Source organism: Halomonas sp. 7T (assembly GCF_025643255.1).
GTDB lineage: Bacteria > Pseudomonadota > Gammaproteobacteria > Pseudomonadales > Halomonadaceae > Vreelandella.
Window position 1 is genome coordinate 1,377,900 of record NZ_CP087112.1, and the last position, 115,343, is coordinate 1,493,242.

Genomic DNA, 115,343 nt, shown 5'->3' on the forward strand with positions numbered 1-115,343 from the left:
TAAGGTCATGCTCCCACGAAGGCAAGTCCATGTCTTTTAAGCTGATCTGTATCTTCTTACCCACCGTGCTGTCGTCAGGCATGGGGATATCATCATCCTCAGGATCAGCATTCTCATAAGCCGCTGCAATATCAGCAAAATGTTGCGTGCTGCCGTTTTGCTTGAAGGCTTCGATTTTATCTAGAATCGTCTGATGACTGTTTTGCAGTGCTTGTAACGTCAGTCGAAAGGAAGCCACAGAGCTTTCTAGCCGCTTCAACAAATTAGTCGTCATCAAGGCTTGCAGGCTCTTTTCCCTATCAGCCTGCTTGAAGCTCCCTCCGCCACTTGACACCTGGGTGTCATACATCGCTTCGTACTTCTTCAAACGGCTGGGCAGGATATAGCTGATAGGCGCATAAACAGCGAGCCTAAGCTGTGAGAGATGCTGAAAAATCTCATTGAAATCAATGACACCTTTACGCTCAGTTAATGGGCAATGAAATGACAGAGGTTTTCGACGTGTAGGAAAGCTGCCTATCTCGCTGGTGTCGTAGAAGGTTTCAATATGCCGCCGTGAGCGTGCAATGGTGACACTGTCCAGCAGTTCAAAGAAATCAAAATCAAGCGACTTAAGGATAGCGCTAGTAGTGCGCTTTTCAGGAGGCAGAGACGACCAGTGATTAAAAGCAGCCTGAGCACGCCTAAACACAACATCAATATCCTGGGTGCCACTGAGGTGACGTGTCAGGTTTTCTGATTCGCCTTCATAAGCCAGTGCCAACTGATTTTTCAGGTCGTTGAAGCGGTTATTGACTGGCGTTGCCGACAGCATCAACACTTTGGTTTTCACACCAGCGCGAATGACCTGGTTCATCAGCTTTTGGTAACGCGTTTCCCTGTCTTTATAGATGTCGTTGTTACGAAAATTATGTGACTCGTCGATCACCACAAGGTCGTAATTACCCCAGTTTACACGATCAAGCGGCATGCCTAGGGATTCGCCACTGGTGCGCTGCAAATCCGTATGACAAAGCACATCGTAGTTGAGCCGATCTTGAGCAAGTACGTTGGTGGTCAGGTTGCGGTTATAGGTCAGCCAGTTATCGGCCAGCTTTTTCGGGCATAGTATCAGCACGGCACGATTGCGCAGCTCGTAGTATTTGATCACCGCCAGTGCCGTGAAGGTTTTACCAAGCCCAACGCTATCGGCCAGGATACAGCCGTTGTAGGTCTCTAACTTATTGATAATGCCAGTAGCTGCATCCCGCTGAAAATTGAAGAGCTTCTGCCACACCACCGTATCTTGGTAACCCGTGCGGTCATTGGGTAAAACGTCTTCGCTGATGTCTTCCAGGTACTCGTGAAAGATGTGGTAAAGCATCAAAAAGTAAATGCGCTCGGGCGAGTTCTCTCGATACACGGTTTCGATATGCTCGCACAGCTCGGCGGTTACATCCTCCAGCTTCTCTTCATCTTCCCAGAGCTGGTCAAACAGCGTCATAAATTGTGCGGTATGTGCTGGGTCACTGAACCGCGTGACAAAGTTGGAGACGGCATTGCCTTGCTGGTAGCCAAGATCGACAGCGGTAAAGCCTTGCAACGGCATATAAACGGTGTCGCCCGCGTGCGCTTCTACCCCTGCAAAGGGCTGCATGGCAGCTTGACCACGATTAGAACGGAAGCTGGCCTTACGCCGAATCCAACTGGCACATTCACGGGCAATAGCTCGTTGATTCAGCTTATTTTTGAGCTGAATTTCAAACTCGCTGCCATGCAGGCTGCGTTCACGCTCTGCTTTGGGAATAAAGAACTCGCGATGAGCCTTGCGAAGCGTATCGGTGGCTTCATGGGGCACGAAGGTAGGCGAGGTAAAGATGAACTCTAGCGAGTCCACGCTCTCTAGCTCTTGCTTGAGCGATTCATACGCGTAAATAGAGAAACACGAAGCTGCAATCTTGAGCTTAGCACCGGGCTGTACGGTGCTTTTCAGGTCGTCGCCCAGCAGCCGGTTGATATTATCAATGATCTCCAAACACCCACCCCTTCTCCGTCCCTGACTGCCAACCGGAAGCCCTTGCCTCAGTTAGGCATAACTTCAATGAATAATCCTGCATCAGCGTATATCAATCGCTAAGGCGAATGAAGCGCTATACAAGCTCACTATGTTTTTACCATTACCCAAATATGCAAAATCCCCGAGCCTGAAAAGGCCCGGGGTTGCGTTGTTGGCTATGAGTTGACCACCGTCATTAGTAGCGCTTGATCATCTTGGTGGGTTGGAAACAGGTCAATAATTGTTTTCTTGTCTATTACTCCCATTCTTATTTCGCAGTTGTTTTGCATGATGTTCAGGATAATGTTGAGTTTCCCCGCATCTCGCAAATCATTTGGGCAATATTTCCTGACGCGATTTTTGCGCAAATAGCGGTAGCCTTCAGCACGTTTTTGGTTGAACCAGCTTTGCAAGGATAGGTAATCGCGCTGCTCTTCTGTCGGAGCCTGAAACAAGCGGAGAAATTCATTTGAAAACCAGAAGCAGAGTAAAGTAGCGTCGTTTAACGTGCGTAATGACACCTCCCCTTCTATTCCAAATTCTGCACAGTGCAGCAGCACGGCCATTCTAGCGATATTGTCTGCCAGCTTAGAGGCATGATCGCCAAAGCCTTCAAAGCGACCCCCTGGACGAATTTCACGCTCTATTTCATTGGCCAGCACAAACCAACGCCCCTTCGCGTCATTGGTGAAGCGAATAATAGTGCGCTCAAAATCAGGCGATTTACCTGCTTCGATATTGAGCTGGAATAGCTCCTGCACCCATGTATCGTACTCATAGTTGGGTATTTTACGTATCTCCTTCACAGGTCGCATGCCCTGTGTGGTTGCGGGGTAAGTCATATGGGTTCTGGCAAAAAAGCCAATGCCCCTTGCGTTTTCTCCTCCTTTGGAAACAAATCGTTGCATTACGCTAGGTTGCGCTTGCACATAAAGCGTTGTGCGTGGTCTTACCACGCAGCTACTGCTGTTTTTGCGGTCAACTCGTATCGGGTCACCTCCCCATAACGAGTTCCACAGCGATAGTTGGCGGGCTGCATGCCCGGATAAGATCTCCTCCCCCTCACTGGAGCGTAAAATGGTGGATTGAATAGCTTCCCGATCAAACAGAGCCATGGCGGCTGCAGGCGTTACATCACTCAGTGTGCGAATGCCCGCTCTCGGTGGATATTTGGGTTTAAGTTTTTCATGTTCGTATAATTCCTCGATAGCCTCTTCACTACCGTACTTGGCCACCTCTCTCAAAAGGCCGTTTTTTCTCGCCTGCCAAATCGTCAGCGCAAGCTCATAATCTCGCACCGTCTCAACGTATTTTTGGTCTAGCTCACTTTCTAGCTCGTTAACCTTTCCAAAGAACTGATTATCAACGGTTGTCTTACGCTCGCCTGACACAGCAACAGCTGCAAAATACTGACTAGGCGGCACAATTTGCCCGTTGGGTTTTTCAACATCGACCAGGTTTTGCAGCAAAAAGGAGGCCACTGCCAAGCCTCCTTGCGCAACCATAGGCAATGGGGCCAGGGTTGCCTCCCCGACCTGATGGATCTTATCTTGCAATACGCCACCGCTTTCGATAATTGGAAAATTAAAAACAGTGGCAGGCAAACAGCTGTAGTAATAATTCCTGATGTTAAGCATGGTGTTTCTCTCTTGCAGGCGCTACTTTCATGCAGCACATCGTCAGTGCCACGCGCCGCATGAAGCATGCGTTAAAATTTAATTGTTAAAGAGCAAATGCAGTGATTGAACGTGCCAGACTGGCTAGCCGCGTTGTTGGCGACGAGATTCAAGCCAAGCTATAACCTCACCTCGGTACCAACCCACAGCGGCAGTACCTAACCGCACTTGGCGTGGGAATTCAGGATCGTGCCGCTTTGATTTTGGATCTAGCATTTCGTAGATCTTTGAGCGGGATAGACCGATAAAGTCTTTTAGGTCTTTCATTCGCAGGACAGTTAAGTCGTCAGTTGCTTGCATGGTTACGGTCTCCTTATCAGTTCATAAATCATCCAGGGCACCTGGGTGAAGTGAACTTTAGGCATTACAACCATCCTACGGCCACCAAAAATATCTAGGCCTGAAGCGGCGGAAGGAAAAACTCTAGATATTTTTTATTGACAATCTGATTTTTTAAAAACCCAGCCTGCAAGAAAGAATGTGCAGTGTTTCATGGCCATACCCCCGCTACATTGCTACTTGTAGCGGGATGTAGCGTTGCCCTCTACTCGGCATGTGCTAATAACAGCTTATTAGAGACTCGACGAGCCATCCTCAGCCTCCTCAGAACAGCTTCTCCTAAATTAATTTCTGGGGTTTTATGCCTTTAACCTCATCCAATATCGAACCAGCAATTACCTGCTTTTTTCTGAAAGCCACCTCTTTAACAGCGTTAGTCCAGGCCTTTTGGGATAGCGCCGCCCTTGCAACCATTCCTGCAGCGTACGGCATGGCACGCCCAACTCTTCTGCCATTTGGGCTTGAGTAATGCCACGTTGCTTTCGTAATGCTGAGGCGTCGCGTATTAATCTTCGCTTGGGCTCGTCACGCTCCAGGATCGCTAGCCGTGCTTGGTTGGCGTCTAGCGTATCCGGTGAATGTGCTACTGCCATAGAAGGAGCATTCGCATGTAAATTATTGCCAGTAGATGCTGCTGCGGTGGGGGGACGTTGCCATGGATATCGTGTCATGAGGTCTCTCCTACATACCAATAAGAAAGGCCCGTCAAAGCGGGCCTATACAATGAGTATGTGTCTTATTTTTGGCTCGTCATCAAGCCGTGGCGCCTTTCACCGAACTACTTGGTATGCGCTTTACAGAGATAGCTGGTACGTCGGAAGGCGTTGGGTAGTTGGTGATAATCTAGGCTAGGTTCAAGATAATATTGCTTTACACCTGCGCGATTAAAGCCGCACTGCACTCCATCCACAGCTTCCTCGTTGGTCGTCTTCAAAGCACTGGCCCATGCGGCTACTATCAACCAGAACGGGTTGTCTTCTTCTGACTCTATGGCGCCAATGTGGCGAAAGGCATGGCCATTGAGTAGAAGCATGACGTGATAGTGAAGCCCTTGGTTCTTATCCCCAATTTCACGGGCGATGATGTAGCGCACTGGGCACTTATGTGGGCTACCTTTACGGTGAAGGTTAGCTTCAATCTTGGCTTCTAACGAATCTAGGAAAAGGCGAATCACACGATTGCCACCTGCATTTTCGGGAAGAGAGACTTGCGCTGGCACCTTTAGGTCAAAGCGCACTACCAAGACCTTGCTATGTGCATCCAATGCCTTATCAAATACCTTATAAGCGCGGTCGAGATAATTTGTGATCAAAGGCCCGTCCTTGGTGAGCACGGGTAGCGTGACATTTTCTTTTGGAGAGTATTCCTGACTGTAATGCAGGGTGTGATTGCGGTTCTGTTTTAGGCGCTTCGGTTGTTTCTGACGCTTGGACTGTTTCATGGTGGTGGCTCCGTTAACTGTAATAAGCGGGTCTCGTTGCCTCGCCGGTATTGCCACGCGTATGGGAGCAGCTAAGGACGACGGTAAGTGCTATCGATAACCAATGTGTGCGCTTGCTTCACGCTCCACTCGATCAGCTATTTGGGTATTGAGACGGATAACGGTTAGCGTTATGGCTGGGTTGGTGTGTGAGCACCACCCAGTCTCGTTAGTGTGCTCAATGATGGTGTTATAAATACACCATTGAATAAGTTCTCCCAGTAGCTCTAAAGCAGTAGGTATATATTAACATTTACCTAATTAGCGATACCCGGTCATGCTTCGGTACTGCTGACACTTTTATCGATTATGTTAAGCGCTACCTAGCGTTTTTTGTCCCAGCAGTGCTCCCACAAAAAATGAACTCGTGGCATCAGATAGCCACGCCGTGTAAAGAATTACATCACCCCGTTCTAATCACTCCGGCGTTTGCCGTCGCAGGCCGTATTTCCCCACTTTTTTACGTTGCTGCCGGATACATACTATGTACACACCGAGCGCAACTTTCTCATTCGATTGAAGAAAATCTCAGCCACATACTACCTCCATGAAGTTATCAGGGATGGCTTGATACGCATCCATTCACTGTCTATGGAGGAAAATTATCATGACGATCCATTGCCCTAACTGTGGTTCTCAACATGTCGTATCCCGCAACCTGGGTAGAAAGGTCGGCGGTGCCACTGGGGCCGCTGCCGGTGCTGCCTCTGGGGTAGCCGGTGCCCTTAGTGGTGCCAAGGCGGGGGCGTTAGTCGGTGCAATGATAGGCCCGGCAGGTATGACCATTGGTGGCCTGTCCGGTGCCGTATTTGGCGGGTTCTTAGGTGGCACAACCTTTGGTGTTGCCGGTGCCAAGCTGGGCCATGAGATCGATCAGAAAATGCTCGATAATTACGCCTGCTGTGCCTGTGACTGCACCTTCCGTCCTCACGCTGAATAATCTAGCTACATTTAACTCTCTCACTGAATATCACAACGGCTTAGCCCGCAGCCTTTTGGCGCGGGCCGTTATGCCGTGCTCACTGATTAAGTTAAACATCCTAAAGGAGATCTCTTATGGCACATCTCGTTGAACACATGGCTTACGTTGGTGCTACCCCTTGGCATGGTCTGGGGCAGCAGCTGTCGCGTCATCAACCGCTGGAGGTCTGGCAGCAACAGGCCGGTATGAACTGGCATATCGAAGAAGCGCCGGTGCGCTTTATTGCTGAAGGGGCTAGCCACCTTGGCAGCATTCACTCGTTTCCTGAACAGAAGGTGCTCTACCGCTCGGATACCAAAGCGCCGCTGTCGGTGGTATCGCAGCGCTACAAGGTGGTGCAGCCCGAAGAGATTCTGGAGTTTTACCGTGACCTAACGGAATACGCCGGATATGAGCTGGAAACCGCTGGAGTGCTTAAAGGGGGGCGTAAATTTTGGGCGTTGGCCCGTAGCGGCTTAAGCACGTCGCTCAAAGGACAGGATGAGGTCAACGACTATTTGCTGTTGGCCACTTCCTGCGATGGCACTCTCGCCACCATGGCAACGCCCACCACGGTGCGGGTGGTGTGCAATAACACACTGCAAATTGCTGTCGATGGCACGTCGCAAGCGGTGAAGGTGCCGCACCGTTCAGAGTTTGATCCGCGTGCTGTGAAGCGTCAGCTGGGTATATCGGTGTCTCAGTGGAATGACTTCATGTACCGGATGAAAACCTTGGCGGAGCGTAAGATCAATCGCCAGGAAGCACAGCAGTATTTTCAGTCGGTGATTTGTGGGGCAGAGAAACCATTAGAAGATCCCTCTAAGCTGCCCAACTACCGGGCGCTGAATAAGGTGCAGAAGCTCTACCACGGTGAAGGCCGGGGCTCTCATTTGGTGACGGCCAAAGACACGGCCTGGGGCTTACTCAATGCCGTGACCGAATACGTCGATCACGACAAGCGGGCGCGTAGTAACGATACCCGGATGGATTCAGCCTGGTTTGGTCAAGGGGCACAGCTCAAACAAGAGGCCTTGGATGCCGCCCTACAACTGGTGTCGTAACCATCCATACACCCATCCCCAAAAGCGATTCACCTAATGATCACCACCACCTCCACGGCATAGACGCCCAGCCCCTGAAAAGGCTGGGCGTTTTGCTGTGGGGCTTATGCCGCGAGGTAACACGATGACGTTTATTTCCCATGCGATTGAAGTCGCGTTAATGCGCCTCACCGAGGAGCTAATCGCCAATCACGCCCACTGCGCTGACACCGTGGTCTGCGCGCAAGGCAGGTTTTATCGGGCAGAGATACGCCTAGAGCCTATTAAAGCCCATGAGCTATCCCAGCATTTGGCGGAATAGCCCCTGAACCACTCCACCACGATGCCCGAATAGACAGCATCGCTAACGTTCTTTATCGCAATGGAGGTGTCCCATGGCACAGCGTACTCATGTAGTAAATTCTTCTAGCCGCAAAACTCCATCGTCTAGCATTCAAGCAGACGCCCATTTAACGAATACTTCAGCCTCGGTCGAGGCTCACCCCACCGCCGATAGCACCGCTATCATTCAGGTCATCGAGCGAGCAGCCCTTAATCCTGACGTCGATATCGACAAGATGGAGCGCTTGCTGCAAATGCAGGAACGCGTGATGGATCGGCAAGCCATGATGGCCTACAGCACCGCCATGGCCGCGATGCAGACCGAGCTGCCCAGCATTGAAGAGCGGGGTAAAACCAACAACGGCTTTTACGCCACGCTGGAAGATATCGTCGATACCGTGCGCCCCATTATGCAGAAGCACGGCTTTGCAGTGAGCTTTCGTATTCAGACCCAGGAACGCGGTATTAAGGTAACGGGTGTACTGATGCACAAGGATGGCCACCGCGAAGAGACCAGCATGCTGCTGCCTGCGGATATGAGCGGTAACAAAAACGCGGTACAGGCGTTTGGGTCTTCAACCAGCTACGGCAAGCGCTATGTACTTTCCGCACTGCTGAACATTACGACGCGAGGCCAAGATGATAACGGAAGCGCTGCCGGTGGTGTCAGGCTGGTAACGCCGTTTCAGGCGGGTCATATCCAGCGACTGATCAGCCAATGCCCCGCTACGACCCAGGAATGGTTCAGTGGCAAATACGGATCAGCGGTGCAGGTGCCCCAGGCGGATTTCGATAAGCTGCGGGCATCCCTCACCAAGCGAGCGGTTAAGTAAACGGCATCAACCACCTGAGTAAAGGAGGTATCCATGCAGATACTCAACATGGTGCAAGGCTCCCCTGAATGGCTGGCGGCGCGCTTAGGGCGCGTCACCATGTCGGAGCTTAAAACGCTGCTCGTTAACGGCAAAGGCCCTGGTGGATTTGGCGCTGGGGCCTTTTCGTATATGCACCAACTAATCGGCGAGCGGATTACCGGCGAACTGGCTGAACCGTTTCAAGGCAACGTGCATACCCGCCGTGGCCATGAGCTAGAAGGCTTGGCCCGCGAGCTGTACCGCGATGCCACTGGCGAACCGGAGCCACAGGAAGTAGGCATTATCCTCAATCATGAGGTGGGCTACTCACCCGACAGTTTGGTGGGTGATAGTGGCTTACTGGAAATTAAAACCAAGCTCCCCAAGTTCCAAATCGAGGTGCTGCTGAGCGGGGAGATTCCCACCGAACATGTTGCCCAGTGCCAAGGCGGGCTGTGGGCCAGTGAACGGGAGTGGATAGACTTTGTGAGCTACTGGCCTGGCATGCCGCTGTTTATTAAGCGCGCTTACCGTGACGACATAATGATTCGCACCATTGCCGAACGGGTTGAAGCATTTCATGAAGAGATGGAGCGGCGCATCAGCCAAGTGATGGCTGCGTGACGGAACCCATACCTCAAAATTCAACACGCTATCTAACGACATAGATGCCGGGGCCACCACCCTGGCATTTTTTTATTTTTTGGAGACAGCCATGACTCATTCCAAACTGAAAGCCGGTGAAGTGGCGGGCACCTACTTAGCCACTTCACCAGTTACCGAAACCGATATCATTACCATGGCCAAGCGCTTCGCACGCCGCAAGCTCGCCAAAGGTCGCAAGATATCCCAACCTTCACAAGCGTTTGAGCACCTGCAGCTGTTGCTTCAAGACTACGAGCATGAGGTCTTCAGTGTGCTATTCCTCGACAGCCAACACCGTGTTATCCGCTTTGAAGAACTGTTTCGCGGCACCATTGATTCAGCCAGCGTCTATCCACGGGAAGTGCTAAAGGCGGCTCTGGCCTTCAATGCCGCCGCCGTGATCCTTGTCCATAACCACCCCAGCGGTGACCCCGAGCCCAGTGAGGCAGACCGACGTATTACCGAGCGACTAAAGGAAGCCTTGGGGCTGATGGACATCCGAGTGATTGATCACGTGGTGGTGGGAAGTGATGGTTGTAGATCGTTTGCTGAGATGGGGTATTTGTAAACGCCTGCTTGGATGAAATGGAGCTGCCTCACTGGGCAGCTCCTGAAATGATGCAATCTTTTTTTTGGTTAAGACGGCAAACGGTTAAGCAGCAGACGTTCGGCATCAAGCACTTTTGTCGGCAACTTCCCTTTTCTCAACATCAAATGATGTGCTATTATGAGAAGCGCTACCCCTAATAGGACCACTTCTCAATGCAAAAAAACTTGGCACCTGACTTGGTTTACGCCACCGAATCCCCTAGGTATCTTGATGAGCTCAATCTTGAACTCGCTGACTTTGAGGATCTCGGAACAGAACTCCTCGACGTCCACTCAACAGTCACCCCCTTTCACCCCTCTGGAACACGAGGAACTCGTTTTTGGCAGGATGCGATAAACCTACTTAGAGATAAGTTATTGCAACGAGGATGGATGCCAGAGGACGTCACCAACCAGCCCCGCGTTACTAAACTAACGACCGAAGGGCAAAAGATCTCAATCACGTTCGCAAACGGTGATAGCAATACTGGAACGCTGACTCAACCCAAAACCGGAAACAAAAAGGGAAAAACGACAAGATCTGCTATTAAAAATAATTCCAGCCAAATGTCTCTGAGCTTGGTAGGCGGGCAATCACATAACCCTGATTTAGAATCATACAAAGGTCTGTGGTTCGTCCTAGCTTTCCTAGATGAAGACGAAAACGAAATTCGGCTAGAGATATCAAAACCTATCGAAATGTACATGAACAAGCCCACCAAGTGGGCTAAAAGGATTATCCTTCCGCCTGTACCGCTGAGAAACGAGCCCTTGGACGATCAGGAAGACGAATCCGGCACTCCGCCCATTGATATACCCATCAGTCCTAAGAGTGGAATATGAAAACTGATCGCGAACTCACGCCCTCGCGCGTCACTGTCGCGCGCGAGCGTCGCGGTTACACCAAAACTGCTTTAGCTCGCTTAACTGGCCTGAGCTCCAAAACTATTACCAATATTGAACTAGGCAACGGTTGTTCAGACGAAACTTTAAAAGCCCTTGCCCATGCTCTACAGTTTCCAGTTGGCTTCTTTTATAGAGAAGATTTGGTTGAGCCGCTCAATCCCAGCTTCCGCTCATTTTCCAGGGTTACAGCTGCACAAAAGAAGGCAGCTCAATCATCTGGAGCAATAGCCTTCGAGCTAGGAGATTGGCTTGCTGAAAATTTCAATCTGCCAGAGCCGAATATTCCCGACTATTCCGATATGGAGCCGGAGGCCGCTGCACAAGCTCTTCGACTAGAATGGCGACTAGGGTTTTCTCCTATCAAGAACATGATTCACCTACTTGAATCTAAAGGCGTTAAAGTTTTTTCGTTAGCTGAAGAAAATGCCGAAGTCAATGCCTTTTGCTGTTGGCACAAATCTACAGACCCCTATGTTTTTCTGAATTCGTTCAAATCTTCAGAGTCGAGTCGTTTTGATGCTGCGCACGAACTAGCACACCTTGTCTTGCACAGGTATTCCGAAAACAAGGGAAAAGAAGCGGAAGCACAAGCGGATGCATTCGCTGGTGAATTCCTTATGCCAAGACAAGGGGTTCTTTCTCGTAAAAGAGCCTACATTCAGTTGCGCGACATTCTCAAGGAGAAGAAATACTGGAACGTATCCGCTTTCGCCATGACCTACACCATGTCTCGCAACCATATGCTTACCGAATGGCGTTACAGAGCACTTTGTATCGAAATGTCGAAGCTCGGCTATCGTAAAACCGAGCCGGATAGCGAGCCCCATGAGAGATCGCAGATATTGCAAAAGGTTATTGACTTCTATCGCCCCAGAGGAGGTCTCGTACCTATTCTGGAGAAAGAGCTAAATATTCATCGCGAAGAGATTAACAAGCTCATTTTCAACATTGCTCCCACGATGAGCATTACTGATTCACCCAAGAAATCAGCTGCTCCCAAGCCTAAGCTGGCCCTCGTCAACTGACGATCAAATTTCAAGAGCCCGGCTCCACACCAGGCTCTTAGTGCCCCAGCAGAGGCTGAGAATATCTGCATACCTTGATACACCTTACCCCGCCGCTTGGCGGTTTTTTTGTGCCCGTAGGCCCTGTTTGGGCCTCGCTGTCCACCAAGGGAGACGCCATCATGGACCTGCTATTAACGCCAGGTTAGATAGAAGCCCTGACTGGCCGCAAGCAAACCAAGGAGCAATGTGCCTCACTTGATGCCATGGGGTGTGCTGGAAGATCAACGCAAGCGGCGCGCTGATCGTTGGTCGTCGGCGCGTTGAGCAAGTGTTGCGCGGCGAGAATCCCAGTCAGGGGCCTGAAACCAAGCGACCCAACTTTGAGGCCTTACACGAATTATGCAGGAGAACCCAGGCATTCCCCGAGGGTATTGGAAAGGCGGTGCATGGCGCTATAAATGCAACGCCCGTCAGAAGGCACTAGTGGGCAAAAGCTGGATTCGCCTGGGTGAATCGGCCAAGGAGGCCCCGGCCGCCTATGAGCAATGGCAAAAGCGGCTGTTCCCCAAAGCAGGCACGGGCCGCATATTTGACCGCTATGAAGCAGAGATCATTCCTGCCAAGCCTGCTGAAGCAACGCGACGCTCCAACCTGTAGGAGCTCAAAAAGCTGCGCGCTGAGGTTGCTAAGTATGAGACAAGCGATATAACGGTGCACGACATTTATCGTTATACGGATGCTCGCAGCGTCCAGTCAAAAACGCAGGCCAACCACAAGCTGGCTCTACTCAAGCACATCTTCCGATATGCCCAGCTTTGGGGGGTCGTCGAACACAACCCCGCCGATCCGGTGACCAAGCTCAAACCGCGTGATCGCAATATCACGTTACCAGCCAGTGGCTACCATTCAAAACTCTTCAGAGGACAGTATCTGAAAGAATAGAGGCTGTCACCTCCCCCTTACGAGCTGTATCAGTGAAGTTTTTGAGGGAATTGAGCCATGGATGCGAGTATCAAAAAACGACTTACGAAGAGAGAGCGTCCAGAGAGGTTTATTTCTATTCAGTGAGAGCCAAAACCAAAGTATGGGCTGGGGTATGGGCTGGCTAAATTACAAACACAAAAAAGCCGCTGAAATCAGCGGCTTAGTCGTAATACTTGGCGGAGGGACAGGGATTCGAACCCTGGATAGGCTATTAACCTATGCCGGTTTTCAAGACCGGTGCATTCAACCGCTCTGCCATCCCTCCGGCTTATGGGTGCGTATAATAACAGCATTTCCTTGTAAGTCAATGCCTTTAGAGTGAATTAGTACAGCCTTAAGCCCACTCGAGTAATACTCCCGCCTTCCATTTCGCTAACAACCCAGTGAATACCGTGCCAATCTACATCATCGCCGACAACGGGGTGGCCACCTACGCGCAGCGAGACGAACTCCGCTAATGTCATATCCTGCTCCCCTGGGCTTAACGTTAAGCCGTAGGCCTGGGCAACATCCTGCATCTGGGCGCTGCCATCAAGGGTAAAAGTACCGAAGAAAGCACGCTCTTGCTTAAGTTTGGCATCGCCATTAAACAGTCGATTCAGCGCTACTAGGTCTTCTGAACGTCCGATGACACAAATCACATCGCCTAGCTTGAGCCGTGTACTGCCTTTGGGGTGAAGCATGGCATGATCGCGAAACAGAGCTGAAATCAGCGCACCGGACGGAAAGCGTAAAAGCCGAATCGGCACATCTTCTAAATCTTGGTTTTCGACGACGTACACAAACATCTCGAAATCGTTTTCAGGCAGTATGCCAAGTGGCCCGCGCCGGTTAGGGGTAGTACCCACAGGCACTTCTACTTTCAACCAGCGCGCCATGAGGGTAAGTGACCCCCCTTGAATAAGCAGCGACATTAAGACCACTGCAAATGCCACATTAAAATAGAGCGAAGCGTTTTCGACACCACCAATCAGCGGGAAAATAGCCAGCACGATAGGCACTGCTCCTCTCAGCCCTACCCAAGCAATAAACCAGGTTTCTCGCCAGCGAAACTTAAAAAAGGGCTTGATAGAAATGAGAACAGCCAACGGGCGGGCAATGAAGATTAACGCCAGGGCCACTAAGCTTGCGGGCAAAGCCACTTCCCACAACTCGCTTGGCGTAACCAATAGCCCCAGCACCAAGAACAGACCAATTTGACTTAACCATGCCAAGCCATCGTGAACAGGCAAAATAAAATTCAGGTGTCGGCCTGGCTGATTGCCAATCATCAACCCGGCTAAATAAATAGCAAGGAAGCCACTCCCCCCCAGCACGCTAGTTAAACCAAAAACGCTGAACCCAAGCGCCAGCGCCAGCATGGCGTAAAGTCCAGGGGCAAGGTCAAGCCAACGCAACAGTTTCGCGCTTAACCACCCACCTCCCAAACCAATGAGTAGGCCAATACCAAACTGGGAAATAAAGAAAAGTAGGGTCTCTAGGGGGCCGCCAATATCTCCCACCAACAGTTCAACCAACATCAGCGTTAAAAAAATCGCCATCGGGTCGTTGGTACCCGACTCAATTTCAAGAGTCGCCCCTACCCGCTCGTTCAAGTTGACACCACGGCCGCTGAGCATTGAGAAAACGGCGGCCGCATCGGTGGAGCCAACGATCGCCCCCACCAAAAGCCCTTGAATGAGCGTTAGATCAAACACCCACATGGCAATCAAACCAACAATGGTGCTGGTAATAAACACACCAAAGGTCGCTAGAGAAAGCGCGGGCCTGAAGCCTACACGGAACGTTTTCAGGCGAGTGCGTAAACCGCCATCTAACAAAATCATGGCCAGGGCCAAATGCCCAATCGTGAAGGCCATTGAGTAATCGTCGAATTCAACGCCCAGTACGCCTTCCTCACCTGCTAGCATGCCAAGCCCAAGGAAGATAAGCAGTAATGGAACGCCAACCATTGATGAAAGGCGGCTCGCTAAAATGCTAAGCGCCATGAGCGAACCGCCTACTAAGAAGAACGTATAAATTGCGTCCATGTGTCTCCGTCTCTACATCAATGCTGCTCTATTATTGCATGCTACCGTTGAATTTACTGTGACATATTACGGAGTGGATGCGTGATGGGGGTGGTCAGATCCTTAACCTCGCGGCTACACTCCGCCCTTACAATGCCTGGAGTTATTGTCTATGTTGCAACCTTTTCTTCGCCGATGGTTAGTCGCGCTTTTATTCACACTGCTGTCATCAACAGTATTGTTATTGTTCTCAAACGCCGTTGCTTACGCAAATGAAGAAGACATTGATAACACCGAAATACTGCACCTTGAAAGCGAGGTAACAGTTCCTGACGCATTGTGGCAATCTTCCTCCGAAGAAAGTGCCGAAGAAGAAGCACCCACCATGGCACTGATCCCCCCTCCGCCGTTAGACCCTCCCCCTCTGAAGCAACTAACACTAATGCTGGACTGGTATTTAAGCCCCCACCATGCAGCTCTCGTTATTGCCAAAGAACGCGGTATGTTTGCTGCTCAGGGGCTTGCGGTTGAGCTGCAAACCCCCGCAGACCCAACGATTGCGATTAAACTGCTCGCCGCGGGCGATGTTGATCTTGCACTAACGCGACAGCCTCTACTGCATTTGCATGTCCACGACGGCGCACCCATTACCCGCGTTGGCACTCTATTTGAAACACCTCTTACGGCAGTTATTGTGTCCGGCGAACAGCATCAGGGCGAGGATCTGCTCATGCATCTCGCAGGGTTACACTACGGCTTTTCGACGCGCGAAGGGCGTGATGCAGTGTTGCAACAAGTACGCCCCCATTCCGTCCAGCAAGTTGATACGGTGATGCCGCCTGAGAATGTGCGCTTTACGGCCGCGACCGCCCTACGAGAAGGAAGAGTGGAAGCCGTTGCAGATGGCTTTTTTCACTACTTACCCCCACAACTTGCCACAGAGGGCATTACCACCCATGTCGTTCAGTACCACGAGTTAGAAATACCCCGACATGACGGCCTCATCATAGTGGCCAATAGCGATTCGGCCACTCGCCGCGCCCCAACATGGTCGCGCGTTTTAATCGCGCTTGAAGAAGCCAGCTATTGGATAATCGACAACCCAGATGCTGCTTGGTCACTTTTAGCCACTACCCATCCGGTGGTTGATAATGCCATTAATGCACAAGCCTGGGAGGATTTGCTTAGACGGATGACACTGAGCCCGGCGGCGCTCGATACCCGCCGCTATAAGGCGTTTGAACACTTTTTACTGCAAGCAGAGCTTATCGACGCCGTACTGCCCGTACCGCGCTTAGCGATTGACCCGCATTCGATATAACTTGGCAAACTTACCCACTTTGCGCTGGAGCGCCATGAGCGAAGCACCGTTAATCTTTATTGATGTTGAAACCACCGGCACCCGAGCCACTCGGGATCGTATCACTGAAGTCGCTGCGCTAAAGGTCGTTAATGGCAGCATCACGGAACGCTGGTGCAGCTTCATTAACCCTGGATGTAAAATTCCTGCTCACATCAGCCAACTGACAGGAATTACGGATGATATGCTCACCGACGCCCCCGCGTTTCAGCAGGTAGCAGCAGAGTTTCGCCAGTGGCTCGGGGATGGACGTTTAGTCGCCCACAACGCACGCTTTGATTACAGCTTTCTGCGCAATGAGTTTAAGCGCGCAGGCTTCGATTTTCGCGCCCAACTAATCTGCACATTACGCCTTTCAAGACGCCTTGCCCCCCAAGCCGCTCAGCACAATCTCGCAGCGCTTCTGGAGCGCTATGAAATAGCGGTAGAACGCCACCACCGAGCAGAAGACGACGCGTTAGCGCTATGGAAGCTGTGGCAAGCGTGGCAGCACCACCACGATCACGAGAGATGGCAGGCTGCCCTAGGCGATGAACAGCGCCACCGAAGCTTACCCGCTCATTTAGATAGCGCACAGCTTGCCGGGCTACCCCCAACGCCCGGCGTCTACCTCTTTTATGGCCATAACCGGCTACCTCTTTATGTGGGTAAAAGCATTAATTTACGCAGCCGCGTACTGGGTCACTTTCAGCGCGATTATCAAGATGACAAAGAGATGCGCCTAGCCCAGCAAATACAGCATATTGAGTGGGAAGAGACAGCAGGCGACATGGGCGCCCAACTGCGAGAGGCTCAGTTGGTTAAACAACTAATGCCTATAATGAACCGACAACTGAGGCGGCAAGGGAAATTACATACCTGGCACTGGCCAACCGAACAAACCGCTCCCACCTTGATGAATGGCAGCGCGCTAGGCCAATCTCAAACGGGACGCTTCTACGGGCTTTTTCGCAGCGCTAAAGAAGCGAAAGACACACTTCGCTCTCTGAGTGAAACTCACCAGCTGTGCCCACAGGTGCTTGGCCTGGAAAAAGGGAAAGGCCGCTGTTTTGCCCACCAATTAGGCAAGTGCCAAGGTGCTTGCTGCGGTAAAGAGGGACTGAAAGAGCACTCTCAACGCGCACAGGAAGCAATGGAGAAACTCCAAGTTGGTACGTGGCCATGGCCTGCTCGAATTGTAATTCGTGAAAAGGGCCAAAGCACACGGAAGACCACCTATCATGTAGTAGACCACTGGTGCTATCTGGGTAGCAGAAGTACGTTAAGCGCGGCTAGAAAGCTTGTCGGCTCATGCCCACAATTTGATGTCGACACTTACCGTATTCTAAACAGATTTCTACGTAACCCAGAGCAGCACCGTTTAACCATCACCCCGCTTGGGGAAGAATTTGGCCTTAACACCTAAGACTGCGCGGCAATAAAGGCCTCAACGGCTTGTTGAAATGCTTCTGGCTGGTCAGCATGTAGCCAGTGACCTGCCTGTTTAAGGGTAACCAAGCGGGCCTTTGGCAGTACATCGCGCAGCGCTGGCAGCATATCATCGCTTACATAATGAGAGTCGCTACCACGCAGCACCAGCGACGGACCATCAAAAGCTTTTTCGCCATCGGGTACGCCGATAATAGCCTCGTAACCTCGCTGAATCTCATCTAAACCAACGCGCAAACTCATACTTCCTTCCTCATTGCGCACTAGGTTGGTGGCAAGGAACAGCCGTGTAGGGCGTGAGTCAACGTGTTCGGCAAGCAATGCATCGGCTTCGCGGCGGTTAGTTGGCTTCCCTTTTTTGACATGTTCAAGCGCAGCAAACACATCATCATGACCATGCTGGTAAGCCACCGGTGCGATATCCGCCACTACAAGTGATGCGCAACGCTCTGGTGCAACACGGGCTAGCGTAATAGCGACTTTGCCCCCCATGGAGTGTCCAAGAATATGGGCACGTTCAATCGAAAGCTTATCTAGGAGCGCCAGCACATCTTGGCTCATAGCCTGATAACTCATGCCCTCTGCATGCGGCGAACGGCCATGGTTACGCAAGTCAACGGCAATCACACGGCGGGACTGCTGCCACACTTTAAGGTGCGAGCGCCAGTTATCAGCACTGCCCAGCAAGCCATGGATGACCACTAACGGAAGCGAATCATGGCTGCTTTGCTCGGCAGGCAAGTCGATGGCATGAAGTTCAACAGCGGCAAGTTCGGTCATGCAGGCTCCTTGCTATTATGCAGTTCGAGGGGACGCATCAGATTGGCCTGTCCACACCACCAAACGGCGGGTAAGCCAAGCTAACAATAGGCCATACAGGGGTAAGAAAAAGAGCAAGCTAATGCCCAGCTTAATCACATAATCAACTACCGCAATCTCCACCCAGTGGTTAGCCATAAAAGGGTCCGGACTGTTGTAAAAGGCGGCAAAGAAAAATGCAAAGGTATCCGCTAAATTGCCTAATACTGTCGAACACACGGGAGCTACCCACCACGCCCATCGGCGCAAACGATCAAACACCTGTACGTCTAATAACTGCCCTAGTACATAGGCAAGGAAACTCGCCAGCGCGATGCGCGCTACAAACACGTTCCACTCACCCAAGGCATCTATGCCGGCAAAGCTGCCCCGTGGAAAAACAACGGACACGACATAAGAAACAACTAACGCGGGAAACATCACGCGCAGAATAATGGAGCGCGCTGGCTTTTTACCAAATAACCGCACGGTTAAATCAGTCGCCAAAAAGATGAATGGGAAGCTGAAGGCGCCCCAGGTGGTATGAAAACCAAATAACGTAAACGGCAGCTGAACCAAGTAGTTACTTGCCGCAATAATGCCTATATGAAAAGCGATCATCACCACAAGGCAACGCCGGTATTGCGAATCGGTTAATGCAAACATTCAGGATGGCCTTTTTTAGTCACATGAGGGGTTAGGGAACCCTCAAAAAAGCGCGTTAACGCAGCGGCCGGGCATTATACGCTTTCTGCAAGGTAATAAAAAAGCCGCCCAATTTATTGGGCGGCTTGGCGGGTAATAGTATCACTATAGAGGCATTAAGCGTCCTGCGGTTTAGCCTGATCCGCGGCACCAACGGAGCGCTCGCGCATGGCAGCATGCACGTCCTCTAAGCTGGTAGGGTCATCAATCGTTGACGGAATGCCGAATGACTTACCATCGGCAATGTTGCGCAACAACTTACGCAAAATTTTACCAGAGCGCGTTTTTGGCAGCCGATTAACTACCAATACTTGCTTGAAGCACGCAATCGGCCCAATACGCTCACGAACCAAGTTAATCAGTTCAGCTTCAAGCTGAGCCTCGTCACCCTGAAAGCCATCTTTGGTGATCACCAAGCCAATAGGAAGCTGCCCTTTCAGATCATCATGAATACCAATCACCGCGCACTCTGCAACGGCCGGATGCCCACCAACAACCTCCTCCATTTCACCTGTCGAGAGCCGATGCCCCGCCACATTAATAACATCGTCGGTTCTGCCCATGATGAACAAATAGCCCTCTTCATCAAAATAGCCGCCATCACCGGTTAAGTAGTAACCAGGGAACGCTGCCATGTAGGCACTATGGAACCGCTGCGGATCGCGCCAAATACCGGTTAAGCAGCCCGGCGGGAGCGGTTGTTTGATCACCACACTTCCCTGCTGCATGGGCGCTGCGGCCTCACCGTCTCGATCTAGGATTTGTACATTAAACCCTGGCACAGGGTACGTCGCAGAACCTGCTTTAGTAGGCGCGGACTCTATTCCAGGTAAGTTTGCGGCAATCGGCCAGCCGGTTTCGGTTTGCCACCAGTGATCAATGACCGGCACATCGAGCAAGTCGTCCAACCAATGGAAGGTAGGGGGATCCAGACGCTCACCTGCCACATAGAGGTGTTGAAGGCTACTTATATCGTAATTTTCCAATAGCTTAGCGTCAGGATCCTCTTTTTTAATCGCTCGGAAGGCCGTTGGCGCCGTGAAAAAGCTCTTAACCTTATACTCTTCAATGATGCGCCAGAAGCTTCCAGCATCGGGCGTTTTTACCGGCTTCCCTTCATAAATAACCGTTGTACAGCCCCTCAACAGCGGCGCATAGACGATGTAAGAGTGCCCCACCACCCAACCAACATCCGACGCGGTAAACATGACATCCCCCGGCTCCAGCGCATAAATCGCTTCCATGGAGTAAGCCAGCGCCACTGCATAACCGCCAGTATCACGAACCACCCCTTTAGGCTTGTCCGTGGTACCGGAGGTGTAGAGCACATAGAGGGGGTCGGTTGCTTTCACAGGCACGCACGCTGCCAAAGGAGCATTGGCGACTAGCGTCTGCCAATCATGGTCGCCCTCTGCTAGCTCCGCTTTTAGCGCCTCACGCTGGAAAACAACGCATGCGTCAGGCTTAAAGCTACTTTGCGCAATCGCCTGGTCGATGATGGGCTTGTAAGGCAATACTTTATCAATTTCGATTCCGCAGGAGGCCGCAATAACCACCTTTGGCTCTGCATCCTCAATCCGAACAGACAGCTCATGGGGCGCAAAACCACCAAACACTACCGAGTGCACAGCACCTAATCGAGCGCAGGCATACATGGCGATCAATGCTTCGGGAACCATAGGCATGTAAATAACGACCCGGTCACCTTTCGCGACGCCGAGCGATGCAAGGCCACCTGCGAATTGGGCTACGCGGTCGCGCAGCTCCTGGTAGGTAATCGTTTGCTTTGACTGGGTGACAGGTGAATCCCAATAAATAGCAGGCTGACTGCCTCGCCCCTGCTCCACATGGTAATCGATAGCGGCATAGCAAATATTTAGCTCGCCATCACCAAACCAACGGGCATGCTGCTGCTCATCATAGGAAAGAATAGTGGAAGGAGAGGTATACCATGGAAGCCGTTTGGCTTGTTCAGCCCAAAAGGTTTCGGGGTGCTCCACCGATTGTTGAAAGGTGTTTTGATAGAGAGTCATCGTCGATTAACCTGGATGTTGTCAAAGAAACGAGCCTGATTGTTGACACTCTATAAAGTTAATCGGGAAATCACCCTCATACTATGGGATAAAACGCGACCAAAGCCGTATAAATGCGCACTGATTGTCGACAAAAAAGAGAAACACTACCATTGATAAATCGTTAAACCGGTTTTTGGACAAAACACGCTAAATTATTGATCATTGATTAAACAGATTCTCGCGATGCGCCCCCGACGCGATAATGCCTATAAAACCATTACAACGCTGTGTCATCAGTGTAGGCAAGGAGATACTCATGTCTGGTTCCCCAAGCGCCGCCTCACGCCTCCTAGAGCATAACGGCCATGCCATCGAGGCAGGTACTAACTTATTAAAAGCCCTTGCCAACGAGAAACGTTTACAGATCCTTTGCTTGCTAGCAGAAAAAGAACTCTCGGTTACCCAAATTAATCAGCAGCTGTCTCTCAGCCAATCGGCGCTCTCACAACACCTAGCCATTTTGCGACGTGATCATCTGGTTAACACTCGTAGAGAGTCTCAGACCATTTATTATTCACTTAAAAGTGAGAGCGCCAAAGCGATTATTGACACCTTGGCGCACCATTACGCAGCGTGATTCACTGCAATTTAAACCGTTATGAAAGCAGCCTTAGGCATCAACGCGTTTAGCGGCGCTGCCACCCGGCCGCATCGATGAGGCCTAACGCCTTGAGGGCTGCTTGCTCTATCCCGGCAGACACTGCCAAGCCGATTTTACGACTAATGGTTTTAGGCGGCTCAAGCCTAACCTGATAAACATCGGCTTCCGCCATCCGCTCAACTAAATAAGCCTCGCTAGTCCCCACGCTATCGACTAACTGCTGATCAAGAGCCTCACTGCCGTACCAAATTTCGCCAGTGGCGAGTGTATCGATATCCATTGCGGGACGATGCTGAGAAACGTAATCCTTAAATAGCTGATGGGTATTCTCTAAATCTTCGATAAACTTCTCGCGGCCCTCTTGGGTATTTTCCCCCAACACAGTTAACGTGCGCTTATATTTGCCAGCGGTCAGTAACTCCACGTCAATATCGTGACGCTTTAGCAAGCGATGAATATTCGGCACCTGCGCGACAACGCCGATGGAGCCAATCACTGCAAAAGGCGCAGCTTTAACGTGGTGAGCGGTACAAGCCATCATATAACCCCCGCTCGCAGCCACTTTATCAATACAAACGGTGGTGGTGAGACCTGCGTCGCGCAAACGGTCTAGCTGAGCCGCCGCTAACCCGTAGCCGTGAACCACGCCTCCTGCGGACTCAAGGCGCACAATGACCTCATCCTCAGCCGAAGCAACCTGGATCACTGCTGAAATCTCTTGGGCAAAATGCTCAGTTTGCGAGGCTTTCAAATCACCATGGAAATCCAAAACCCACACTTTAGTTGAAGACTGCTGTTGAGTGGGCTTGTCACCCTTCACCGCTTTATGACGTGCTTTATCTTCCTTACGAAAAGCTTTGATGAGCCGCTTACGCGCCCCATGCTGCGTGGAATGAACACGCAAGCGGCGCTCCCGTGAACGGCGCTGATCATTTAGCGACTCAACGTGCAATTTAAGACTGCTGTTGTCAGATTCTTTGCTGCGCATAATCAGCAATAAGATGAACCCCACCAAGGCCATCACAATAACAGCCTGCACCAGGAAGGTTCCTATCTCTACCACCCACTCGCTCATATACTGCTCCCCATACTGTATTTAAAGGCTGAAAAGACTTACTTTGACCACACCTAGGCCCAAGACCTCGTTACCATGTACCCAGGCCCCTTGATTAAAACAATTGTTTGAAATAATCTCGTGATCAGCACGTTGATTCACCAGCCATCTTGAGCGGCAACCCGTCATACACCCATAAACGCATTAGGAATCTTATTATGTCATCAAATACGCTTGAAAAGTTGCAAGCCCGCTTTAACCCTGAAGCCGCCAAGGGAATGGAAGAAGTATTTCAGTTCCATTTCACAGATGCGGGAAGCTATTACCTCAATATCCAAGACGGCACGTTGGATATCCAAGAAGGTGAGCACGATGACCCTTCCGTCAGCCTGAACATGAGCACCGATACTCTAAAAGGCATAATGAGCGGCGATGTTAACGGCATGACGGCGTTTATGACGGGCAAGCTAAAAGCGACGGGTAACGTCATGCTTGCCACTAAGCTTACGTCGCTATTTCCTAGCGAATAAGGACTATGTCGGCGTTAATCAGTTCAAGCGATTAACGCCAACGTGCCAAGTGAGTTTCGATAAGCTCACGAGAAATAGAGTAAGGCGGCGGCAGCGAGGGTAGCTGACGCGGCGAAAACCAAGCCGCATCGCTAATTTCTACGCCGTCAATGCGTATCCGCCGCGTGGTTGCCTCTGCGAAAAAACCAAACATCAGCGAATGAGGAAATGGCCACGCTTGACTCTGGTGGTAGCGCAGCTTATCCACATGCACCCCCACCTCTTCAAAGATCTCCCGATGAACCGCCTCTTCAGCAGATTCGCCAGGCTCTATAAACCCCGCTAGCGTGGAGTAGCGCCCAGGTGGGAAGCGCGGGCTGCGGGCTAGTAACATCGCTTCACCGCTGGTCACCAACGTGATAATACACGGCGAAATACGCGGGTAGTTGCGGTGCCCGCAGGCATGGCAGTGCATAGCGAACTCCGCCTCAAGCTTGGTAGCTTTTTCACCACAACGCCCACAAAACCGGTGATTTTCAAGCCAAGCCCCCACCTGTAAGGCGGTTGAAAGTAAGCTGAACCATGACGCCGCCAGCTGCCCAAGCCACTGCCGACCATCTATCCAGTCCTCTCCCGGCACGCTCTCAACCAGCAGTGCAACGGGTTCGTCCTGCCAGTAGCATAGCGGCTGCATCTGCTCGTTCCAGGGCTGCAGGGGTTGGAGTGGAGTTAACTCACCCGCGAGCGGCCCAGGCGCAATACGGCTGCGGGATACACGGATCACACGGCCTTCACGGGCATTGTGGGGTATTTCACGCTTAAGCATCGACTTGGGGTTCCTCAAACCAGCGCAACTGATGCGCGTCGCATTTAGCTTTATGCGCCGCATGCTCATCAGCATTAGGGCGTATTACGCGCAACTGTCCAGGGGTGAGCGCCAGGCGTTTGACAGCCAACCCTTCATTTGCCTGATGCTGTTGCTGCTTGTTCGACGAAGTGTCAGCGTCTAGGACAAGCGCTGTTTGGCCGCCGGTCATAGCCAAATATACTTCGGCTAAAATTTCAGCATCTAACAAAGCGCCGTGGAGCACACGATGCCCGTTATCGATGTCGTATCGCTTGCACAGGGCATCTAGATTATTGCGCTGACCAGGATGCTTCTCACGGGCCATCACCAGCGTATCCAGAATACGACAGTGGTCGCGCACCGGACCAATAGCGGGTGCCTGGCGATGCTTATTGAGTATGCCTAATTCATGATCGATAAACCCAACATCGAAGGGCGCGTTGTGAATGACCAATTCGGCCCCATCAATGAACGCCCAAAACGCATCGGCAATCTCCGCAAACACGGGTTCGTTGGCCACTTTAGCATCGTCAATGCCATGTACCGCGACCACTTCTGCATCGATGTGACGCTCCGGATTGATGTACTGATGGTAAGTACGCCCAGTGAACCGACGATTAATCATCTCGACGGCACCAATCTCCACCAGCCGATGACCATCTTTGGGATCAATACCGGTGGTTTCCGTATCTAAGATGACTTGGCGCATGCCGCTCTCCTCTGATGTTCATCGATGGCTTCGTTGGCTAACTGATCTGCACGCTCATTCCCCGGATGCCCGCTGTGCCCTTTTACCCAGTGCCACTCTACCTGGTGCCGGTGAGTTTCTTCATGCAGAGTCTTCCATAGCTCAGCATTTTTGACAGGCTGCTTAGCCGCCGTTTTCCAGCCTCGCTTGATCCAGTTATGGATCCACTGGGTAATCCCCTGGCGTACATATTGTGAGTCGGTCCATAGCGCGACACAGCATGGTTTGTTCAAGGTACGCAGTGCCATGATCGCCGCCATTAACTCCATGCGATTATTGGTCGTCTCGGCTTCATAGCCTTTCAAGGTTTTTTGATGGGGGCCGCTTTCTAACACTACCCCCCAGCCACCTGGGCCAGGATTGCCTCGACACGCCCCATCGGTATATACCGTGACTTGAGGCAGCCCCTCGGCTACTTGCTTACTCACGCTCACTGTCCTTTTTTTGACGACATTGATCTGATAATGGGTAGCGCGCCGAAACGCCAGTTCGTGTCGCACCCAGCGTCGATGATGAAGCAGGCGCGCGTAAGCCAAATTTAACGCGTTGAATGGGGGCGTGACGTTGACGCCGCTGTGCCTGGATCATGTAGCCTTCACCAATAGGAAGATTGTGCCTTCTCCCCCAAGCTTCCCAAGGTTCGCCACACTTAGCGTTCATCAGGCCACGAAAACAGCAATAGTCTACGCGTTCCACCTCAAAGTCGACAAACGCCAGCCAGTCGCGTAGCCGGTTAGCGCTACGCCATTGCCCGTTCCATGGAAACTGAGCCTGTTTCTTACGCCAGCGCTGTGTCATTCCACTAACACTCATAGGATTAAAGCCAAACAGCACCAAAACACCGTTGTCTGCCGTCACCCGTGCGGCCTCTTGAAGGGTATAGTGAGCATCTGGAACATGCTCTAGCCAGTGGTGTACTACCATGGTGTCGATACAGCGATCTGGCAGTGCCAGCTGACCTGGCGGGCACACCAAGCTGGCTGGAGATGCAGCAAGGGCGCGAGTGGGCGCCCACCGAATCATATGGGGAATGGCTGACATCGTCATTAACGCAGGCCCCATGCTCATCTCCAAGCTATGTCCGCCTTTACGCCCCTCTACCACCGGCCCTAAACAAGCTCGCTGGGTTTCCCACAAAGCTCGACCCGCCTCTGTTTGCCAGTACGCCTGGCTCTGAGCCATCCGCTGAGCGAGCATCGGTGCCATCGACGAATTTGACATGAACAGCGCTTCCCTCCAAAGTAACTGACTTTTAGCGGCGTTGGCGCTCGTATATTTGCGCCCAGATAAACGGCTTAAAAATTGAATTTTAGTGCCCACTTATTCAGTAACGGCCACTATTAACTAACGGTTTTATTTCGCCGATTACTTATTTCGAATTTCAAAGGATCTCGCCCATGATGAGCGTGACACCGATTCCCGCCCTTAGCGACAACTATATTTGGCTATTAAGACAAGATACCAGCCAAAGCGTTTGCGTTGTGGATCCTGGTGAAGCGGCGCCGGTCATTGAGATTCTTGAACGTGATGCCCTCCAACTAGACACCATCTTAATCACCCACCATCATCATGATCATACCGGTGGGTTAAGCGAATTGATTAAACGCTACTCTCCCCGTGTTATCGGCCCTGCAAACCCGTCCATCGAAGGCATTGATGTAACGGTAAGCGACGGTGATGAAGTAAGGGTCATGGGCCGTCTATTTGAAGTAATAGCCACGCCAGGCCATACCCTAGACCATATTAGCTACTTTACGCCGGGCATACCTGCCTTGCTGTTTTGCGGCGACACCCTGTTTTGCGCAGGGTGCGGGCGCCTTTTTGAGGGTACACCGGAGCAAATGCTCGTATCGCTGACAAAATTTAGGGAACTCCCTGAGGATACCCTGGTCTTTGCAGCCCATGAGTATACGCACGCAAATCTTCAATTTGCGCGTGCTGCAGACCCCGATAATGAAGACGTTACCTACGCTTTACAGGAGTGTGAGAAAGCACGGTCTCTCGACCGACCCACGTTACCCAGCACGATAGGACGCGAGCTGAAAATCAATCCCTACCTACGCGTGGGCACCGATAGCGTGCGCCAAGCGGCAGGCACTCAGGGAGCAAATGATGACGATCTCGCCACGTTCACCACTTTAAGAGAGTGGAAGAACCGTTTTTAAGAACGCTATCGAATAGAAACGAACCTATTATGACCTATCGAACGATTCGCCAGCGCTTATTACTAAGCGCTGGGAGCACATTAATTATGGGCCTTTTGTTGGCCGCGGCGGCAAGCTCACAAGCTTCTGCCACTGATCCAAGCTACACGTATGCCACTGTTAATGATGTCGCCTCGGAGAGTGGCAATTCGCATAGCAACACGCATTTTCAACCGACGGCCCTCCATCACCATTTCTGGGACGCCCTCGTGCTTGAACCCCAGGATGCCTGGAGTTCACTACGATCCAGTTTTCAATGGCAAGAAAAAAACCTGCCCGCCGATGCCCAGGCCAGAGTCGATGAGTGGATTGAATACTATCGCTCCAGCCCGCAGAACATTGCGGCCATTACCGAGCGCGCCACACCATGGCTAGCCTGGATCGCCCAGCAGGTGAGCGATCGCGGGCTACCTGGCGAGCTTGCCCTCATCCCCTTTGTGGAAAGTTCATTTGACCCTCAAGCCCGAAGCCATATGGGTGCTGCAGGCCTTTGGCAGTTTATGCCGCGAACCGGGGATGCACTGGGGCTGGTGCGTAACGGGAATTATGATGGTCGCCTGGATGTGATTACTTCCACCGACGCCGCGCTGAACTATCTAGAAATGCAGGCAGATGAGTGGTACGAAGGTGACTTGATGCTTTCATTAGCCGCCTATAATGCGGGTGCTGGCACGGTCAATCGCGCTAAGCGCCAAGCGCAGAGTCAAGGCTTAGAAGGACAATACTGGGATCTTTCGCTGCCCCAAGAAACCATGCAGTACGTGCCAAAGCTCAAGGCAATTGCGACGATAATTAACGATCCCAACAAATATGGCGTTAGCCTGCCGGATATTCATCCAGATCCTGCGTTCGCCAAAATTCAGCTGGAGCAGCCAGTCAGCTTGGCTCAGGCTTCTCAACTGCTGGATGTTAGCCAGTCGGCGCTGGCTGAGCTAAACCCTGGCCTGCTAAACGGCAGCCTCGATCCACGCAGCGCACAAACGCTTTTAGTGCCTGAAGAGGTGGATACGCAAGTATTAGCTCAGCTTTCACAGTCAGGCAACACTTCGCTTGCATCAGCTAGCACACCTACCGTACATCGTGTAGAAAGTGGCGATAACCTTTCCGCTATTGCCGCACAGTATAATATTGATCAACGAGATTTAATCCGCTGGAATGCCATCGAACGCCCTGAGGCACTTCAGCCTGGGCAACGACTGTCACTATCGGCTCAGTAGCAGGGGGTGAGGCCTATCAGAATGATATAAGGGTGGTATAACGGCTAAGCAGAGTTACTATAAGCAGGGTTACTACAAGCAGAGCTACTACAGGAAGTTTACTGATGGCACGCAGCGTAATGCTCAAGAAACTCGTGTTACTGATCAGCGCTCTGCTGCTGAGCTGTTCGCTAATGGCTTCAGAAGAGGCCACAGACAGCGGCAACACCGCCCTTGTTGAAACGGTGCATGGGCTATCGCTATATGATAGCCCGAAGCTGCCGGAAGGCTTTGCCTACTTTCCTCACGTGAACCCCCAAGCGCCTAAAGGCGGTTCTATTACCCATACCGCTGTGGGCGGTAGCTTCGACTCGACAAACCCCTTTATCATTCGCGGCACCCCCGCCACCGGCATTTCGCAAATCTACGACACGCTGATGGCCAGCAATCCTGGCGAGCCGTTTAGCCTCTACGGGCTATTAGCCAAAGGCGTACGCCTGGATCCTGAGCGCCAATGGATTGAGTTTGATCTACGTGAAGAAGCTCGCTTTCAAGATGGCGAACCGCTGACAGCCTATGACGTGGTGTTCTCGTTTGATTTACTCCGTGAAAAGGGTAATCCCTTCTATGCTAGCTACTACGCTGGCGTCGAACGGGTCATCGCGCTAAACGATCATCAGGTGCGTTTCGAATTTAACGATACTGAATCACGGGAGTTACCGCTGATCGTTGCTCAGCTGCCGATCCTCCCCCGCCATTACTGGGAGCCCCGTGACTTTACCGCGCCGACTCTAGCGGCCCACCCTGGCTCTGGCCCCTACCGAATCAGCGAAGTCGACCCGGGTCGGCGCATCGTGTACCAGCGCGATGAGAATTACTGGGGGAAAGATCTCCCGGTCAACGTTGGGCGCTACAATATTGATCGCGTGGTGTACGAGTACTACCGGGATCGTGATATCGCCTGGGAAGCGTTTAAAGCAGGCCTGACCGACTTTCGTACTGATGCCCGCGCCGCCACGTGGGCCATCGGCTACGACTTCCCCGCTTATCGAGACGGCCTGATTAAACGCATCACCGTGCCCGATGTGAACCCCTCCATGATGCAGGCGTTTGTGTTCAACCTGCGCCAAGAGAAGTTCCAAGACCCAAGGGTGCGCGAAGCCTTGAGCCTAACCTTCGACTTTCCCTGGTTAAACACCAATATTTTTTACAATACCTATGCGCGCACTGAAAGTTTCTTTCAAAACTCGGAGATGGAAGCCGTGGGCACACCCTCGGTAGAGGAGCTGGCACTGTTAGAGCCTTACCGTGAAGAGCTACTGGCGTCGCATCAATCTGACCGACTGTTCACAGCGCCACTGCCAATTGATCACCCTGACGAGCTGCGTGAACGGCTAAGATTAGCGTTAGACCTTCTTCGCGAAGCAGACTATCGGGTTGAGGATGGCATGCTAGTGAATGCCGAGGGCCGCCCGCTGACGCTGGAGGTGCTGCTTTACGACTCTGGGTTGGAGCGGGTCGTACAGCCTATGCTGCGTAATATGGCGCGTTTGGGTGTGCAAACATCGCTGCGTATTGTGGATATTAACCAATACCTTAACCGAGTACGGGGCTATGATTATGACATGGTCATTAGCCATTTCCCGCAATCCAATAACCCCGGGAATGAACAGCGTGACTATTGGACCAGTGCTGCTGCAGAAGCGCCCCAGAGCCGCAATCGCATGGCACTGGCCCACCCTGCCGTTGATGCCCTGGTAGAACACATTATTCGGGCTGATGACCGTGAATCACTGGATAACGCTACCCGCGCCCTTGACCGCGTGCTGCGCTGGGGCTTTTATGTCATCCCTCACTATCACTCTGGCGAGACGCGCATCGCAGTATGGGATAAATTCGGTTACCCCGAGCCTTTCCCTGCCTATGCCATGGATTTAGATGCTTGGTGGGTCGACACAGAACGTGAAGCAGCCTTACAGCGGCGTAACCGTCGCCGCTAGCGTTTAGTTGCCACTCAGTATCGTTTTTGACAATCGCTCACAAAACAGCTTGTTTACCTAATTTTCGTGGAGTGCGCTGTGGCACGTTATACCCTACGCCGACTGCTACTGATGATTCCGACGCTGTTCGGCATCATGCTGCTTAACTTCATGATTGTGCAGGCTGCTCCCGGCGGGCCGATTGATCAGATGTTGGCACGCTTTGAAGGCGCCAACGCTATGGCAAGCACACGGCTTGATATGGGCGGTGCGGACGTACAGGTCAGTGACGATTCCCGAGGGGCGCGAGGAATCGACCCACGTTTTATCGAGCAGTTAGAGCAGCAATTCGGCTTCGACAAACCCGCCCACGAGCGCTTTCTGGGCATGATGGCGGATTACCTGACCTTCGATTTCGGCACCAGCTTTTTTCGTGACCGCCCAGTGATTGATCTAATGATCGAGCGACTGCCGGTGTCGATTTCACTCGGGTTATGGACCACCCTGTTGGTCTATTTGATTTCGATCCCCTTAGGGGTTCGCAAAGCCCTACGCCACGGCTCACGCTTTGACGTCTGGACATCAGGCCTAGTGATTGTCGGCTACGCCATACCGGGTTTTCTGTTCGCGATCCTGCTAATTGTGCTGTTCGCTGGCGGCACCTACCTGGACTGGTTCCCGTTGCGCGGGCTAACCTCGCCGGATTTTGCCGAACTATCCGCCTGGGGAAAGGTAAAAGACTACTTTTGGCACATCACGCTACCGGTAATTGCCGCGGCTATTGGAAGCTTCGCCACGCTGACTATGCTGACCAAGAACAGCTTCCTGGATGAAATCCATAAGCAATACGTGCTGACCGCCCGCGCCAAAGGGGCCGATGAGCAGCGCATCTTATACGGTCACGTGTTCCGCAATGCGATGCTGATTATTATCGCGGGCCTACCCTCGGCGATGATCGGTATTTTCTTTACCGGCGCGCTATTGATCGAGGTGATTTTCTCCCTAGACGGGCTGGGTCTGTTAGGGTTTGAAGCGGTGATGCAGCGGGACTATCCGGTGATTTTCGGCACGCTGTTTCTTTACACCGTGATCGGCCTGCTGCTTAAGCTGATTTCAGATTTGACCTATGTGTGGGTAGACCCGCGTATCGATTTTGCATCGAGGGAGTCTTAATATGCGCTTTATTACCTCACACCTCTCCCCGATCACCCTGCGCCGGATGGCAGCCTTTAAAGCCAACCGCCGCGCCCAGGTATCGCTTTGGCTATTTGGCGTGCTCTTTATTGTTAGCCTGTTTGCCGAACTCATCGCCAACGACAAACCCATTGTGATGCAGTACGACGGACAGTGGTATGTTCCGCTGCTAGTGGACTACTCGGAAACGGAGTTTGGCGGTTTTTTGCCCACGCGCACCGACTACCTGGACCCCTTTATTCAGCAGCAGATTAGCGAACACGGCTGGGCTCTTTGGCCAATCATCCCGTTCTCTTACCAAACCTTAGATATGCAGATGACGCAGCCTTCCCCTGCGCCGCCAGACAGCCGCCACTGGCTAGGCACTGACGACCAAGGACGCGACGTGCTGGCCCGAGTGATCTACGGTTTCAGGCTTTCCGTGGCGTTTGCGTTAGTGCTAACAGCGGGGTCGTTAGTGATTGGCGTTTTTGCTGGCGGTATACAGGGTTATTTTGGCGGCAAGGTGGATCTGATTGGCCAGCGGGTGACGGAGATTTGGTCGGGGCTGCCGGTGCTGTTTTTGTTGATCATTCTGGCCAGCTTTGTGCAGCCAGGTTTTTGGTGGCTGCTGGGCATTATGCTGCTCTTTTCCTGGCTGGGGCTGGTGGATATTGTCCGGGCTGAGTTTCTACGTGCCCGCAACCTTGAGTACGTGCGCGCCGCCAAAGCCATGGGGCTGCCTTCACGGCTTATCATGTGGCGTCACGTACTGCCCAACGCCATGGTCGCCACGCTGACCTTCATTCCGTTTATTTTCACCGGTGCCATTGGCACACTAACCGCGCTGGATTTCTTGGGCTTTGGCTTACCGCCTGGAGCGCCCTCCCTTGGTGAACTCGCGGCGCAGGGCAAAAACAACCTGCACGCCCCGTGGTTGGGCATTACTGCGTTTATGACGCTGGCCGTTATGCTTTCTCTGCTGGTCTTTATTGGCGAAGGCCTGCGCGATGCCTTCGACCCTCGCCATGTTAAACAGCGTCCTAGCTCTGCTCAGGACAACTCTGTTCATGAAAGCTCTGTTCAGAAAACCTCTGCCCGGGATGCGACCCATGTCTAAGCCTACTGCCCAACCGCTGCTGCGACTGAATGAGCTAACAGTAGCCTTCGATGGCAAGGTCGTTGTAGACGCCCTGTCGCTCACGGTCAACGCTGGCGAAACCTTAGCCATTGTCGGAGAGTCCGGTTCAGGGAAGTCGGTCTCTGCCCTAGGCGCCATCGACCTGCTGCCCAGTAACGCTGAAGTACGCGGCCAGCGCTGGCTGGAAGGGGCTGATCTTAACAAGCTCAGTAAGCGCGACTGGAACGGCATTCGCGGAAATCGTGTAGGGTTTATTTTTCAAGAGCCGATGACATCGCTCAACCCGCTGCACCGCATTGGCAAACAGATTGGCGAAACGTTGCGCCTGCATCAAGGGCTCAGCGGCCAAGCCGCGCGTAGCAAAGCAAAAACGCTGTTAGAGCAAGTCAAACTGCCTCGCCCAGAGGAACTACTCGATGCTTGGCCACACCAACTCTCGGGCGGACAGCGCCAGCGAGTGATGATTGCCATGGCCATTGCCAACAACCCCGCGCTACTGATTGCCGATGAGCCCACTACCGCGCTCGACGTCACCGTACAGCAGGAAATTCTTGCGCTGTTGAAAGAGCTACGCGACCACCACGGCATGGGGGTGCTGCTGATCAGCCACGACTTAAACCTCGTCCGCCGCCATGCCGACCGGGTGTGCGTGATGTACCAAGGCAAGGTGCAGGAAACTGGCAGCGTTGCCCAAGTGTTCAGCAATCCGCAAAGCGATTACACCAAAGCGCTGATTGCCGCCGAGCCCGAAGGTCGCCCCGCCGAGCCGGCGAATACCACACCGTTACTGACGGCTCAGCAGCTGCGGGTCAGTTTTAAACGCCCTAAAACAGGTCTGTTTCAACGTCAGCCACCGGCATTTGAGGCGTTAAAAGCCACCAACTTGACCATTGCCCCAGGGGAAACGCTGGGCATTGTCGGTGAATCAGGGTCTGGTAAAACGACGTTAGCGTCGGCGATTATGCGCTTGGTCAGTAGCCAGGGAGAAGTACAACTGGGCGATGCCACGCTCAGCCAGCTGTCCGGTGATGCACTGCGCCGCCAGCGCCATCGCCTACAAATGGTGTTTCAGGACCCTTACGGCGCCCTTTCACCCCGCATGCCGGTGTTTGATATTGTCAGCGAGGGGCTGCGCTTTCACTTCCCGTCGTTGAGCGAGACCGAAGTAACCGAGCGGGTACACCGAACCCTGCGTGAAGTGGGCTTACCGGAGAGCTGCGCGGCTCGCTACCCCCACGAGTTTTCTGGCGGGCAGCGCCAGCGCATTGCCGTGGCGCGGGCGATTATTTTAGAGCCAGAATTGCTGGTGCTTGATGAGCCCACGTCCGCCCTTGACCGCACCGTGCAAAAGCAGCTGGTGCTGCTGCTGCGAGAGCTGCAGGCACGCCGCCAGCTCAGCTACCTGTTTATCAGCCACGACCTTGCCGTTGTGCGCGCCATGGCACACCGCATCATGGTGCTAAAAGAGGGTGAAGTGGTGGAACAAGGCAACTGCTTAGAGGTGCTTTCCGCTCCTCAACACGCCTATACCAAGGCCCTTATCGAAGCTGCACACCTACACTAAGTGCTTTGTACATTTTGGCACTGATTCCGATATTTCCACCAGCTTGGTAAGAAAACAAGATAACGGTATAAAATATCGTTTAATAAAACGCCTCCATCGGCAGGGTGCCCAAGGCGGCGCGCAGCAGGAGTCTTATCTCTTAAAAACTGGCGACCTCTTCTGCGGTAAGCTCGCGCCATTCGCCGGGAGCTAGATCATCGGGCAGCATGACATCGCCAATCGAGCGGCGATGCAGGGCATTCACATGGTTCCCCAGGGCAACAAACATGCGCTTTACCTGATGATAACGCCCTTCGGTAATGGTGAGTTCCGCCTGCTGCGGGGAAATAAACCGTAGCGTGGCTGGTTGCGTCGGCGTTTCTTCACCATCCAATAGAATGCCTTGTGCGACTTGCTCCACTGCCCACTGGGCAGCCTCGCCTTCCATCGGCTCGGCTAACTCTGCGACATACACTTTGGCGCAGCGGTGGCGTGGTGAGGTAACCCGATGAGACCACTGCCCGTCATCCGTCAGTAGTAACAAGCCAGTGGTATCGACATCGAGCCGCCCAACAGGCTGCAAACGTTCTACTTTGGGCAAATCGATAATATCGATCACTCGCGGGTAAAGCCCTCGTCGTGCGGTACACTCTACATCCAAGGGCTTATGCAGCATCACGTAGCGAAGGCCTACCAGGGCAAGTCTCTCTCCGTTAAGCCTCACGTCGTCGTGTTCAGTATCTATATGGGTAGCCGCTTTTTTAATGGGCTCACCGTTGAGCGTCACTTCACCGTTTTTAAGCGCGCGTTTGGCCAAACTGCGAGTAAGCGGTGTGGTTTCACTTAAAAAACGATCAAGGCGCATTATTGCCCCACTCCTGGCAGTAACGAAAAGCGGTCGGCATCTTGCCAGGCAGGAAATTTTTCACGAAAGGCATCGAGTTCCGTTTTATCTAGCGTCCCCGTTTCAATAAACGGAGTATGGGCGGGGTGGTCAATGAGCGGTTCGCCCTTAAAATCGACCAGCATGGAGTCGCCGCTATAGGCAAGCCCCTTGGCATCTTCACCTACGCGGTTAACGCCTACTACATAGGCTAGGTTTTCTACCGCGCGCGCTTGCAGCAGCGTCCGCCACGGGTGGCGCCGAGGAGCGGGCCAATTAGCCACGCACAGGATGGCATCATACTCGAAATGCTCATCCTCTGCAGGCTGCTGGCGCATCCAGACGGGGAAGCGCAGGTCGTAGCATACGCTGAGCTGTAGCTTAATGCCCTTCAGCTCGACAATATGACGCGCTTTGCCCATCCCGTAGCGCTCGTGCTCACCGGCCATGCGAAACAGGTGGCGCTTGTCGTAGTAGTTCAACTCACCCGATGGCGTTGCCCATACCATACGGTTGTAGTACTGGCCATCGTCTAAAATCGCCACGCTTCCGGTCATTACGCAGCCCCTCGCCTTCGCTTGGGCTTGTAGCCAGGCAACGCTCTGGCTCTCCTCCATAGGCTGGGCCATTTCTCGAGAGTTCATGGTAAAGCCCGTGGCAAACATCTCGGGCAGCACGATTAAATCGGTGTCGCGACTATCCAAATCACCGAGCAATCCCTCTAAATGCGTGTGGTTGGCTTGGGGGTCTTCCCAGCGTAAGTCGCACTGCACCAAGCTGGTTTTTAATTGACTCATGCCGCGTCTCCTTTGCATCGGTGTCTTTATCAATTGTGTGCTAGATTAGCATTTTTATTTAATGAGGCTGCTATGCTTCCATCCGCTCCAAGGGACCCTGAAGCGGTCAAAGGCGTTATGTTTGGTTTGACCGCCTACACCATGTGGGGTTGCTTTCCGCTGTTTTTTGCCCTGTTTGACGGCATTCCCGCCTTTGAGATTTTAATTCACCGCATTTTGTGGTCGTGCCTGTTTTTAGTCGGGCTTATCAGCGTGCTGCGCCGGTGGCCACCGGTGGTGGCAGCGTTGGTCGAGCCCAAACGCTTGGGCAGGGTGCTGGCCTGCGCGCTGCTGATCGCCTTTAACTGGGGTATCTACATCTACGCGGTAGAGAGTAAGCAGGTACTTCAAGCCAGCTTAGGCTACTTTCTTACGCCATTGGTGAACGTGGCGCTTGGCATGCTGGTGCTGCGTGAAGTCATGGCAAAGCTTCAACTGGTGGCGCTAGGCCTCGCCAGCCTAGCAATTGCGATTCAATTTATCATGCTGGGGGAATTGCCGTGGATTAGCCTATTGCTTGCGCTGAGCTTTGGCAGCTACGGACTTTTTCGCAAGCAGGTACCGCTGGATGGGCTATCAGGCCTCTTCGTGGAAACGCTGTTGCTGTTCCCGCTGGCGCTGATAGCCCTAACGTGGATGAGTTGGCAGGGCGAATCGCACTTTCTACACGATATCCCCATGTCTGCACTGCTTGTCGTCAGCGGGGTGTTAACCGCCCTACCGCTGATGGCTTTTGCCGGTGCGGCCCGCCGCTTACGCTTAGCGACACTGGGGTTCTTGATGTATATCAACCCCAGCATTCAGTTTTTAATCGCGCTGACGCTCTTCGGTGAGCCGCTGGGCCTTATTCAACTCGTCACCTTCTTGATGATTTGGACGGGGTTGGCGCTCTACTCTTGGTCGTCCTGGCAATCACGCCCGCGCCAAGCGACGGCTTGAACCCGGCAACGCTGCTTGCTCTGCAGCCGCGTTGCCGGTGTGCGGCGCCTTCTCAGGCTGGTAGCCCACACGGAAGCCACCCCAGTGCTTGCCGTTAATAAAAATCGGCACGGAAAGATCGTGCATGATCTCTCCCGTATCCCGCTTGTAGGTTTGCAGTAAAAGAGGCTTCTCATGGGCACCGCAGCGACTGCCGGTAGGATCGTCGAATATCCGCTTGCTGCGGCAGTATTTAAGATCGTGCTCATAATCACCCGAGGGCTCTTGGCTAACCGCCGTATTGTGGGTGGGTACATAGCCATTGCGATCACAGGCGATGGCGTAGCTAAGGCCATATTCGCTGAGCAGTGGCTCTTGAAGTGTGGGTAGCTGCAGGTCGGTGAAACGATCAAAACCGGTATGGTACAGCGGCGGCTGAGTACCGCTGATGGTTGCGTAATTTGGTTGGAATAGCGTTGTCTCTGAAAGCTCTCCCCGTGCAATGGCTTTTTCAAACAGTTTGCCGATGCGATCGGCTGTTTGACGGGCCGCCAAGAAGACAGTTTGATGCCGACCCAGCAAGCGCTGCTGGGCAAGTTCTCCGTCAACACCTTCAGCAGCCTCCATCAGCGCCCGCGCTTGATGCGCCAACTCGTGCATGTTGCGGTTACCCTCATCGACATCGTCTTCCAATTGACGAAGGCTGTCAGCAACGGTTTGGCTGTGCTCTTTCGTACTGTTCATAGCGTCGGCTACGCTAGTAATTTCTTGCTGCACTTGATCAAACTCTTCAGTTATCGTTGCCAAGCTGCTGCCTACCCGCTGCATACCTTGAGAACGCTCGCGCACGCGGGTCATCAAGTCCCCCATGGTCTCTACTACGCTCTGCCCGCTTTGGTGCATATCCTTGACCAGTTCATCCACACTTTGCGTGGCGGTAGAGGTTTTCATCGCCAAATTGCGCACCTCACCCGCCACCACCGCAAAGCCCCGTCCATGTTCCCCTGCACGCGCCGCCTCAATAGAAGCGTTCAAAGAGAGAAGGTGTGTCTGTTCGGCAATGTCTTCGATCATCGAAGTCACATTGCGCACCCGCTCGATTTTATCGTTGAGCGCGGTGAGCATTTCCAATGCTTGGCTGGAGCGTTCGGCCACTTCGGTCATGTCATGAATGATATCCGTCAACTCGTCATGATTATGGTGGCTCGCTTGCCGTGCGCTGTCTGCGAGTGCGGCCACCTGGGTCGCACTGGCGCTGACCTGCACAATGGCGGCGTTGATCGCGCCCATGCTAGAGGAAGCCTCGCTCGCCATACTTTCCTGTTTGCCCAACCGCTGGGCCATCAAATCGGCGTAGTGGGACACCTCCGCAGAGGCAATGGCCGTGCTGCTGGCTCGGTTCATTAACCGATACGCCATAGCACGCAGTGAGCTATAGTCACGCAGTGGTTTTAGCAGTGCAGGCTGCGCCAAGCGCTCTTGACCTGCGTTATAAATAGCGTAGAGCACACTGGCAAACGCCGCTATACCTGCAAACACGGCGCACACAATCGCCGCGTAAGACCATGGCTCAGGCAGTGATACAAGCCAGGTGGCCGCAATAATGAGAAGCAGTGGCACCAGCCAACGAAGTAGTCGCATGTGAGGCACTCTTTTTTAGTTGACGTTGTTGAGTCATAAAACGATGCGATTTAGAAGATTTCTCTTCTTCAGTCAGCTTAACGAGTTATGCTAATGAAAGAAGTAGCACTTTGGGGGAAGAGCACCATCTGCGGCTCACAATCAACGCGTCAAATGCCGTAATTCAGGGCGTAACGCGCTAAACTATTGGCCTTATTTTCTACACCGCTCTTTTACACACACGGCCCACGCTCAGGAGCTTATGTTTAAGCGCTATTTGCCTATTTTTAACTGGCTGCCCCATTACCACCGGCGCTTATTGGGAGCTGATCTCATCGCAGGGCTGATCGTAACGGTAATGGTCATTCCGCAATCGCTGGCATATGCGCTGTTGGCCGGCCTGCCTGCGGTGGTGGGCCTCTACGCGAGTATTCTTCCACAGCTGCTTTATACCTTTTTAGGTACCAGCCGAACCCTGGCAGTGGGGCCCGTTGCGATTATTGCACTGATGACAGGGGCCGCCTTATCGGCCGTGGCCACGCCCGGCAGTGCCGAGTACTTACAAGCAGCCTTGGTGCTTTCGTTACTTTCGGGTGCCATTTTGGTGGCCATGGGCGCGCTGAAGATGGGCTTTTTTAGCAACTTTTTAAGTCATCCGGTCATTTCCGGCTTTTTGACCGCTTCAGGCATTTTGATTGCCGTAAGCCAGTTGGGAAGTCTACTGGGCATCTCCAGCAGCGGCTTTACCCTGGTAGAGCGCATGATGACGCTACTACCCAATTTACCCACCTTTAACCCCTATACGGTGGCCATTGGCGGTGGGACGCTGCTGTTTTTGGTCCTGATGCGCCGCTACGGCAAACAGAGCCTGCGAAAGCTGGGGCTATCTACTGCCCTCGCCGATTTAATCACCAAAGCAGGGCCAGTGTTGGCTGTGGTCATCACAACACTGGCTACCTGGCACTGGCAGCTGGCGTACGAGCACGGAGTCGCCGTGGTCGGCACTATTCCCAGCGGCCTGCCCGCACTCAGTTTCCCCTGGGGAGACTCCTCATTGTGGCGAGCGCTATTGATCCCCGCCATGCTGATTAGCTTAGTGGGGTTTGTGGAGTCGGTCTCGATGGGTCAGATGCTGGCGGCAAAACGGCGCCAACGCATTTCCCCCAACCAGGAGCTAATTGGCTTAGGTGCCGCCAACTTAGCGGCTGGGTTTACCAGCGGCATGCCCGTGACCGGCGGGCTTTCGCGTACCGTTATCAACTACGATGCCGGCGCACAAACCCCAGCTGCGGGGGCATTTGCCGCACTTGGCATTGCGCTGGTGACGATGGCATTTACTGGCTGGCTGTACTATTTACCCATCGCGACGCTGGCCGCCACCATCACGGTGTCTATTTTAACGCTGGTGGATATCCCCATGCTGCGACAAACCTGGCGCTACTCGCGCAGTGACTTCGCCGCCATGGCGCTCACCATTTTATTGACTCTGATAGAAGGTATTGAAGCGGGCATTATTGGCGGGGTTACACTCTCTATTGCGCTGTTTTTGTACCGCACCAGCCGCCCTCACAGTGCCTTGGTGGGCCGAGTCCCCGATACCGAGCACTTTCGTAACGTAGAGCGGCACGATGTGGAAACGGTAAGCAATGCAGCGCTGCTACGCATAGACGAGAGTCTTTACTTTGCTAATGCTCGCTATCTGGAAGATACCGTTTACAACCTAGTGGCTAGCCGTCCCGAACTTGAACACGTCGTGCTCATCTGCTCGGCGGTGAATCTGATTGATGCGTCTGCGTTAGAGAGCCTTGATGCCATCAACGCGCGTTTGAAAGACTCTGACGTCAAGCTGCACCTCTCTGAGGTCAAGGGTCCGGTGATGGACCAACTGAAAAAAAGCGATTTTCTGGAGGCACTCACTGGGCGGGTATTTTTAAGCACTTACGCCGCATGGCGGGAATTCTCTTAACTTATAAAACGCATAACCTATTGAAAAGCCAGGCAATCGCCTGGCTTTTTTCGTATAGCTAAGGACTATTTGTAGCTAGCCACCAGAACAGCGTTGACAGCCTCTTTGGCCTTACCTACTATCACTCGACCACTTAGCAAAACCCAATACCGCATAGCAAAACGAAAAGTAACTGAACGTAACTAACTCGAAGGTTACGATCACAATAGAAACAACCACAATAAAGGAGCATTTCAATGCATCCGTTTGCTCACCGCCTACTTATCGCTGCCCTTCCCCTTTCTCTATTAAGTGCAGCGGTTAGCCATGCCAGCGATGTAGAACTCCCCAATACCATGGCCTGGACCGCCTACGGCACCAACTCCAGTGGCTACGCTCAAGCCGTTGCTATCGGCAATATGCTGCAAAATAAGTACAACTCTTCAGTGCGCATTTTGCCAGGCGATAACGATGTTTCCCGGATGACGCCCCTTAAGCAGGGTCGCGTTGATTTGTGCGCCTGCGGGATCGCCAGCTACTACGGCGCTGAAGGGGTCATGATGTTTGCCGACCGCGACTGGGGCCCACAGCCGCTGCGCGTGATCACTACCTCTACCGCGTCATTTGGGCTGTCTTTGGCCGTTGCCGGAGATCTAGATGTTGAAACCCCGGCAGATTTAGCAGGCAAGCGCATTGCCTACATTCGCGGAGATGACGCGCTTAATAAAGGCACCGAGGCCTATCTCGCCTTTGGTGGGTTAACGTGGGATGACGTGGAGCGCGTTGACTACCCGGGCTACGCTCGCTCTTTTGACGGCATTATTGCTGGCGATGTAGACGCCTCCTTCACCACCACCGTTACACCACCCGCTCAGCAGCTTGCCAGTAGCCCGCGTGGCATTAGCTGGCCAGTGCTAGATCCCAACGATGAAGCGGGTTGGGAACGCATGGCAGCGGTCGCGCCCTATTTCCGCCCCCATGAAGTCACCGCCGGTGCAGGCGGTATTAGTGCCGACAACCCGGTACCCAGCGCCAGCTACCCGTACCCGATCATCGTCGCCAACCAAGATCTTGATGACAGTGTCGCTTACGGTTTAATCAAAGCGATGCAGGAGAACTACGACGACTATAAAGATAACGCACCAGGTGCGGTGGGCTACGCGCTGGAGTATCAGGATCTGCAGTGGGTAATACCTTTCCACGACGCAGTGGTGGAGTACTACAAAGAGATCGACGTGTGGAACGATGAGATGCAGGCCCACCAAGACCAACTCGTTGAGCGTCAAAACCTGTTAATGCAGGCCTGGGAGCAGTTTATGCAAGATGCCCCCAGCGATGCCGATACGTTTACCACTGAGTGGATGGCCACCCGCGCCACTGCGCTCACCGATGCTGGGTTTGAACCGATCTTCGAGTAACTCTCGCCACGGGGCGGTGTCCGCCGCCCCTGCTGATTGATGGAACGTCCTATGACCACCGATACCCCACCTGCCAGCACACCGCAGGTTAAAGAGAAAATCAGCCAAATACGCGAGCTGCCAGCCCCGCTTCGTTGGGTACCTGCCACCGTCACTGTGCTATTAATGATGATGACGTTGGACTACCTGTTTAACTTGGGCTGGCTCACGTTTGTAACAGGGCTAGAAACCCAGTTTTACTATGCGGTTGTCGCGCTTCTACTGCCTTTAGTGTTTTTGCTGTGGCCCATGCGCAGCAGCCAGCAGGAACAATCGATTCCCTGGTATGACTACCTGCTGAGCGCCGCGACGCTCATCGTAGGCGGCTACTTTGTGTATAACGCCGTGCCTATTCTTGAGCGCGGCTGGGCATTTGCGGCACCGGATATCGCGATCTATGCCAGCTACGCCTACTGGGTACTGATCATTGAAGCCGCCCGCCGAGCTGGTGGTTTGCCCATTGCAATTATTGCAGGGCTATTCTCTCTTTACCCTTTGGTGGCCGATATTGTGCCTGGACCCATTCAGGCCTTCCCATCCAGTCTCTCTGAAACCGCGATGTATCACACCATGAGCACCGAAAGCATCATGGGGGTTCCGCTGCAGGCGTTTGCAGGCCTAGTGATCGGTTTCTTAGTATTTGGCGTAGTGCTACAGAAAAGCGGCGGCGGCAAATTCTTCATTAATTTAGCTTTCGCGCTACTAGGCCATGTGCGTGGCGGCCCAGCGAAGGTATCGATTTTCTCCAGCGGCTTAATGGGCTCCATGAGCGGCAGCGTGATCAGCAACGTGCTGACTACCGGGGTGCTCTCAATTCCCGCCATGCGCCGAATCGGCATGAGCCGTTCGTTCGCGGGCGGTGTAGAAGCCTGTGCATCCACTGGCGGTGTACTTATGCCGCCCGTCATGGGGGCAACGGCCTTCGTGATGGCGATGTTTTTAGATGTGCCTTACTCGACCATTGCGTTAGCGGCCGTGATCCCCTCCATTCTTTATTTTCTAGGCCTGTTCATCCAAATCGACGCTTACGCTGCACGAAACGACATCAAGGGGTTGCCTGCTGTCGAACTGCCGTCGGTTTGGCAAACGCTGAAAGAGGGCTGGTATTTCATTTTTGTTTTCGGCCTTCTCGTTTGGATGCTGCTGGTGATGCAACGTGAAGCCGTTGCGCCTTTTTACGCAACCGCCCTACTGTTGGTGCTTAATCAGCTTTCCAAACACAACCGCTGGGGCTGGAAGGATGTCACCGAGACGCTGTCATCGGCGGCCAAGCTATTTGCTGAGCTGATCGCCATTCTGGCGGGCGTTGGCATGTTGGTGGGTGCACTCTCTATGACCGGCCTGTCGGGCACTATTGCCAACGACTTTATCAATATCGCCGGTGGCAGCGTGCCGCTGCTGCTGCTTATGGGCGCGGCCACTAGCTTTGTACTGGGCATTGGCATGACCGTCACCGCGGCTTACATCTTCCTGGCGGTGGCTCTGGCGCCCGCGTTGATTCAGGGCGGCGGCCTGGACCCCATGGCAGTGCACATGTTCATTCTCTACTGGGGCATGCTCAGTTTTATTACGCCTCCCGTCGCGCTGGGTGCCTTTGCGGCGGCCACTGTAGCTGGCGCTCGCCCGATGGAAACCGGCCTACAGGCCATGCGTTTGGGCAGCGTGATTTACTTTATTCCTTTCCTGTTCGTGCTCAACCCTGCGCTGATTATGCAGGGCGAGCCGCTGATGATCGTTGCCGTGTTTATCCAAGCGGTGATCGGCATCATCCTGTTTGCCTCTGCCATGCAAGGGTACCTGATGGGGGTGGGTCGGTTGGGCTACGGCGCGCTGCAGGAAATCGTCATTCGAGCGCTCGTGCTGATCGCTGGCCTGCTGTTGGCATTGCCCGGTGGTGGCATGGTGCCCTTCAGCCAGTGGGAATTAATCGGCTTGGCCGCAGCGGCGCTGCTACCGGGCGTTGCGCTTGCGCGTCTTAGCCAACGCCATCACCAGCGTTCGCTTACCGCTAACGCTTAATGCCACCCTCGAGGAACTTTATGAGCACAAAAACAACCCTCACCCTCGTACTCAGTAGTTTAACGGTGGGCCTGCTGGCGGCGGGAAGCGCCAGCGCCATGCCCAGCACGCTGAACTGGACCGCTTATGGCACCGGCACCAGTGGCCATGCGCAGATTATGGCCATCAGCCAGTTATTGCAGGAGGAGCACGGCACCCAGTCCCGCGTCATTCCTGGTGAAAACGACACCATGCGCATGACGCCACTGAAAACTGGCCGCGTGGATCTCTGCGCCTGCGGCATTGCCAGCTACTACGGCTCTGAAGGCGTGATGATGTTTGCCGGGCCGGACTGGGGCCCACAGCCGATTCGCGTGATTTCAACCTCCATGGCAACCTTCGGTATCGGCATGGCGGTGGCAGGCGACGTAGAGATGGATTCCATCGCCAGCCTAGAAGGTAAACGGCTTGCCTACCTGCGCGGCGATGATGCGCTGAACAAAGCCGCCGAGGCGTATTTAGCGTTTGCAGGATTAACCTGGGATGACGTTGAACGCGTCGACTTCCCCGGCTACAACGCCGCCTTCGACGGTATTATCAGCGGCCGCGCCGATGCCGCCATCACCACAACGGTTACCCCTGCTGCCCAGCGGTTAGCGGCGAGCCCCCGTGGCTTGCAGTGGCCCGAGCTGCCCACTGACGATGAAGCAGGCTGGGCACAGATGCTGGAAATGGCGCCCTACTTCCAGCCCCACGAGGTTACCTCTGGGGCCGGTATCAATGCTGAGCAGCCGCTGGCCAGCGCCAGCTACCCCTACCCGATTCTAGTGGGCAACGCCGATTTGGCCCCAGAAACGGTGACCGGCCTGATCACCACGCTAGTGGAGTCGTTTGACGACTATAAAGATAACGCCCCAGGGGCCAGCGGCTATGCGCTGGAGAACCAAAACATGACCTGGGTGGTGCCCTTCCACGACGCCGTGGTGGCGTATTACCAGCAAAGCGGCGTATGGACCGATGACATGGACGCCCACCAAAACGCCCTGGTGGCGCGGCAACAGCTGCTGATGGATACCTGGGACACCTACCAAGCCAATGCGCCAGAAGAGGAAACGGCGTTCATTGACGGCTGGATGGAAGCACGCCGCACTGCACTTGAAGAAGCCGGATTAAACCCGGTGTTTTAGCGGTGCTGCGGCGCTATCCGCCAGCAGTTCTACACGTTAGGCCGCCTCTGAGCGGCCTTTTACTTAGCCTTCTAAGTTCCGCAATGCAGAATCATGTTTTGCATTATTGACTCCAACGGTCTCTTTCGCCATGATCACCGGATTCCAAATAACAATCTTATATTTCACATAGCGAAACACGGGAGCCACTATGAGTGTTCACTATCAGCGACATGGCGAGGTTGGCGTCATCAGTATCGCTAACCCGCCAGTTAACGCTTTGGGCCAAGCAGTGCGAAGCGGATTACTCAGCGCACTGGAAGAGGGCATCGCAGACCAACAGGCCAAAGCACTGGTGGTGATGGCAGAGGGGCGCACCTTTATCGCCGGAGCCGATATACGCGAGTTTGGCAAACCGCCCCAAGCGCCGCTACTACCGGATGTCATTACACAGATGGAAGCGTGCCCTAAACCGCTCATCGCATCGCTACACGGCACCGCGCTGGGCGGCGGCTTAGAAGTGGCACTGGGCTGCCACTATCGTGTTGCGCTGAAAGATACTCGAGTCGGTTTACCGGAAGTAAAGCTAGGGCTGCTGCCGGGTGCAGGCGGCACCCAACGGCTGCCCCGCTTAGTAGGCGTGGAAAATGCATTAGAGATCATTACCAGCGGGCGCTTTGTAGAGGCCGCTGAAGCACTTGAGGTCGGCATTATTGATGCCATCAGCGATGCCCAAACGCCATTGGAAGCAGGGTTAGCAGCGGCCCAAGCGATCCTCGCAGGAGAACAGCAGCCGCGTATTACCGGGCAGTTACCCGCCCCCGAGGCCAACCCCCAAGCCATTGCCGCCATGCGGACACAGCTTGAGAGCCACGCATCGGCGCTGTTTTCACCGTTTCGCATTGTGGAAGCCATTGATATCTGCACGAAGGCGGCGTCGCTGGAAGAGGGTTTGCGCCAAGAAAGAGAGCTGTTTCTCGCCTGCATGGACTCCCCGCAGCGTGCAGGGCTCATCCATCTCTTTTTTGCCGCCAGAAGTCCCCATGTAGTGCCCGGCGTCGACAACGCTGAGCCCTTTGCACATATCGCCCTCATCGGTGAGCACCCGCTGTTCAAGACGCTTCAGAGCCCAGCCCAGCGCGCCAACATAACGCTTACCGATACCCCAAACGATAGCACTGAACTGTGCCTACTCGCCCCGGGTGAAGATGCCAGCGCCTGCCCTTCGCATGTGATCACCGTAGCGCTGCAGCCATTAAGCGCAAGCGTCCCAGCCTCACCCCTTCACCTCGTTCTTGCCGAGCGTGGCCCTTTCCATGAACTGGTCAATCACCACGCCAGCGCATCCGATCAGCAGCGGGCCGCCTTAACGCTCAAAGCGCTACGAGCCAACGTGGTGGTGACTCAGTGTCACAGCGTGCTGAGCACGCTTTATCACGCCGCCGAGCAAGCCTCCGCCAACGATGCTCAGTCAGCCATGGAGCAGGCGAGCCTGACGCTAGGGCAGCAAGGGGCCTGCTACCGCGAGAGCGATATGGATCTGCTGGCGGTGGAAGCCCTGGGCTACCCCCGCCATTTGGGCGGGCCGCACCGTCAAGCCACCCTGCCATCCCCTTCATCGATTCATAAAAAGACGCCTTCCGAGGATGCACACTCATGAACCTGACGTTTAGCCCCGAAGAGCAGGCATTCCGCGAGGAAGTCCGCCGATTTTTAGCCGAGTCTCTGCCGAGCGAACTGCGTGAGCGCGTGCGCCTAGGCCGCCATCTGCGCGCCGATGACCACATCCGCTGGCAGAACATTCTCAGCGAACAAGGATGGCTTGCGGCCAACTGGCCCGTTGAGCATGGCGGTCCTGGCTGGGGGCCGGTACAGCGGCATATCTTCGATGAAGAGTGCGCAGCCGCCCACGCCCCTACCGTGGTGCCCTTTGGCGTCAATATGGTCGCGCCGGTGATCATGAAATTCGGCAGCGTTGAGCAACAACAGCACTACCTGCCGCGCATTCTTAATAACCAGGATTGGTGGTGCCAGGGCTACTCCGAACCCGGCGCTGGCTCGGATTTGGCCGGCTTATCCACCCGCGCCGTGCTCGATGGCGACCACTACATCGTCAATGGCCAGAAAACCTGGACCACCCTGGGCCAGCACGCCAACATGATGTTCTGCTTGGTACGCACCGACCCCCATGCCAAAAAACAGGCGGGCATCAGCTTTTTGCTAATCGATATGCAGACCCCCGGCATCACCGTACGGCCCATTATCACCCTCGACGGCGCCCACGAAGTCAACGAGGTGTTTCTTGATAATGTCCGCGTACCGGTAGAAAACCGCGTCGGTGAAGAGGGCCAAGGCTGGACCTGCGCCAAATTCTTGCTCACCCATGAACGCACCGGCATTGCCGGGCTTGGCCACGCCAAGCAGGCGCTGCGTCATTTGAAGTCGCTCGCCACCCGAGTGCAGCACCGTGGCAAACCGCTCTTATCGCTCCCCAGCTTTCGCCAGCGGGTGGTGAAAGCCGAGCTTGAGCTGATGGCGCTGGAAGTGACTAACCTGCGTGTGATTGCCGCCGCACGGGATGGCGGCGTTCCTGGGGCGGAAAGCTCGCTATTGAAAGTACGCGGCTCGGAACTGCGCCAGGAGATCAGCGAGCTGACTCGCCGCGCACTTGGCCCTGCCGCCCTGCCGTTCTTCCCTGAGTTTCTCCATGGCGACGAGTCGCTAGATGACAACGACGCCCAAAGTGCTGCCGCCAGCGCTCAGTACTTTAATCGTCGCAAGCTATCGATTTATGGCGGTGCTAACGAAATTCAGAAAAGTATCGTCGCTAAAACCATTTTAGGTATGTAAGGGGATCACCATGGATTTTGCACTCACTGACGAGCAGCGCATGCTCGAAGAGACACTGACACGCTTGGTGGCCGACCAGGTCTCTCCCGAGCAGCGCCGTGCCATGCTGGAAGCCCCCGCCAAAGGCGCCAGCCCGCTGTGGCGCACCTTTGCCGAGCTGGGCCTGCTGCACATGCCGTTTAGCGAAGACGTGGGCGGGCTAGGCGGCGACGGCACCGATCTGATGATTATTATGCAGGCGCTAGGACGCGGCTTGGTTCCTGAAGCTTACCTGTTTGGCCTCGTTATGCCCGGTCAGTTACTCGCCCTATGTGCCAACCCCACGCAGCAGGAGCGCTGGCTTGCTCAGCTGTTAGAAGGTGAACACCAGCTCGCTTTTGCTTGGCAAGAGCAAAACGCCCGCTATGACGCATTCGATATATCGACCCAAGCGAGCCAGCAAGATGGCCAGTGGCAGCTTAACGGTCGTAAAGATGTGGTCATCAACCTAGACAATGCCACCGCCACGCTGGTCACCGCCCAGCTCACCAGCGGCAAGATAGGGCTGTTCATCGTGCCTACCAATACCCAAGGCGCCATAGTACGCACCTATCGCACGATGGATGATCAGCACGCCGGTGACCTAACGCTGAATAACGTGACGCTGCCGCTAGAGAACTGCTTAAGCGAAGACGCAGGTGACGCGCTGGCAGCGGTGCTGGCGCTAGGCCGCGCCGCGCTGTGTGCCCAAGCAATCGGCGCCATGGAAACGGCCTGCGACCAAACCTTGGCCTATTTAAAAGAGCGCAAGCAGTTTGGCCTGCCGCTGGCCACGTTCCAATCTTTACAGCACCGCATGGTGGATATGCACCTTCACTTGGAGCAATCGCGCTCCATGGCAATTCTTGCCGCCACCAGCCTCTCTTTGCCTGCCCAAGAGCGGGATTACAAGCTAGCGGCGGCCAAAGCGTACTGCGGTGAGTCTGCGCGCTTTATCGCTGAACAGGCTATTCAGCTGCATGGTGGTATGGGTATGACCGACGAGTGCTACGTGGCCCACTACGCTAAACATCTGGTGATGTTTGATCACTACCTGGGTGACAGCGACTATCACCTTGAGACTGTTAGCGAGCAGCTCGACGCCGCTTAAGGAGCAGCGCATGACCAGCGAAGCAACGCCTTTAGTGCGGGTTAACGTCTCCGAAGGCGGTATTGCCGAACTATTCATTGCGCGCCCAGCGGTGCGCAATGCCCTCAACGAGCCTACGGCCCTGGCGCTGAATGAGGCATTAGCCAACGTAGCGGCTGACCCGAAGGTGCGCTGTGTGATTCTCAGCGGTGAAGGCAGCGCCTTTTGTGCCGGTGCCGATGTAGCGGAATTCGAGAAGGCCACTACTGCGCCCGCCAGCGAACGGTTAGCCACCCTTTTTCTTCCCGCACTGCGCAGCATGATGACGATGGAAAAACCCGTGATTGCGGCGGTCAGCGGTGCCGCTGCGGGGATTGGTGTTTCCTACGTGTTGGCCAGTGACATGGTAGTCATGGGCCGCTCGGCTTACCTGAAACTGGCCTTTATCAATATTGGCTTGATTCCCGATGGCGGTGCGTGCTGGCACTTGGTGCGCAAACTAGGCCACGCCCAGGCCTTCGAGATGGCGGCGCTAGCTACCCCAATAGATGCCGAGCGCTGCGTGGCGCTGGGCTTGGCTAATCGGGCGGTGGAAGATGAGCAGGTGCTAGCCGAAGCCCGCGCGCTGGCACAGGCGCTGGTGGCGCAATCCCCCCAGGCGCTAGGGGCAACGAAACGGGCCATGCGGCAAGCGGGGAACCTATCGCTCGACGAGACCATCACGCTTGAAGGCGAGCTGCAGGATGTGTGTAAGGCCACCGAGGATTTTCACACCCGCGTGGCCGCCTTTCGTCAACGCCGCCGCAAGTGATTTAGCGCCTGCTGATAACCCGCTCGCAGCGTGGCGACCTCATCGGCCACGCTGTTGAGTGTGGTAATGCCCCCCACTCCCTGCCCGGCACCCCAAATATCCCGCCACGCTTTTGCTTTGCTGCTGCCGCCTGATCCATAGCGCATGGCATTTTTGTCACCCTCAGGCAGTGCCTCTGGGTCTAGCCCGGCCAGCTCGATGCTTTGGCGTAGGTAGTTACCGTGCACGCCAGTAAATAGATTGGTGTAGACGATATCCCCCGCGGCAGCTTCCAGCACCATCTGCTTGTAAGCAGGCTGGGCATTGGCTTCCTGGGTGGCAATAAAACGTGTGCCCATATACACCATGTCCACACCCAGCGCTTGAGCGGCGGCGATCTGCTCGCCTTTGGTAATCGCCCCGGCCAGCACCAGCGGGCCATCGTAAAACTGCCGCACCTCCGCTACAAAAGCGAAAGGATTGAGCCGCCCCGCATGTCCGCCTGCGCCATGGCAAACCAAAATCAGCCCATCCACACCGGCCTCAATGGCTTTTTTAGCGTGCCGTAGCGTGGTCACGTCGTGAAATACTAGGCCGCCATAGGCGTGTACTTGCTCGACCACTCGGTTGGGCGCATGCAGGCTGGTGATAATCAGCGGCACTTTGAACTCAGCGCATAGCGCTACATCGTGCTCCAGGCGGTCATTGGTCGGGTGCACGATCTGGTTCACTGCAAACGGTGCGGCGGGTTGTTGCGGGTGCTGAGCGTTATAGTCGTCCAGCGTCTCGGTGATCTGCTGCAGCCACTCCCGAAGCACTTCCGCAGGCCTGGCGTTCAGCGCAGGAAACGCGCCCATAATGCCCGCCTGACACTGGGCAATCACCAGCTCAGGGCCAGAAACGATAAACATGGGAGAGCCGATCACCGGCAGCGTCATCGAGGCAGTCAGTTGGGTTAGCATGGAAAACTCGCTGGTTATTATTGTGAACCAATACCGCAAAAGGCCCCACTGGGCCTTTTCAGGAAGATAACGCACTGCAATGAAATGGTCGGAACAACCCTACGCGGGGTCGCTGTGAACCCATCCATGGGAGCTACTTTTGCCATCTGACCGCCATGGACGGCGGAAATGCCGGAAATGTCGGGAACTATTTCCGGCCATGGCAAAAGACCCCCGCTACGGGTTGTTCCGACCAATGACAGGATTTCAGAAGCGCTTACAGCTTACTCTCAAGCTCCGGCAGGATCTCGAACAGATCCCCTACCAAGCCGTAGTCGGCTACCTGGAAGATCGGCGCTTCGTCGTCCTTGTTGATCGCCACGATCACCTTGGAGTCTTTCATGCCCGCCAAGTGTTGAATCGCACCGCTGATACCCACCGCGATGTACAGCTCGGGGGCGACGATCTTGCCGGTCTGGCCGACCTGCATGTCATTGGGCACGAAGCCTGCGTCTACCGCCGCGCGGGAAGCGCCGATAGCCGCCCCCAGCTTGTCGGCAATGCCGTCCAGCAGTTTGAAGTTCTCGCCGTTACCCATGCCGCGTCCACCCGACACAACGACCTTGGCACCGCCCAGTTCGGGACGATCGCTTTGGGCTAGCTCTTGTTTGACGAAGCTGGACTGGGCGTTCTCCACGACCACATCGACCGTTTCAACGGGGGCGCTGCCGCTGGTGCCGACCGCGTCAAAGCCCGTGGTACGAATAGTAATGACTTTGAGCGCGTCGTCACTTTTCACTGTGGCGATGGCGTTTCCGGCATAAATCGGGCGCAGGAAGGTATCGGCGCTTTCGACACCAATCACATCCGACAGCTGGCTGACGTCTTTCAGTGCCGCCAGGCGCGGCAGGACGTTTTTGCCCGTGGTGGAGGCGCTGGCGAGGACGTGGGTGTAACCCTCAGCCAGTTCGACCAGCAGTGCACCCATGGGCTCGGCCAGCTGGTGGGCGTAGGCGGCGTTGTCTGCCACGCGTACTTTGTTTACGCCGTCGAGCTTGGCAGCGGCTTCCGCAGCGGCTTGGATACCTTCACCAGCCACTAGCACGTCAATATCGCCACCGATGGCTTGGGCAGCCGCGACGACGTGGGCGGTGGCGCCCGCTAACTGACCTTCATGCAGGTCGGCAAGTACCAGAATGCTCATGAGATCAGCTCCTATTAAAGCACTTTGGCTTCGTTTTTCAGTTTGTCGATCAGCTCGTCCACCGAGGCGACTTTGATACCGCCTTTGCGCTCCGCCGGGGACTCTACTTTGAGCAGCGTGACCTTGGAGGCCACTTCCACGCCGTAGTCGGCAGGCGTTTTCACATCCAGCGGCTTTTTCTTAGCCTTCATGATATCGGGGAGCTTGGCGTAGCGCGGCTCGTTCAGGCGCAGGTCGGTGGTGACGATCGCGGGCAGCGTGAGGGCAACGGTTTGCAGGCCGCCGTCGATTTCACGAGTGACGTTCACCTTGTCCCCGTCTACCGCGACTTCTGAGGCAAAGGTGCCCTGCGGTAAGTTGGTGAGGGCTGCCAGCATCTGGCCGGTCTGGTTGTTGTCGGTGTCGATGGCTTGCTTACCGAGAATCACCAGGCCGGGCTGCTCTTCGTCGACCACTTTGGCCAGCAGTTTGGCGACCGCTAGGGATTCAGCGCGCTCGTCGGTTTCAATATGGATGGCGCGGTCGGCCCCCAGCGCCAGCGCGGTGCGCAGCTGCTCTTGGGCGGCCTTGGGGCCTACCGTGACGGCGACAACTTCCGTGGCCACGCCCCTCTCTTTCAGGCGCACGGCTTCTTCCACGGCAATTTCGCAGAAGGGGTTCATGGCCATTTTGACGTTGGTAAGATCCACATCAGAATGATCCGCTTTGACGCGGATTTTGACGTTGTAGTCGATGACGCGTTTCACCGCGACGAGGATTTTCATAAGGCATGCTCCAGCGATTGAACCATCAGCTTTTTATTCCGCACAGTAAAATAATATTTCACTTTATTAAAAGAACAATAAAAAAACGCCTGCCAAAGGTCAAGCGTTTCATGCTCCCCCACCTTAGAACGGTGACCAACCAAACCATAATGCCAACAGTGGGATCACCGTGATCAGAAAGCGACCATTCCAACGGTAGCCAATGCGGGTGGCAGGCACACGGGTAAAGCGCGACAGAATCAGCATGGAGGCCGTCATCGGCGACGACATTAGCGCCAGCGCCCAGCCCACCATCAAAGAGGCCCCTATCAGCGCAGGGGTTAACCCTTCAATACCCAGCGTAGGGAGTAAACCCACCAACAGCGTCACCGTGACAATCGGGTTGACGCCTATTTGCGCCAGCCCCACCACCATCAGCATTGCCAACACCGCGTTGAACGCGCCTAGCGGGCCAAGCACTGCCAATAGCGGCGCTAGCTGTTGAGTATCCACCAACCCTACGCATAAGTGCCCTAAATAGCCCGCTGCCCCCAGCACCACAATCTCATTAGCGCTGGGAGACAGCAGCCAAGGTAGCTGACGATGCACCGCCGTCATGGCCGCAGGCAGCCCACCATAGCCTAGCCTGCGACGCTGCCAAGCCAGCCATAAAAGCGCCCCGGTAGGCGCGCCCAGCAGCGCGGCAATCGGCAAACGTAAATCCAGCAGCCATGCAATGGAAAACACCAGTGCCACGATACCGATCAGCAGCACGCAAAATTGCGCCAGCGGGCGCAGCGAAGGAGGTACGTAACCTTTACTGGCGGGCGGGTGCGGGCCAGTGACGTAATCCACCGCCCAGCCCGCCATAAAAATCAGCCCGGCAGCGCCTAATATATAGGGCGCCAACTGTAGCCAAGTGACCTGGGGGAGGCTTGAAAGCACCACCGCTACCCCGATACCCATGGGCGAAATCAGCGGTGCCAGCGAAAATCCGCGCAGTAGCGCCAGCATCATACGTCGCTGGCGCGCCTGCTGTACCCAAGCGCGCCCCTGTGCCGCGCTGAGGGTATTGCTCTTCTCGATCATCGCGGCAAACAGATTTAGCACGCCAATGTTCAGAATGATGCCGAACAGCGCCGAGCCCAGCGATAAAATCGGGTAACGGCGGCTGGGGGACTGAAGCAGCATGCTTTGCCCGCAGCGGCGCACTAAACGGGAGCGATAGGCAGGTAAACGCAGCATGCTGAGCGCCACCACAAAGGTGGCAAAAAAGGCAAAACGCCCGCTTGCTTCAAACAGCAGTTGCCCAGGCGTAGGCGAATGCCACAGCGCCAGCAGCGAGAGGACGCCCGCCGCGCACAGCAGCCCTTTAGCCATGCGGGTCAGCTGGCCTTTCAGGGTTATTAAATAGAGCAGCAGCGCTATAACGCCAGCGGCTTGCCACACCACGCCACCCCCGACTAGGTAGGTCAATGTGGCGAGGGTGGCCAACAGTAAACAGGAAACCCGCAGACGGGCTGGGCTCACTCGTTGGGCTCCCTCATCTGGGGGTCGGGAGTGCCTTGTGACGATTCGCTGCCGCTGCGGCGGCGAAACGCGCCTTCCCCCATAGCCACCAGATTTCCCTGCTCATCGACAATCTCACCGCTGGTCATGAAGGTTTTTTGCCCGCCGCCACGCAGCGTGCCCGTGGCCCGCAACACGCCTTGCCGTGCAGGCCCCACGAACGTGGTGGTGAGTGATAGCGTCATCCCACGACGAATATTCCCCGGCACATCGCAATGCAGGCCCGCCAAGCTCAGGGCGCTATCCAGCATCGAGGCCAATACGCCACCATGCACGTTGCCGCTGCGGTTCAGGTGCTTGGGCTCAATGGTGAGTTCCACCACCGCACGCCCCTCATCCCACTCCACCACGTGCATGCCCAGCAATTCGTGGTAGCCCATTAGCGCCTGAGGCGTGGTTGAGGCGATCGCGCTGTCTGTTTCGCTCATACAGCGCTCTCCTGCTGGGCCAGGTCGCGTAACCGCCCTTTCAAAATCTTACCGCTGGCAGTGGAAGGCAGTGCATCCATTAAGACAATTTGGGTGGGCCGTTTATAGGGCGCAAGCCGTTCGGCAATAAAGGCTTTAAGTTCTGCCATATCGACCTCAATGTCCGGCTCACACTGCACAAACGCCACCACTTCTTCATTGCCGGCCACCTGCCGCCCCACCACGGCGGTTAAGGTCACCGCCGGGTGCTCATTGATCACCGCTTCCACATCCGGCGGATAGATATTAAAGCCCGAGCGAATAATCAGCTCTTTACTGCGGCCCACGATATAGAGCTGATCATCGTGATCCAGCTTGGCGATATCGCCGGTATTGAGCCAACCATCTTCCGTTAAGGTGGCACGGGTGGCATCCGGCTGGCGGAAATAGCCTTTCATGATATTGGGGCCACGCACCCACAGCTCGCCGATCTCCTCGCCCGCGCTTTCCGTACTACCGCTGCTGCCTAGAGGCTCCAACCGATACTCCAGCAGCGGCAATACACGGCCTACGGTGCTGCTGGCATGACGGTCGTCGATACGCGTTTGGCTAATGGTGGGGCTAGCTTCGGTGAGGCCATAGCCATTGTGCAGCGTTAAGCCAAACACTGCTTCCACGCGGGTTTTGGTATCGCTATCCAGCGGCGAGCCGCCTGCCGAGATGTAGATAAGCGCGGGCGCTTCTAACGGACGCTGCTCACGCTTCAGGTACTCCAAGGCGCGAGCGTACATGGCAGGCACGCCCTGGAGAACCGTAATACGCTCCTCTTTCAGCGTTGCCAGCAGTTGCACCGCATCAAAGCGGGGCACGGTGTAAAGGCAAGCACCATTATACAGCGAGCCCATACACACCGATGAGAGGCCAAACACATGAGACATGGGCAGCACACCATACACCCGCTGCCCTTCACTCAAATGGCGCATGCCGCCAGAAATAGAGGCGATATACAGAATGCCACGATGGGTCAGCATCACGCCTTTCGGCGTACCAGTGGTGCCTGAGGTGTAGATCATGGCCGCCACCTGCTCAGCACCGCTGGCATGCACAGGCTCTGGCTCGTTCTCAAACAGCGGTGAAATCGCTAGGCCGCCGAGCTGCGGATGCTGGTAGCGGTCGGCCGCATGACGCTCGGCGTGCAGGCCTGCCTCTTGAGAGGCCTCGCAGGTATAAAACACTCGGCGCGGCAGGCAGTTGCCCTGGATTAAATCCACTTCTTGGGCGGAAAGGCGCGAATTGACAATCGCGACCCAAACGTCCATTTCGCTGGCGGCCAACAGTAGCACCACCAGGGCACGGCAGTTTTCACTGACCATCATAATACGATCGCCAGGCCGTACGCCAAGATTAGCTAACCACTCGCAGGCGGCATGAATCTCTTGCCCCAGCTCGGCGTAGCTCCAGCGAACGTCTCCATCCACCAACGCCGGATGGTCCGCTAAGCGTTTCGCATTTTCCATCACGCGGGTGCTCAAGCGCTCGGGGAGTTCTGCTAACAGCTCGCTTGCCAGGCGTCCGAAAATCTTCTCGTCTGGCGCTTGATAAGGGACCGACAGAGCCATTAGGACGCCTCCCGCACCATATTCCGGGCAATCACCAGCTGCTGAATTTGCGTCGTCCCTTCGTAAATGCGGAACAAACGCACATCGCGGTAAAAGCGCTCAACGGCGTATTCCGACATATAGCCCGCACCACCGTGCACCTGGACAGCGCGGTCGGCTACGCGACCCACCATTTCCGCACAGAACAGCTTGCAGCAGGAGGCCAGTGTAGAAACGTTTTCGCCATCATCTTTACGGCGCGCAGCGTCCATTACCATGGTTTTACCTGCGTAGGCCTCGGTTTTGCTATCCGCCAGCATCGCTTGAATCAACTGATGCTCTGCCAAAGGCGCGCCAAACTGCTTACGCTCCATGGTGTAGCGCAACGACTCTTCGACTAAGCGTTCGGCCACGCCCACACACACGGCAGAGATATGCAGGCGCCCACGATCAAGCACCTTCATGGCGGTTTTAAAGCCTTGGCCCTCTTTGCCGCCAATGATGTTTTCAGCGGGCACACGACAGTTATCAAAGATGATGTCGCAGGTATGCGCACCCTTTTGGCCCATCTTATTATCCGCCGGGCCGCGAATAAGACCCGGCGTATTACCCTCAACAATAAAGGCAGAGATACCGCCAGCGCCTTTGTTGTCCGGGTTTGTGCGCGCCATCACGGTAAACAGGTCTGCTTCCGGGCCGTTGGTGATATAGCGCTTGGTGCCGTTCAAAATATAGTGATCACCATCGCGCACGGCGGTAGTACGCAGGCTGGCGGCATCAGAGCCTGAATCCGGCTCGGTTAAGCAGAAAGAGCTGAGAATTTCCCCGGTAGCTAGGCGCGGCACGTATTTGGCTTTCTGCTCTTCGGTGCCATCAATCAAAATCCCCTGGGCACCGATGCCGTTATTGGTGCCGAATACTGAGCGGAACGCGGGAGACGTTTTGCCAATTTCCATGGCTATCAGGGCTTCTTCTTCCATGGTGAGCCCTAAACCACCGTACTCCTCAGGAATCGATAGCCCGAACAGCCCCATCTCCTTCATTTCTGACAGAATTTCGGCAGGTACTGCGTCCTCTTCGGCCAGCCGCGCCTCGTTGGGAATTAAGCGCTCCCGGACAAAGCGGGCAATGGTATCAACCAACTGATTCAGCAGTTCGGGATCACGGATCATAACGGCTCCTGGTGGCAACGATATTTTTATGGTTGGCGTTCGCGCGGGCAGTGAGCCCTGCAACAATTCTGCATGGCGAAACTGGTGTTCACTCTCTTGTCAGGCACTTTTGCATAGCCTAGGATGGCAGTCAATAAACGAAATACTATTTTGCAATGCAGAACAAAAACGCTAGCAGCGAGGATTTTGACCTATGTCTAACGACGCAGTCGCCCATTCGTTCCACACTCTTGGCATTGTCGGTACAGGTGCCATGGGTAGAGGGATTGCCCAGCTCGCCGCGCAGGCGGGCCTAAACGTCATGCTCTTTGATGTTAAAGAAGGCGCGGTGGCGGAAGCGAAAGCCTTTATTCATGGGTTATGGCAGCGCAGCGCCGACAAGCAGCGTATTACTCAAGCCCAAGCCGAGCAGTACGGCGAGCGACTGATCGAAGCCCGCGACCTCGCCGCCCTCTCCCCCTGCGATATAGTGGTTGAAGCGATTATCGAGAAGCTGGAAGTCAAACAGGGGCTGTTCAGTGATTTAGAGGGCATTGTTCGCCAGGATGCCGTGCTCGCCACCAACACCTCCTCGCTGTCTGTGACCGCCATTGCTGCGGCCTGCCAGTACCCTGAGCGGGTGATTGGCTTTCACTTCTTCAATCCCGTCCCGCTCATGAAGATAGTGGAAGTGATTCCAGGTCTGCGCACCACTGACGCTATCACCCAACGTGTAAACGCCCTGGGCACTGCCATGGGCCACTTTACCGCCCAAGCCACCGACACCCCTGGCTTTCTGGTGAATCATGCTGGACGCGCCTTTGGCACCGAAGCGCTGCGTATTCTGAGCGAGAGCGTGGCCGACCCTGCTACCATTGACCGCATCATGGTGGATCAAGGCGGCTTCCGGATGGGCCCGTTCACCCTGCTAGATTTAACCGGCCTGGATGTTTCTCATGCGGTGATGGAGTCGGTGTATCACCAATATTACGAAGAGCCGCGCTTTCGACCCTCACCGCTGACTCGCCAGCGGCTCTCAGCGGGGCTGCTAGGGCGCAAAACCGGTGAAGGCTTCTACCGCTACGTGGATGGCCAACAGCAGATGCCAGAGGAGCCAAGCATTAACGCCGCAACTCCTTGCCCGGTGTGGATCAGCCAGGACGACCCAGAGAGCGCCGCCGCACTTGCCGAGCTGGTCAACGCGGCAGGCTGGCCGCTTGAACGTGGTGAATACCCATCCGCCGAGGCGCTTTGCCTGCTGACACCGCTGGGCGAAGACACCACCCAATGCGCCCTGCGCCAAGGCTTAAACGCCGAGCAGTGTGTCGCGGTGGATATGCTGGCGGGGCTGGATAAGCGCCGTAGCCTGATGACTTCCCCCATTACCCGATCGGATCTGATTAATGCGGCCACCTGCCTGCTCAATGCTGACGGCACCCCCGTCAGTACGCTTAAAGACAGCAGCGGCTTTGTAATGCAGCGGGTGGTGGCGTGCATCGTCAATGTTGGCGCAGATATCGCTCAGCAAGGCGTCGCAGCCCCCGCCACCATTGATCGTGCGGTAGAGCTTGGCCTGGGCTACCCGTTTGGCCCCCTGCGCATGGGCGAGCACTACGGCGCTTTACGGATCATGACCATTCTAAACAACCTGCTGGATGCCACCGGCGACCCTCGCTACCGCCCCAGCCCATGGCTGCGCCGCCGCGCCGCGCTGGGTATGCCCCTCACTGACGGGCCAACGGGCTGACGCCTCAGGCTCCAAGACGGCTTACACAAACAAGGAGAATAATCATGCAAGACGCCTATATTTACGACGGATTACGCACCCCTTTTGGTCGCCATGGCGGCAGCCTAGCGGCCATTCGCCCAGATGAGCTGCTGGGCTTAACGTTAAAGGCGCTGGTGGCACGCAATCCGTTTGCACCAGAAAGTTATGAAGAGGTGCTGGCAGGCTGTACTAACCAAGCGGGAGAAGATTCCCGTAACGTGGCCCGTCACGGGGCGCTGCTGGCGGGCCTGCCCATTGAGGTCGCGGGCCAAACCGTCAACCGCCTGTGCGGCAGTGGCTTAGCCGCGATGATGGATGCCGCCCGTGCCGCTCGCTTAGGCGAAGGCGAGCTATTTTTGGCCGGCGGCGTGGAGTCTATGTCCCGCGCGCCCTACGTATTAGGCAAAGCTGACTCCCCTTACGCTCGCAATCAGCCGATGTTTGATACCGTGATTGGCTCACGCTTTCCGAACCCGTGGATTGCCAAGGAGTACGGTAGCCACAGCATGCCGGAAACCGCCGACAACATTGCCCACGACCTAAACATTGGCCGCGAAGCCAGCGACGCCTTTGCCGCCCGCTCACAGGCACGCTATGCCAAAGCGCTGGCAAACGGCTTCTATGAAGGCGAAATGTTTGGGGTAGAAGTGCCTCAAGGGCGCAAACAGCCGCCGCTGTTGGTAGATAAAGACGAGCACCCCCGCGCTGAAAGCACCGAGGAGAAACTGGCCAAACTCGGCGCGCTATTCGAAGGCGGTGTCGTGACCGCAGGCAACGCCTCTGGATTAAACGACGGTGCTGCCGCGCTGATTGTAGGTACGCGTGCAGCAGGTGAGCGCGCTGGACTTGCCCCCCGCGCGCGTATTGTCGCCAGCGCCGTGGCTGGCGTTGCCCCCCGCGTGATGGGCCTGGGCCCGGTACCCGCCTCGCAAAAAGCGCTGGCTCGGGCTGGTCTTTCGCTTGAACAGATGGACGTGATTGAAATCAACGAAGCCTTTGCCGTTCAGGTGTTGGGCTGCGTTCAACAGTTAGGACTATCAGCCGATGATCCACGCCTGAACGCTAACGGCGGCGCAATTGCCATCGGCCACCCGCTGGGTGCCTCTGGGGCGCGCTTGGCTCTCACTGCGCTGCGCCAGCTAGAAGCCACCAGTGGCCGCTATGCGCTGGTCACCATGTGCATTGGCGTTGGCCAAGGCATTGCGACCATTATTGAGCGCCTAGACAACACTTAAACACGCGCCAACCTTGCGGCGCTTGCGTGCAGCGCCGTAGTTCAAGCGTTAGCCAGCTCTACAATAGCGCTTTACAATAGCCAAGCGCAGATATGCGATACTTATCACTCAATGTTTGATTAGCCGAGACGCTTGATGGAACCAACCGACGCCGCTGCTGATGAGCCGCAATCACCTGAAAAAGATCGCAACTTTGTCACCGCTCTCGCCCGTGGGTTAGAACTACTCCGTGCCTTTGGTACGGGTGAGGAGTACCTGGGTAATGCAGAGCTCTCTAATCGCACCCATATCCCGCGCCCCACGGTGTCCCGGCTCACCTATACGCTGACCCAATTAGGCTATTTACAGCACAACCGCCACTTAGAGAAATACCGTTTAGGGCCGGGAGTGCTAGCACTGGGTTACCGCTTTCTGGCTAACATGGGGATACGCGAGGTTGCACGCCCCCATTTACAGCACTTTGCTGATGCCACCGATTGCAATGTCAGCTTGGGCGGTGCCGATCGCAGCGACATGGTGTACCTGGAAACCTGCCACGGTCATGGCCCGCTGATTATTCGCCTGGATGTGGGTTCTCGCCTTCCCATCGCCACATCGGCGATTGGCCGCGCTTGGCTGTGCGGCCTATCCGGCGAGCGCCGTCAACAGGTAATGCAAGAGCTAGCCGCGTTTCATGGCAGCGACTGGCCACGCCTTCATGCTGGCATCGAGCAGGGCCTGCGCGACTATGCTGAGTACGGATTTTGCCTCTCTGAGCAGGATTGGCAGCGGGATATCAGCGCGGTAGCGATGCCGCTTATTTTAGAAGATGGCGCAGAAGTCATGGCCATCAACTGCGGGGGTTCCAGCCTACGCTTGGATCACGATCGCCTGGTCAATAATCTGGGACCACGCCTTAAAGAAGTAGCGGCAAAAATTAAGCAGGAATTAGCGCCTAAATATCGCGCATCGCGTTAAGTTGCTGCGAGGGCACTTTCACTAACGCTCGTTTGACTGCATCATGGGCCTTCATTGTCACTAGAAGGCAACGAGGAGCAGGGATGCCAAACGAGTGGATCACTCAAAAGAATGGCCGCATATCGCTACATGGCGAATGGACGCTGCGCCATTATTCAGCGCTTAAGCGCGTGGTAACACAACAAGATGATTTCAATGCTGTTTCAGTGGCGCTTCCAGGTTTTGAAGCGTTAGATACCGCAGGAGCAGCGCTCATTGTTGACCTGCTAGGCGTTGAGAAAGCCAAGCAGGCGCACGAATGGGCCAGCGATCTACCCCTTGCCCAGCAAGCGTTGCTGATGCGCATCGCGGAGGCCATGGAAGCGCCTTTGGATGTTCAGACTCAGCCGAAAAATCGCATTACTGAAGCGCTGGCCGCCACTGGTCGACAAGTGCTTGGGCTATGGTCTCAGCAACGCCAATTGCTAGCGTTTATTGGTTTAGTGCTGGCCACGTTTTTTTCGTTACTGCTACGCCCTCGCCGCTGGCGCTTTACCGCCATGGTGGCCCATATACAACAAAGCGGCCTAAACGCGGTGCCTATCGTTGCGCTACTCACCTTTATGGTGGGTGCCGTCGTCGCTTTTCTGGGTGCCACAGTGCTTGCGGACTTTGGCGCCACCGTCTATACAATCGACTTAGTTGCATTCTCGTTTCTGCGTGAGTTTGGTGTTCTGCTGGCCGCTATTTTGCTCGCTGGCCGCACCGCAAGTGCATTTACGGCCCAGTTGGGTGCCATGAAGTCCAACGAAGAAATCGACGCCCTTCAAGCTCAAGGCCTAGACCCTATTGAGCTGCTCGTGCTTCCCCGTGTTATGGCAATGCTTATCAGCCTGCCACTCTTAGCCTTTGTGGGCATGCTCAGCGGCTTAGTGGGCGGCGCTGTCGTAGCCGCCCTCTCGCTGGATATTTCGGTCAGTCAGTTTATTACCACATTACAAAAAGATGTCTCCGTCACGCATTTCCTCGTCGGTTTGAGCAAAGCGCCGGTGTTTGCCTTTGTGATTGCGGTGATTGGCTGCCTGGAAGGCTTTAAAGTCAGCGGCAGCGCCCAGTCGGTGGGCGCTCATACTACCTCAAGCGTTGTGCAATCGATTTTTATGGTGATATTGATTGATGCAATGGCAGCACTGTTCTTTATGGAGATGGGCTGGTGACACTTCCTGAAACGTCTTTGCAGCCAAAACAAAGTGACCCAGTCATTCGAGTACGCGGATTAGTAAACCGCTTTGGCGACCACACTGTCCACGAAGACCTCGACTTTACGCTTGAACGTGGGGAGATTTTGGGTGTCGTGGGCGGGTCAGGAACGGGGAAATCGGTGCTGCTACGCAGCATTGTTGGTCTAAAGCGGCCCAATGGCGGCACTATTGAAGTGCTTGGGACACGCTTAAATAACCTAAGCGAAGAGCAACGCAGCCAAGTAGAACGTCGATTTGGCGTACTGTTCCAACGCGGAGCGCTGTTTAGCTCATTAAACTTGCAGGAAAACATTGCCTTACCACTAATTGAACACGCCAAGCTTTCCCGCGAGGATGCTGAGTATTTAGCTCGGCTCAAACTTTCGCTGGTGGGGCTTTCACCTAAAACGGCGCTGCAATTTCCTGAGTCGCTTTCTGGTGGGATGATAAAGCGTGCTGCCTTGGCCCGCGCCCTCGCGCTAGACCCTGACATTCTCTTTCTCGATGAGCCAACCGCGGGTCTTGATCCTATTGGTGCAGCCGCCTTCGACGAGCTATTAGTGACGCTGCGCGATGCATTGGGCTTTAGCGTTTTTCTAGTCACCCATGACTTGGATACGCTCTACGCTGCCTGCGACCGTGTCGCGGTTCTTTCGCAAAAAAAGGTGCTTGTCGCTGACACGCTCGGCCGCGTCGCTACATATGACGATGAGTGGATACAAGACTATTTTCAAGGCCCCAGGGGCAGAGCGGCACAAAACGCTCTTCAACAGTAGCTCATCAACAGTGCCTCATTAACAACAGGAGTAACGCAGATGGAAACGCGTGCCCATCATATTTTGATTGGACTTTTCACTCTCCTTACGGGTGCGGGTGCCCTGCTATTTGCGCTATGGATGAGCTATGCAGCGGGTGAGCGGGATTATCAACCCTATCGCATTCTATTTGAGCGCAGTGTCAGCGGCCTCTCTGTGGGGAGCAGAGTCCAATATAACGGTATCGAAGTTGGCGATGTGACCGGCTTACAACTAAACCCTAACGATCCTCGTCAGGTCATTGCAGCGATACGTGTCTATGAAGATACCCCTGTTAAAATGGATACGCGGGCCAAACTCGCTTTTGCCAATATTACCGGCAGTATGTCGGTGCAACTGCATGGTGGCACCCCTGAAAGCCCCCGCTTAGTTGATCAGATGAGTGATGAGGTCCCTTTTATTCGCGCCGACCCCTCGCCCATCGCCACGCTATTTGACGAAGGCGAAGAGATGATTGAGAACATCAATTCGATTCTGCAAAACGTCAACGCACTTTTCGATGATAGCAATCGCGAACAGGCTGGCAATATCCTCGCGAATATTGCGCAAATCACCGACATGATCGCCTCACAGCAGGCGGTACTTGACGAAAATATGGCGCTGTTTGGCGATGTATCCCGCCAAGCCACCTCCACTCTGGCCAGCATTGACGCGCTTAGCCAGGAAGCGGCACAGTTACTGCGCGACGATGGCAAAATGGTCATGGCGAGCGCTGCTAGCGCCAGCGACGATGTCGCCAGTGCCGCACAGCGCATTGAGCAGCTGGTCAATGACAATGCCGGAGCCGTAGAGCGCACCTTGCAGGGGACACGGGATATCGCCCCCGCCCTGTCAGCGTTGCGCTCTGCGCTGAATTCACTGGATCGTATTACTCGCCAACTGGAAGAGAGCCCCCGAGACTTTCTCCTAGGTCGTGATCAGGTAGAGGAGTTCCGCCCATGAGCTTTCCCCAATCCCTTAACGTTGCCGCACTAACAGCTATTTTGCTATCGCTTGGTGGCTGCTCAATACTGCCTGAAAGCGAGCCTTCAACACTCTACCGGCTGCCAGCTTCTACGCCCGCAACAATGCCAGAGACAGCGTCGCCAGCACTGCCTATACGGCTTGGGGTGGCCACGCCTGAAGCGGGTCATTTACTAAGCAGCAATCGCATTGTGGTATACCCGGAACGCAACGTGGTCAATGTTTACGAAGGTTCACGCTGGCACGAAGATGCGCCTGATATGCTGCGAGCACGGCTGATCGCTGGTTTACAACAACGCCAGCTGTTTACGAGCGTAGGCAGTGACCGCCTTCCCAATGATCTACTGCTACTCAGTGAACTGCGCCATTTTCAGAGTGAGTACGACACCAACCCGCCCACTGTAAAACTGCAGCTAGATGTTCAGCTTGTTGGCGATCAAGACCCTCGTCGTATCAAAGCCACCAGTTTTTCAACCCGTGCCCAGGCCAGCAGCGTTGAAATAGCGGATGTGGTGGATGCCTTTGGCGAGGCAAGCGATGTGCTCACCGAACAGCTGGCGACATGGCTTGTCGAGCAAGCGCCTGATTTGTGAAAATTTTTTTAGCACTATTTATGGATGCTTTTTTAGAAATGCACGGGGGTTCTTGGGGTAATAATGCTCTGGCTGGCGCTCAAGGTGGGTAAAAAAGCGTGTGTCTTTATAGGGCATTTTCATAAATCCAGACACACCAAGCCCTTCGATCTGACTGACTGACTCCAGCATCCTTGCCAGCAAGCTGCAAAATTCTTGCTCGCGGCTGGGGTCAAGCAGCCGGTAATAGCTATGGATTTTGAGGTGCTGAGGCAGCGCTTCAAAAATAATCATCCCAGTATGGTGAATCTCGTTGAGCTGCTTAAGTATTTGAATAATGCGGTTAGGCAACACCAGTAGCTCTTCCGGGTCGGGGCCATCTTCAAAGTAGCTATGCTGACGCGTACGGTCCTCCATTTCTGGAACCGCACTTAGCTCATAATGGATCTGCATATCCGGCTCGCAATGAAATGCCTCATGGGCACTGGCGCGCTCTAGATGCAGCGTTTGGCGCGCATTAAATAAGCAGCTTTTAAAAATTCCCTGGCGATGAATAGCACGTGCCAAGTGCACCATGTTATTAACCGCTTCAATAAAAGCAGGCTTTAACGCTGGGTCATGCAGGTTAAGAGAGGAGTCAATATAAACGCCTTCTCGCTCCCAGCGCACTGCTAAGCCGCCCACGACGGGGTACCTTCCCAAGCGGCTCACCGAGGCCAGAAAGGCTTTTTCGGTCTCTCCCATCCCCTGCATAAACTGTTTGTAGTAGCGGTCCAGCTGTACATCATTGACGTCGTTAAGCGTTTCCTGCGCATTGGCCTCACGGAGAAAGGCTTTGCGTGAGCTGTATACGACCGTATCTATCTCTTGATACGCAGGGCGCGCCCAGACAGGCACAAGGGGCGATTGAAGAGCTACCGGCAGGTCAATCATGACCGCCCTGCCGAGGCGGGGCATCGCGCTTAAAAAATAGTCCCCCGCGCGACGACGCACCTGAGGATCAGGATCCAGCATGCCATCCAAGATGCGAGCAAACTCCATCGGTAATCCCAGAGCGCTTGCCGGGATGGCACGATGGCCAAAGCGGCATGATTGGGCGGAAGCAAGTGCGTAAAGCGTGCCCGCAACACCTTGCTCATCAAAGCGTGGCGATGAGAGCGCGCCATTAAGCTGCTCCTCACCAATAAAGTAGACATCACCTAAACGCGCATTGGTTTGCTGTAAGTTATCCGACATCAGCTCCATGACATTAGCGCCTACAAATTGGAGCTTTTCATCCAACTGCGCAAACACTGAGGAGCCCCAGTCAATCAACGCAATTTTCTCGGTTGAGGGATCAAAGACTAAATTGGAAGGTTTTATATCACCGTGCACGACGGGGCGAGCATTGGGCCCCGCTTCACGACGAAGCGATTTCAGGATATCCGCTAACTGAACGGCAATTCGAATAATCAGCCGCGGGGATAGTCTGCCCTCTTTTAACGACACTTGCTCAAGGTTCCAGCCGGGGGCGCGCTCCATCACCAGAATCGATTGGCCGCGAGTACGCTGATAGGCCACTAATTTAGGGATAAGAGGGTGGGCGACTTGGTCAAGCATGAACGCCTCTTCCTCAAGGCGCTCTTGCAGGTGCATAGGTAGAGTAATACGCGAAAACTTAAAGACGTAGTGATTAAAGACATGCTGGTTAAAGGCATGATGGGTAGGGAGATCATGAGCAGGTGCGCCTTGTTCAAGCGCACTGCCCGCAAACACAAACCCATAGGCTCCTTTGCCAACAAGCTCAATTCCCGTATAACCCAGTTGGGCGAGCTGTGTCTTGCACAGCGCCACCCAATCTTTAAGCTTCCGCGCATCATGGTGGCTTAGCAGATATACCGACTGCTCTTCGGGTATATAAAACTGCTGAAGCGGTGCCTGAGACATTAGCTAGCGCTAGCCTAAATGCAGCAGCATGGTTTCCGGCGCTTCTAAAAAGCCTTTCCAGGCGTTGCAGAAGCGCGCGATAGTACCACCATCAATAAAGCGATGATCCCCCGCCCAGGTAATGGTCATAATTGCTCGGCGCTGTACAGCCCCCTGCTCATCAAAGCGCGGCAGCCATTGGGTTTTACCAATCGCCACAATCGCTGCTTCAGGCGCATTAATAATCGGCGCTGCGTAAGTGCCGCCTAATGCGCCAATATTAGAAATACTGATGGTGCCGCCTTTGAGGTCAGCTTGGTCCACACGGCCTTCTCTCGCCGAGGTGGTTAACCGCCCTACTTCACGGGCAATATCCAGCAGTGTTAGCGTTTCAACGCCCTTGACGTTAGGCACCAGCAGGCCCGCCTTACTGTCTACCGCCATGCCAATGTTGCACTGGGCAAAGTAGTGTAACTCATCGCCTGCGGCATTAAGCTGGGCATTAACAATTGGTTCTTGAGTCACTGCCAGCGCCATCGCTTTCATAAAGAAAGGCATCAACGTCAGACGCTCGCCCAATGCTTCTACCTGAGGCTTTAAGCGCTCACGAAGCGCTAGAAGCTCGGTGACATCGATTTCTTCACCGTAATGGAAGTGAGGAATCGTCGTGGCAGACTCAACCATGCGCTTGGCCATCACCGCCCGGACGCCGCGCAGCGGCTCAACTCTCGGTGCCTGTGGTTCGTTTCGCGCCGCCTGACCAGTGACAGGGCTTGCTGGTGAGGGCACGGGTGCCGCTTGATCAAGATGCGCCAGCACATCTTCTTTTAGAACCCGACCATCTTTACCGCTGCCCGCAATATCGGTTAATTGCAATTCGTGTTCACGCACTAAACGACGTACTGCTGGGCTAGCAGGCACTTTGCCCAAGGGGCCTTTCTCTGTAGTAGCGCCCTTGTCAGCCTGCGAAGACGTTGCTGTAGAAGGCTGATTCGAGGGCTGCGCCTGCTGACTTGTCTTGGGCGTTTCAACTGTATCAGCACCCTTCTCTTTTTCTTGCGCGCCCGCTGCCTCACTGTTTGCTTCATAGGCATAAAGCGGTGCATGCACTTTGGCAACTTGGCCTTGAGGTACATAGAGCTTGGTCACTACACCTGATTCTGGTGCGGTAATCTCTACCAGCGCTTTATCGGTCATCACTTCAACAATGGGCTGGTCTTCTTCAATAAGATCGCCTTCTGCAACGCGCCATTCAACGACTTCGCACTCAACGATGCCTTCGCCGATATCCGGCAGCATAAAATCGCTCATTATTTTTCTCCCTGGCGCTAAAAGTTAACGCTTTCGCGAATCGCTTCAAAAATTTTTAAGTGATCGGGCAAATACTCTTTTTCCAGCACTAGCGGGAATGGCGTATCCAGCCCGGTCACCCGTGCAATGGGCGATTCCAGATAGAGAAAACAGCGCTCTTGAATGGTTGCAGCAATTTCTCCGGCAAAGCCACCCGTGAGCGGGGCTTCATGGCTCACAATTAGGCGGCCAGTTTTAAACACAGATTCTGCTACCGTGTCTTCATCCCAGGGGAGCAGGGACCGCAGGTCAATCACTTCGCAGGAAATGCCCTGCTCTTCAGCAAGTTCAGCGGCTTTACCTATCACTTCCATCTGTGCGCCCCAGCCCACTAATGTAATATCACTGCCATCTTTTACGATCTCCGCTTCGCCAATGGGCAGTTGGTAATCCTCTTCTGGCACATCGCCCACCGCGGCGCGGTAAAGTCGCTTAGGCTCAAGAAAAAGTACCGGATCAGGGTCGCGTATGGCTGCCAATAACAACCCTTTCGCTTGGTAGGGGTTACGGGGCACCACCACTTTTAGGCCCGGCGTATGGGTGAAGTAGGCTTCTGGCGACTGTGAATGATACAGCCCGCCTGAAATCCCACCGCCATAGGGGGTACGAATGGTTAAACCGCCGACGTTAAACAGATCCCCAGAGCGATAGCGGAATTTGGCCGTTTCATTAACAATTTGGTCAAATGCGGGGAAGATATAGTCGGCAAACTGAATCTCTGCCACCGGCACGGAGCCTTGAGCCGCTAATCCGTTGGCAAACCCAATAATGCCCTGCTCCACCAGCGGCGTGTTGAAGCAGCGTGCTTTGCCGTACTTGTCCTGTAGATGACTGGTGGCTCGAAAAACGCCACCAAACACACCCACGTCTTCACCAAAGCAAATCACTTTTTCATCTTCGGCCATGGCGATATCTAGGGCGTTATTAATCGCCTGTAACATATTCATAGTAGGCATCTTACGCATCCCCCTGGGCATCAGTGGCCGTATCAACGTCGAGATCAAGTGACTTGGCACCTTTTGGGTACGCGTCTGGATAGCGGCGAATATGGCGCTTGAGCTGGTCTAGCTGGCGCTGTAACGCGGGGGTGACGTCGGCATAAACATCACTAATTAAGGATTCAAGTGGCGGCGGTGATCGCTTTTCCGCACGCTTCAGGGTGTCCAGAACCTCTTTTCGTAGACTCTCCTGCTGAGCGGCTTCCTCTTCCTCGCTCCACCAGCCTTTCTTAACAAGCCACTTCTTTAGACGTAACAGCGGGTCTTTTGCGCGCCAGATCTCTTCTTCGTCCTTTGAGCGATAACCCGAAGGATCATCAGAAGAAGAGTGTGCAGCAAGACGGTAGGACATTGCTTCGATCAACACCGGCTGGTTTTTCTCTACAGCAATTTTGCGAGCTTGAGTAGTCGCTTCAAAGACCGCGAGCGCATCGTTACCGTCTACGCGAATGACATGCATGTGATAGCCGAACGCCCTAGGCGCGATACCGTCGGCAGCAAACTGCTCTATTGCAGGGGTTGAAATGGCGTAGCCATTGTTGCGGCAGAAGAAAATAACCGGCACTTGGTGTACCGAGGCCATATTCAGCGCAGCGTGGAAATCACCTTCAGAGGCAGCACCTTCACCAAAAAAGGTCAGTGTGCAGTGGCCATCTCCCGCCAGTTTTTGGCCGTAAGCATAGCCTGTCGCCTGTGGAATTTGCGTCGCCAAGGGAGAAGAAATGGTCATGTAATGCAGTTTGCGCGAGCCATAGTGGATCGGCATTTGCCGACCTTTGCCATAATCCAGCTCATTGCCGAAAAGCTGGTTCATGAACTCGTCAATGGTGAAGCCACGATACATGAGGGCGCCCTGCTCGCGGTATTGCGCCATAATCATATCAGCGTCGTTAAGCGCGGCGGTTGCTCCAACAACAGCAGCCTCTTCACCGGTGCACTGCATGTAGAAACTTAACCGCCCCTGACGCTGTGCCGCTAGCATACGCTCATCTAGAATGCGGGTTGCCAGCATCGCTTGATAGAGCCGCCTTGCATGGTCTCGCTCAAGGGCTGGCTCGCTGGCACCTTCATAAAGCTCTCCCTCTGGGTCGAGCAAACTAAAGGTATCGATGGAAAACTCGTCACCGGTCAAAAATGCCGGCTGATGTACATACTGTGTCATCATTATTATCCTTGTTTTGCCCCTTTTGAGGGCAGTGTTGTCGGTGCTGACCTTTTATGCCAGTGGATTTATCTGACACGGGTCAACGCAACACAAGGACATTAACTCAGTAGGCTACTTTAGGGGATACAACTTAAGACGCAGAAAGGCGGGAACGCAGCTTTTTTTGGTAAACATCAAAGAAGCTATCGACCGTCAACGCTAGGAGTGCAATCAGAAAAGCCCCCTGCACGACATAGGCCATGTTGTTATTCACAATACCGGCAATGATAGGGTCGCCCAAATTACTGGCACCTACCGTCGCACCCAGCGCGGCAGTGGCAATATTAATGGTTACCGAGGTTCGAATACCGGCTAAGATCACCGGTGCTGCTAATGGCAGCTCAACACGGCGCAGCACCTGCCAGGGCGTCATGCCCATGGCTAATGCCGCCTGTTTAACATCAGCGTCTACCCCTTTAAAGCCAGCTAAGGTATTACGTACGATCGGCAGCAGCCCGTATAGCATAAGCGCCACTATAATCGGCAGCGTACCAAACCCAAGCGTGGGAACCGCGAGTGCGAGTACGGCAACGGGTGGAAACGTCTGCCCTAGGGACGCCAACTGCCCTACTAACGGTAAAAAGTCCTGCCCTCGCTGCCGGGTGACAGCAATGCCTGCGAACACCCCCATAAAAATCGTGAACACCGCCGCAACACCCACTACCAGTAAGTGGCGACCCAGAAGAGTATAAAACTCCGCACGCTGATAGATCACTTGCCGCGCATCAGGCTCTAGCCAGCGGAATACGCTCTCCATGTAGGGCATAGTCAGCACGGCGGCGGCTAACAGTGCACCCCATATAAGTGGTAGTACCCAACGATGGCTAGCGCTTGACGAGGATGGCGTGCGACAACTAATAAGCATCGCGTACGCTCACCTTATCGATCTGGGCTTCTTTAACAATTTTTCGCAACGATAGCTCACCAATCGGCATATCCTGCTGATCAACAACGGTTAACCGGTCACTGTGGTCACGCAGCATCATGGAAAGTGCTTGACGCAGTGAGTACTCTCCAGGCACACGCGACTGTGCTGGCAAGCTTTGCCCTAGGGAGGTCATGTGATCTTTCACGCGGGTCAGCGCTGCCTGCTTAAGGCCTCGCTCAAGGCCTCCGAGCAATGAATCGACAAAGGGGTCTTCCGGATGCTGCAATAACGCCAACGGCGTTCCCTGTTGAACAATGCGACCATTGCGCATGACGACTAAATGATCAGCAAGCTTTAGCGCTTCATCCATATCGTGAGTGACGAATACCACCGTTTTATGAAGCCGAGCCTGGAGCTTGGCCATTTCATCTTGGAGCTTTTCCCGAGTGATAGGATCCAAAGCACCAAACGGCTCGTCCATTAATAAAATATCAGGATTAGCGGCGAGCGCTCGCGCAACGCCAACCCGCTGAGCTTGGCCACCCGACAGCTGATGAGGGTATTTGTGAGAAAACTCCTCTATCGGCAAGCCTAAAACACCCATTAACTCTTCTACCCGCGCAATAACTTTATCGCGCGGCCACTTTAACAGTCTAGGAACCAAGCCAATGTTGCGCGCCACCGTCCAGTGAGGAAAGAGCCCCGTGCTTTGAATCACATAGCCAATCCGGCGACGAAGCTTAACAGGGTCGTAACTCTGAATAGCCTGACCGTCCAGCAAGATATCGCCTTCACTATGTTCAATAAGGCGATTAATCATGCGTAAGGTGGTGGATTTACCACAGCCAGACGTACCGACCAGCGCACAGAACTTTCCCTTGGCAACCTGCAGCGATATGTTATCAACAGCAGTCTCTTCGCCAAAGTGCTTTGATACGTGGGATAGTTCTATCATTCATGACCTCCGGGGCGAAGCGCTTCTGCCAACGCCCCTATGCCTGCATCGACGATCAACGCCAACAGTAGAATAGGCAGTGCACCGAGTAGCACCATGTCCATTGCAGCCTGGCCTAAGCCCTGGAAAATAAAGGTACCCAGCCCCCCCGCTCCAATCAAAGCAGCCACTGCGGTTAAGCCGACTGCTTGGACCGTTGTAATACGTAAACCCTCTAGCACTACCGGCAAGGCTAGAGGAAGGCGGACCTGCCAAAAACGCTGACTGCTGCGCATCCCCATCGCTTTGGCGGCTTCCAAGGTGTCGCTACTGACTTCCTCTAACGCGGTATACGTATTACGTACCATCGGCAGCAAACTGTAGGCAATGAGTGCAATTAACGCAGGTGCCGTACCAATTCCACTGACACCTAGCTTTGCCAAAAAAGGAATATTTGCCGCCGCCCAGGCCAACGGCGCTAGCAGCAATCCAAACAGCGCAATACTAGGGATGGTTTGTAGAAAATTGAGCAGTGAAAAAGTGATTTTTTGCAGTTTTGTATAGCGCCGCATGAGCATGGCCAGCAGTAAACCTGCCACCACGCTTACCCCGACGGCCGTACTAACTAATTGGAGATGCTGACGTGTGGCGCGCCAAAACTGCTGATCGCGGGCCTGGAACTCCTGCACCAAGGCTAAATCCTGCAGCCATGATGATGTACATAACCACCATATAACGCCGACAAAACTTAATAGTAGCGTCGTACTCAAGCGAGACAATCCCAGCCGAAGGCGCAGCTCGACCAAACAGAGCAGCAGAATAAATAGCAGGGACCAGGATGCGGCACCAACGCTGACGCGTGCCTGAGGTAGCTCAGGATTTACTAGCCAATGACTGGCAACAATAAAACCGAATGGCATGAGCAACAGCATTACGACGACCAGCGCCAGCATTGCCCAATAATAAGCCTGCGTTGTTCGTAACGCTAAAACGCATAGTGCACTGATTAATAGCGAAATCAGCAGTGCGCCGAACCACCCGATGGCATCCAACAGATGATAAGAAGTGCCGGGCACAATTCGGTTAGGCGCTACGCTGACGGGGCTTAACAGCCATATAACGGCCAACATCGCTACGCCCAAGCTCAACAACACCGTATTAGGGGGCGCTATACGCCGGTGCAGCTTGGTCGGGATGGGCAGTGCATTGTTTAATGGCATTCATTAGTCATCCAGGCTATCAAGATAGTCACTGGCTACCTTATCTGGCGAGAGGCCGTTCACAGCCACATCGGCGTTAAGTTTTTGTAGGGTAACAAGATCCAGCGTAGCAAAAATATCGTTTAGCAGTGCCTCCATCTGTGGGTAGGCCTCCAAAACCTCTTCACGTACCACAGGCGCTGGTTGATACACTGGCTGAACACCTTTGGAATCCTCTAGCACCACGAGGCCTAATGCACTAAGACCGCCATCAGTGCCGTACGTCATGGCACCATTAACGCCGCTGGTTTGCTGCGCCGCTGCGCGCATTGTCGCGGCGGTATTGCCGCCAGATAGCACGAGTAATTGGTCGTCTCTTAGCTCAAAATCGTAAGCTTCTTGAAAAGCGGGTAATGCCTGGGGCGACTCGACAAACTCGGCACTGGCTGCGAATTTAAATTCGCCATCCCCTGCAAGATAGGCAGCTAAATCATCCAGAGTGATTAAGCTGTTGGCTTCAGCCACATCTTGTCGAATGCTCATTGCCCAGGTGTTGTTGGCACTCGCGGGCTGCAGCCACACAAGTCCTTGCTCTGCATCCCGTTCTTTTACCGCTTGGTAAGCATTAGCAGCATCATTCCACACCGGGCTATCGGTCATATCAAAGAAAAATGCACCGTTACCGGTATATTCTGGGTAAAGATCAACTTCCCCCGCTTGAAGGGCGCTACGCACCACACTGGTGCCCCCTAACTGCAAACGGTCTTGAGTCTCAATATTGTTGCGTTCTAATGTTTGGATGATCAACTCACCCAGAACCGCGCCCTCGGTATCAATCTTTGAAGAGACAACCACGGGATTATTGGCATTAGCTGCTGAAAAAACCAGAGCTGACAAACAGGCCGCAAGTGCAGGTTTCATGATAGAGCGCATCTTAGTTATCCTTTTCATAAGCGTCTTGTAGGATCACTTCAGTATAAGAGCTAACGGCGTTGAAGTCAGATGCCGCTTTCGCGGCATCTGGCTTTGTAGCGTTACTGAGGCGTTTCAATCACCCAGGTAGTTCCTTCCCGGGAATCTTTTAGAATAATACCTAAAGCGGCCAGTTCGTCACGAATCGCATCCGCCTGGGCAAAATCCTTATTGGCTTTTGAAGCCTGACGCTCAGCAATTTTGCTCTCAATCTCAGCTTCGCTAAGTGCCACCTGCTGCTGAACACCTTTAAGAAAGGTCTGAGGCCTCTGCTGCAAAAGCCCTAACACACCGGCTAAACGCTTCAACTCGCCTGCCAGGCGCGGAGCTTCTGCCGGCTGGTCGCTTTTTGCACGGTTAAGATCACGGGCTAAATCAAACAGTACCGCTAATGCTTCGGGCGTATTGAAGTCATCATCCATCGCCGTTGTGAAGCGTTCGCTATACGTAGCAAGCGCTTCTTGACCAACAGTTGAGGCGTCTTGACTCTCTTGCTCTTGCACCTCAACACCGTCCAGCGCGGTGTAAAACCGGGTGAGCGATTTACGTGCCTCAACGAGTGAATCAGCCGAATAGTTGATGGCGCTTCGGTAGTGACTAGCCACTAACAGATAACGTACAACCTCTGGATCATGCTCAGCCAGCACATCACGGATAGTGAAAAAGTTGCCCAACGATTTTGACATCTTTTCCTGATTCACCCGAACGGCACCTGCGTGCATCCACGTATTTACGTAGGTTTTGCCGGTAGCCGCTTCAGATTGAGCGATCTCATTTTCATGATGGGGAAAAGTAAGATCAGGTCCACCACCGTGAATATCGAACGTATCGCCCAAGCAGCACGTTGACATAGCTGAGCACTCAATATGCCAGCCAGGCCGCCCATCGCCCCATGGAGAAGGCCAGTGAACCTCGGTAGGCTTAGCAGCTTTCCAAAGCACGAAGTCGAGGGGGTCTTCTTTATGAACATCCACCTCTACACGCGCACCCGAGCGCATGTCATCCAGTTGACGGTTATTCAGCTTGCCATAGTTGGTAAATTTACGTACCCGATAATAGACATCACCATTCGCAGCGGGATAGGCAAAGCCCTTCTCAATCAGCGTTTCGATCATGGCAATGATCTCGCCTATATGCCCGGTAGCACGCGGCTCGTGGCTCGGCGGCAATACGTTCAGACGCACTTCGTCATCATGCATTGCATCGATCATACGCTCCGTCAGTGCACTGATGGTCTCGCTATTTTCATCAGCGCGCTTGAGGATCTTGTCGTCGATATCAGTGATATTGCGTACGTAGTTTACTTCGTAACCACGGTGGCGCAGATAGCGGGTAATCACATCAAAGGCCACCATTACCCGTGCGTGGCCAAGGTGGCAATAGTCATACACCGTCATGCCACAGACATACATGCTTACTTTACCCGCGACGAGCGGGGTAAACGGTTCTTTGCGGCGTGTCAGCGTATTGTAAATCTGCATATGACGTTTCCTTAGCCCTTCTGTTTGATTTTCGCCCAGCTATCTTTTAATCCTACGGTGCGGTTAAACACCGGCTGCCCTGGTTTGGAAGCATGACGGTCGGCACAGAAATAACCTGTTCTCTCAAACTGGAAGCGATCTTCCGGAGCTGCGTCCGCCAAGCTGGGCTCGCCAATCGCCTGACAAACTGCCAGAGACTCTGGATTGAGGTGGTCTAGGAAATCGACATCTTTGTCGCGATCGGGCTGCTCAACCAAGAAGAGGTTTTCGTACAGGCGTACTTCCATGGGCACACCGTAAGCCGCGCTAACCCAATGAATTACGCCTTTCACCTTGCGGCCTTCTGGGTTTTTACCCAAAGTATCGAAATCTACCGAGCAATGCAGCTCTGTGATCTCACCCGCGTCGTCTTTAATCACATCATCACAGCGTATAACGTAGCTGTTGCGAAGACGTACTTCCTTGCCGGGCGCTAAGCGGAAGAACTTCTTGGGCGCATCTTCCATAAAGTCATCTTGGTCGATGTAAAGCTCACGACCAAACGGCACCTTACGCACGGCCATATCGTCACGTGCGGGGTGACCGGGCACTTCGTACATCTCTTCATGGTCTTCAGGGACATTCGTCAGCACTACTTTAAGAGGTTTCAATACGCACATTGCCCGCGGCGCGTTGTCCTCAAGGTCTGAGCGGATCGCATGCGTTAGCATGGCAATATCCACTAAACCACCGTCGGCGCGCGTCACACCGATCATCTCACAAAACTTACGGATAGAAGCTGGCGTATAGCCACGACGACGCATGCCAGAGATGGTTGGCATGCGCGGGTCGTCCCACCCATCGACAATTTGCTCGTCAACCAATAGCTTTAACTTGCGCTTAGAGGTTAGCGTATAGTCAAGGTTCAGACGGGCGAACTCAATCTGGCGTGGTTTCGCTGGCACGGGAAGGTTGTTTAAAAACCACTCATACAGCGGACGGTGATCTTCAAACTCCAACGTACAGATAGAGTGAGTAATCCCCTCAATGGCGTCAGATTGACCGTGGGTAAAGTCATAAGAAGGATAGATTTTCCACTTATCACCGGTCTGATGATGATGAGCATGCCGGACACGGTAAAGAATAGGATCACGCAGATTGATATTAGGCGAGGCCATATCAATTTTAGCGCGCAGCACTTTCCCGCCTTCCGCAAACTCGCCGACACGCATCCGCTCAAGGAGATCAAGGTTCTCTTCCACACTGCGCTCGCGGTAAGGGCTTGGCTTGCCGGGCTCAGTTAATGTGCCGCGATATTCACGGATCTCATCTGGCGATAGATCATCCACGTAGGCCTTGCCTTCACGGATTAGATGTTGAGCCCAAATATATAGTTGATCGAAGTAATCCGATGCAAAGCGCACAGGGCCAGCCCATTTAAAACCCAACCAACTGACATCTTCTTTGATGGCGTCAATATACGCCTGCTCTTCTTTCGCTGGGTTGGTGTCGTCAAAACGCAGATGACACTCACCACCCAACTGCTCCGCCAACCCAAAATTTAAACAAATCGACTTAGCATGGCCGATATGCAGAAAGCCATTGGGCTCAGGGGGAAAGCGTGTGACAATTTTGCTGACCTGGCCGCCCTCAATTTCGTCGCGTACTTGGTTGCGAATGAAGTTCGGCGCTGGGGTGGTCTCGTTGGTCATGGTGGTGTTAATAACCTCATAGTGGATGGTGCGCTAGGCAACCGATGCCTACGCTAATAGGGTTAGCGCTTCGCGGCGCTGGACAAAACCGCTATTATAACGTGACGCCGATGCACAGCGCCAAGGCGAACGCCTTTATTGAACAGGAATTTATCTATGATCGTATTACAGACCAACCACGGTGACATTACTATTGCGCTTAATCATGAAAAAGCGCCGGTTAGCGCGGCTAACTTTGAACAGTATGTGCGTGAAGGATTTTACGACGGCACGCTCTTTCACCGTGTCATCGATGGCTTCATGGTACAAGGCGGCGGTTTTGATCAAGACTTTAACCAAAAGCCGACCCGCGACCCCATTGAAAACGAAGCTGACAACGGCCTGCAAAATACCATAGGCACGTTGGCAATGGCACGCACCCAAGACCCTCATTCTGCCACAGCACAGTTTTTTATTAACGTAGGTGACAATAGCTTCCTCAACCATAGCGGTAAAAGCCTCCAAGGCTGGGGCTATGCTGTCTTTGGCGAAGTGGTTGAAGGTATGGAGATAGTCAACAAAATTAAGGGCGTTAGCACTACGCGCCGGGGTATGCACGCTGATGTCCCGTCTGAAGATGTCATTATCGAGCGTGCATTCGTTAAAGAAGCAGAATAAACGCCTGGGAGACTTATGCGCACTTTGTTGGTAGCCGACATGCATCTAAGCAGCGATACTCCTGAGGTTAACCAAGGGTTTTTTCGCTATTTAGAGCAAACTGCACAGGGGGCAGACGCCTTATATATTTTAGGTGACCTCTTCGATGCCTGGATCGGTGATGACCTTCTTGATACACCTCACCCACTGAGCGCAGTTGCCCATGATGTCATCAAGCGGTTACGCAAACTTAGCAGCAACGGAACAGCCGTTCATTTCCTACATGGTAATCGTGATTTTCTAATCGGTGAGCGTTTCATCAATGCCTGCCAGGGAAATCTGCTACCCGAAGCCCAAGCCGTTGAGCTTCAGGGCGTCCCAGTAGTCATACTGCATGGCGATAGCTTATGTACCAGGGACGAAGCCTATATGGCGTTTCGCCAACAATCACGGGATCCGCAGTGGCAGGCACAAATATTAGCGCTCCCTCTGGAGCAGCGTGTAGAGCTGGCAAAAAGCTTACGTATGCAGTCCGGCGATGCCAACGCTAATAAAGCCGAAGAAATCATGGACGTTACCCATGATGAAGTCGTGAAACTAATGGCACGTTGCGGGGTATCGACCATGATTCATGGACATACCCATCGCCCAAAAGTACATGATTTAACCGTAGAGGACGTTCCCGCCAAACGCTTTGTGCTAGGCGACTGGGACAACCAGCACGGCTGGGACGTATTGATTGAGCAAACACCGGAGCACCATGCTGTTCCTGTGCTGCGCCAGTTCGCACTCGACGCTCCGCCGTAGCCGTAGCCGTAGCCGTAGCCGTAGCCGTAGCGAATAGAGCGAACAAAATGCCATTGAAAAAGCCGATCGTATCGATCGGCTTTTCAATTTAAAGGCTACCGAATCGCTACACGAACGCTGATGGTTTAGCGCTCAATCTCAGCATCGCGATGCAGGTCGTCGATCAGTGCCTGGATGACCGATTGAGCCCGTAGCTGTTCAGCCATTTGTGCCACAAACGTGGTTATTTGCTCATTCACATCACCCGCCGACACATCGTCTAATGCTACCACTGCGACACTTTGCGGAAGCGTTACAGCACGGTAAACACTCTGTCCTTCTTGAGGACGGGGCATGCGGAACACTTGCTGCACAAGTGCTTGGGGCAACGTACTATCAGACTGGCGCGATACATTGGCAGCCTCAAGCCATGAAACATCTACATCGTTACCTGACTCTAACGCTGAAATAATACGCGCAGCCTCGTCCTGAAGTGCTTCTTGTCGCTGCTGTGCAGTGACGGCCGTTTCAACTTCATCACGTACGTCATCCAGCGGTAGCAGGGTAGGCTCTCGATGCTCTGCAACGCGTAAAACCAAACGACGGTCATCGTCAAGCTCGATCACTTCGCTGTTGTAGCCCTCTTCAAGCACATCAGCACTGAACGCTTCGTCTAACACTCCAGGCTCGGATAGCACACCCTCGCCTTCGCCACGTGCAAGCCAGTCTGTTTGGCTAAGCATCAAGCCAAGATCATTCGCAACAGTTTCCAGATCATCAGCGGCAAAGCTCTCATCAATTAAGCGCTGCACTTGGCGGTTAAAGTCATCGCTCACTTCACGCAGCGCGACTTCTTGCTGCAGCGTCTCACGCTGATCCTCAAACGCTGGCGCCTCAATCCGTGTCACTTGCAAAATATGGAAAGCACCATCCATTTCGACCAGCTGAGACGTCTCCCCTTCACCCAACGCAAATGCCGCCTCATCAAACGCGTCACCGAAGAAACCGCGGCTAATAACCCCGAGGTCGCCACCCTCTTCTGCACTGGCTGTATCGTCAGAGTAACGTAAAGCTGTTTCAGCAAAGGGTTCGCCCTCTTCTAATGCCTGAAGCGCTACTTCAGCACGCTCTTGCGCCTCTTCACGGCTACGCTCTCCACCAAACGTCACCATGATATGAGACACTTGGCGATCGGCATTGCGATTTTGCTCACGCCACGCTGCACGCAAGTCATCTTCATCAACCTCACGTCCAGAAGCCATTTCCTGGCGATCAATCAGGACATACTCAACGCGCACTTGTTCGGGGCGCTCAAAACGTGACTGATTGGTGTCGTAGTAATCCTGCATCTGCTCTTCCGTCACGTCGATATCCAGCTGAATATCGTCGGCATTTAACATTGAGTAACGGAAACTGCGCTGCTGACGCTGCAACTCTGCCAGGCGTTCTTGTTCACTGGCCAAACTAAAATCGCTAAATGCCAGCCCTTGCTGAAGGTGTTGACGATTAATATCTACGCGTAACTCTTCTCTGAATGAGAGCGGCGTATAGCCAGCACCGGCTAGGCGGTTACGAAACACCTCGGATGAGAAGCGACCATCTTGATCATGGAATTCAGGGAGGCCCACAATGATCTGGTCTAATTGGGCTTCAGATACATAAAAGCCGCCATCTTCAGCATACTGAGTCAACAGCTTTTGGGTAATAAGCTGGTCAAGCATATCGTTACGCAAAGCACGCTCTTGTTCTGGCGGCACTTGCCCGGAACGTAGTGCACGCTGAACCTCAAGCTCTACCTGCTGCCGCATAATCGGCTCGCCATTGACGCTTGCCACTTCATTGGGATCACTACCGAATACGCTAAACAGCGATTCAATGCCGAACAGCGCCATGGCAGCCACCATAACACCGATGATTATTTTGGCACCCCAGCTTCTGGAGCCGTCTCGAATACTTTGCAGCATGCTAGCCTCAGATTATTACAGCAAAACTCATCGCCCAAAATAACGGGCTAGAAAAGAATATGGGCGCATCGCGGATGCGATGCGCCCATTAGATCACAGAATATACGCCAATTAGTTGACGGCGTCTTTCAGCGCTTTACCGGCTTTAAAGCTGGGAACTTTCGCAGCGCTGATTTGAATTGGCTGACCCGTCTGCGGGTTGCGACCTGTACGTGCAGCACGCTCTTTAATGGCGAAAGTGCCAAAGCCTACCAGTGAAACACTCTCGCCTTTTTTGAGGCTATCGGTGACAGACTCCACCATGGCATCCAATGCGCGGGTTGCCGCTGCTTTAGGAATATCAGCAGACGCGGCAATAGCTTCAATCAGCTCGGACTTATTCACACTTCACCCCTTAACTGTTTCAAAAAATGGCTCTGAACGGCGCAATCACCGGGTGCTACAACCTCAAAGCATAGCTGCGTTTTATAGCAATGCCTTGAAACACCTGTCAAGCGACCGAACCGTGGGATGCCGTTCGCGCAAGGCAATCGGCAAACTTATTACGTAATATTAAAGCTCCAAAGAACCCTAATGCTTAATGCGTGCTGACTACGGCATTCGAACTAAAAGACGTATCAGTACCTTTTAACGAGGCGCTGTCGTCGACTTGATCGTTCGTTAGCGCTATCGCTAACACCTCATCTATCCACTGTACGGGACGAATATCAAGTGCACCTTTGATATTTTCCGGTACTTCCTTGAGATCTCGGCGATTTTCCTCAGGAATCAGGACGGTCTTTATACCACCGCGGCGCGCTGCCAGCAATTTCTCCTTTAAACCCCCGATGGGTAAGACCTCTCCACGTAGGTTAACTTCACCTGTCATTGCCACATCGCAGCGTACGGCGCGCTGCGTATAGGCCGATACAATTGCGGTCACCATCGCTATACCCGCACTTGGGCCATCCTTGGGAGTAGCACCTTCGGGGACGTGTATATGGAGATCTTCGTTCTCAAACCGCTGAGGATCAATCCCATACTCATGAGCACGAGCCTTAACCACTGTTTGCGCAGCGCTGACTGACTCTTTCATTACGTCGCCGAGCGAGCCAGTTTTATTAATACGCCCTTTACCCGGGGTAACGACAGATTCAATATTGAGCAGTTCACCACCTACAGATGTCCAAGCAAGCCCGGTCACCCGACCTACCTGGTCCTCTTTTTCCGCCAGTCCATAGCTGTAGCGACGAACGCCCGCATAGGTTTCTATCTCTTCAGCCGTTAGTACTTGGTCAGCTTGTAATTTACTGCCTTTCTTCTCATTAGAAACACGTTCCGCCTCAAGGCGTTCACGCAGCACTTTCCTACATACTTTCGCGATCTGGCGTTCTAGCTCGCGCACACCTGCTTCACGCGTGTAATAGCGCACTAGTTCTAGTAGTGCATCATCCTGCAGAGCAAGCTCATCAACCTTAAGACCGTTGGCTTCCAGCTGTTTGGGCAGCAGGTAGCGCTTGGCGATGGCAAGCTTCTCGTCTTCGGTGTAACCCGGCAGCCGAATAATTTCCATCCGATCAAGCAGCGGGCCTGGAATATTCATCGAGTTCGCCGTGCAAATAAACAGCGTCTCGGATAAATCATAATCCAACTCAAGGTAATGATCACTAAAGCTATTATTCTGCTCAGGATCAAGGACTTCTAGCAGCGCCGAGGAGGGATCACCACGATGATCCATACCTAGCTTATCAACTTCATCAAGTAAGAAGAGCGGGTTTTTCACGCCAGCACGGCTCATCCGCTGCATCAATTTACCCGGCAGCGATCCGATATACGTACGCCTGTGACCACGAATTTCCGATTCATCGCGCACCCCCCCTAACGCCAAGCGTACATACTTGCGGTTAGTCGCACGTGCAATAGACTGCCCCAATGAGGTCTTACCCACACCTGGCGGCCCAACTAGGCACAGCACCGGGCCTTTCATCTTACGTACGCGCTTCTGTACCGCTAAGTACTCCAGTATGCGCGCCTTAACTTCTTCCAGACCGTAATGATCCTCGTCTAGCACCTGCTGCGCTTTTACCAAGTCATGCTTAACCCGCGTACGCTTCTTCCAAGGAACGGCAATTAGCCAATCCAGATAAGAGCGAACGACAGTGGCTTCAGCCGAATTAGTTGCCATCATTTTCAGCTTGTTCAGCTCTTGCGTCGCTTTTTCAGCCGCCTCTTTAGGCATACCTGACGCTTCGATGGCCTGCTCGTACTTTTCTGCTTCATTGGGAACATTATCCAGCTCCCCCATCTCTTTTTGGATGGCTTTCATCTGTTCGTTGAGATAATACTCTCGCTGTGTCTTTTCCATCTGCTCTTTGACGCGAGAGCGGATGCGCTTCTCTACCTGAAGCAGATCAATTTCAGACTCAATGAGTGCCATCAAGTGCTCGATACGGTCGCGTACACGATCCATTTCAAGCAGCTCTTGCTTGTCACCAATTTTCAACGACAAATGAGCGCAGATGGTATCCACCAGACGGCTCGGGTCTTCAATTCCAGTAAGAGAATTGAGCACCTCGTTGGGGACTTTCTTAGATAGCTTAACGTACTGCTCAAATTGATTTAACAGCACGCGAACCAAGGCTTCTTGCTCGCGTTGGGTAAGCGGCTCACTCTCACGCGCCGTTAAGTAGGCTTGCGTATAGCCTGCTTCATTTTCTTCTATCTCGACGACATCAGCGCGAAAACTGCCCTCAATAAGCACTTTGACAGTGCCATCTGGCAACTTCAGCAATTGCATAATATCTGCCACGGTTCCCATGGCATATAAGTCTGCATTGTCCGGATCATCCTGAGAAGCCTCGCGCTGAGCCACCAGCAGTACACGCTTATCGGCCTCCATCGCCGCTTCCAGGGCTTGGATAGATTTTTCACGGCCAACAAAAAGAGGTATAACCATTTGCGGGTAAACAACCACATCCCGCAACGGCAACAAAGGTAGACATTGTGTCTGTTCGGCGTTCTGCTGCATCGCAGACGTTCCTCAAATTCGGATGTGTACTTGAAGGGTACTTAGACAAGCACCTCACAGTATAAAAGTAACTTTCGCAACAATTGCATAAGAAACCATGCAAAAGCATCGTGCTGAAAGCATGCGACGAGATGGATTATGCCTAATAGCAGGGGGCCGCCTAGGCGACCCCCTGGTTCAACACAAGCGGCATACGCTAGGCCGCAGCGTATGCCAATTGGCTAGCCGTCAGTGCCATCAACACGAGCTTCCTCTTGCTGAGAATAAAGCAACAGTGGCTCGCTTTCTCCGGCAATCACGGATTCATCAATAACCACTTTGCTGACACCTTCAAGCGAAGGAATCTCATACATCGTGTCAAGCAATACAGATTCAAGGATAGAACGTAGGCCACGAGCACCGGTTTTCCGCTCCATTGCCTTCGTCGCCACCGCACGCAGTGCATCGTCTCTAAACTCAAGCGACACATCTTCCATTTCAAAGAGCTTGGCGTATTGCTTAACGAGCGAGTTTTTAGGCTCTGTTAAAATTTGCACCAATGCATCTTCGGTCAACTCGGTAAGTGTAGCGATTACCGGTAGGCGGCCGACAAACTCAGGTATCAAACCAAATTTCACTAGGTCTTCTGGCTCAACATCTGCCAGTAGCTCGCCCACACCCCGCGAAGACTCTTTACTCTTCACGCTGGCGTTAAAGCCAATGCCGCCTTTTTCAGCACGGTCTCGGATAACCTTGTCTAGGCCAGCGAAAGCGCCCCCTACAATAAACAAGATATTGGCGGTGTTAACCTGAACAAATTCTTGCTGCGGGTGCTTGCGACCACCTTGAGGCGGCACTGAGGCAGTTGTGCCTTCAATAAGCTTCAGCAACGCTTGCTGAACACCCTCACCTGAGACATCCCGAGTAATCGATGGGTTATCAGATTTGCGCGAAATTTTATCGATTTCGTCGATATAGACGATTCCGCGCTCAGCTTTTTCGACGTCGTAATCACACTTCTGGAGCAGCTTTTGGATGATGTTTTCAACATCCTCACCCACATAGCCTGCTTCCGTCAGCGTTGTTGCATCAGCAATAGTAAAGGGCACATTTAATAGCCGCGCCATGGTTTCTGCCAGCAGTGTTTTACCACTACCGGTTGGACCAATGAGCAGAATATTAGATTTACCTAGCTCCACATCGCCGTCACGCACGTCTGTTTTCAGGCGTTTATAGTGGTTATAAACCGCTACAGATAGCACCATTTTGGCGCGATCCTGCCCGATGACATAGTCGTCTAATGTATGACGTATTTCGCGGGGCGTAGGTAAACGCTCCTCATCGCTCTCGGCATCGGCTTCGAGAACTTCCTCGCGAATGATGTCATTACATAAGTCGACACACTCATCGCAGATATACACGGACGGGCCTGCAATTAGCTTACGCACTTCGTTTTGATTTTTACCGCAAAACGAGCAGTAAAGCAGCTTGCCACCTTCGTCCTTGCCTTTGCCGTCGGCCATTCGCGTACCTCTATCACTGCGGCGGCTCACGCCGCCGGAAAAGCTCGTTAGAAAAGCACAATCCTATTACGCTATCAGGATGTTGGGCGCTTATCCAGCACTGCATCAATCAAGCCATACTCTTTGGCTTTATGAGCACTCATAAAGTTGTCCCGATCGGTATCGCGAGCAACTGCTTCAAGCTCCTGACCTGTGTGATGCGCCAGAATCTGATTGAGTTTTTCGCGGATTCCCAATATTTCACGGGTGTGAATTTCAATATCTGACGCTTGCCCCTGATAACCGCCCAACGGCTGATGAATCATTACCCGAGAGTTGGGCAAGCAATAACGCTTACCGGCCGCACCAGCTGTTAATAGCAGCGCACCCATACTGGCGGCTTGGCCAATACATACGGTAGAAACATCAGGCTTGATAAACTGCATGGTATCGTAAATTGACATACCCGCCGTTACTGAGCCGCCTGGCGAGTTGATATAGAGATGAATATCTTTATCAGGATTCTCTGACTCAAGAAACAGCAGCTGAGCCACAACTAAATTCGCCATGTAGTCTTCAACTGGGCCTACCAGGAAGATGACACGCTCTTTTAGCAGACGTGAATAAATATCGTAGGCCCTTTCCCCTTTGGCGCTCTGCTCAACCACCATGGGCACTAAACCGCCGGCGTTTTGAATATCAAACTCACTCATTCGGGTGATTCCTTGCGTCCGGTAAGGGAAAGGCGCATCGCAAAGGGATGCGCCACGCGACGACGTTAGGCGTTAGCCTGTTCGCCCTCTTCGACATTTTCATCCTGCTCAGCCTGCTGCTGAGCGGCTGCCAATGCTTGCTGGTAAGACATTTCAACGTCTTTAACGTTTGCCTGCTCAAGCAGCTTCTCTACCGCTTTCTCTTCTAGAATGGCAGATTTGACCTGGGTTTTTAGCTGCTCATTACCCATGTAGTAGCTAACTACTTCTGATGGGTCCTGATACTGCTCTGCCAGCTCTTCAACCTTAGCCTTGATGGCGTCGTCGTCAGCATCCAGCTCGTTGGCCTTAATAACTTCAGCCAACAGCAGGCCTACTTGAACACGGCCTTTGGCTTGCTCTTCAAACAGTTCGTTAGGCAACTGGCTAACATCAAAATCTTCACCTAGACCAAACTGCTGAGCAGCCTGACGTTTCATGCCATCTGTTTCTTGCTGAACCAGTGCACTGGGTACTGGTATTTCATTCGCGTTTTTCAACGCATCCAGAACCTGCTGCTTAACGCGATTGTCGATCGCCTGAGCCGCTTCGCGGGTCATGTTTTTCTTAATTTCTGCACGGAACTGGGCTTCATCACCACCTTCCACGCCAAAACGCTCAATGAAGGCAGCATCAACGTCAGGCAGCTTCTGGGTGCTAACCTTGTGGACGGTGACGTTGAACGTCGCTTCTTTACCGGCCAGGTGCTCGGCTTGATAGTCATCGGGGAAGGTAACGCTGATAGTTTTTTCTTCACCCGCTTTAGCGCCGATCAACTGCTCTTCAAAGCCAGGGATAAAGCTGTTAGAGCCAATAACGAGTGCATGGCCTTCAGCGCTTCCACCTTCAAACGGCTCATCGCCCAGGAAGCCCTGGAAGTCGATAGTTACTTGATCGCCATCAGCAGCGGCAGCATCTACTTCTTCCCACTCAGCGTTTTGCTTACGCAGGGTATCGATCATTTCGTCGACATCTGCATCGCTGACAGTTACCACAGGACGCTCAACGTCAGTACCTTCAATTGAAGACAGCTCAATCTGCGGATAAACCTCCATCAGGGCAACAAACTCAAGGTCTTGACCTGCTTGGTTAACCTTAGGCTCAATTTGCGGGAAGCCCGCAGGATTGAGGCCCTCTTCAGTAATGGCGCGAACATAGCGCTCACGCATTACTTCGCCAACCACTTCATTACGTACACTATCGCCATAGCGCTGACGAACTACTGCCATCGGCACCCGGCCTTGGCGAAAACCATTCAAGCGAACGTTTTTCGCAGTGTCTTTCAAGCGAGCGCTGACGGCCTCATCGATTTCTGAAGCCGGCACTTGGATGGTGATACGGCGTTCGATCTGGGAGGTCGTCTCGACGGAAACTTGCATGAATTGTCCTCTAGCGGCTGGGCGTTGTGTTGATTACGTATAATAAGTTCAAGGGGCAATTTTAAGAACCCTAGCGCATGGTGGCAAGCGCCATGCTCGCAAGATGGGGGTCAGAAGCATCAAATACAAGGGAATAGCCATTAATTACCGCGTTCAAAACGCTATTTTGCGCAAAAACACTGCGCCACTGGCGAAAAAGCGGGCTGCTACTGACCCACTGCACCCTTCTACTGTTTCACTCTTCACTTCTCGTCCACCATAAACTGACGGCGTGTAGTAACAGCCCTGCGGTGGCGGCATGTGAAATAAACACCTGCCAGCTGATCCAATCAGTGAATAACAAATGCCACCCGCCCATCACAACGAGTCCGGCAACCATCATCGCGGCTAACCGCTTTAAAAATGATGGCAACGTTTGGCGCGCAGCAGCAGAAAGCATCCTCCACTGTAACACGGCAGCACTCGCAACAAAGACCAAGGCAATTAGAAGTAGTGTTTGACGCGTCTCATGTCCCCCTGCCATATAACGTGGTAACGCCGACAACATGACCACACATAGACCTATTGCCACGCTAACGCGCTCAGGAGAATAAGGTATCCGCTGCATGTTTAGGCAACCTTTAGCTGCTGGGATTCAATCCACTCTTCCACCCAGGGTAATGCTGCATCGTCTGCCATGAACGTCTCCATTGCATCCACCTCCAGCCGCTCACCCAGACGAGTCGCCCCATGATCATCTAACAAAGCATCAAGAGCCCTGCCAGCACCGCAAAAGGTTTCACCATAGGAGCTATCCCCTAACGCAATAAGGCCGTAGCGCAAGGTTGTTAAAGAAGGGCTCTGGTCACGCAATGAACGGACAAACGGCACAAAACTACCAGGGAAATCACCACTGCCTGTTGTAGAGACACAGAATAACGTAATCCCATCATGGCTGGTCACGTCATTTAAACTGGGCTGCTCTATAATATCGACACTGTAGCCCGCCTGCTCGAACAGTGGCTTTACCTGCTCGGCGACATCCAATGCGCCACCATACATGGTTCCCACTAAGATATTTAGCTTAGGCATCATCGCACTCCCCTGTAAAAGTGTCGCACTGCGCTTTGTTCAGTCGACAAATACCTGATGAATTTGCTCAAATATTAACACGTTTGGCAAAAACGACGCACGCCTCTACTTTTTCCCCCTTACCCCTACCCAACAAGGAGCTCTCATGCAGCAAACCTTTGAGTCTTGGATAACGCCGATCATGGTTGGCGGTTTAATTATCTTTATGTGTTTTATTATTTGGGATCTTGCCAAAAAATCGAACGCCGGCAAATTTGGCACCATCATGCTCTTTGTAGTGCTGGGTGCCGGCATGCTGGGCTACATCCTCAAGGTTATCATCACGTGGCTAATAGAAGGACGGGGGGTCTGACCCCTGCACACGACGGCATCCCCACTGTCAGCCCTGAAACGGGCAGCTATCCATTAGATATAAAAAAGGAGCGCCCTAAGGCACTCCTTTTCATATCTCTTATATTGAATGCTTTCGCCACTAATACCCATAGCGTGTTGGTAGCAAACTACTCAGAGACTATAAGGTACTGGTATGATGCTCGACTTGCTGCTTCAGCTTTTGCCCAGGGCGAAACGTCACAACGCGACGCGCAGAGATCGGTATTTCCTCTCCCGTCTTAGGATTACGCCCAGGGCGCTCGCGCTTATCACGCAAGTCAAAATTACCAAATCCTGATAGCTTTACCTGCTCGTTTTCTCGCAAACAGGCACGGATCTCTTCAAAAAAAGCTTCCACCATCGCTTTTGCTTCTCGCTTAGACAGCGCCAGCTCCGTGTGTAAATGCTCCGCTAGCTCTGCTTTGGTCAACGCACCCATAAGGCTCCTCCTTGTAGCAAACGCATTGCCAAGAACGTGATACGCGCCGCGTCATGGCATGTACTGGTTAGCCGCGCAGTTCAGCATCCAATTTGACACGCACTTGTGTCACGATGGAATCGACCAACTGATTGATTTCTTCATCGTTTAGCGTGCGCGATGGATGCTGCCAGGTCAAGCCTAGCGCAATACTCTTAAACCCATCGGCAACTCCTTTACCAGCATAGACATCAAATAGCTTTATGTCTTTTAAGTAATCACCTGCCTCAGTTTGCGCACAATCCAGTAGGGCTTGGACAGGTACTTCATTAGCTAGGATAAAGGCTAAATCACGCCGCACCTCTGGGTAGCGTGATAACGGTTCAAACGCAGGAATACGACCTTCACTAAGGGCATCAAGACGAACTTCAAAGAGCACGGCATCAACTTTTAACCCCAGTTTTGCTCTCACCTGTGGGTGAAGCGTACCAATCCAACCAGCGGGTTCGCCATTGTGCAGCAGTTGAGCACTTTGCCCTGGATGTAGCGCAGGGTGCGCTGCTGGTTCAAAACGCCAGGCGTCCTGATGACCACCCAGCGCTAGCAAACTTTCCAGATCACCTTTTAAATCGTAAAAATCTACCGCGGACTTAGCGCAACTCCAACCTTCAGCTTCACGAGAACCACACACTAACGCCCCCATCATGGGCACTTGCGAGAGGTTATCCAGCTGACCATTGAACACTAAGCCAGTTTCAAACAAACGCACACGCGTCTGTTGACGGTTAAGATTATGCTCCAACGCACGTACCAGCCCAGGAAAGAGGCTGGCGCGCATCACCGACAAATCCGATGAAATTGGGTTGGCCAACACAGGGGAAACCGCATCAGGCAACATTGCCGCCTGTAGCTCAGGTGCGACAAAGCTATAAGTCACCGCTTCCTGAAAACCGCGCGCCACCATTTGATTACGAAGTTGCCGTTGCGTCAGCATAGATTCGTTGGCGGGCCGTAGCGCTAACCGCGCCGCAGGCCGACGCACAGGCAAATTATTGTAGCCATGAATACGTGCAATCTCTTCAATGAGATCCTCTTCAATAGCTAAGTCAAACCGCCAACTGGGGGCCGTCACCGACCAGCCTTCAGCCTGTTTATCTACTGCCAACCCCAGACGCTGGAGAATGTCGGTCACATCTTCGACAGCCAGCCGTTTTGACAGCGCGCTTTCCAACCGGCTTTCACGCAGAAAAATAGCGCGGGATGTCGGCATATGTGCACTGCTAACCGCCTGTGTAACCGGGCCTGCCTGCCCACCGCAAATGTCGATTAACAGCTGCGTAGCACGCTCAATGGCCACACCAGCAAGCTCAGGATCTACACCACGCTCAAAACGGTGCGAGGCATCGGTATGCATGCCATAAGAGCGTGCTTTGCCTGCAATCGCCAACGGCGTGAAATACGCCGACTCCAGGAAGATGGTCTGAGTGGATTCGCTGACACCGGAATTCTCCCCACCCATAATACCTGCCATTGCCAATGGACCGCGATCATCCGCAATCACCAGCGTTTCAGGTCTCAATGCGATGTTCTGACCATCCAATAACGTTAGCCGCTCGCCTTCATGGGCTAAGCGCACCGTGATGCCACCTTGCAAATTATCGCGATCAAACGCGTGCAACGGCTGGCCAAGCTCCAACATAACGTAATTAGTGACATCCACGATGGGATCAATAGAGCGAACGCCACTACGTCGCAAACGCTCAACCATCCAAAGCGGTGTCTCAACGGTAACGTCTACCCCTTTAATAATTCGCCCTGCATAGCGAGGGCACTGCTCTGGAGCGTCAATATTAATAGGGAAAGTATCATCAACACTAGCTGCTACCGGTTGAATAGCGGGCCCGCTCACCGGCAAGCGATTTAGTACGCCAACTTCTCTGGAGAGCCCCTTGATACTCAGACAGTCGCCACGGTTAGGGGTCAGGTCAACCTCAATGGTCATATCATCGAGCTGCATGTACTCTCGGAAATCGCCACCCACTGGCGCCGAAGCTGGTAGGACCAGGATACCGGGCGACACCTCCTCCTCTAACCCTAACTCAGACGCCGAACAGATCATGCCTCGCGACTCAACGCCGCGTAGCTTGGCCTTTTTAATCTTAAAGTCCCCGGGCAGCACACCCCCTACTTGAGCAAAGGGAATTTTCTGTCCTACATCAACATTAGGTGCTCCGCATACCACCTGAACGGGCTCGCCTGTTCCATCGTTGACTGTGCAGACGTTAAGCTTATCAGCATCAGGGTGCTTCTCTTTCGTGAGCACCTCCGCCACCACAACGCCACTGAAAGCTGACGCGACTGGCGCAACAGCATCCACTTCCAAGCCCGCCATGGTGATTTGGTCGGCGATCGCTTGTGCATTGAGCTGCGGAGATACCCATTCACGCAGCCACTTTTCTGAAAATTTCATGTTCGCTCCTGTCTTTGGCGGCGGCGTTAGGAGAATTGACGCAAAAAGCGTAAGTCGTTTTCAAAAAACAGGCGCAGATCATTCACACCATAGCGCAGCATTGCCAGGCGCTCGGCACCCATGCCGAAAGCAAAGCCGGTATAGCGCTCGGTATCAATACCAGAGTGACGGAATACTTCTGGGTGCACCATTCCACACCCCATTACCTCTAACCATCCGCTATGGGAACAGACTCGGCAACCATCACCGCTGCACATTACGCACTGAATGTCGACTTCCGCCGAAGGTTCGGTGAACGGAAAGTAAGAAGGCCGAAAACGAACGGAGAGATCGTCTCGCTCAAAGAACGCCTGGAGAAAATCTTCAATGGTTCCCTTCAAGTCTGCGAAGCTGATGCCCTCATCGACCAGTAACCCCTCTACCTGGTGAAACATGGGGGTATGCGTTAAGTCAGAGTCGCTACGATAGACACGTCCAGGACAAACAATCCTGATCGGCGGCTCGCTGCTTTTCATCGTACGAACTTGCACCGGCGAGGTATGCGTGCGCAGCAGCCGTGTGGCATCAAAATAAAAAGTATCTGCCATCCCCCGAGCGGGATGGTGAGCAGGAATATTAAGCGCTTCAAAATTATGGTAGTCGTCCTCAATTTCAGGCCCTACCGCCACGTCGTACCCAATACGAGTGAATAAGCTTTCGATGCGCTCAAGCGTTCGTGTAACGGGGTGCAATCCACCCTCTGCCTGGCCACGGCCCGGTAGCGTAACGTCAATCCGCTCTGCCGCTAATCGTGCGTTCAATGCCTCGGCTTCTAGCTCATGCCGCTTCTTATCAATTTCTTCGGAAAGCGTTTGCTTTGCTTGGTTAATACGCTCACCAGCGGCAGGACGCTCTTCTGCGGATAACTTACCCAAGCCTTTTAACAAGGCAGTAACATCGCCTTTTTTACCTAAATAACGTACTCGTAACTCATCTAACGCAGAAACGCTCTGCGCCGCCTGGATGGCTTCGCGAGCTTCTGATACCAGAGTAGGAAGGTGATCCATCCGTTTCACTCCGAATTAAGCGGTTTCCATCCAAAGATGGTGTGGCATAGGGAGGTGACAAAAAAACAGGGGAAGAGCGGCTGCTCTTCCCCTGTTTGGGTCACACTGAAATGACCTCGGGCATTTCACACTGATCTAAATCAGCGCAAAAAAGCCTTATTGGGCAGCCTTGGCTTTTTCCACGATGGCAGCGAAAGCTGCTTTTTCGTGTACCGCCAAATCGGCCAATACTTTACGGTCGATTTCAATACCGGCTTTTTTGAGGCCACCAACAAAACGGCTGTAAGACATACCGTTAATGCGCGCACCAGCGTTAATACGCTGGATCCACAGCGCACGGAACTGGCGCTTACGGTTACGGCGGTCACGGTAAGCATACTGACCGGCTTTGATAACAGCCTGCTTGGCTACGCGGAAAACACGCGAACGGGCACCGTAGTAACCTTTGGCCTGTTTCAGTACTTTTTTATGGCGACGACGGGCAACTACGCCACGCTTAACACGGGTCATAACACACTCCTGACATTAAGTCTGAGGCAATATGCGCTCAGATAAGATAATTCGACCTTACAGATTCGGCAGCATGCGCTGAATCAGCGCTTTATCAGCAGCATGAATCTGCTTCATTCCGCGCAGCTGACGCTTACGCTTGGTCGATTTCTTGGTCAAGATGTGGCTACGGAAAGACTGCTTGTGCTTGAAGCCATTAGCGGTCTTTTTAAAGCGCTTAGCAGCGCCGCTGTTGCTTTTGATTTTCGGCATGAGAGAACTCCGCTCGATATTTTTTAGAAAACCCAGGGCCGACCAGCGTCTAGACACTGGCCCGTTAGCTTCGCCGTTGGATCACTTCTTTTTCGGGGCAATAATCATGATCATCTGGCGGCCTTCCATTTTCGGGAAGGACTCAACCGCTCCGATCTCTTCCAGGTCTGCCGCGATCCGTTCCATTAGCTTTCGGCCAATGTCCTGGTGCGCCATTTCACGACCACGGAAGCGCAATGTAACTTTGCCCTTGTCACCACCTTCTAAAAAGCGGGTCAGGTTTTTAAGCTTAACCTGGTAATCGCCTTCGTCGGTGCCAGGACGGAATTTAACTTCCTTCACCTGGATTTGCTTCTGCTTTTTCTTTTGAGCCGCTTTTTGCTTCTTCGTCTCAAAAACAAATTTGCCATAATCCATAATCTTACAAACGATAGGATCGGCATTCGAAATTTGCACGAGATCTAAACCGGCAGCTTCTGCACGCTCAAGAGCTTCGGTGGTGGGCACAACACCCAACTGCTCACCTTCAGCATCAATTAGACGCACTTCTTCTTCGGTAATTCGCTCGTTCATTGGTGGGCGTTTGTCTTGTGGACGCCCGCGCTGATTGCTTCGCTTGATCGCTCCGTCTCCTTAGGCAATTGACGATGTCGCCAGGGCTGCTCGCTCGTCACTAAAACGCTTGATGAACTCATCAATTGTCATAGTGCCGAGATTTTCGCCGCTGCGAGTACGCACGGCCACTGAGTCAGCTTCTACTTCCTTATCTCCCACCACAAGGAGATAGGGAACTTTCTGTAACGTATGCTCACGGATTTTAAAGCCGATCTTCTCGTTCCTCAAGTCCGCCTTGACCCGTAAGCCATGTTTTTGCAGTCGATGCTCTAATTTGAGCGCATAATCACGCTGCGCATCCGTAATTGTCATCAAAACTGCTTGCTGAGGCGCCAGCCAAAGTGGCATCGCACCCGCATAGTGCTCTATTAGGATACCTAAGAAACGCTCAAAGGATCCTAAAATTGCGCGGTGAAGCATTACAGGAGTTTTTCGCGTGCCGTCTTCATCGACGTATTGCGCTCCCAAACGCCCTGGCAAATTAAAATCTAGCTGAAGAGTACCACATTGCCAAACACGATTCAGACAATCACGTAAGGCAAATTCAATTTTAGGCCCATAAAAAGCGCCTTCGCCGGGTTGTAGCTCCCATTTGAGGCCTGTTGCATTGAGGGCAGCTTCAAGACCCTGCTCTGCGCGATCCCACATCTCGGCTTCGCCTAGGAAATCTTCCGGACGCGTTGAAAGTTTAAGCTCAACTTCGTCAAAACCGAGTGTTTTATACACCTGCAGTGTCAGGGCGATAAACGCCTCTGCTTCTGCTTGGATTTGCCCTTCTGTGCAAAAAATGTGGGCATCATCTTGAGTAAAACCACGCACGCGCATCAGACCATGCAGGGAACCAGAAGGTTCATTGCGATGACAGCTACCAAACTCCGCCAAACGCAGCGGTAAATCCCGGTAGCTTTTTAGCCCTTGATTAAAAACTTGAACGTGGCAAGGGCAGTTCATTGGCTTAACCGCGTATTCGCGCTTTTCCGATTCCGTTGTGAACATCAGCTCACTGTAATGCCCCCAGTGGCCGGACTTTTTCCATAAAGATAGGTCAACAACCTGGGGCGTCTTGATCTCTTGATAACCGTGCTCACGCTGAATCTTGCGCATGTAATCTTCTAACGCCTGGTACATTGTCCAGCCATTAGGGTGCCAAAACACCATCCCCGGTGCTTCTTCTTGCAGGTGAAACAAGTCCATTTTGCGCGCAAGCTTGCGGTGATCGCGCTTTTCAGCCTCTTCAAGCCGCTGCAAATAGGCTTTGAGCTGCTTTTTATCACCCCATGCAGTGCCATAAATACGGGTCAACATGGTGTTATTAGCATCACCACGCCAATACGCCCCTGCCAACTTAGTGAGCTTGAAAGCTTTTAAATGGCGAGTATTGGGCACGTGCGGGCCGCGGCACATGTCAATATACTCTTCGTGATGATAAAGCCGAATAGTCGCGCCTTCGGGAATATCACGCACAATTTCCTGCTTATAGGGCTCATCGCGATGCAAAAAAGCGAGCATTGCTTGGTCGCGATCAACGTATTCACGTACCACATCGTACTCATGCTCAATTAATGAGCGCATACGAGCTTCAATGGCTTCAAGATCATCTGGAGTAACAGGTTGACCGAATTCAATATCGTAGTAGAAACCATCTTCAATCACTGGCCCTATTGCCATTTTGGCTTTAGGGTACATCTGCTTAACCGCATGCCCAATTAGGTGCGCACATGAGTGGCGAATGATTTCAAGCCCCTCAGGATCGCGGGCGGTAATAATTGCCACCTCCGCGTCTTGCTCAATTAAGTCAGCGGCATCAACCAATACACCGTCAATCTTGCCAGCTACACAGGCCTTGGCCAAACCAGGGCCAATGGATTCTGCAAGCTGCATAATAGAAAGCGATGTGTCGAACGTTCTTTGGCTGCCATCAGGCAGTGTCACAATGGGCATTCAAATATTCCTTGAGCGCAGTGGTGATCCATACCAAGGATCACATTTCGCTATCAATGGGCGAGAGTTACAAACCTATCTTTAACGGGACGCTAGCCTATCAGAATTTAGTAAACCGTAAAATAAAACGGGAGGCACTTAGGCCTCCCGCTTCTTTATCTAATTAAGCAAGTTATCGCTACTAGCGATGTCGCTCAATCGAACAAGCTTAGTTCCACTCGTCTAATTCTACACGACGGTTTTGAGCACGGCCGTCGTCGGTGTCGTTAGATGCAACTGGACGTTCTTCACCGTAGCCAACAGCGCGCATACGGTTAGCCTGAACGCCTCGCTGCGACAGATAGGCAGCAACTGACTCAGCACGACGCTGAGATAAGTTCTGGTTGTACTCTGCAGAGCCACGCGAATCAGTGTGGCCCTCAATGCTTACACGAACGTCAGGGTTGTTGACCAGACGTTCAGCAACACCGTTGAGTACTTGTTGGGCGTTAGCCGTGAGTTGAGCAGAGTCAAATTCAAAGTTAACGTCACGCAGAACTAAGCTATCTGGGCAGCCCAGCGCGTTAACTTCAACGCCAGCAGGCGTATTTGGGCACTGGTCACGATAATCCGGAACGCCGTCATTATCAGAATCCAGCGGGCAGCCACGTGCATCAACCGCTACACCAGCCGGAGTGCCTGGGCACTGATCACGATAATCCGGCACACCGTCGCCATCGGAATCCAACGGGCAGCCTTGCGCATCAACAGCTACACCAGCTGGCACTTCGCCATAGCTTGGGCATTGTGGTGCAACAGGCTCAGGAGTGCGGTCAGCACACAGTAAACCACCAATAGCAGCACCTGCAGCAGCACCTGTAGCCGCACCGCTTTCTTCATCGGAGCTACCACTGGTGGCATAGCCAATGCTGCCACCGATTAAACTGCCGGCCAAACCACAAACCGCCGGGTGCTGGTACCAGCTACGGTCGCTGCTAGCGCTAGCCTGTCCAGATGTCTGGGTAGCCGAGCTGGCGCAGCCAGATAAACCTACCACCAGAGCAGAACCGACTAGCAAGCCAGTTGTTGACTTTTTCATGCAAGACTCCTTCTTGATCCAATGCTGAAATGGTCACACGACCAATTCTATCCAATGCTTCTTATTGCGAGAGCATCCTTTTTTCGCCTGCCCAGTATCTAAACAATGGATAATCAATGCTCTAATACTGAACGGTTTGCCTATGATTAACGTTTAAACGCTAGAAGGCAACAATACGAAGATACCAATATCTTGCTGGTACCGACTGTTCCAGCATAGCAAAGAGGACACTGTAAGCGCCAAAAATAGCTCAAACCATCTCAAAACAGGTATTATTTGACGCTTATCAAACCCATGCGGCGTTAGTGGAGAGACGCAGGCCCTCTGGAACGCCACTTAATAACCTCTGCTGCTGCTGCTAATACCGCAGGACGCATTTCATCTTCCACGATCAAACGCTCTTTATCTTCCTGCATCCTCTCGCGTGGGGAAAGCTCCTTTCGAGCAGAGTGGGTCTTCAAGTGCTGGGTACGTTGGTATACCTCAGCAAATGCTTGAAATTCTGGGCGCTCGGTTAAACTTGGATCGATAATCTCAAGTAACACCTTGCATCGCCAAGAGGCTTCCGTTATGTCTACCTGCTCTTGAACCAGCGCGCTAACGACATAGTCCAGGTTCTCTAAACTATTTTGGTGCGCGCGACGATCCTCGTCCACTCGATAAGCTTCTCGCCGCTCCACCTCCTTACGTAGGTTAAAGGCATAAACAGCAAGGCCCACAATGATCGCAACGCCTACCACAAGCAAGATTAGCGACGTAGTGGTATTCATAGCACTCCTCAGACAAGCACAGAAAATAATTTAACAGCAACTGTACACCTTAAAGCCATTGTCACACTAATGCTACACAGCTTTTAATTCACTTTTCAGCGGTGACTGCAGCTAATGGGTGATGAACAGACGCGACATGATACCCCTGCCGCCACCGCCACCATGCCCAACCAACGCTTAGCGTTAGTACCACAGCACCAGCAGTATGTAATAAAGCAAGCCACAAAGGCAGCCAAAGGAGGACGTTGGCAATCCCTAACGCTACCTGAACAGCATACGCTCCAACGACAGCCACTAGTGCGCGCCCAAGAAACGCTAAACGGCGATACCGCCACCAAAGGACCAGTAATACAACGCCCAACAACAAGGCCCCTAGGCGGTGGACTACTTGTATCGCGGTGCGTGCATCTGCGTGCAACTGGCCATGTAAATAGTTAGGCCCTACGGTCTGGGTTAGATGGAACCCCTCGCTGAGGTCCATATCTGGCCACCATTGCGCGTTGCAGGTAGGAAACCCTTGGCAAGCAATGCCTGCGTAGTTGCTTGTCACCCAACCACCAAGCGCTAATTGCAGCACCAGCAAACTGATCGATGCTGCCCACAATACATTAACTGGCTGGCGCCCTAACGTCATATTCTTCAATGAATGACGAACACGCAAATGAAGCCAGAAAAACAGCATTAACACACTTAGCCCACCTAAGAGATGCAAGGTCACTACCTGAGGCCATAGCTTCAATGTTACCGTAAATGCACCAAAGGCACCCTGAATTAGAATAACCACAAGTAGCGCCAAGCTTACGCGCCAGGGGTATCCTGGGCGGTGTCGCAGAGACCAACCCAGCGCAACGACACTAATAACCATTAACCCTAAAAAACTTGCCACGTAACGGTGCGCCATCTCCACCCACGCTTTAAAAGGCTCAAGAGGCACATCGGGATGACGCAAAGAGGCATGTTCGCTATCAGGAACCAGCAACCGCCCGTAGCAGCCTGGCCAATCGGGACAACCCAAACCGGCATCCACTAAACGTGTCCAAGCGCCCACTAAGATGACTAAAGCAGTCAACAATGTTCCTGCCAAGGTGAGGTGCGACAGCCAGCGTAACCGCTGATCTACTGCGTCTTGCATGCTGCTTCCTTAAGGCACCGGGTGCCGACACGTATTAACGATGGTTTACTTTGAAGAGATGCCTGATGTCGTCAAGGATATCGCTTGCATTAGCTTGTTCATTAAATGCTAATGCTGGTACTCCCATTGGATCTATTAACCAAATAACGCTTTCGTTCCGCCATGCTGGCGGTTGCTGCCAATAATTCACCTGCTCTCCTGGTAAGGCTTGGGAGACACCACCAATACGTAGCCGCTGTAGTCGTGGCGCTTCGCGCCCAAGAGCCCGGTGAAGGCGCCACAACTCATCTTTACGCTGCTCACAATTAACCGCACACTCAAACGCCAGCGTCCAAACATCATTCGAGCTCTCTAGCGGATCGGCCAACGTCCACTCATATAAATTTGGTGCCATAACTTCCACTTCGCCATGAGCGGTATGTTGGTTTGGAATGCCGATACCCCACTTAACCATTCCCCAGGCAGCCGCCATAGGTGCAGCAAATAAAACAAAAATCATGATTAATTTAAGCCGCTGATAATGAACCGCTTGAATCCGCTGCATTGTATGATCCTCTTGTTATTGTAAGCGATCTTTGCGCATATGATAGCCGCCTAATAACATCACAACGAACGCTGCAAGTGTTAATCCCCACCATTGAAAAGCGTAGCCAATGTGACGACTGGCGGGCATAACATTAGCCTTCCACCAGGGCACAAGAACACCCTCTCCTTCCACAGCATGTAACCACCCCTGATAACTAAACGACGCTAGCGACTTTTCCCACGGTGCCAAACTCATTTGCTGTAGACGAATGCCTTCTTGATTATCCCCATATAATGGCCCGCCAGGGCGAGCAGTTTGCCATTCACCCAATATTTCAACATGGCCAGCAGGCGTTTGGGTATAAGGAGCGCTGCGGTCTGGGCCTGTTTCCATAAAACCACGCTGTATTAACCAAAGCTGCCCATGTACGTCACGGAAAGGCGTAAGCACAGCCACTCCCAGACGACGCTCTACCACACGGTTGTCTAAAAAAAGCGTGTGCTGTGGAAGGTACTCTCCTACTAATCGCACCATTGCGCCATCCTGCGGCATCTCTTGGGGCACTGTTAACGCAGGGGCTGCTGCACGAGCGGCCAGCAAAACACGCTTGTCATTAGCTCGCTCCCACTGCCATAGTCCTAAAAAAAGGCCTAATGTGACTAACAAACACCAAAAGACACACCACGCGTAGAAGCGCCTTAACCTGACTGAGGTAGATATCATGTGGTTACAACTTCTTATTGCCCTAGTGTTTATCGCCATGGTGATTAGCCTTGCGGCAGGTGCCGGCTTTTTACTGCGAGACGATGCCACCTCAAAGCGATTGCTGATTTCACTGAAGTGGCGCGTTACCCTGGCATGCATCCTTATGGCAATGTTGGTATTCGGTTTTTGGTCAGGAGAACTGGGCTAACGACTACAAAACGTAAACAAAAATAAACAGCCCAACCCATATCACGTCTACAAAATGCCAATACCAGCATGATGCTTCGAAACCGAAATGATGGTCGTTGGCAAAATGGCCTTTACATATTCGGACGAGAATACAGCCTAAGATGATCGTACCGATAATGACATGCAGGCCATGAAAGCCTGTCAATATAAAGAAAGTAGCGCCGAAAATACCGGCTTCCAGCGTAATACCATAGTGATAGTAGGCTTCGTAATACTCGACTCCTTGGATGACGATAAAGCAACACCCCAACAGGACCGTGCCTGCAAGCCAGTTTCGACAGGTAACACGCTCACCGAGTTTTAACGCTTCATGCGCCACCGTTAAGGTGATGCTCGAGGTGATGAGTATCAGCGTATTAACAAGCGGCAACTGCCAGGGACTAAAGACCTGGTCAGGGCCTAACACAGAGGAATCGGGTGGGTTAAGAAGGGGCCAATGAGAGACAAACTCTGGCCATAGCAGCGCAGAAACACCTTTTGCTCCTTCCCCTCCTAGCCAAGGAATAGCGAATGACCTAACGTAAAACAGCGCACCAAAGAAGGCTGCAAAAAACATCAGCTCAGAGAAGATGAACCACCCCATTCCCCACCTGAATGAGCGATCCATTTGGGTGTCGTACAACCCGCTCATTGATTCGTGAACCACATCTCTGAACCAGAGCCCCATCACTGCGACAACGCCAATAACGCCTATCAGCATTAAAGACGCGCCAGCGTCATAAACTAGCTGGGAGCCCGCCCCCACCATCATGACACCCAATGCTAAAGAGCCTAAAACGGGCCATTTGCTAGTTGCCGGAACATAGTAGCTGCCGCCGCTCATATTTTATCCCCCGCACTATTGTTGTTATTCATTGAGGAATCCAATGCCATGTTATGCACTGGATACAGGGTATATACCAGCGTGATAGTGTTAATTTCCTTAGGTAAATCACGTGCCAGCTGAAAAACCAGCGGAATGGTTAAACGCTCCCCCCCCTGTAGCTGCTGCTCTTGGAAACAGAAACAGCTGACTTTTCGTAAGTGGGTTGTTGCATTTGAGGGTGAGACACTTGGAATGGCCCTTCCCCAGCTTTCTTCAAGGCTATTATTAGAAAAGGTAAAGTCTACTTCAGCAGTTTGCCCAGGATGTACGCGCATTTGCCGTGCGGCAACGCTCATTTGCCAGGGTAAGCCAGCACTACCCCGAGTAATAAACTGAACCGTTACATAACGAGACTGATCAACCTCTTCATGGATGATAGCTTGCGCCGTGGTATCTACTTTGCCGTTAATCCCTGTAACACGACAGAACACGTCGTAAAGAGGTACAAGTGCAAACGCAAATGCAAACATACCCATTAGCACCGCAAGCGATCGAATAACGGTGCGCCGCACTCCCACTGCCCTCACGATTTCATACTCAGACATGCCGCTCCTCCCCTTGCAGTGTATACGGCACTATTCGCCATGTTGCGCACGATGAAACACAGGAGGCGTTTCAAAGGTATGCAACGGAGCCGGGCTAGGGACACTCCACTCAAGGTCTTCTGCGCCCTCCCATGCCTTAGCTGGTGCTTTTTTACCCCCTCGAACACAGAGCACCACCACAAGCACAAAAATGAGCTGCGACACCCCAAAGAAAAAAGCACCAATACTTGAAACGAGATTAAAGTCCGCGAACTGGAGCGCGTAATCGGGAATACGACGTGGCATTCCAGCAAGACCAGCAAAATGCATGGGGAAAAACGTCAGGTTCACTCCCACGATCGAACACCAGAAATGACACTGCGCTAATCGCTCGTTAGGGTAATGTCCCGTCCATTTGGGTAGCCAGTAATAAACCCCAGCCATAATGGCAAAGATAGCCCCTGGTACCAGCACATAGTGGAAATGAGCTACCACAAAGTAAGTGTCGTGGTATTGAAAATCGGCCGGGGCAATTGCCAACATCAATCCTGAAAAGCCACCGATAGTAAACAGAACGACAAAGGCCAGCGCAAACAGCATGGGCGATTCAAAACTGATCGAACCGCGAAACAGCGTCGTGATCCAGTTAAAAACTTTGACCCCTGTTGGCACTGCAATCAGCATTGTGGAGTACATGAAAAACAGCTCAGCAGCTAATGGCAAGCCAACCACAAACATATGGTGGGCCCACACTAAAAATGACAGTAGCGCAATGGCAGCCGTGGCATACACCATGGAGGCGTAGCCAAACAAGCGTTTACGGGCAAACGTCGGAATGATGGCAGACACAATCCCGAACGCAGGCAATATCATGATGTAAACTTCCGGATGCCCAAAAAACCAAAAAAGATGCTGAAACAGGACTGGATCTCCCCCACCGGCCGCATCGAAGAAGCTCGTGCCGAAGTTGATATCCATTAACATCATGGTAATGACTCCCGCCAGAACGGGCATGACCGCAATCAGCAGAAAAGCCGTAATTAGCCAAGTCCAAACAAACAGCGGCATATCCATCATGCGCATACCTGGGGCACGCATATTAAGTATGGTCGCGATAATGTTAATAGCACCTAAGATGGAACTAATGCCTGCGATATGTAAAGCAAGAATAAAAAAGGTCGTGGAAGGCGGGGCGTAAGTCGTCGATAGCGGTGCATAGAACGTCCAACCAAAATTTGGCCCTCCTCCCGGCATCAAAAGCGTGGAAAGTAACAGCGTAAACGCAATGGGCAGTAGCCAGAAACTAAAGTTATTCAGCCGTGGAAGTGCCATGTCTGGCGCGCCAATTTGCAAAGGAATCATCCAGTTAGCCAAGCCAGTAAACGCCGGCATTACAGCGGCAAAGACCATGATTAATCCATGCATCGTGGTCATTTGGTTGAAAAACTCAGGCTCTACCAGTTGCAAGCCAGGCTGGAATAATTCTGCTCGCACCACGAGCGCAAATATACCGCCAATAAAAAACATGGTTAGTGAAAAGATAAGATACAAAGAGCCAATCTCTTTGTGATTAGTCGTGAGTAGCCAACGCATTATCCCTTTGGGGGCCGTGTGGGGTGGATGAGAAGCCTGTCCATCCGCCACCGTGGTAGAGCTATGCTGCAATGAGTGCTGAGGAGGTAGTTTGGGCGCCATAAATCTCTCCGCCTACTTTATTGTTGTGGTATCCGATTAACCCGCACGTGCCTTTAATCAATCAGTCTTTCTGCAATGGATACGGGCTGAATCACATCCCCCGTTTCATTACCCCACGCGTTCCGCGTATAGGTAACCACAGCCGCAATTTCCACGGGATTTAGCGTATTGCGAAATGCTGGCATAGCAGCGCCCGACACACCGTTTAAAATACGGTCAATATGCCAGTCTAAGTCATTAACTAATTGTTCATTATTAGCTAGTGCCGGGAAGGCTGGCGGTGCGCCTTGGCCGTCGGCCTGATGACATGAGGCACATATAGCACGGTAAACAGGCTCTCCGCGCGCCATTAGCTCATCAAACTCCCACTCACGATCTATCCCCATCTCTTCTTGCTCTGCCGCCTCTTTGCGCTCCGCTAACCATGTTTCAAACTCCTCCTCCTCTACAGCGTGCACCACGATCGGCATAAAGCCGTGGTTGATCCCACACAGTTCTGCACATTGGCCCCGGTAAATTCCCGGTTCATTAATTTGCACCCAGTTCTCATTAATAAAGCCAGGAATTGTATCCTGCTTGACAGCAAGCTCCGGCACCCACCATGAGTGGATAACGTCATCCGAGGTCATGAGAAATCGCACTTTTCGATTAATGGGCAGTACCAGCGGCTCATCTACATCAAGTAAATAGTGCTCGTCACGCGTCGCGTCTCCATCAATCTGCTCCCAAGGCGTGCTCATACTTGAGTTAAATGCCACCTCCTCACCAAGATACTCATAGCGCCAGCGCCATTGCTGGCCGACGATCATGACATCAAGTTCAGCCTCTGAGGCGTCATACATATTTTTTAATGTCGCCGTAGCGGGTACTGCCATGCCTACTAAAATCAACACTGGAATGGCTGTCCAAAGCACTTCTACTTTGGTGTTTTCGTGAAAATGCGCCGCTTTGGCACCTTGTGAGTGCCGATAACGGAATAAAGAGTAGAACATCACGCCAAACACTATTAGCCCAATGACCACACATATCCAAAAAATGGTCATGTGCAGCCCGTAAATCTCTTGGCTAATCTCCGTCACACCAACGGGCATATTCCATCCGTTGGTTTGCGCTAAGGCAGTGCTGGACATCAAACCTATGGGCAGCAGCCATCGCCAGGGTGAGTGCATCGTTACCTCCTTATTATTGTTGTTATTTATGAGTTTTTAATTGGGGTGAGATGATGTGATAGGAATCAGTATAGAAAACATGTGCGATACGTCACGGGCTACCGTGTAAAAGCTGTCAACGCTTTTAGTGTGCCGCCATATTGGCTATCGCTGCGAGCGCCAATACAAACACTAGGGTCACGGCAATGGCCGCTACAATAAAGGCGATAGGTTTCTTGCTGGTGAAGTCTTTTTGGCGTTGGAAATCACTCTGGACGCCAATAAGTGCAGCTAGAATCGATTTGATAACCGACCACATAGGACATCTCCTGCAAAGGGATGAATTTCGTTACGAAAACGGCACGATTACGCTGCAATTAGCTATAGTTCAAGATAGGCAACATTCAAAATTATGCCGCTCGGTTTCCACCATTAAAAAGGAGCTCACCATGGCGACTAACGATACAACCCCTTCCATGCCATGGATGGACAGTGCCCAACCTATGCAGGCTTGGTGGCATCAATACTGTCTTTTAAGCACGATGCCTATGGTACGACTGCAAATCGCCTGGCTGGAAAATGTGACTCAGACTATGCAGATGGAGGCACAACTCTTTCAAGCTCTCGCTAAAAATAGTGAGAAACTAACACTTTGTCTGACCGATAATCCGAACTACTGTAATGCTGCTGAGCTGACGGAACACTATCATGAGATGGTTAAGACACTCACCGATGCCAACATGGAGCGCCTAACGAACGTTTCACAACTTTCCCATGAGTTTCGCCGCTGCTTATGGGAAGAGATCTAGCAATTTACAATTATGCGCGTTGAGCCCTATAGTGCCGCTCACTGTTTACTTCAAAACGAAGCAGCAACCTCAAACTATGGAGCCAACTATGCCCAAATGTCGTATGTTCATTCCTTTTATCACCTTGGGCTTGTTGTTGCCTTTAGCGGCCTGCACCACTTATACGTGGCCAGACGGCTCTCAAGAAACTGTGCTGGGTGTCGTTCCAGAAGACGACAACCAGCGCTATGAAGAAAGACAGGCAGAGGGCGTTCGATACCGTTCGCCAACTGATATTCCTGAATAACGCTATATTTACATCCACTTCCGGTGCCTTACGTTTGCCATCCCCCAATTACTGCGCTGCAGCATATATTTCCCTATACTGTAGCCTGTATTGACACATCAACGGGGGCACGGAATGGCCAAAACACCACTACCTAATGAAATCACTGCTACGTGGCATAATATTGAAACTGATGACGCTATATCGTCATTGCAATCAAGCACCACCGGTTTATCCAGCCAAGAAGCCGAAACAAGGCTAACAACCCATGGCCCTAATCGGCTACAGCAAGAACAGGCACGGCCATGGTATCGACGCTTTGTTGATCAGTTTAACAACATATTGATGCTCATTTTGATCGTTGCCGCTGTTGCCAGCGCCCTAATGGGTCATCACCTGGATGCCGCTGCTATTCTTGGCGTAGTGGTAATCATTGCATTAATTGGTTTTTTTCAAGAAGGAAAGGCTGAGCAGGCTATTCAAAGCATACGCAATATGCTTTCTCCACAAGCTACGGTGTTGCGCAATGGTCAACGAACTGTTGTCGACGCGGAGACAATCGTTCCTGGCGATGTGGTACTGATTGAGAGCGGAGACCGCGTTCCCGCTGATCTCCGGTTAATAGAAGTAAAGCGTTTTTGCACTGATGAAGCTGCGCTTACTGGCGAGTCAATACCGGTTGATAAACATATCCTTCCTGTGTCTGCCAACGCCGATTTGGCCGAACGTAGCTCAATGGCTTATGCAAGCACCATTGTTGTTCAAGGCACAGCGAAAGGATTAGTCGTCGCAACAGGTACCCAGACTGAAATTGGTAAGATTTCTGAGTTAGTTCGCGGTGTCGAGCAGCTTAAAACGCCGTTGCTACGCCAGCTGGATCGTGCTGGAAGCATGCTCGCATTTTTTATATTAGGTGCCGCTGCACTCACAGCAGCCGTGGGAAGCCTTGTCCACAACCAACCTCTCGATGAAATGTTTATGGCCGCAGTAGGCTTGGCGGTAGCTGCTATACCAGAAGGTTTACCTGCCATTGTGACGATTAGCCTAGCCCTTGGCGTTCAGCGCATGGCAAAACGAAAAGCAATTATCCGACGTCTACCGGCTGTGGAAACCCTTGGGTCAATTTCGACAATTTTTTCCGATAAAACAGGTACGCTTACTCGTAACGAGATGACAGCGACGGCTATTTGGTTAGGTGACGCTCAATACGCCATTGAGGGTACCGGCTTTAATCCCGAAGGTAACATTCGGCCAATAGCGACTGACTCTGACTCTCAATCACAGCCTTCCTCTATTATTACTGAAGATCATCCGGCATTAAGCCACTTTCTAACGGTAGCTTCGCTTTGCAATGATGCCGAACTCTCTCAAAGTGGCGATGCGTACCATATTGTCGGCGACCCAACGGAAGGGGCACTTATTGTGGCTGCTGCTAAAGCAGGGTTGGAAATTCAGCCTCTTCGCGAGCGCCACCCGCGAATTGATGCGATTCCTTTTGAGTCTGAACATAAATACATGGCAACGGTGAACAAGCTTGATGATAGCCATAGAGTCTTAGTGAAAGGCGCTCCGGATCGGCTACTTGAGATGTCGAGCCATACGTTGAGCCAATCAGGGCTATCACCTATCGATCGCCAACAGTGGGAAGAACGGATTGAGGAGCTCTCCTCTCAGGGGTTGAGAGTACTCGCCATTGCAGAGAAAACATCGGTCGACTCGCAGTCGCTTGATCATCAACACATTCAACAGGATCTCACCTTTTTAGGCATTATCGGCTTACTCGACCCGCCGCGGGAAGAGGCAATCAACGCGGTAAAAGAGTGTCTGCGAGCAGGTATTCGTCCTGTCATGATTACTGGTGACCATGCTGCCACCGCACTTTCTATCGCTAAACAACTAGGTTTTTCACAGACAGAGCGTGTGGTTACCGGTCGCGAAATCGAAGCCATGAGTGATTCGCAGCTTGAAGAGGTAATTACGGATGTCGATGTATTCGCCCGTGCATCGCCTGAACACAAGTTAAGATTGGTTAAAGCTATGCAGGCACAAGGCGGTATATGCGCAATGACAGGCGATGGGGTCAATGATGGCCCGGCGCTTAAGCGTGCCGATGTTGGCGTAGCAATGGGCATTCAAGGCACAGAGGCTGCGAAAGATGCCTCGGAAATGGTGCTTGCTGACGATAACTTTGCCACGATCGTGAATGCGATCGCTGAAGGCAGAAAAGTCTACGACAACATTCGTAAAACAATTACCTTTATCTTACCAACCAATGGTGCGCAAGGTTTAGCTATCATGTTGGCGGTACTAGCGGGCACCAATCTGCCAATCACACCGCTTCAAGCGCTTTGGGTCAACATGGTAGTCGCTACCACTCTAGGCTTAGCCCTTGCCTTCGAAGAGAGTGAGCAAGATCTGATGCAACGCCAACCGCGAGACCCAAAAGCGGCGCTGCTCGATATGTTTTTACTGTGGCGAGTCATCTTTGTCTCATTGCTGCTGCTGGGCGGTGTTTTCAGCGTTTTTAGCTGGATTTTAACCCAGGGTGAAAGCATTGAATTAGCGCGCACGGCCGCTGTCAATATGCTGGTGGTTGGTAGCGCGGCCTATTTAATTAATAGTCGCTTTTTGATTAACAGCACGCTCTCCTTCCACGGCCTTTTTAGTAGCCGTATGGTTTGGTTGGCGATTGGCGCTATTATGCTTCTGCAGCTAGCATTCACCTATTGGTCAGTGATGCAGGCTATTTTTGCCAGCGAAGCATTACAACTGCAACACTGGTTAGCTATTTTGCTGTTCAGTCTCGTCATCTATGCATTAGTCGAAATAGAAAAGGCGGTGTGGCGCCGTCTGCGTTAATGCGCTGAGCCACTGCCCCGCTTTGTCTTGGCAGTGGCGTTCGCAGCTAGCGGATCACTAGGCCAAGGGTGCTTCGGATACCGACCACGCATCTCCTTACGCACTTCTGGGTAGCCATTCAGCCAAAAACTGCGCAAATCTTGAGTCACTTGTAGCGGCCTTTTGGCTGGTGAAAGCAGATGGACGAGCACTACAACATTCCCCCTGGCAACCGTAGGAGAGTCTTGCCATCCAAACGCTTCTTGCAGCTTAATCGCTAGTACTGGCGGGCAGCCATCTCGGCAGGGAGCGTAATCAAGCCTTACCTGACGGCCACTAGGCACATGTAACGACATAGGCACTAATTGCTCCAAAGTAGCCTGCTCTTCCCACTTCAACGACGCCCATAAATGCGTATGAAAAGGCATTTTTTCTAGCTGGCTCATGCGTGCCATACCCGCTAGGTAGGGTGAGAGCCATGTATCCAGCGCATTGACTAACGCTTCATCTGACCAGTCTGGCCACTGATCTGGAAAAAGACGATGGAGCAGCGCCATGCGGCCCTGCAGCTGCTTCACTTCTTTTGTGAACACTATCTCTGGACGTTGTTTCAGCCCACTAAGCAAGGCGTGCTGAACCGCCTCAGCAGGAAGCTCTCTGAGTGGACGAGAAGCTAACACCAGCTCTCCATGGCACTGAACGGCTTCGCCGACAAGCTTGCGTTGGGATTCTGACCAATAGATCCGATCCATCCACTGCTGGGCGCTCGGAAAACAATTACTTAATGTTGCTAGTGTCATCGACTCTGCCAAGTAAATTGCGGCCTCGCTTGAAGCACTTTCAAGACTCACTGCAACAAGGTAAGAGGCATTTGCCAGTGGGTGGCCGCTTGGCAACGTGGCCGTTTTTCCATTCGCCAATTTAAACCGGCCGTGCGTAATACGTTGGGCGACGCGATCCGGATAAGCCAGTGTCAGCAACACGCTCAGTGGCTCGTAACTAACATTACGAGGCAGCGTCGTCCCTGCTACTCTAGCCAAACGATCAGCCTCCTTTTGCCACTGAGGATAACGCGAAGGCCAGGCAAATCGCGGTGCTAAAGCCTCTTGTAAAGGGCCGTTCAAACGCTCTCCACTCTCTAATAGCGCTGCCACTCCACAGGCTAATGGCAGCGCACTGAGTGAAGAAGATCTTTCCAACATAACCGCTAATCGCGGCTCAACCGGCCAAAGTGCACTCTGCTTACCCAGCGGCGTAAGCTTGGCTGCCGAATCAATGATGCCTAGTTGCTCAAGCAGCGCCTGGCCACTTTGCCAAGCGCCCTTTGGCGGTGGAGTCATCCATGCCAGCGCGTCTGGTGACTGAACGCCCCAGACCGCGACCTCAAGTACCAGTTTGGATAAATCAGCCTGGGCTATTTCTGGCTCGCCATAGGCAACCAGCGGCTGCTCTTTGGGCCATAAGCGAAAACATATTCCTGGTTGCTGCCGCCCGGCACGTCCCCTGCGCTGATCCGCGCTGGCGCGATTAACACGTCGTGTGGTTAAGCGTGTTAACCCTGTACGCGGCTGAAATAGTGGCACCCGCTCCAGGCCAGCGTCGATAACCACATTGACACCGTTTACGGTGACACTGGATTCAGCAATAGCGGTTGATACAATCACACGTTGGCGCACTTCATGAGGCTTCAACGCAGCTTGCTGTGCTTCGATAGGCATTCGCCCGTGTAATGCACGCACTTCAATATTAGGCATACCACTCTCCAGCGTCTGCACTAGTCGAGTAATTTCAGCCACTCCGGGTAAGATAACCAGCGCATCGCGGGCATCTGGCCATGATAGAGCCTCACTTATCACGCGAAAAGCCGCCATTTCTAACGATTCGCTGCCGCGTGTAGGACGATACTGTGTTTCAACAGTGAATTGTCGCCCGCTGCTCTCAATGACGGGAGTATCGTTTCCCAACACATTTTTCAACGCGGCGACATCAAGCGTGGCCGACATCACAATAAGCCGCAGGTCATCGCGAATGCTCTGCTGTATATCCAGCGCAAACGCAAGTCCAAGATCCGCTTCAAGACTGCGTTCATGAAACTCATCAAAAATAATGCCTGCAACGCCTTCAAGGAGCGGGTCATCCTGCAGCATGCGAGTAAGCACTCCCTGGGTAACGACCTCTAAACGGGTTTGTGCACTCACTTTACTGTCACCGCGCATGCGATAACCAACCGTCTGGCCAACCGGCTCATTAAGCTGTTCTGCCATATAGCTGGCTGCTAACCGCGCCGCAACACGTCTTGGTTCTAGCAACAAAAGCTTTTGACCTTGCGTCCACAGGCTGCCAAGTAGTGTTACTGGTACACGGGTAGTTTTACCCGCTCCCGGCTGAGCCACCAAAATCAGTCGGTTGTGAGTATCCAATGCGGTTTGCAAAGCGGCTAGATGCGGCTCAATAGGCAAGCTAGACATAATCATTACGCGGGCATATTGCTAGACGGAGATGATTGCCGAATGCCACAGCCTTTTAAAATAACCTGCTCTAAAAACTGAGAGATCGACTCAATATCAGCTTCACTGAGCGTATTTTGTCCTAATATACCGCTTACTTGAGCACTATATTCTGTGTAATGCTGGGTAGATGACCAAATCAGAAATATCAGCCAGCGGGGATCAACATCATCCATCTTCCCCTGTGACGACCACTGGCGAATAATCGCCGCTCGTGAGGCTACCCACTCTTTTAATTCACCTGATAAGTAGTCACTTAGAAAGGGGGCGCCGGCCAAAATTTCTGCAGCAAATAGCTTTGAACCCTCAGGATAACGCTGTCCGAGCAGCATTTTGGTACGAATGAACTCACTCAGCACCTGCCCAGGATCACTTTCAGGGGTAATATCTTCAAGGACTGCATTCCAACGACTCATCATGCGATTTAACAATCGCACATACAGTGCCTGCTTGCTCCCCATGTAGTACAAGATATTGGCTTTGGGTAAACCTGCTTGGTCAGCAATCGCCTGTAGGCTCGCGCCGCGGTAACCGTGCTGAGAAAATACCTGTTCTGCGGCACTTAAAATGCTTTGTTCAATACGATCACGGCTGGCATTTTCATAGTTAGCGGTCTCAGCCGACATGGAGATAGCTCCTAAAATTTTTCAAGAATCGCTGGCATGGATAAAACAGCATACTGCACCAAATTGGAAATATGGTCTGCCTAGAACTGACGGAGCAGTGCTGGAACACGCATTTACTAAATGCTAACTTCCATCAGCTACACAGGAGCCACCGAAGAGTTTAAATCAATGAGCAATAACATCTACATAGGAAATAATGCTTTTTAGAGACGTTTTCGGCTAGATGGTAACAGCCACGACATAAGCAAGTTATTGTTAATTATAAACGCTTACCGTTATATATTTCTTCCAGACAAACAAAAAACCCAGCCATTTGGCTGGGTTTTTTGCGGTATAAGTGCCTGACGATGACCTACTCTCGCATGGGGAGACCCCACACTACCATCGGCGCTAAGCGGTTTCACTGCTGAGTTCGGCAAGGGATCAGGTGGTTCACGCTCGCTATGGTCGTCAGGCGTAACAGGTAATGCATATCATGCTGAACAGGTAATGCGTGTTTTGTGATCGTCTCTTGTCAGCAAGCGGCGTGGCTTGCTGCTGCGTATCCGGTTTTCGTTATCACTGCGACCAGACCCCTTGGGTGTTATAGGGTCAAGCCTCACGGGCCATTAGTACACGTTAGCTCAACGCCTTGCAGCGCTTCCACACCGTGCCTATCAACCAGCTGGTCTCGCTGGGCCCTTTAGGAGGCTCTAGGCCTCAGGGATGTCTCATCTTGAAGGGGGCTTCCCGCTTAGATGCTTTCAGCGGTTATCCTGTCCGACCATAGCTACCCGGCAATGCCACTGGCGTGACAACCGGAACACCAGAGGGTCGTCCACTCCGGTCCTCTCGTACTAGGAGCAGCTCTTCTCAAACATCCAACGCCCACGGCAGATAGGGACCGAACTGTCTCACGACGTTCTAAACCCAGCTCGCGTACCACTTTAAATGGCGAACAGCCATACCCTTGGGACCGACTTCAGCCCCAGGATGTGATGAGCCGACATCGAGGTGCCAAACACCGCCGTCGATGTGAACTCTTGGGCGGTATCAGCCTGTTATCCCCGGAGTACCTTTTATCCGTTGAGCGATGGCCCTTCCATACAGAACCACCGGATCACTAGAACCTGCTTTCGCACCTGCTCGACGTGTCTGTCTCGCAGTCAAGCACCCTTATGCTCTTGCACTCATTGCACGATGTCCGACCGTGCTGAGGGTACCTTCGTGCTCCTCCGTTACTCTTTGGGAGGAGACCGCCCCAGTCAAACTACCCACCACACACTGTCCTCGATCCGGATAACGGACCTGAGTGAGAACGCCAATGATGCCAGGCTGGTATTTCAAGGTTGGCTCCACCCGAACTGGCGTCCGGGTTTCAAAGCCTCCCAGCTATCCTACACAGGCAACATCAGCGTCCAGTGTGAAGCTATAGTAAAGGTTCACGGGGTCTTTCCGTCTAGCCGCGGGTACACCGCATCTTCACGGCGATTTCAATTTCACTGAGTCTCGGGTGGAGACAGCGTGGCCATCATTACGCCATTCGTGCAGGTCGGAACTTACCCGACAAGGAATTTCGCTACCTTAGGACCGTTATAGTTACGGCCGCCGTTTACCGGGGCTTCAATCAAGAGCTTCGCCTTACGGCTAACACCATCATTTAACCTTCCGGCACCGGGCAGGCGTCACACCCTATACGTCCTCTTACGAGTTAGCAGAGTGCTGTGTTTTTACTAAACAGTTGCAGCCACCTGGTATCTTCGACCGGTTCGGGCTGAGAGAGCAAGTCTCGTCACCCTACGCCGGCGTGCCTTCTCCCGAAGTTACGGCACCATTTTGCCTAGTTCCTTCACCCGAGTTCTCTCAAGCGCCTTGGGATTCTCACCCTGACCACCTGTGTCGGTTTGGGGTACGGTCGCACATGATCTGAAGCTTAGAGGCTTTTCCTGGAAGCGTGGCATTGATGACTTCGACACCGTGGTGTCTTCGTCTCGTGTCTCGGCCTTAAAGGGTCCCGGATTTACCTAAGACCCCAGCCTACTCACTTTCACCAGGACAACCAACGCCTGGCTCACCTAGCCTTCTCCGTCCCCCCATCGCAATCATGTCCGGTACGGGAATATTGACCCGTTTCCCATCGACTACGCCTTTCGGCCTCGCCTTAGGGGCCGACTCACTCTGCTCCGATTAGCGTCGAACAGAAACCCTTGGTCTTCCGGCGAGGGAGTTTTTCACTCCCTTTATCGTTACTCATGTCAGCATTCGCACTCGTGATACCTCCAGCGAACTTCTCAATTCACCTTCATCGGCTTACACGACGCTCCTCTACCGCGCATTCCTAAGAATGCACCCGTAGCTTCGGTACCTGGTTTAGCCCCGTTACATCTTCCGCGCAGGCCGACTCGACTAGTGAGCTATTACGCTTTCTTTAAAGGATGGCTGCTTCTAAGCCAACCTCCTAGCTGTCTGAGCCTTCCCACATCGTTTCCCACTTAACCAGGATTTGGGGACCTTAGCTGACGGTCTGGGTTGTTTCCCTTTTCACGACGGACGTTAGCACCCGCCGTGTGTCTCCCACGCTCGCACTCACCGGTATTCGGAGTTTGCCTCGGGTTGGTAAGTCGGGATGACCCCCTAGCCGAAACAGTGCTCTACCCCCGGCGGTGATACGTGAGGCGCTACCTAAATAGCTTTCGAGGAGAACCAGCTATCTCCGAGCTTGATTAGCCTTTCACTCCGATCCACAAGTCATCCAAATCTTTTTCAACAGATCCTGGTTCGGGCCTCCAATTGATGTTACTCAATCTTCACCCTGCTCATGGATAGATCGCTCGGTTTCGGGTCTATATCCAGCGACTGTGTCGCCCAGTTAAGACTCGGTTTCCCTACGGCTCCCCTAAACGGTTAACCTCGCCACTGAATATAAGTCGCTGACCCATTATACAAAAGGTACGCAGTCACAGAACAAGTCTGCTCCTACTGCTTGTACGCACACGGTTTCAGGATCTATTTCACTCCCCTCTCCGGGGTTCTTTTCGCCTTTCCCTCACGGTACTGGTTCACTATCGGTCAGCCAGGAGTATTTAGCCTTGGAGGATGGTCCCCCCGTCTTCAGTCAAGGTTTCTCGTGCCCCGACCTACTCGATTTCACATGATCAGATTTTCGACTACGGGGCTATCACCCGCTACGGCCACGCTTCCCAGCGTGTTCGCCTAATCAGTCTCATGCTTAAGGGCTGGTCCCCGTTCGCTCGCCGCTACTAGGGGAATCTCGGTTGATTTCTTTTCCTCAGGGTACTTAGATGTTTCAGTTCCCCTGGTTCGCCTCTTACGCCTATGTATTCAGCGCAAGATACTCAGCTTATGCTGAGTGGGTTTCCC

Annotated in this window: 104 protein-coding genes, 1 tRNA gene and 2 rRNA genes (2 of these 107 cut by a window edge); 43 read left to right on the plus strand and 64 right to left on the minus strand. The window is 53.1% G+C overall.

What is annotated here, in order from left to right:
• The 5 genes from LOS15_RS06335 to LOS15_RS06355 all read right to left on the minus strand — a co-directional run.
• On the minus strand, window positions 1-2,014 hold the 5' portion of the coding sequence (locus LOS15_RS06335) for a helicase-related protein (RefSeq protein WP_263068927.1). It extends 1,295 nt beyond the left edge of the window; 2,014 of the gene's 3,309 nt are visible here — the first part of the coding sequence; its start codon is at window positions 2,012-2,014; its stop codon lies beyond the left edge, outside the window.
• A gap of 197 nt (window positions 2,015-2,211) precedes the next feature.
• Window positions 2,212-3,672, minus strand: coding sequence for a YfjI family protein (locus tag LOS15_RS06340; RefSeq protein WP_263068929.1), 1,461 nt, complete (start codon window positions 3,670-3,672; stop codon window positions 2,212-2,214).
• A 123-nt stretch (window positions 3,673-3,795) separates the two neighbouring features.
• Window positions 3,796-4,011 carry a helix-turn-helix transcriptional regulator gene (locus LOS15_RS06345; RefSeq protein WP_263068931.1) on the minus strand — a complete coding sequence of 72 codons (216 nt, stop codon included), beginning with the start codon at window positions 4,009-4,011 and terminating at the stop codon, window positions 3,796-3,798.
• 374 nt (window positions 4,012-4,385) lie between these two features.
• A complete protein-coding gene (locus LOS15_RS06350) occupies window positions 4,386-4,721 on the minus strand; it encodes a helix-turn-helix domain-containing protein (RefSeq protein WP_263068932.1) in 336 nt (111 codons plus the stop codon).
• Window positions 4,722-4,828: 107 nt separating this feature from the next.
• Entirely contained in the window at window positions 4,829-5,491 is a 663-nt protein-coding gene (locus LOS15_RS06355) for an inovirus Gp2 family protein (protein ID WP_263068933.1), read from the minus strand.
• Window positions 5,492-6,137: 646 nt separating this feature from the next.
• Between LOS15_RS06355 and LOS15_RS06360 the strand changes: the two genes are divergently transcribed.
• The 10 genes from LOS15_RS06360 to LOS15_RS06400 all read left to right on the plus strand — a co-directional run bounded on the left by LOS15_RS06360 (window position 6,138) and on the right by LOS15_RS06400 (window position 12,533).
• Entirely contained in the window at window positions 6,138-6,470 is a 333-nt protein-coding gene (locus tag LOS15_RS06360; RefSeq protein ID WP_263068934.1) for a hypothetical protein, read from the plus strand.
• 116 nt (window positions 6,471-6,586) lie between these two features.
• On the plus strand, window positions 6,587-7,555 hold the full coding sequence (locus LOS15_RS06365) for a DUF932 domain-containing protein (protein WP_263068936.1): 969 nt from the start codon (window positions 6,587-6,589) through the stop codon (window positions 7,553-7,555).
• Between the two features lie 124 nt (window positions 7,556-7,679).
• Window positions 7,680-7,856 carry a hypothetical protein gene (locus LOS15_RS06370; RefSeq protein WP_263068937.1) on the plus strand — a complete coding sequence of 59 codons (177 nt, stop codon included), beginning with the start codon at window positions 7,680-7,682 and terminating at the stop codon, window positions 7,854-7,856.
• 73 nt (window positions 7,857-7,929) lie between these two features.
• A complete protein-coding gene (locus LOS15_RS06375) occupies window positions 7,930-8,709 on the plus strand; it encodes an ERF family protein (protein WP_263068938.1) in 780 nt (259 codons plus the stop codon).
• A 33-nt stretch (window positions 8,710-8,742) separates the two neighbouring features.
• On the plus strand, window positions 8,743-9,354 hold the full coding sequence (locus LOS15_RS06380; protein ID WP_263068939.1) for a lambda exonuclease family protein: 612 nt from the start codon (window positions 8,743-8,745) through the stop codon (window positions 9,352-9,354).
• 91 nt (window positions 9,355-9,445) lie between these two features.
• Window positions 9,446-9,943, plus strand: a complete 498-nt coding sequence (radC, locus tag LOS15_RS06385; RefSeq protein ID WP_263068940.1) for a RadC family protein — start codon at window positions 9,446-9,448, stop codon at window positions 9,941-9,943.
• A gap of 194 nt (window positions 9,944-10,137) precedes the next feature.
• Entirely contained in the window at window positions 10,138-10,806 is a 669-nt protein-coding gene (locus tag LOS15_RS06390) for a hypothetical protein (RefSeq protein WP_263068942.1), read from the plus strand.
• Complete coding sequence (locus tag LOS15_RS06395) at window positions 10,803-11,894, plus strand: helix-turn-helix domain-containing protein (protein WP_263068943.1); 1,092 nt, start codon at window positions 10,803-10,805, stop codon at window positions 11,892-11,894. Before LOS15_RS06390 ends, LOS15_RS06395 begins: the two co-directional genes overlap by 4 nt.
• Before the next feature lie 197 nt (window positions 11,895-12,091).
• Entirely contained in the window at window positions 12,092-12,178 is an 87-nt protein-coding gene (locus tag LOS15_RS16990) for a hypothetical protein (protein WP_411537739.1), read from the plus strand.
• A gap of 97 nt (window positions 12,179-12,275) precedes the next feature.
• A complete protein-coding gene (locus LOS15_RS06400) occupies window positions 12,276-12,533 on the plus strand; it encodes a hypothetical protein (protein WP_263068944.1) in 258 nt (85 codons plus the stop codon).
• Window positions 12,534-13,034: 501 nt separating this feature from the next.
• On the opposite strand, the gene LOS15_RS06405 is transcribed toward LOS15_RS06400, so the two are convergent.
• Window positions 13,035-13,125: transfer RNA gene (locus LOS15_RS06405), tRNA-Ser, on the minus strand.
• A gap of 58 nt (window positions 13,126-13,183) precedes the next feature.
• Entirely contained in the window at window positions 13,184-14,890 is a 1,707-nt protein-coding gene (locus LOS15_RS06410; protein ID WP_263068946.1) for a potassium/proton antiporter, read from the minus strand.
• A 151-nt stretch (window positions 14,891-15,041) separates the two neighbouring features.
• Between LOS15_RS06410 and LOS15_RS06415 the strand changes: the two genes are divergently transcribed.
• Together LOS15_RS06415 and LOS15_RS06420 are read left to right on the plus strand one after the other, a co-directional pair.
• A complete protein-coding gene (locus LOS15_RS06415) occupies window positions 15,042-16,190 on the plus strand; it encodes an ABC transporter substrate-binding protein (RefSeq protein ID WP_263068947.1) in 1,149 nt (382 codons plus the stop codon).
• 34 nt (window positions 16,191-16,224) lie between these two features.
• On the plus strand, window positions 16,225-17,634 hold the full coding sequence (locus LOS15_RS06420) for a 3'-5' exonuclease family protein (protein ID WP_263068948.1): 1,410 nt from the start codon (window positions 16,225-16,227) through the stop codon (window positions 17,632-17,634).
• On the opposite strand, the gene LOS15_RS06425 is transcribed toward LOS15_RS06420, so the two are convergent.
• From LOS15_RS06425 to LOS15_RS06435, 3 genes are all read right to left on the minus strand, one after another.
• Entirely contained in the window at window positions 17,631-18,437 is an 807-nt protein-coding gene (locus tag LOS15_RS06425; protein ID WP_263068949.1) for an alpha/beta fold hydrolase, read from the minus strand. The two genes, LOS15_RS06420 and LOS15_RS06425, sit on opposite strands and share 4 nt — an antisense overlap.
• Before the next feature lie 15 nt (window positions 18,438-18,452).
• Window positions 18,453-19,121 carry a 7-cyano-7-deazaguanine/7-aminomethyl-7-deazaguanine transporter gene (locus LOS15_RS06430; protein ID WP_263068950.1) on the minus strand — a complete coding sequence of 223 codons (669 nt, stop codon included), beginning with the start codon at window positions 19,119-19,121 and terminating at the stop codon, window positions 18,453-18,455.
• Between the two features lie 155 nt (window positions 19,122-19,276).
• Complete coding sequence (locus tag LOS15_RS06435; RefSeq protein WP_263068953.1) at window positions 19,277-21,193, minus strand: propionyl-CoA synthetase; 1,917 nt, start codon at window positions 21,191-21,193, stop codon at window positions 19,277-19,279.
• 298 nt (window positions 21,194-21,491) lie between these two features.
• On the opposite strand from LOS15_RS06435, the gene LOS15_RS06440 reads away from it, so the two are divergent.
• Window positions 21,492-21,812: an ArsR/SmtB family transcription factor gene (locus LOS15_RS06440; RefSeq protein WP_263068954.1), complete on the plus strand. Its 321-nt coding sequence runs from the start codon at window positions 21,492-21,494 to the stop codon at window positions 21,810-21,812.
• 49 nt (window positions 21,813-21,861) lie between these two features.
• Here the strand turns inward: LOS15_RS06440 and sohB are convergent, their stop codons facing one another.
• A complete protein-coding gene (gene sohB, locus LOS15_RS06445; RefSeq protein ID WP_263068956.1) occupies window positions 21,862-22,911 on the minus strand; it encodes a protease SohB in 1,050 nt (349 codons plus the stop codon).
• Between the two features lie 197 nt (window positions 22,912-23,108).
• Here sohB and LOS15_RS06450 point away from each other — a divergent pair, with 197 nt between their 5' ends.
• Window positions 23,109-23,420: an SCP2 sterol-binding domain-containing protein gene (locus LOS15_RS06450; RefSeq protein ID WP_263068957.1), complete on the plus strand. Its 312-nt coding sequence runs from the start codon at window positions 23,109-23,111 to the stop codon at window positions 23,418-23,420.
• A gap of 31 nt (window positions 23,421-23,451) precedes the next feature.
• On the opposite strand, the gene nudC is transcribed toward LOS15_RS06450, so the two are convergent.
• From nudC to LOS15_RS06470, 4 genes are read right to left on the minus strand one after another with little or no spacing between them, the layout of a single operon-like run.
• Entirely contained in the window at window positions 23,452-24,225 is a 774-nt protein-coding gene (gene nudC / locus LOS15_RS06455) for an NAD(+) diphosphatase (protein ID WP_263068958.1), read from the minus strand.
• Window positions 24,218-24,955, minus strand: a complete 738-nt coding sequence (gene dnaQ, locus LOS15_RS06460) for a DNA polymerase III subunit epsilon (protein ID WP_263068960.1) — start codon at window positions 24,953-24,955, stop codon at window positions 24,218-24,220. Before dnaQ ends, nudC begins: the two co-directional genes overlap by 8 nt.
• Window positions 24,937-25,422: a ribonuclease HI gene (gene rnhA / locus LOS15_RS06465; RefSeq protein WP_263068962.1), complete on the minus strand. Its 486-nt coding sequence runs from the start codon at window positions 25,420-25,422 to the stop codon at window positions 24,937-24,939. The genes dnaQ and rnhA overlap by 19 nt, the downstream gene beginning before the upstream one ends.
• On the minus strand, window positions 25,415-26,215 hold the full coding sequence (locus LOS15_RS06470) for a class I SAM-dependent methyltransferase (RefSeq protein WP_263068963.1): 801 nt from the start codon (window positions 26,213-26,215) through the stop codon (window positions 25,415-25,417). The genes rnhA and LOS15_RS06470 overlap by 8 nt, the downstream gene beginning before the upstream one ends.
• Window positions 26,216-26,391: 176 nt before the next feature.
• On the opposite strand from LOS15_RS06470, the gene gloB reads away from it, so the two are divergent.
• The 6 genes from gloB (at window position 26,392) to LOS15_RS06500 (ending at window position 34,251) form a co-directional block, all read left to right on the plus strand.
• Window positions 26,392-27,159 carry a hydroxyacylglutathione hydrolase gene (gloB, locus tag LOS15_RS06475; protein ID WP_263068964.1) on the plus strand — a complete coding sequence of 256 codons (768 nt, stop codon included), beginning with the start codon at window positions 26,392-26,394 and terminating at the stop codon, window positions 27,157-27,159.
• 29 nt (window positions 27,160-27,188) lie between these two features.
• Entirely contained in the window at window positions 27,189-28,415 is a 1,227-nt protein-coding gene (locus tag LOS15_RS06480) for a transglycosylase SLT domain-containing protein (protein ID WP_263068965.1), read from the plus strand.
• A gap of 104 nt (window positions 28,416-28,519) precedes the next feature.
• The gene (locus LOS15_RS06485) at window positions 28,520-30,394 is read left to right on the plus strand and encodes an extracellular solute-binding protein (protein WP_263068967.1); all 1,875 of its coding nucleotides are present in this window, start codon (window positions 28,520-28,522) and stop codon (window positions 30,392-30,394) included.
• 78 nt (window positions 30,395-30,472) lie between these two features.
• The gene (locus LOS15_RS06490) at window positions 30,473-31,546 is read left to right on the plus strand and encodes a microcin C ABC transporter permease YejB (protein ID WP_263068969.1); all 1,074 of its coding nucleotides are present in this window, start codon (window positions 30,473-30,475) and stop codon (window positions 31,544-31,546) included.
• A gap of 1 nt (window position 31,547) precedes the next feature.
• Entirely contained in the window at window positions 31,548-32,666 is a 1,119-nt protein-coding gene (locus LOS15_RS06495) for an ABC transporter permease (RefSeq protein ID WP_263068970.1), read from the plus strand.
• Window positions 32,659-34,251 carry an ABC transporter ATP-binding protein gene (locus tag LOS15_RS06500; protein WP_263068971.1) on the plus strand — a complete coding sequence of 531 codons (1,593 nt, stop codon included), beginning with the start codon at window positions 32,659-32,661 and terminating at the stop codon, window positions 34,249-34,251. The genes LOS15_RS06495 and LOS15_RS06500 overlap by 8 nt, the downstream gene beginning before the upstream one ends.
• A 139-nt stretch (window positions 34,252-34,390) precedes the next feature.
• Here the strand turns inward: LOS15_RS06500 and LOS15_RS06505 are convergent, their stop codons facing one another.
• On the minus strand, window positions 34,391-35,095 hold the full coding sequence (locus LOS15_RS06505; protein WP_263068972.1) for a pseudouridine synthase: 705 nt from the start codon (window positions 35,093-35,095) through the stop codon (window positions 34,391-34,393).
• Window positions 35,095-35,910, minus strand: a complete 816-nt coding sequence (locus tag LOS15_RS06510) for an amidohydrolase (RefSeq protein ID WP_263068973.1) — start codon at window positions 35,908-35,910, stop codon at window positions 35,095-35,097. Before LOS15_RS06510 ends, LOS15_RS06505 begins: the two co-directional genes overlap by 1 nt.
• A gap of 72 nt (window positions 35,911-35,982) precedes the next feature.
• Between LOS15_RS06510 and rarD the strand changes: the two genes are divergently transcribed.
• Window positions 35,983-36,888 carry an EamA family transporter RarD gene (rarD, locus tag LOS15_RS06515; RefSeq protein WP_263068974.1) on the plus strand — a complete coding sequence of 302 codons (906 nt, stop codon included), beginning with the start codon at window positions 35,983-35,985 and terminating at the stop codon, window positions 36,886-36,888.
• Here rarD and LOS15_RS06520 read toward each other — a convergent pair.
• On the minus strand, window positions 36,862-38,508 hold the full coding sequence (locus LOS15_RS06520) for a methyl-accepting chemotaxis protein (RefSeq protein ID WP_263068975.1): 1,647 nt from the start codon (window positions 38,506-38,508) through the stop codon (window positions 36,862-36,864). The genes rarD and LOS15_RS06520 overlap by 27 nt on opposite strands.
• Before the next feature lie 241 nt (window positions 38,509-38,749).
• On the opposite strand from LOS15_RS06520, the gene LOS15_RS06525 reads away from it, so the two are divergent.
• From LOS15_RS06525 to LOS15_RS06560, 8 genes are all read left to right on the plus strand, one after another.
• Entirely contained in the window at window positions 38,750-40,453 is a 1,704-nt protein-coding gene (locus LOS15_RS06525) for a SulP family inorganic anion transporter (protein ID WP_263068977.1), read from the plus strand.
• A gap of 236 nt (window positions 40,454-40,689) precedes the next feature.
• Window positions 40,690-41,850, plus strand: coding sequence for a TAXI family TRAP transporter solute-binding subunit (locus LOS15_RS06530; RefSeq protein ID WP_263068978.1), 1,161 nt, complete (start codon window positions 40,690-40,692; stop codon window positions 41,848-41,850).
• Window positions 41,851-41,901: 51 nt separating this feature from the next.
• A complete protein-coding gene (locus LOS15_RS06535; RefSeq protein ID WP_263068979.1) occupies window positions 41,902-43,908 on the plus strand; it encodes a TRAP transporter permease in 2,007 nt (668 codons plus the stop codon).
• 20 nt (window positions 43,909-43,928) lie between these two features.
• On the plus strand, window positions 43,929-45,074 hold the full coding sequence (locus LOS15_RS06540; protein WP_263068981.1) for a TAXI family TRAP transporter solute-binding subunit: 1,146 nt from the start codon (window positions 43,929-43,931) through the stop codon (window positions 45,072-45,074).
• Between the two features lie 190 nt (window positions 45,075-45,264).
• On the plus strand, window positions 45,265-46,713 hold the full coding sequence (locus LOS15_RS06545; protein WP_263068983.1) for an enoyl-CoA hydratase/isomerase family protein: 1,449 nt from the start codon (window positions 45,265-45,267) through the stop codon (window positions 46,711-46,713).
• A complete protein-coding gene (locus tag LOS15_RS06550; RefSeq protein WP_263068985.1) occupies window positions 46,710-47,903 on the plus strand; it encodes an acyl-CoA dehydrogenase family protein in 1,194 nt (397 codons plus the stop codon). The genes LOS15_RS06545 and LOS15_RS06550 overlap by 4 nt, the downstream gene beginning before the upstream one ends.
• Before the next feature lie 10 nt (window positions 47,904-47,913).
• Window positions 47,914-49,032: an acyl-CoA dehydrogenase family protein gene (locus tag LOS15_RS06555; protein ID WP_263068987.1), complete on the plus strand. Its 1,119-nt coding sequence runs from the start codon at window positions 47,914-47,916 to the stop codon at window positions 49,030-49,032.
• A gap of 10 nt (window positions 49,033-49,042) precedes the next feature.
• Window positions 49,043-49,822 (plus strand): enoyl-CoA hydratase/isomerase family protein, encoded by a 780-nt coding sequence (locus tag LOS15_RS06560; protein ID WP_263068989.1) that lies wholly within the window; start codon window positions 49,043-49,045, stop codon window positions 49,820-49,822.
• Here LOS15_RS06560 and LOS15_RS06565 read toward each other — a convergent pair.
• From LOS15_RS06565 to LOS15_RS06595, 7 genes are all read right to left on the minus strand, one after another.
• Window positions 49,804-50,763: an NAD(P)H-dependent flavin oxidoreductase gene (locus LOS15_RS06565; RefSeq protein ID WP_263068991.1), complete on the minus strand. Its 960-nt coding sequence runs from the start codon at window positions 50,761-50,763 to the stop codon at window positions 49,804-49,806. The two genes, LOS15_RS06560 and LOS15_RS06565, sit on opposite strands and share 19 nt — an antisense overlap.
• Window positions 50,764-51,019: 256 nt before the next feature.
• Window positions 51,020-51,946 (minus strand): electron transfer flavoprotein subunit alpha/FixB family protein, encoded by a 927-nt coding sequence (locus LOS15_RS06570; RefSeq protein WP_263068993.1) that lies wholly within the window; start codon window positions 51,944-51,946, stop codon window positions 51,020-51,022.
• 14 nt (window positions 51,947-51,960) lie between these two features.
• Complete coding sequence (locus LOS15_RS06575; RefSeq protein WP_263068994.1) at window positions 51,961-52,710, minus strand: electron transfer flavoprotein subunit beta/FixA family protein; 750 nt, start codon at window positions 52,708-52,710, stop codon at window positions 51,961-51,963.
• Between the two features lie 123 nt (window positions 52,711-52,833).
• Window positions 52,834-54,219 (minus strand): hypothetical protein, encoded by a 1,386-nt coding sequence (locus tag LOS15_RS06580; protein WP_263068996.1) that lies wholly within the window; start codon window positions 54,217-54,219, stop codon window positions 52,834-52,836.
• Window positions 54,216-54,686: a PaaI family thioesterase gene (locus tag LOS15_RS06585; protein WP_263068997.1), complete on the minus strand. Its 471-nt coding sequence runs from the start codon at window positions 54,684-54,686 to the stop codon at window positions 54,216-54,218. The genes LOS15_RS06580 and LOS15_RS06585 overlap by 4 nt, the downstream gene beginning before the upstream one ends.
• Complete coding sequence (locus tag LOS15_RS06590; RefSeq protein ID WP_263068998.1) at window positions 54,683-56,284, minus strand: class I adenylate-forming enzyme family protein; 1,602 nt, start codon at window positions 56,282-56,284, stop codon at window positions 54,683-54,685. The genes LOS15_RS06585 and LOS15_RS06590 overlap by 4 nt, the downstream gene beginning before the upstream one ends.
• On the minus strand, window positions 56,284-57,435 hold the full coding sequence (locus LOS15_RS06595) for an acyl-CoA dehydrogenase family protein (RefSeq protein WP_263068999.1): 1,152 nt from the start codon (window positions 57,433-57,435) through the stop codon (window positions 56,284-56,286). Before LOS15_RS06595 ends, LOS15_RS06590 begins: the two co-directional genes overlap by 1 nt.
• Before the next feature lie 193 nt (window positions 57,436-57,628).
• Here LOS15_RS06595 and LOS15_RS06600 point away from each other — a divergent pair, with 193 nt between their 5' ends.
• From LOS15_RS06600 to LOS15_RS06630, 7 genes are all read left to right on the plus strand, one after another.
• Window positions 57,629-59,161 (plus strand): 3-hydroxyacyl-CoA dehydrogenase, encoded by a 1,533-nt coding sequence (locus LOS15_RS06600; protein ID WP_263069000.1) that lies wholly within the window; start codon window positions 57,629-57,631, stop codon window positions 59,159-59,161.
• Between the two features lie 44 nt (window positions 59,162-59,205).
• Window positions 59,206-60,417, plus strand: a complete 1,212-nt coding sequence (locus LOS15_RS06605) for a 3-oxoadipyl-CoA thiolase (RefSeq protein WP_263069001.1) — start codon at window positions 59,206-59,208, stop codon at window positions 60,415-60,417.
• Between the two features lie 135 nt (window positions 60,418-60,552).
• Window positions 60,553-61,374 carry an IclR family transcriptional regulator gene (locus LOS15_RS06610; RefSeq protein WP_263069002.1) on the plus strand — a complete coding sequence of 274 codons (822 nt, stop codon included), beginning with the start codon at window positions 60,553-60,555 and terminating at the stop codon, window positions 61,372-61,374.
• A gap of 83 nt (window positions 61,375-61,457) precedes the next feature.
• The gene (locus LOS15_RS06615) at window positions 61,458-62,570 is read left to right on the plus strand and encodes an MlaE family ABC transporter permease (protein WP_263069003.1); all 1,113 of its coding nucleotides are present in this window, start codon (window positions 61,458-61,460) and stop codon (window positions 62,568-62,570) included.
• Window positions 62,567-63,370, plus strand: a complete 804-nt coding sequence (locus LOS15_RS06620; RefSeq protein ID WP_263069004.1) for an ABC transporter ATP-binding protein — start codon at window positions 62,567-62,569, stop codon at window positions 63,368-63,370. The genes LOS15_RS06615 and LOS15_RS06620 overlap by 4 nt, the downstream gene beginning before the upstream one ends.
• Window positions 63,371-63,409: 39 nt before the next feature.
• Entirely contained in the window at window positions 63,410-64,351 is a 942-nt protein-coding gene (locus tag LOS15_RS06625) for an MlaD family protein (protein WP_263069005.1), read from the plus strand.
• Window positions 64,348-64,965 carry an ABC-type transport auxiliary lipoprotein family protein gene (locus LOS15_RS06630; protein ID WP_263069007.1) on the plus strand — a complete coding sequence of 206 codons (618 nt, stop codon included), beginning with the start codon at window positions 64,348-64,350 and terminating at the stop codon, window positions 64,963-64,965. The genes LOS15_RS06625 and LOS15_RS06630 overlap by 4 nt, the downstream gene beginning before the upstream one ends.
• An 18-nt stretch (window positions 64,966-64,983) precedes the next feature.
• On the opposite strand, the gene LOS15_RS06635 is transcribed toward LOS15_RS06630, so the two are convergent.
• The 10 genes from LOS15_RS06635 to LOS15_RS06680 all read right to left on the minus strand — a co-directional run bounded on the left by LOS15_RS06635 (window position 64,984) and on the right by LOS15_RS06680 (window position 77,546).
• Window positions 64,984-66,870, minus strand: coding sequence for a protein kinase domain-containing protein (locus tag LOS15_RS06635; RefSeq protein ID WP_263069009.1), 1,887 nt, complete (start codon window positions 66,868-66,870; stop codon window positions 64,984-64,986).
• A 9-nt stretch (window positions 66,871-66,879) separates the two neighbouring features.
• A complete protein-coding gene (locus tag LOS15_RS06640; RefSeq protein WP_263069011.1) occupies window positions 66,880-68,160 on the minus strand; it encodes a 2-oxo acid dehydrogenase subunit E2 in 1,281 nt (426 codons plus the stop codon).
• 17 nt (window positions 68,161-68,177) lie between these two features.
• The gene (locus LOS15_RS06645) at window positions 68,178-69,155 is read right to left on the minus strand and encodes an alpha-ketoacid dehydrogenase subunit beta (RefSeq protein ID WP_263069012.1); all 978 of its coding nucleotides are present in this window, start codon (window positions 69,153-69,155) and stop codon (window positions 68,178-68,180) included.
• A 1-nt stretch (window position 69,156) separates the two neighbouring features.
• Window positions 69,157-70,359: a thiamine pyrophosphate-dependent dehydrogenase E1 component subunit alpha gene (locus LOS15_RS06650; RefSeq protein WP_263069649.1), complete on the minus strand. Its 1,203-nt coding sequence runs from the start codon at window positions 70,357-70,359 to the stop codon at window positions 69,157-69,159.
• A 133-nt stretch (window positions 70,360-70,492) separates the two neighbouring features.
• Entirely contained in the window at window positions 70,493-71,266 is a 774-nt protein-coding gene (locus LOS15_RS06655) for an ABC transporter permease (RefSeq protein WP_263069014.1), read from the minus strand.
• Entirely contained in the window at window positions 71,256-72,224 is a 969-nt protein-coding gene (locus LOS15_RS06660) for an ABC transporter ATP-binding protein (RefSeq protein WP_263069015.1), read from the minus strand. Before LOS15_RS06660 ends, LOS15_RS06655 begins: the two co-directional genes overlap by 11 nt.
• Window positions 72,221-73,423 carry an ABC transporter permease gene (locus tag LOS15_RS06665; RefSeq protein ID WP_263069016.1) on the minus strand — a complete coding sequence of 401 codons (1,203 nt, stop codon included), beginning with the start codon at window positions 73,421-73,423 and terminating at the stop codon, window positions 72,221-72,223. The genes LOS15_RS06660 and LOS15_RS06665 overlap by 4 nt, the downstream gene beginning before the upstream one ends.
• Before the next feature lie 3 nt (window positions 73,424-73,426).
• Window positions 73,427-74,335 (minus strand): ABC transporter substrate-binding protein, encoded by a 909-nt coding sequence (locus LOS15_RS06670; protein WP_263069018.1) that lies wholly within the window; start codon window positions 74,333-74,335, stop codon window positions 73,427-73,429.
• Between the two features lie 101 nt (window positions 74,336-74,436).
• Window positions 74,437-75,855: a cysteine--tRNA ligase gene (gene cysS / locus LOS15_RS06675; RefSeq protein ID WP_263069020.1), complete on the minus strand. Its 1,419-nt coding sequence runs from the start codon at window positions 75,853-75,855 to the stop codon at window positions 74,437-74,439.
• 11 nt (window positions 75,856-75,866) lie between these two features.
• The gene (locus LOS15_RS06680) at window positions 75,867-77,546 is read right to left on the minus strand and encodes a glutamine--tRNA ligase/YqeY domain fusion protein (protein WP_263069022.1); all 1,680 of its coding nucleotides are present in this window, start codon (window positions 77,544-77,546) and stop codon (window positions 75,867-75,869) included.
• Between the two features lie 156 nt (window positions 77,547-77,702).
• Between LOS15_RS06680 and LOS15_RS06685 the strand changes: the two genes are divergently transcribed.
• Both LOS15_RS06685 and LOS15_RS06690 read left to right on the plus strand, forming a co-directional pair.
• Window positions 77,703-78,203 carry a peptidylprolyl isomerase gene (locus tag LOS15_RS06685; RefSeq protein WP_263069024.1) on the plus strand — a complete coding sequence of 167 codons (501 nt, stop codon included), beginning with the start codon at window positions 77,703-77,705 and terminating at the stop codon, window positions 78,201-78,203.
• 15 nt (window positions 78,204-78,218) lie between these two features.
• Complete coding sequence (locus LOS15_RS06690; protein WP_263069026.1) at window positions 78,219-78,989, plus strand: UDP-2,3-diacylglucosamine diphosphatase; 771 nt, start codon at window positions 78,219-78,221, stop codon at window positions 78,987-78,989.
• A gap of 125 nt (window positions 78,990-79,114) precedes the next feature.
• Here LOS15_RS06690 and LOS15_RS06695 read toward each other — a convergent pair whose 3' ends face one another.
• From LOS15_RS06695 to LOS15_RS06730, 8 genes are all read right to left on the minus strand, one after another.
• Window positions 79,115-80,932: a SurA N-terminal domain-containing protein gene (locus LOS15_RS06695; RefSeq protein ID WP_263069028.1), complete on the minus strand. Its 1,818-nt coding sequence runs from the start codon at window positions 80,930-80,932 to the stop codon at window positions 79,115-79,117.
• Between the two features lie 111 nt (window positions 80,933-81,043).
• Window positions 81,044-81,316 (minus strand): HU family DNA-binding protein, encoded by a 273-nt coding sequence (locus LOS15_RS06700; RefSeq protein ID WP_007114333.1) that lies wholly within the window; start codon window positions 81,314-81,316, stop codon window positions 81,044-81,046.
• A gap of 193 nt (window positions 81,317-81,509) precedes the next feature.
• Window positions 81,510-83,939: an endopeptidase La gene (lon, locus tag LOS15_RS06705; protein WP_263069037.1), complete on the minus strand. Its 2,430-nt coding sequence runs from the start codon at window positions 83,937-83,939 to the stop codon at window positions 81,510-81,512.
• Between the two features lie 221 nt (window positions 83,940-84,160).
• On the minus strand, window positions 84,161-85,441 hold the full coding sequence (gene clpX, locus LOS15_RS06710; protein WP_263069038.1) for an ATP-dependent Clp protease ATP-binding subunit ClpX: 1,281 nt from the start codon (window positions 85,439-85,441) through the stop codon (window positions 84,161-84,163).
• Between the two features lie 74 nt (window positions 85,442-85,515).
• Complete coding sequence (clpP, locus tag LOS15_RS06715; protein WP_263069039.1) at window positions 85,516-86,133, minus strand: ATP-dependent Clp endopeptidase proteolytic subunit ClpP; 618 nt, start codon at window positions 86,131-86,133, stop codon at window positions 85,516-85,518.
• Between the two features lie 65 nt (window positions 86,134-86,198).
• A complete protein-coding gene (gene tig / locus LOS15_RS06720; protein ID WP_263069040.1) occupies window positions 86,199-87,551 on the minus strand; it encodes a trigger factor in 1,353 nt (450 codons plus the stop codon).
• A gap of 235 nt (window positions 87,552-87,786) precedes the next feature.
• Complete coding sequence (locus tag LOS15_RS06725) at window positions 87,787-88,158, minus strand: hypothetical protein (protein WP_263069042.1); 372 nt, start codon at window positions 88,156-88,158, stop codon at window positions 87,787-87,789.
• Between the two features lie 2 nt (window positions 88,159-88,160).
• Window positions 88,161-88,622, minus strand: coding sequence for a flavodoxin (locus LOS15_RS06730; protein WP_263069651.1), 462 nt, complete (start codon window positions 88,620-88,622; stop codon window positions 88,161-88,163).
• Between the two features lie 145 nt (window positions 88,623-88,767).
• On the opposite strand from LOS15_RS06730, the gene LOS15_RS06735 reads away from it, so the two are divergent.
• Complete coding sequence (locus LOS15_RS06735; protein WP_263069044.1) at window positions 88,768-88,974, plus strand: DUF2788 domain-containing protein; 207 nt, start codon at window positions 88,768-88,770, stop codon at window positions 88,972-88,974.
• 159 nt (window positions 88,975-89,133) lie between these two features.
• Here LOS15_RS06735 and LOS15_RS06740 read toward each other — a convergent pair whose 3' ends face one another.
• From LOS15_RS06740 to LOS15_RS06795, 12 genes are all read right to left on the minus strand, one after another.
• Window positions 89,134-89,433, minus strand: coding sequence for an integration host factor subunit alpha (locus tag LOS15_RS06740; protein WP_263069046.1), 300 nt, complete (start codon window positions 89,431-89,433; stop codon window positions 89,134-89,136).
• Window positions 89,434-89,500: 67 nt separating this feature from the next.
• Window positions 89,501-91,882, minus strand: coding sequence for a phenylalanine--tRNA ligase subunit beta (gene pheT, locus LOS15_RS06745; protein ID WP_263069048.1), 2,382 nt, complete (start codon window positions 91,880-91,882; stop codon window positions 89,501-89,503).
• Window positions 91,883-91,908: 26 nt separating this feature from the next.
• Complete coding sequence (pheS, locus tag LOS15_RS06750) at window positions 91,909-92,928, minus strand: phenylalanine--tRNA ligase subunit alpha (protein ID WP_263069049.1); 1,020 nt, start codon at window positions 92,926-92,928, stop codon at window positions 91,909-91,911.
• Between the two features lie 156 nt (window positions 92,929-93,084).
• Complete coding sequence (gene rplT / locus LOS15_RS06755; RefSeq protein WP_009097607.1) at window positions 93,085-93,438, minus strand: 50S ribosomal protein L20; 354 nt, start codon at window positions 93,436-93,438, stop codon at window positions 93,085-93,087.
• A 57-nt stretch (window positions 93,439-93,495) separates the two neighbouring features.
• Complete coding sequence (rpmI, locus tag LOS15_RS06760) at window positions 93,496-93,690, minus strand: 50S ribosomal protein L35 (protein WP_009097609.1); 195 nt, start codon at window positions 93,688-93,690, stop codon at window positions 93,496-93,498.
• An 81-nt stretch (window positions 93,691-93,771) separates the two neighbouring features.
• Window positions 93,772-94,263: a translation initiation factor IF-3 gene (gene infC, locus LOS15_RS06765; RefSeq protein WP_009724290.1), complete on the minus strand. Its 492-nt coding sequence runs from the start codon at window positions 94,261-94,263 to the stop codon at window positions 93,772-93,774.
• Between the two features lie 60 nt (window positions 94,264-94,323).
• Window positions 94,324-96,246 (minus strand): threonine--tRNA ligase, encoded by a 1,923-nt coding sequence (gene thrS, locus LOS15_RS06770; protein ID WP_263069059.1) that lies wholly within the window; start codon window positions 96,244-96,246, stop codon window positions 94,324-94,326.
• 208 nt (window positions 96,247-96,454) lie between these two features.
• Window positions 96,455-97,324, minus strand: coding sequence for an OmpA family protein (locus LOS15_RS06775; protein WP_263069060.1), 870 nt, complete (start codon window positions 97,322-97,324; stop codon window positions 96,455-96,457).
• A gap of 302 nt (window positions 97,325-97,626) precedes the next feature.
• The gene (locus LOS15_RS06780) at window positions 97,627-98,094 is read right to left on the minus strand and encodes a DUF2489 domain-containing protein (RefSeq protein WP_263069062.1); all 468 of its coding nucleotides are present in this window, start codon (window positions 98,092-98,094) and stop codon (window positions 97,627-97,629) included.
• Window positions 98,095-98,182: 88 nt separating this feature from the next.
• Window positions 98,183-99,226: a COX15/CtaA family protein gene (locus tag LOS15_RS06785; protein ID WP_263069064.1), complete on the minus strand. Its 1,044-nt coding sequence runs from the start codon at window positions 99,224-99,226 to the stop codon at window positions 98,183-98,185.
• Between the two features lie 34 nt (window positions 99,227-99,260).
• On the minus strand, window positions 99,261-99,770 hold the full coding sequence (locus LOS15_RS06790) for a hypothetical protein (RefSeq protein ID WP_263069065.1): 510 nt from the start codon (window positions 99,768-99,770) through the stop codon (window positions 99,261-99,263).
• 15 nt (window positions 99,771-99,785) lie between these two features.
• Window positions 99,786-100,514, minus strand: coding sequence for an SURF1 family protein (locus tag LOS15_RS06795; protein WP_317629637.1), 729 nt, complete (start codon window positions 100,512-100,514; stop codon window positions 99,786-99,788).
• Between LOS15_RS06795 and LOS15_RS06800 the strand changes: the two genes are divergently transcribed.
• The gene (locus LOS15_RS06800) at window positions 100,474-100,665 is read left to right on the plus strand and encodes a DUF2909 domain-containing protein (RefSeq protein ID WP_263069067.1); all 192 of its coding nucleotides are present in this window, start codon (window positions 100,474-100,476) and stop codon (window positions 100,663-100,665) included. The genes LOS15_RS06795 and LOS15_RS06800 overlap by 41 nt on opposite strands.
• A gap of 3 nt (window positions 100,666-100,668) precedes the next feature.
• Here LOS15_RS06800 and LOS15_RS06805 read toward each other — a convergent pair whose 3' ends face one another.
• From LOS15_RS06805 to LOS15_RS06825, 5 genes are all read right to left on the minus strand, one after another.
• On the minus strand, window positions 100,669-101,529 hold the full coding sequence (locus LOS15_RS06805) for a cytochrome c oxidase subunit 3 (protein WP_263069068.1): 861 nt from the start codon (window positions 101,527-101,529) through the stop codon (window positions 100,669-100,671).
• On the minus strand, window positions 101,526-102,116 hold the full coding sequence (locus LOS15_RS06810) for a cytochrome c oxidase assembly protein (protein WP_263069070.1): 591 nt from the start codon (window positions 102,114-102,116) through the stop codon (window positions 101,526-101,528). Before LOS15_RS06810 ends, LOS15_RS06805 begins: the two co-directional genes overlap by 4 nt.
• Before the next feature lie 30 nt (window positions 102,117-102,146).
• Window positions 102,147-103,790 carry a cytochrome c oxidase subunit I gene (ctaD, locus tag LOS15_RS06815; RefSeq protein WP_263069072.1) on the minus strand — a complete coding sequence of 548 codons (1,644 nt, stop codon included), beginning with the start codon at window positions 103,788-103,790 and terminating at the stop codon, window positions 102,147-102,149.
• Between the two features lie 53 nt (window positions 103,791-103,843).
• The gene (gene coxB / locus LOS15_RS06820) at window positions 103,844-104,959 is read right to left on the minus strand and encodes a cytochrome c oxidase subunit II (protein ID WP_263069074.1); all 1,116 of its coding nucleotides are present in this window, start codon (window positions 104,957-104,959) and stop codon (window positions 103,844-103,846) included.
• Window positions 104,960-105,083: 124 nt separating this feature from the next.
• On the minus strand, window positions 105,084-105,257 hold the full coding sequence (locus tag LOS15_RS06825; RefSeq protein WP_263069075.1) for a DUF2970 domain-containing protein: 174 nt from the start codon (window positions 105,255-105,257) through the stop codon (window positions 105,084-105,086).
• Window positions 105,258-105,387: 130 nt separating this feature from the next.
• On the opposite strand from LOS15_RS06825, the gene LOS15_RS06830 reads away from it, so the two are divergent.
• The 3 genes from LOS15_RS06830 (at window position 105,388) to LOS15_RS06840 (ending at window position 108,871) form a co-directional block, all read left to right on the plus strand.
• Window positions 105,388-105,747, plus strand: a complete 360-nt coding sequence (locus LOS15_RS06830; protein ID WP_263069076.1) for a hypothetical protein — start codon at window positions 105,388-105,390, stop codon at window positions 105,745-105,747.
• 88 nt (window positions 105,748-105,835) lie between these two features.
• Window positions 105,836-106,033: a hypothetical protein gene (locus LOS15_RS06835; protein WP_263069078.1), complete on the plus strand. Its 198-nt coding sequence runs from the start codon at window positions 105,836-105,838 to the stop codon at window positions 106,031-106,033.
• A 114-nt stretch (window positions 106,034-106,147) separates the two neighbouring features.
• A complete protein-coding gene (locus tag LOS15_RS06840; protein ID WP_263069080.1) occupies window positions 106,148-108,871 on the plus strand; it encodes a cation-translocating P-type ATPase in 2,724 nt (907 codons plus the stop codon).
• Here LOS15_RS06840 and hrpB read toward each other — a convergent pair.
• The 4 genes from hrpB to LOS15_RS06860 form a co-directional block, all read right to left on the minus strand.
• Window positions 108,868-111,318: an ATP-dependent helicase HrpB gene (hrpB, locus tag LOS15_RS06845; RefSeq protein WP_263069082.1), complete on the minus strand. Its 2,451-nt coding sequence runs from the start codon at window positions 111,316-111,318 to the stop codon at window positions 108,868-108,870. The two genes, LOS15_RS06840 and hrpB, sit on opposite strands and share 4 nt — an antisense overlap.
• A 5-nt stretch (window positions 111,319-111,323) precedes the next feature.
• On the minus strand, window positions 111,324-111,983 hold the full coding sequence (locus tag LOS15_RS06850; protein WP_263069084.1) for a TetR family transcriptional regulator C-terminal domain-containing protein: 660 nt from the start codon (window positions 111,981-111,983) through the stop codon (window positions 111,324-111,326).
• A gap of 339 nt (window positions 111,984-112,322) precedes the next feature.
• Window positions 112,323-112,438 (minus strand): 5S ribosomal RNA (gene rrf, locus LOS15_RS06855).
• 132 nt (window positions 112,439-112,570) lie between these two features.
• Window positions 112,571-115,343 (minus strand): 23S ribosomal RNA (locus LOS15_RS06860); it runs 121 nt beyond the window's last position.

Coding starts and splice junctions, on each gene's coding strand:
- LOS15_RS06340 (WP_263068929.1), bottom strand. CDS start 3,672: ATGCTTAACATCAGGAATTATTACTACAGCTGTTTGCCTGCCACTGTT.
- LOS15_RS06345 (WP_263068931.1), bottom strand. CDS start 4,011: ATGCAAGCAACTGACGACTTAACTGTCCTGCGAATGAAAGACCTAAAA.
- LOS15_RS06350 (WP_263068932.1), bottom strand. CDS start 4,721: ATGACACGATATCCATGGCAACGTCCCCCCACCGCAGCAGCATCTACT.
- LOS15_RS06355 (WP_263068933.1), bottom strand. CDS start 5,491: ATGAAACAGTCCAAGCGTCAGAAACAACCGAAGCGCCTAAAACAGAAC.
- LOS15_RS06360 (WP_263068934.1), top strand. CDS start 6,138: ATGACGATCCATTGCCCTAACTGTGGTTCTCAACATGTCGTATCCCGC.
- LOS15_RS06365 (WP_263068936.1), top strand. CDS start 6,587: ATGGCACATCTCGTTGAACACATGGCTTACGTTGGTGCTACCCCTTGG.
- LOS15_RS06370 (WP_263068937.1), top strand. CDS start 7,680: ATGACGTTTATTTCCCATGCGATTGAAGTCGCGTTAATGCGCCTCACC.
- LOS15_RS06375 (WP_263068938.1), top strand. CDS start 7,930: ATGGCACAGCGTACTCATGTAGTAAATTCTTCTAGCCGCAAAACTCCA.
- LOS15_RS06380 (WP_263068939.1), top strand. CDS start 8,743: ATGCAGATACTCAACATGGTGCAAGGCTCCCCTGAATGGCTGGCGGCG.
- radC (WP_263068940.1), top strand. CDS start 9,446: ATGACTCATTCCAAACTGAAAGCCGGTGAAGTGGCGGGCACCTACTTA.
- LOS15_RS06390 (WP_263068942.1), top strand. CDS start 10,138: ATGCAAAAAAACTTGGCACCTGACTTGGTTTACGCCACCGAATCCCCT.
- LOS15_RS06395 (WP_263068943.1), top strand. CDS start 10,803: ATGAAAACTGATCGCGAACTCACGCCCTCGCGCGTCACTGTCGCGCGC.
- LOS15_RS06400 (WP_263068944.1), top strand. CDS start 12,276: ATGCAGGAGAACCCAGGCATTCCCCGAGGGTATTGGAAAGGCGGTGCA.
- LOS15_RS06410 (WP_263068946.1), bottom strand. CDS start 14,890: ATGGACGCAATTTATACGTTCTTCTTAGTAGGCGGTTCGCTCATGGCG.
- LOS15_RS06415 (WP_263068947.1), top strand. CDS start 15,042: ATGTTGCAACCTTTTCTTCGCCGATGGTTAGTCGCGCTTTTATTCACA.
- LOS15_RS06420 (WP_263068948.1), top strand. CDS start 16,225: ATGAGCGAAGCACCGTTAATCTTTATTGATGTTGAAACCACCGGCACC.
- LOS15_RS06425 (WP_263068949.1), bottom strand. CDS start 18,437: ATGACCGAACTTGCCGCTGTTGAACTTCATGCCATCGACTTGCCTGCC.
- LOS15_RS06430 (WP_263068950.1), bottom strand. CDS start 19,121: ATGTTTGCATTAACCGATTCGCAATACCGGCGTTGCCTTGTGGTGATG.
- LOS15_RS06435 (WP_263068953.1), bottom strand. CDS start 21,193: ATGACTCTCTATCAAAACACCTTTCAACAATCGGTGGAGCACCCCGAA.
- LOS15_RS06440 (WP_263068954.1), top strand. CDS start 21,492: ATGTCTGGTTCCCCAAGCGCCGCCTCACGCCTCCTAGAGCATAACGGC.
- sohB (WP_263068956.1), bottom strand. CDS start 22,911: ATGAGCGAGTGGGTGGTAGAGATAGGAACCTTCCTGGTGCAGGCTGTT.
- LOS15_RS06450 (WP_263068957.1), top strand. CDS start 23,109: ATGTCATCAAATACGCTTGAAAAGTTGCAAGCCCGCTTTAACCCTGAA.
- nudC (WP_263068958.1), bottom strand. CDS start 24,225: ATGCTTAAGCGTGAAATACCCCACAATGCCCGTGAAGGCCGTGTGATC.
- dnaQ (WP_263068960.1), bottom strand. CDS start 24,955: ATGCGCCAAGTCATCTTAGATACGGAAACCACCGGTATTGATCCCAAA.
- LOS15_RS06470 (WP_263068963.1), bottom strand. CDS start 26,215: ATGTCAAATTCGTCGATGGCACCGATGCTCGCTCAGCGGATGGCTCAG.
- gloB (WP_263068964.1), top strand. CDS start 26,392: ATGATGAGCGTGACACCGATTCCCGCCCTTAGCGACAACTATATTTGG.
- LOS15_RS06480 (WP_263068965.1), top strand. CDS start 27,189: ATGACCTATCGAACGATTCGCCAGCGCTTATTACTAAGCGCTGGGAGC.
- LOS15_RS06485 (WP_263068967.1), top strand. CDS start 28,520: ATGGCACGCAGCGTAATGCTCAAGAAACTCGTGTTACTGATCAGCGCT.
- LOS15_RS06495 (WP_263068970.1), top strand. CDS start 31,548: ATGCGCTTTATTACCTCACACCTCTCCCCGATCACCCTGCGCCGGATG.
- LOS15_RS06500 (WP_263068971.1), top strand. CDS start 32,659: ATGTCTAAGCCTACTGCCCAACCGCTGCTGCGACTGAATGAGCTAACA.
- LOS15_RS06505 (WP_263068972.1), bottom strand. CDS start 35,095: ATGCGCCTTGATCGTTTTTTAAGTGAAACCACACCGCTTACTCGCAGT.
- LOS15_RS06510 (WP_263068973.1), bottom strand. CDS start 35,910: ATGAGTCAATTAAAAACCAGCTTGGTGCAGTGCGACTTACGCTGGGAA.
- rarD (WP_263068974.1), top strand. CDS start 35,983: ATGCTTCCATCCGCTCCAAGGGACCCTGAAGCGGTCAAAGGCGTTATG.
- LOS15_RS06520 (WP_263068975.1), bottom strand. CDS start 38,508: ATGCGACTACTTCGTTGGCTGGTGCCACTGCTTCTCATTATTGCGGCC.
- LOS15_RS06525 (WP_263068977.1), top strand. CDS start 38,750: ATGTTTAAGCGCTATTTGCCTATTTTTAACTGGCTGCCCCATTACCAC.
- LOS15_RS06530 (WP_263068978.1), top strand. CDS start 40,690: ATGCATCCGTTTGCTCACCGCCTACTTATCGCTGCCCTTCCCCTTTCT.
- LOS15_RS06535 (WP_263068979.1), top strand. CDS start 41,902: ATGACCACCGATACCCCACCTGCCAGCACACCGCAGGTTAAAGAGAAA.
- LOS15_RS06540 (WP_263068981.1), top strand. CDS start 43,929: ATGAGCACAAAAACAACCCTCACCCTCGTACTCAGTAGTTTAACGGTG.
- LOS15_RS06545 (WP_263068983.1), top strand. CDS start 45,265: ATGAGTGTTCACTATCAGCGACATGGCGAGGTTGGCGTCATCAGTATC.
- LOS15_RS06550 (WP_263068985.1), top strand. CDS start 46,710: ATGAACCTGACGTTTAGCCCCGAAGAGCAGGCATTCCGCGAGGAAGTC.
- LOS15_RS06555 (WP_263068987.1), top strand. CDS start 47,914: ATGGATTTTGCACTCACTGACGAGCAGCGCATGCTCGAAGAGACACTG.
- LOS15_RS06560 (WP_263068989.1), top strand. CDS start 49,043: ATGACCAGCGAAGCAACGCCTTTAGTGCGGGTTAACGTCTCCGAAGGC.
- LOS15_RS06565 (WP_263068991.1), bottom strand. CDS start 50,763: ATGCTAACCCAACTGACTGCCTCGATGACGCTGCCGGTGATCGGCTCT.
- LOS15_RS06570 (WP_263068993.1), bottom strand. CDS start 51,946: ATGAGCATTCTGGTACTTGCCGACCTGCATGAAGGTCAGTTAGCGGGC.
- LOS15_RS06575 (WP_263068994.1), bottom strand. CDS start 52,710: ATGAAAATCCTCGTCGCGGTGAAACGCGTCATCGACTACAACGTCAAA.
- LOS15_RS06585 (WP_263068997.1), bottom strand. CDS start 54,686: ATGAGCGAAACAGACAGCGCGATCGCCTCAACCACGCCTCAGGCGCTA.
- LOS15_RS06590 (WP_263068998.1), bottom strand. CDS start 56,284: ATGGCTCTGTCGGTCCCTTATCAAGCGCCAGACGAGAAGATTTTCGGA.
- LOS15_RS06595 (WP_263068999.1), bottom strand. CDS start 57,435: ATGATCCGTGATCCCGAACTGCTGAATCAGTTGGTTGATACCATTGCC.
- LOS15_RS06600 (WP_263069000.1), top strand. CDS start 57,629: ATGTCTAACGACGCAGTCGCCCATTCGTTCCACACTCTTGGCATTGTC.
- LOS15_RS06605 (WP_263069001.1), top strand. CDS start 59,206: ATGCAAGACGCCTATATTTACGACGGATTACGCACCCCTTTTGGTCGC.
- LOS15_RS06610 (WP_263069002.1), top strand. CDS start 60,553: ATGGAACCAACCGACGCCGCTGCTGATGAGCCGCAATCACCTGAAAAA.
- LOS15_RS06615 (WP_263069003.1), top strand. CDS start 61,458: ATGCCAAACGAGTGGATCACTCAAAAGAATGGCCGCATATCGCTACAT.
- LOS15_RS06625 (WP_263069005.1), top strand. CDS start 63,410: ATGGAAACGCGTGCCCATCATATTTTGATTGGACTTTTCACTCTCCTT.
- LOS15_RS06630 (WP_263069007.1), top strand. CDS start 64,348: ATGAGCTTTCCCCAATCCCTTAACGTTGCCGCACTAACAGCTATTTTG.
- LOS15_RS06635 (WP_263069009.1), bottom strand. CDS start 66,870: ATGTCTCAGGCACCGCTTCAGCAGTTTTATATACCCGAAGAGCAGTCG.
- LOS15_RS06640 (WP_263069011.1), bottom strand. CDS start 68,160: ATGAGCGATTTTATGCTGCCGGATATCGGCGAAGGCATCGTTGAGTGC.
- LOS15_RS06645 (WP_263069012.1), bottom strand. CDS start 69,155: ATGCCTACTATGAATATGTTACAGGCGATTAATAACGCCCTAGATATC.
- LOS15_RS06650 (WP_263069649.1), bottom strand. CDS start 70,359: ATGACACAGTATGTACATCAGCCGGCATTTTTGACCGGTGACGAGTTT.
- LOS15_RS06655 (WP_263069014.1), bottom strand. CDS start 71,266: ATGCTTATTAGTTGTCGCACGCCATCCTCGTCAAGCGCTAGCCATCGT.
- LOS15_RS06660 (WP_263069015.1), bottom strand. CDS start 72,224: ATGATAGAACTATCCCACGTATCAAAGCACTTTGGCGAAGAGACTGCT.
- LOS15_RS06665 (WP_263069016.1), bottom strand. CDS start 73,423: ATGCCATTAAACAATGCACTGCCCATCCCGACCAAGCTGCACCGGCGT.
- LOS15_RS06670 (WP_263069018.1), bottom strand. CDS start 74,335: ATGCGCTCTATCATGAAACCTGCACTTGCGGCCTGTTTGTCAGCTCTG.
- cysS (WP_263069020.1), bottom strand. CDS start 75,855: ATGCAGATTTACAATACGCTGACACGCCGCAAAGAACCGTTTACCCCG.
- LOS15_RS06680 (WP_263069022.1), bottom strand. CDS start 77,546: ATGACCAACGAGACCACCCCAGCGCCGAACTTCATTCGCAACCAAGTA.
- LOS15_RS06685 (WP_263069024.1), top strand. CDS start 77,703: ATGATCGTATTACAGACCAACCACGGTGACATTACTATTGCGCTTAAT.
- LOS15_RS06690 (WP_263069026.1), top strand. CDS start 78,219: ATGCGCACTTTGTTGGTAGCCGACATGCATCTAAGCAGCGATACTCCT.
- LOS15_RS06695 (WP_263069028.1), bottom strand. CDS start 80,932: ATGCTGCAAAGTATTCGAGACGGCTCCAGAAGCTGGGGTGCCAAAATA.
- lon (WP_263069037.1), bottom strand. CDS start 83,939: ATGCAGCAGAACGCCGAACAGACACAATGTCTACCTTTGTTGCCGTTG.
- clpX (WP_263069038.1), bottom strand. CDS start 85,441: ATGGCCGACGGCAAAGGCAAGGACGAAGGTGGCAAGCTGCTTTACTGC.
- clpP (WP_263069039.1), bottom strand. CDS start 86,133: ATGAGTGAGTTTGATATTCAAAACGCCGGCGGTTTAGTGCCCATGGTG.
- tig (WP_263069040.1), bottom strand. CDS start 87,551: ATGCAAGTTTCCGTCGAGACGACCTCCCAGATCGAACGCCGTATCACC.
- LOS15_RS06725 (WP_263069042.1), bottom strand. CDS start 88,158: ATGCAGCGGATACCTTATTCTCCTGAGCGCGTTAGCGTGGCAATAGGT.
- LOS15_RS06730 (WP_263069651.1), bottom strand. CDS start 88,622: ATGCCTAAGCTAAATATCTTAGTGGGAACCATGTATGGTGGCGCATTG.
- LOS15_RS06735 (WP_263069044.1), top strand. CDS start 88,768: ATGCAGCAAACCTTTGAGTCTTGGATAACGCCGATCATGGTTGGCGGT.
- LOS15_RS06740 (WP_263069046.1), bottom strand. CDS start 89,433: ATGGGTGCGTTGACCAAAGCAGAGCTAGCGGAGCATTTACACACGGAG.
- pheT (WP_263069048.1), bottom strand. CDS start 91,882: ATGAAATTTTCAGAAAAGTGGCTGCGTGAATGGGTATCTCCGCAGCTC.
- pheS (WP_263069049.1), bottom strand. CDS start 92,928: ATGGATCACCTTCCTACTCTGGTATCAGAAGCTCGCGAAGCCATCCAG.
- rplT (WP_009097607.1), bottom strand. CDS start 93,438: ATGACCCGTGTTAAGCGTGGCGTAGTTGCCCGTCGTCGCCATAAAAAA.
- rpmI (WP_009097609.1), bottom strand. CDS start 93,690: ATGCCGAAAATCAAAAGCAACAGCGGCGCTGCTAAGCGCTTTAAAAAG.
- infC (WP_009724290.1), bottom strand. CDS start 94,263: ATGAACGAGCGAATTACCGAAGAAGAAGTGCGTCTAATTGATGCTGAA.
- thrS (WP_263069059.1), bottom strand. CDS start 96,246: ATGCCCATTGTGACACTGCCTGATGGCAGCCAAAGAACGTTCGACACA.
- LOS15_RS06775 (WP_263069060.1), bottom strand. CDS start 97,324: ATGAAAAAGTCAACAACTGGCTTGCTAGTCGGTTCTGCTCTGGTGGTA.
- LOS15_RS06780 (WP_263069062.1), bottom strand. CDS start 98,094: ATGAATACCACTACGTCGCTAATCTTGCTTGTGGTAGGCGTTGCGATC.
- LOS15_RS06785 (WP_263069064.1), bottom strand. CDS start 99,226: ATGCAAGACGCAGTAGATCAGCGGTTACGCTGGCTGTCGCACCTCACC.
- LOS15_RS06790 (WP_263069065.1), bottom strand. CDS start 99,770: ATGCAGCGGATTCAAGCGGTTCATTATCAGCGGCTTAAATTAATCATG.
- LOS15_RS06800 (WP_263069067.1), top strand. CDS start 100,474: ATGTGGTTACAACTTCTTATTGCCCTAGTGTTTATCGCCATGGTGATT.
- LOS15_RS06795 (WP_317629637.1), bottom strand. CDS start 100,514: ATGGCGATAAACACTAGGGCAATAAGAAGTTGTAACCACATGATATCT.
- LOS15_RS06805 (WP_263069068.1), bottom strand. CDS start 101,529: ATGAGCGGCGGCAGCTACTATGTTCCGGCAACTAGCAAATGGCCCGTT.
- LOS15_RS06810 (WP_263069070.1), bottom strand. CDS start 102,116: ATGTCTGAGTATGAAATCGTGAGGGCAGTGGGAGTGCGGCGCACCGTT.
- ctaD (WP_263069072.1), bottom strand. CDS start 103,790: ATGGCGCCCAAACTACCTCCTCAGCACTCATTGCAGCATAGCTCTACC.
- coxB (WP_263069074.1), bottom strand. CDS start 104,959: ATGCACTCACCCTGGCGATGGCTGCTGCCCATAGGTTTGATGTCCAGC.
- LOS15_RS06825 (WP_263069075.1), bottom strand. CDS start 105,257: ATGTGGTCGGTTATCAAATCGATTCTAGCTGCACTTATTGGCGTCCAG.
- LOS15_RS06830 (WP_263069076.1), top strand. CDS start 105,388: ATGGCGACTAACGATACAACCCCTTCCATGCCATGGATGGACAGTGCC.
- LOS15_RS06835 (WP_263069078.1), top strand. CDS start 105,836: ATGCCCAAATGTCGTATGTTCATTCCTTTTATCACCTTGGGCTTGTTG.
- LOS15_RS06840 (WP_263069080.1), top strand. CDS start 106,148: ATGGCCAAAACACCACTACCTAATGAAATCACTGCTACGTGGCATAAT.
- hrpB (WP_263069082.1), bottom strand. CDS start 111,318: ATGTCTAGCTTGCCTATTGAGCCGCATCTAGCCGCTTTGCAAACCGCA.
- LOS15_RS06850 (WP_263069084.1), bottom strand. CDS start 111,983: ATGTCGGCTGAGACCGCTAACTATGAAAATGCCAGCCGTGATCGTATT.